The organism is Streptomyces sirii (assembly GCF_045690365.1).
In the GTDB taxonomy this organism is placed as follows: domain Bacteria; phylum Actinomycetota; class Actinomycetes; order Streptomycetales; family Streptomycetaceae; genus Streptomyces; species Streptomyces sirii.
Genome location: NZ_CP147982.1, coordinates 113890 through 228025, shown reverse-complemented (window position 1 = coordinate 228025; position 114136 = coordinate 113890). Strand labels below are relative to the sequence as shown.

The following is a 114136-nucleotide window of genomic DNA, read 5'->3' as shown; positions in this document are numbered from 1 at the left end:
TGCGTGGCCGGATACCACAGCGAGACCATCAGCTCGCGCTGCTGTCCGGGCACCCACGGATCCGTGCGTGACGAGTCGCGCAGGTGGAGGTCGACCGTTCCGACGCGATAGCGCCCGGTCGGGGCGGGGAGGGTCAGCTGGCCCGGGGTTTGTGGCGCGTCCAAGGACGCCGCCTGGCCCGGGGCTTGATCCGCGTCCAGGGCCGTTGCGGCGGTCATGGACGTACCGGTGCTCTTTCCGGCGGCGACAGCGGGCGCGACTCCGGCGCCCAGGACGACGGCCAACGCTCCAGTGGTGCCGGCGGCCCGGGCACGTAACCGGCTGTGGCGCTTCCGCGCGTGCTTTGCGTGTTTCATGGGCGGCCCCGTCTTCATGGTGGCGATCGCCACGTGACCAGTGATCGGGTGGCGCTCATCGTAATAGGTAATTTGCCATGACCAAGCCAATCACCCTTGTTTGTGCGGAGAGTTCTTGTTACCGGACAGTTGGTGACGTGGGGGAGTTGTCGGCACGCCCTGAATTGCGCGGTGTCGCCCCCCTGTGTCCCGTGCCGCTGCCGGCCATACGGCTGGCCTTTCCCGCGGATCCGTTCTCGCGTGAAACGGCCTGTCGGTGCTCGTGGAAGGTGCGGTCGAGTCGACCATGTCGAGTGCCGATACGGGATACATGTGGAAGCGAGGCGGCCAAGCCGGGCGGCGTCGAGGCCCGGATGGCTCTAGGGCGGTATCGCTACTACCGTCTCCTTGCGCTACCACCGGTAACCAATACCAAATCGGTCGCTTTGCCACCGTGTTGATCACTCAGCGTGGGTAATCGACACGGCGGCGTTATGTTTTCTCTGGCCCTACTGTCCGGTAATTGAATGCCGTTGATGGAGCGTCATTGCCATGGGGGCTGCAAGTGCTGTAATAATTCCCCCACCTCGGAGCATCCACCTGCGCTTCCCTACCTGGCATCGCATTTACCTGCGAAGGCGCCTGTGGCATGCCCTGGGTATCCCCCACACGAAAGAGTTGAGATATGCGCTTACGCCGAGCCTTCACGCTGAGGAGAGCCTTAGCGGTAGCCGCGGCAGCCGTGGTTGCTGCCGGACTCCTCCTCACTGCCGGAAGCCTCGCCCAGGCGGGCTCCGTCACCGGAACCATCACCGGTGGCCAGGGCGACTACAGCACCATCAACGAACGCAAGGCACCCGACCTTTCCGCCCGGAACGTGGGAAAAGCCCACGTCGGCAGCGCAGTCTCCATGACCTGCCGGGTGCAGGGTGACGCCGTCGAAGGCGACTCCCGCTGGATCTGGTCCGACTCGGGATCCTTCTACATAGCCAACGCGTTCATCAAGGAGAACACCGACCGCCTACCGGTCTGCTCGTCCTCCCACCCCAAATCCGGTGGGCGCGTAGCCCTCGCCATAGATATGCAGAAGCAGGTTCAGGACCAATGGTGCTGGGATGCCTCCGGCCTGACCATCGCCAAGTACTGGGGATACAACCAGTACAGCCAGAACGACTTCTGCCGACTCGCCGCCCAGAATAGCTACCTCAGCTGCGACAACCAGCCCGCCACGCTCGACGACATGGCCAACGCCTGGGCCGGCATGGGCTTCTCCAACACCGGAAACGGCCTGTCCCGCAACGCGTCCTTCTCGGAGACGGGTGACGAGATAAGCGGCGGACGACCTTTCGCAGCACGCATCGGATGGAATTCCGGCGGCGGCCATATGAATGTCATCTACGGGTACGACCGATCGTCAAACACCATCGCGGTCGGCGATCCCTGGAAGTCCACCCAGACCTACACCTGGTGGAACTACGACGAATACGTCAACAACTCGTCGTTCCAGTGGACCCATTCCCGTATCGGCATTCACAAATAGGACGGGCGGCAATGCGCAGCAAGAAGAATTCCACAAACCCGGGTGTTGCTCGTTTCGCAGGCATAACCCTCGGCGCGACGCTCTGCGCGTCAGCATTCCTCAGCGGCCAGGCACGGGCCGCAGACGGCCCGGCGGGCGTACCCGACTACCAAGGCGCACGCCAGGCATTGCGGTCAGCGCCGGTCCACGACACCATCAGCCGATTCCTCAATGCCACGAATTCCACCGGGAATTCAGGGGCGGACGGCGGCCAGCAGGGCGCAGCGCCCATGGACGCCGGATCACGCGACGCCCCGCAAACCTTCAGTCTGAAGGACCCGGTCGCGATGTACGAGATCACCCCCGATTTCGTCTCCGGAAAGACGAAGCCCACCCCGGCCGGTGCGGTACGGCTGTCGTACCTGGCCTCCGAGGTCAACGGCGCGAACGGCCGGCGCGCCACCGCCCTGCTGGCCGGCCAAACGTCCGCCTCCGCAGGGCGGAAAACACCCGACTCCACGGGCCGGAAATGGCATCTGGCCGGAGTTCAGGACGGCAACACCGACATCGGCTACGCCAAGCAGGCCACAGCGGACTCGACGGTGTTCAGCGAACCGCAGATCCACGCTTGGTACCGGCTCACAAACGGCACGGTCCAACCCCTCAACCACGAAGCGAAATCCGGCCTCGGCGGTAAGCGGACGATGTCACTCAACGCCTACCAGAAACTCGTGCACGGCCGGTACGCCGACAAGCTGCCGGGCTCGACGTACGACCGCAAGGGCCTGGCCGGCGGATACGGGCCCCCGGCCGCGGCACGCAACGCCCCGTCCGCCACCCCGGCGCACACCGCCCCGTCCTCCGCGCCGATGCTGCTCGGCGGCTCGGGAGCGCTCGCGCTCGCCCTCGCGGGCGGCACGCTCGGCTTCCGCGTCCACCGCAAGCGGGCACGCACCCGGACCAGTTGACGCCCACATAGACAAGTTGATGCGCACGCGGACGAGTTGAGCATCCGTCCAAGCCCCGCCGCCCGCTGTCATCGGTAATGCCACTGGGCGTGCGGCTGCTCGCAAGGGGGCTCGGTCCGTCGACGCGACAATGCACACCCTCGCGGCCGTGACCCGGCACTCCGCCGCACCACGGCACAGTACAAACAGAATAAACAGAACAAGGCGAACGCATGCTCCGAAGCGCCATGCGGTCCGTCGCCGTCCTGATGCCCCTCCTCGGTCGTGACACTGGCCGAGGAGGGGCTGCGCCCATACGTACAGGCCCCACCCATACGCTCTGTAGATCCGACGCCGGCCGCGTCCGAGATCTCCTCGGCTGCTGAGGTGACTCAGCGGGTGCTTCGCGAGATCGCGGTCAGGTACACGGGCTGACCAGGTCGGGAGCTGGTCGGCTCGGAGCATGACATACGTTGGCCGGGTGATTCCCAGTGAAAAGCGGCGGCTGGTTGCCGACCGGTACCTTCTGACCGACCTGGTGGGACGCGGCGGCATGGGTGCGGTCTGGCGTGCCACCGATCAGCTGTTGCAGCGCACCGTCGCGGTCAAGGAGCTGCCCTTCGGGGGCGACGGCGAAGGCTCCCGGCGGGCGCTGCGTGAAGCCCGCACCATCGCCCGTGTTTCCCACCCCCACGTCATCGACATCTACGATCTGGTCGAATACGGGGACCGGCTGTGGATCGTCATGGAACTCGTGGAGGGCCCGTCGCTCTCCCGTCACCTTGACTCTGTGGGCCCGCTGTCCCCGTCCAGAGTCGCCGAGATCGGTCTGCAGCTTCTCGACGCCCTCGGAGCGGTGCATGCGGCCGGTGCCCTCCACCGGGACGTGAAGCCGGCCAACGTGCTGCTGCGTGGCGACGGCAGCGTCGTCCTGAGCGACTTCGGCATCGCGGCCCTGGCCGACGGCGAGTCGCTGACCAACACCGGCGAGCTGATGGGCTCCCTCGACTACATCGCCCCCGAGCGGCTGCACGGCAAGCCGGCGGGGCCGCCCAGCGACCTGTTCTCGCTGGGAGCCACGCTGTGCGTACTGGTCTCCGGCCGCTCTCCGTTCGCGCAGCCGTCACCCGCCGCTGTGCTGCACGCTGTTGCCTACGACGAGCCCGACATCCCGGACTGCGCAGGCCCGTTGGGCACGCTCATCGAGGGGCTTCTGCACAAGGATCCGACGAAGCGTCTCTCCGCAGCCGACACGGTGGACGCCCTGCGGTCGATAGGCACCCAGGAGCCGGGAACGCTCAAGCAGACCCTGCGGGCACCCACCCTCCCCCCACAGCCCCGGAGTCGCCGACTGCTCTGGGTGGCGGTGTCGCTGGCCGCCGTGCTGCTCGCGGGCGGTGCCGCCACCGCGTTTCTGATGAACCGTCCGCCGACACAGCACGCGGCGTCTGCTGCGACACACGCGACGCGGCAGATGCCGCCTGACGCGGTGATGCAGGTGCCGGATAACCGGAATCAGTATTGGGTGTTTTCGGGTGGTCGGTATGCGCAGGTGGAGATCGCTGATGGGGGTCATGCTGACAAGCAGGTGACGAAGCTGCGTTCGTTGAGTGACTGGTCGAGTCTGTCGGGGTTCTCTCGGATTGATGCGGTGATGCAGGTGCCGGATAACCGGAATCAGTATTGGGTGTTTTCGGGTGGTCGGTATGCGCAGGTGGAGATCGCTGATGGGGGTCATGCTGACAAGCAGGTGACGAAGCTGCGTTCGTTGAGTGACTGGTCGAGTCTGTCGGGGTTCTCTCGGATTGATGCGGTGATGCAGGTGCCGGATAACCGGAATCAGTATTGGGTGTTTTCGGGTGGTCGGTATGCGCAGGTGGAGATCGCTGACGGGGGGCACGCCGACACGCAGGTGACGAAGCCGCATCCGTTGAGCGACTGGTCGAGTCTGTCGGGGTTTTCCCGGATTGATGCGGTGATGCAGGTGCCGGATAACCGGAATCAGTATTGGGTGTTCTCGGGTGGTCGGTATGCGCAGGTGGAGATCGCTGACGGGGGGCACACCGACACGCAGGTGACGAAGCCGCGTCCGTTGAGCGACTGGAAGGGCAGTTTTCCGAGATCGGAAGAGAGCGCACGGTAGGTGCTGGTCGTCGCGGCGCCAGTAGGGCGTGTCTCGAAAGTGGATCTCGGTCGTGAGTTGATCTTGGCTCGTGGCACGTGGAGATCTGACGGACGAGCAATCGGTACCGGCACGCAAAGCCTCGGCAGATAGTCGTCGGTCGCACGGGCCCGGTGCCGCCGTCAGGGCTGCCGGCGGCGCAGCCGGGCGGCGTATTCGGGCCCGAACCGCTCATTCCAGGCCCGGATGCTCTCGTACGACACCTGGATGCCGCGCTCGAGGAGGAGCTCCTCCACGTCACGCAGGGACAGCGGAAACCGGTGGTACAGCCAGACCGCGTGCGCGATCACCCCGGTGGGAACCGGAAACCCCGGAACCCCTTGTGCGACGGCGCGGCAGCAGCGGATTCCACGAAGCCGCCCCCTCCCTGGAACGATCACCCCCCGATCGCCACACACGCCCCACCAGACAACCCGACGAAGCCGTACCCAGCGGTGCGGCTCTCGGTCCGCGATCGCCGTGATCGGCATCCGGGGCGGACCGTAACGTCGCTTGCCTATTCCTGCCGTCGGGACCTAGTGTGAATGCGCTTTCATCGTAGGTGCGCCCCGTAGGCGCATGTGCAGATCAATGGGGGATCCATGACCGATTCCGGCGCCGCCCCCACGGTGTACGACGTCGCGGAACGGTCCGGGGTCTCCATTGCCACGGTTTCCCGGGTCTACCGCAACCCCGAGTCCGTGCGGCCCGAAACCCGGGAACGGGTCCTCGCCGCAGCCCGTGACCTCGGCTATGTGCCAAGCGGCAACGCGCGTGGACTCGCCAGCCGTTCCACCGGCGTCCTGGGCCTGTGCTTCCCCGACTCCTCCGATCCGGACACGGACGCGGAGGCGGCCGAGGCCGCCGACGACGACGCGGCGATGCTGTATTCCGACCAGATCATTCGCGGCATGGAACGCGCCGCCCGCCGCCACGGGTACGCGCTGCTGATCGCGGCCTCGCTGAAGGACGGCCCGGAGAGCCTGGTCGCCAAGGTGGCCGGACGGGTCGACGGGTTCGCGGTGCTCGCGCGGACCGTGCCGACCGTGGAGCTGGAGGTCATCTCCCGGCGCCAGCCGGTCGTGATGCTGGCCGGGCCCCGGGAGAGCCTGGACACGGCGGATCGCCTGGATCACATCGAGGTCGCCAACTTCGACGGTCAGCGGGAGCTGACCCGCCACCTCATCGAGGACCACGGCGTGCGCCGCCCCGCCTACATCGGCTCTTCGGAGGAGTCTCCGGACGCGGAGGCGCGTTTCCGGGGCTTCCTGGCGGCCTGCCGTGACGCAGGGGTGGAGGTCGGCGGGGAGCCGGTCGTGCGCGTGGGGACGATGACGCAGGCGGAAGGGGCTCGTGCCGCGGAGGTGTTGTGCGAACGGGCCGGTGAGCGGCCCGATGCCTTCGTCTTCGCCAATGATCAGATGGCCGTGGGGGCCTTGCATGCGCTGGAGCGGCGTCGCGTGAAGGTGCCGGGCGATGTGGTGGTGACGGGCTTTGACGGCATTCCGCTCAGTCGCCTCGTGCGCCCGTCGCTGACCACCGTGCATCAGCCGATGCTGCGCATGGGTGAGGCGGCCGTGGAACTGCTGGTGGAGCGGCTGAGCGGCTCACGCACCGGGGATCCGGTGTCGGTGATGCTCCCCGTGACGGTCGTACGACGCGCGAGCTGCGGGTGCGGCGACGAAGAACCAGCCGGCCCGGGCGAACGGTGAGCCGAACCCGCACACCGTGAGCGGTGCACGGGTGATCAGGTACCAGAGCCACTGAGTCGACGGTTGGCTGGATTCGGTCGGCTTCTGCTGTGAACGGCGGCCTCGGGATGCCCGGGGTTGGGCGCAGTAGGCCCGACATCAGCTCATTCACTCTCGGTATATGAATCAGGACAAACGCGAGCGTTTATCCTCCTATTCATTCGAGGCTCGTTACGGGAACGTAACCAGACGTCCTCTTGTCGCGCTTCGAGGGTCGGCCGCAGAGTGATGTATGCGCTTACAGGGAGCGCATACATCGGCCACGCTCGACGAGGAGTCGTCCATGCACCACGCCGCCAGAACCACCTCGCTCGCCCTCGTTGTGGCGTCCGCTCTGACCTTGACCGCATGTGGCGGCTCGGGGGGCGCGGACGTGGGCGCCGAGGCAAAGCAGACGCTGACCGTCTGGGCCATGGGGACGGAGGGCGAGAAGCTCGCCGACGTCGCCAAGACGTACAAGAAGGCCCACCCCAACGTCACCGTCAAGGTGACCCCGGTCGGCTGGGACGTGGCACACCAGAAGCTGGTCGCCGCGGCCGCCGCGGGCAAGCTTCCCGACGTGATGCAGATGGGTTCGAGCTTCCTGGGCGAGTTCGCCGACATGGGGGCTCTGGAGCCGGTTGACACCAAGGCTTTCAAGCAGGACGACTTCTTCCCGGCCGCCTGGGACCAGGGCACCTACGACGGCAAGTCCTACGGTGTTCCCTGGTACGTCGACACTCGCGTCCTCTTCTACCGCACCGACCTGGCGAAGAAGGCCGGTCTCAAGGGTGCCCCGGCCACCATGGCGGACCTCCGGAAGGCGGCGGAGGCGTATCAGGACAAGGCCGGCACCAAGTGGGGACTGCACATCCAGCCGAGCGGACTGGACGCCGTGCAGAGCTTCTACCCCTTCCTGTACTCGGCCGGCGGCGCGGTCCTCGACGACAGCGGCAAGCCCGTCGTCAACAGCCCCGATGCCGTGAAGGCGCTGGAGAAATACGGCAGTTACTACGCCAAGGGTCTGAGCGACAAGACGTTCCGGCCGGGCTACGACGTCATGAAGGACTTCAACCGTGGAGCCGTGCCGATGTTCCTGGGCGGCCCGTGGCAGGTGGGCCTGCTGAATGACAACTACCCCGGCCTCAAGGGCAAGTGGGCCGTGGCCGCCGTACCGGCGGACAAGGCTTCGGTGTCGAGTGCCGGCGGGTCCAGCCTCGCGATCTCCGCCGACAGCACGCACAAGGCCGCCGCAAAGGACTTCATCAGCTACCTCGCCGACGCCAAGGGCCAGGCCGACTGGTACGAGCGCACCAAGGACCTGCCGGCCAACACCAAGGCGTGGGAGACGGGTGAGCTCGCCGGCGACGCGAACATGAAGGTGTTCCGGAAGCAGATGGAGACCGCCATGGCGCTGCCCGCCCAGCCCAAGCTGACCGAGATCACCTCCAAGGTCGACGACGCCATCGGGTCGGTCACCCAGGGCAAGTCCTCTGCGAAGGCGGCGCTGGACAAGGCGCAGTCCGCGATCGAGAGCCTGGTGGGGTAGCCGGTATGTCTCTGGTGACCAGATCGGCCGACGGCGCGGCCGTGTCGAAGACCAAGACCCGGCGGGCCGGCAGCGCGAACCCGCCGGCCGCGAAGCCACCGGCCGCGGGGGCGGGGCGGCGGGGCGGGCGCCGTTCGCTGGGTCGGCGCAATCTGCACGGCTGGCTGTTCTCCACCCCGTTCCTGGTGCTGTTCGGCGTCTTCATGCTGTTCCCGATCGTGGCGACGCTGTGGATGAGCTTCACCGACTTCGGGGTACGCGACGTCAGGCGGCCCCTGGAGGCGCAGTTCGTCGGCCTGGACAACTACGCGAAGCTGTTCGGCGACGACACGTTCCGCACGGCCCTGTTCAACACCGCCTACTTCGTGGTCGTCGGGGTGCCGCTGACCATCGTGCTCGGCCTGTTGGTGGCGCTGTTGCTGAACAACGGCATCGACCGGGCCCGTACCTTCTTCCGGGTCGGCTTCTACGCCCCGGTCGTCACCTCCATCGTCGCGGTCGCCGTCGTCTGGCGCTTCGTGCTCGACCCGTCGGACGGCCTGGTCGCCGGCCTCGCCGCCGAACTGGGCACGAAGGCGCCGGACTTCCTCGGCTCCGAGACCTGGGCCATGCCGTCGCTGATCCTGATGGCCGTCTGGCGCAACCTGGGCACCGTCATGGTGCTGTTCATCGCCGGCCTGCAGGCGATCCCCACCGAGGTGCGGGAGGCCGCGCGGCTCGACGGCGCCGGCGCCTGGCAGGAGCTGCGGCGCATCACCGTACCGCTGCTGCGGCCGACCATGCTCTATGCCACGGTCATCACCACCATCGGCTATCTCAACGTCTTCGAGGAGCCCTTCGTGATGACGCAGGGCGGGCCCTCCAACACCACCTTGACGGTGTCGCTGGACATGTACCGGGAGGGCTTCAACTTCTTCCACATGGGCTATGCGAGCGCCATGGCGTACGTCCTGTTCGTGGTGATCATGGGCGTCACGGTGCTCCAGCTCCGACTGCTGAAGGACAACACCCGATGAGCGCCCCCACGGCATCCGCGCAGACCGCCTCCACCCCGGGTGGCCGGCGTCGCGAGGGCCGCGTCCGCCGGCCTGTGCTGTATGTACTCGCCTCGCTGGGCCTGCTGGTGATGGCGGCACCGTTCCTGTGGATGGCGCTGTCCGCCTTCAAGACCCGGCAGGACCTGACGGCCAGCCCGCCGGTGTGGATCCCGTCCCGGTGGACGCTGGGCAACTTCAGCGCGTTGCTGGACCAGCTGGACATGCCGCTCTACTTCGTGAATTCGCTGGTCGTGGCCGTACTCGTGACCGTCTGCAATCTGCTGTTCTGCTCGATGCTCGGCTACGCGCTCGCGAAACTCGACTTCACGGGCCGCTCCAAGGTCTTCGGCACGGTGCTCGCCGCGCTGATGGTGCCGGGCAACCTGCTGATCCTGCCGCTGTATGTGCTGATGAGCGGGATGGGCCTGATCGACACCTACGCCGGACTCGTCCTGCCCTTCGCCGCGAGCGCCTTCGGGGTCTTCCTGATGCGGCAGTTCATGCAGTCGGTGCCGGACGAGCTGCTGGAGGCGGCCAGGATCGACGGCGCCGGCGAGTGGTACATCTTCTGGCGCATCGTGCTGCCCCTGGTCAAACCCGCCCTGGCCACCCTGACGATCTTCACGTTCCTCGGCTCGTGGAACAACTTCGTCTGGCCGCTGGTCGCCACCAACGACCCCGGCAAGTACACGCTGCCGGTAGCACTGGCGACCTTCGCCAACGACCCCAACCGCACGGTCGCCGGCGGCAACGGCATGCTCATGGCCGGCTCCCTGCTGGTGGTACTGCCCGTCCTGGCCGCCTTCGTCGTCCTGCAACGCCACTTCACCCAGGGCATTGCGACCGCCGGCCTGAAGTAGCTCCCGAGGCCCTCACTCAAACGGGCCGACCACCATTCGCCCGCGCACCAAGTGCTTCACCCGTGCTGCCCGCACGACCGGCCCGTCCCCCCCCGATCACAGAGACAGAAACGGACCATGACCGACACCTCCCTCCGCTTCCCCGACGGCTTCCTGTGGGGCGCCTCCACCGCCGCCCACCAGATCGAGGGCAACAACGTCAACAGCGACTGGTGGCGCAAGGAACACGATCCGGCGGCCAAGATCTCAGAACCCAGCCTGGACGCCTGCGACAGCTACCACCGCTGGGAGCAGGACATGGACCTGCTCGCCCACCTGGGCTTCACCGACTACCGCTTCAGCGTCGAGTGGGCCCGCATCGAACCGGCCCCCGGCGCCTTCTCGGCGGCAGAGATCGCGCACTACCGCCGCATGGTGGACGGCGCCCTGGCCCGCGGGCTGCGCCCCATGGTGACCCTCCACCACTTCACCGTGCCGCAGTGGTTCGAGGACCTCGGCGGCTGGACCGCCCACGGCGCCGTGGAGCTGTTCGCCCGGTACGTCGAGAACTGCGCGCCGATCATCGCCGACGGCGTCCGCCATGTGTGCACCATCAACGAGCCCAACATGATCGCCGTGATGGCGGGCCTCGCCAAGCGGGGCGAGCAGGGCTTCCCGCCCGCCGGACTGCCGTACCCGGACAAGGAGACCACCCACGCGGTGATCGCCGCGCACCACGCCGCGGTCAAGGCGGTACGGGCCGTCAACCCGGACATCCAGGTCGGCTGGACCATCGCCAACCAGGTCTACCAGGCACTGCCCGGATCCGAGGAGATCACCGCCGCCTACCGCCACCCCCGAGAGGACGTCTTCATCTGGGCCGCCCGCGGCGACGACTTCATCGGCGTCCAGTCCTACACCCGTACCAAGGTCGGTACCGACGGCCCCGTGCCCGCCCCCGAGGACGCCGAGCGCACGCTGACCCAGTGGGAGTACTTCCCCGCCGCCGTGGGCCATGCCCTGCGCCACACCGCCGACGTCATCGGCCGCGACATGCCGCTGATCGTCACCGAGAACGGCATCGCCACCGGCGACGACATCCGCCGCATCGACTACTACACCGGCGCCCTCGCAGCCGTCGCCGCTGCCATCGAGGACGGCCTCAACGTCCAGGGCTACCTGGCCTGGAGCGCCCTGGACAACTACGAGTGGGGCTCCTACACGCCCACCTTCGGTCTCATCGCGGTCGACCCGGTCACCTTCGAGCGCACACCCAAGCCGTCCGCCGTATGGCTCGGCGCGCTCGGCCGCACCCGTGAACTGCCGCGCACCGCTTCCTGACCACGCCACCGCACCACCGCGCCCGGCGGCCACCGCCACTGCCCCATGCGCCCGGGAGCCGGTGGCCCCTGACACCCACCGGCTCCCGCCCCACCGTCTCCCGCTCCACCGTCTCGCTTTCGAGGAGTTGAGCCCGTATGAACCGTCGTCGCTTCCTCACGACTGCCGCCGCAGCAACTGCGGCCGTCTGTGCCACCGGATCCACCACCTTCGCCGCCACGGCACCCCGTGCCCGCACCGCCTCGGACACCGCCCCGCTGCGCACCTGGTTCGAAGCGACCTACCGCTCGATCACGGCCATGACCACGGACTTCGGTCTGACCGCCGACAAGATCGACGCCAGCCGCCCAGGGACCCCCGTCCCCTCGCCGCAGACCTCGCCCACCAACATCGGCTGCGGGATGTGGTCCACGGTGGCCGCGGCCGGCCTCGGCGTCATCTCCCCGTCGCTCATGCACGACCGTCTCGCCCGCACGGTCGCGGCCGTGGAGAGACTGGAACGCGCGCACGGCTTCTGGTTCAACTGGTACGACGCCCATGACGGATCGGTCCTCACGACGTGGCCCGAGAACGGAGACCCGGTCCGGCCGTTCCTGTCCACCGTCGACAACGCCTGGCTGGTCACCGGCCTGAAGATCGCAGCCGACGCCGACCCCACGCTGCGCCCGCGCATCGCCCGACTCCTCGACGAAGCCGACTGGTCGTACTTCTACACCCCCTACGACCCGGCCGACCCGGTCGCAGGCCCCGGCCAGCTGCGCGGCGGCTACTGGCCAGACAAGCCCGGCAACGGCGAACCCACCGGCTTCCACTACGGAGCCCTGAACACCGAACCCCGCATGGCCAGCTACCTCGGCATAGCCGACGGCTCACTGCCCACCGACCACTACTGGCACCTCCATCGCACCCTGCTCCCCGGCATGGGGCAGGAACAGCAGCCCGAGGGCAGCTACGTCACCGTGGACGGCGTACGCGTCTGGCAGGGCCACTACACCTACCGCGGCCGCAAGCTCGTACCGACCTGGGGTGGCTCGATGTTCGAGGCCCTGATGGTGCCGCTGTTCGTGCCCGAGGCAGAGTGGTCGCCGAAGTCCTGGGGTACCACCCACCGGCGCTACGTGCGCAGCCAGATCGAACACGGCCTGATGGAGGAGAAGTACGGCTACTGGGGCTTCTCGCCCGCCAGCATCCCCGAAGGGGGATACCGCGAATACGGCGTCGATGCGATCGGCATGCAGCAGGACGGCTACAACAGCCTCGCAGTGGTCACCCCCCACGCCTCCTTCCTGGCCCTGCCCCAGGCACCCGACGAGGCCATCGCCAACCTGGAGGCGCTCGCCCGGGACTTCGACGCGTACGACGACCGCTACGGCTTCCGCGACTCCGTCGACGTCACAACGGGCCGCGTCAGCGACTCCGTCCTCGCCCTGGACCAGGGAATGATCGCCGCCGCCCTGGCCCAGCACCTGCACCCCGGACTCCTGCAACGCCCCTTCCGCACCGCCGGCTTCCGCTCACGGGTACAGCCCCTACTGAACAAGGAGCAATTCAGCATCTGAGCCCGGGTCTGCGCCGGTACGTCCTTGTCGTCCCCGGCTCTACGCAGCGATCGTGGACCGATTCACCGTCTACGCGCACATCGTCGAGAGCGGAGTCGACCCATTCCGTCCCGCGCAGACCCAGGAGAGGCGCCGAGCCTGAGATCGGAGCTGCTGTCGGCCCCGGGCAGGGGCCTGGAACAGGCCCGGAATCCTCAGCGCCTAGGATGAGCTTGTGCAGCATTTCGAGGTCGTGACAGCCGTCGCCGCACCTCCGGACCAGGTGTTCGCAGTATGCCTGGACGTGGAGGCGCACACCCGCTCGATGGCCGATTCGTCGGAGCGAGCGGTTGGCGGCAAGACCCGGGGCGAGCTGGCGTTTGGTGACACGGTGACCTTCCAGGCCCGCCATCTCGGCCTGACCTGGCGACTCAAGGCCCGCATCACTTCCTACGACCGGCCCCGATGTTTCGTGGACGAGCAGGTGTCCGGACCCTTCAAACGATGGCGTCACGCCCACCACTTCGAGCCGGACGGCGACGGTGGCACCATCATGCGGGACGTCATCGACTTCGCTTCTCCGCTGGGGCCTGTCGGACGCATCGTCGACAGACTCCTCCTGAGCCGGTACATGCCCCACCTCATCAGAGTCCGCAACGCCTACCTGGCCAGGACTTTCGACTGAGTGGGTCGGGACAGACACGACCGAGGCCGGCGCCCAGAGAGCGTCGGCATGGGCCTTGCCGAATTCGTCCGCTCTTCGCCCGGCCGGGCCATGGCCCGGCCACCGTCGCCAGGCCCGGCGCTGAGCAGGGGGCGGGTGATGACCCTCGGTTGACTCGGCGGCGACTGCACCAATGCCCTTCGCGGTACCCGTCGCCTGTGCAGCCGAAGCGGGGGAGGCCGGCGTGCCGGATACGAGGGCGGTGACGAGGAGGACCGGATCCTCGGCCTGGAGGTCGGGGCGGACGACTACGTCACCAAACCCTCCAGCCCCCGCGAACTCGTCCTCAGGGTGCAGTCGGTGCTGCGCCGTGCCGCGAGCACTGGCCGCCGCTCAAAGAGCACCCCGGCCCAGTCCCGGCTGCGCGCCGGACCCCTCGCCCTGGACCCCAACGCTCGCCGCGCCACCCGCCACGGCATCGAACTCGCCCTGACCATCGGAGAATTCGACCTTCTGGAGTACTTCCTACCTGTCCACCGTCACCGTCCACGTGCGGCGGCTGCGCGAGAAAATCGAGGGCGACCCGGCACGCCCCCGCCTGATCAGCCCTGGAGGACTCCCGACGCGAACTGGTCGCCTGGATCTCCCATGACCTGCGCACCCCACTCGCCGGACTGCAGGCCATGGCAGAGGCCCTGGAGGACGGCATGGCCGACGACCCGGGCGTCTACCACGCCCGTATCCGCGCGGAGGTCGAGCGGATGAGCGGCATGGTCGGCGACCTCTTCGAACTGTCCCGCATCCAGGCCGGCGTGCTCGCCCTGAACACCTCCCGGATGTCGGTCTACGACCTGGTCGGCGACGCGCTCGCGGGCGCCGACGCCCTGGCCTTCGCGTTCGCCGGGGCCGGCGTCCCGGCCGGAGGGAGGACGTCAGCCGGCTCGCAGCGAGTCCGTCGCGAACTCCGCCATTCCCTCCCTGAACGCGACCTCGGGCTTCCAGCCCAGTTCGTCGCGCAGCCTGTGCGAGGAGGCGGTGATGTGGCGGACGTCGCCGAGCCGGTACTCACCCGTGACGACCGGCGTCCACCCGCCGTGCGCTTGGGCCAGGGCGGCGGCCATCTCGCCCACTGTGTGCGGCTCGTCGCTGCCGACGTTGTACGCCCGCGTGGTCCCCTCCGGCAGACCGGGCAGACCGTCCAGAGCCGCGCGGTTGGCCCCGGACACGTCCCGTACATGGACGAAGTCCCGCCGCTGTGGCGGCGTAGACGTTGCGCGGATCAAGCGGGGCGTCCTCGGCCACCAGACCGGGGGCGAGCGGCTCACCGCACCTCGGGCAGGGCGGTTCGAAGCGTCCCGCCTCCAAGTCGGCCACCGTGCGCGGCCCCGGCCGTACGGCACCGTGCTGCGGGCACTCGTAGCGTCCTTCTCCGTAGACCACCATCGAACTCGCCAGCACCAGACGCCGTACCCCGGCCTCGGCCATACCGGCCAGCAGCACCGCGGTGCCCAGGTCGTTGCAGCCCACGTAGGCGGGGGCGTCGGCGAAGTCCTTTCCGAGCCCGACCATCGCAGCCTGATGGCAGACGGCGTCCACACCCTGCAGGGCCTCGGCCACAGCCGCCGCGTCGCGGACGTCCGCATGCCTCCAGTCCACCCCGTCGGGGATCGGAGGGGACGTGCGGTGTGCGGCAGGCAACAGCGCGTCGAGCACGCGCACACCGTGCCCGGCGCTGGTGAGGGCGGCGACGACGTGCGAGCCGATGAAGCCCGCACCTCCGGTGACCAGGATCAACATGCCACCGACCGTACGGCCACGGGCCCGCCCGGCGACCGTACGACGCCGGAGCGTCAGGAGTTCGTAAGCCTTCCGGCAGCAAGCCGAGCGCTGCCCGGCTGTGCGGCCGCCACCGTGGGCACCCGTAAGACGGCCCGGCAGGCAGGAGTGCGGACGAACCTACGAAGGTGGCCGTCGACGGCTGCGGCGGGTCCCCCGCGCGGCCAGTACGAGGGCCGTGACCGTCGCCACCGCCACCAGCGTGAGCAGCCAGTTGCGCGGATAGTCCAGCGGTAGAACCGAGGAGTTGGCCGGCTTCCCCGGGCGCAGCAGTACCGGCAGGGCGACCGCCGTCAGAGCACCCGCCACCAGCAGTGCTCCCCGGACCGGCCCGCGCGCACTGCCGCGGACCAGCACCAGCCCGATGAGCAGCACCAGCGGCGCGATCACCGCGTCGTGCAGCACCACCGCCCCGCCGAGCCAGACCAGAACACCCGTCAGGTCGGGCACGTCCAGCAGCAGGGAGGCGCCGACGCCCATCAGTGCCAGACCGGCCACGCCCGTGAGCAGCCGCGTCACGCTCACCCTCATGACAGCACCTCCAGTCGGCCGACCCACTTGGTCTGCAGCACGCCGGGCCGGTTCGGAGCGATCAGACGCACCGGGTAACCGTGGTCGGGGGAAAGCTCCTCGCCGTTGAGGCGCAGAGCGAGCAGGGTCAGTGGATCGTGGGCGTGTTCATACCCCATCTCGGAGACCCGGTAGCCACCCCGCGTCTGCAGCGAGATCACCCGCACACGGGCGTGCGGCGGAGCGCCCGCACGCTCCAGGAGGTCCATGACCCGTACGCCGGTCCAGCGCGCCGACTTGCTCCACCCCTCCACACACGCGATCGGCAGCTCCACCTCGTGCTGCGGCAGGCCCCGCAGCTCATCCAGCGTCAGCGTGTAGGGTCGCGGCCCGGCGACCGTCAGGCGGTAGCGCTCGGCTGGAATCAGCCCGACTCCGGCCGCGGCAGCGGTGCGGTTGACCGGCAGACCCTGCGGGCCGTGGTCCGGATGGCGGGGTGCGAGCAGGGTGAGGTCCTTCAGGGGCGTGAAGGACTGGCCCACGGTTGTCACGGTGACCGCACCGACCGCCCCTGCCACCGCGGCCAGCAGCGAGCGCCGGCTGGGCCCGTCCTCCTCGGGCAGGGCCAGGGTGCCCGGCGACCGCCGACTCCAGTGGGCCCGGATCTCGGGGGCCTTGACCGCGATGTGCAGCACGAGTGATCCTGCCACCAACCAGGCCACGGCGTAGTGCACCGGCACGAAGGAGAACGGCCACGGATACCACTGCGCGGTGTTCAGCAGGCCCGTGGCCACTTCGAAGACGGCCGCCGCCACCAGCGCGGCCACCGACAACCGCTCCAGGGCGTGCCGTACCGACCGCACCGGCGGCCAGGCGAACAGCCGCGGGTACACCGTCCACAACTTCGCCAGCAGCAGCGGAATCGCCGCGATGCCCGAGGCGACGTGCAGCCCCTGCGTCAGCCGGTAGCCCCACGCCGGGCGGCTCGGCAGGTCATCGGCCAGCCAGTCGGGCGGATGCTGCAGCACATGGCTGATCAGACCGGTGACGAAGCACACCACGAAGGCGAGGCCGAGCCACCGCCCGATCGAGGTCGCCGTACGGGCGTCATGCAGCCTTCCCTTGAACACCGGCGGAAACAAGCGCGATTTCATGCCCTCCATCACAGTCGCCGCAAGGCCGCTGTGGAACACCTGAACCCCTTACGGAACAGGGACATCCACGTCTTGGGTGATCCGCTGTGACGGCCGCCGACACCTGGCCACCGCTACCCGCCTGAGGAGCACGGGCGCGCCGCCGGCACCCGCCGGTTCCGAAGCGCTTTCAGCGGCACCGACTCATGACGGGAGTCTGACGTCGCGGGCCGCTCCGGGATCGCGGCGCGTGTGGAGCCTACGGTGAAGGGTGTGCCCTCCACGCCGCCCACGCACCCTCGGCCCTCCCCGTACGAGCCCGCTGCACCGGAGACCGGCACCCCGGACCCCGGCAGCGGCCGCCGCCTCGACCTCGCCGCCGGAGGCGCCGCCCTCGCGCTCTTCGCGGTGGTCGCGAGTGTCGGCGCGTACCTGCTGAGCCGCAGCCCGTCCCTGCATGTGGGCTGGCCGCCACTGATGGCCGACTGGGGTCCGCACCTGGGCCCCGGCACCCCGGCCGCGGTGGCCGTGGCCGCCCTGGCCGTCGGCTACGGTCCCCGTCTGGCCGGCCGGCTGCCGTGGCGGACGATGCCGTGGGCCGCCTGGGCGGTGGCCATGGCGTGGACGTGGTCGCTGGCGCTGGTCGACGGCTGGCAGCGCGGCGTCGCGGGCCGGTTGACCCGGTCCGGTGAGTACCTCCGCGGGATCGACCGGTTCCAGCACTTCAGCAGCACCGTGCACGACTTCACCGGCCACATCCTCATCAACTCGCCCTCCAACTGGGGAACCCACATCGCAGGTCACCCGGTCGGGGCCGTGCTGACCTTCGTGGGGCTCGACCGGATCGGCCTGGGCGGCGGCGCCTGGGGCGGGGTCTTCTGCATCACCGTGGGCAGTTCGGCAGCGGCCGCCGCGCTGGTGACCCTGCGCCTGCTGGCCGGTGAGGGCCGGGCGCGGGCGGCGGCGCCCTTCCTCGCACTGGCCCCGGGCGCGGTCTGGGTCGGGGTGTCCGCCGACGGCTACTTCGCGGCGGTCGCCGCCTGGGCGCTGGCACTGCTCGCCCTCGCGGCCACCCGAACTCGCGGCTGGCAGAGGGCAGTTGCCGCCTCAGCAAGCGGCCTGCTGCTCGGCGTGGCGGTCTACCTGTCGTACGGGCTGATCCTGCTGGCGATCCCGGTCCTCGCCGTACTGCTCTGCACCCGCAGGGCCCGGCCGCTGCTCTACGTCCTGCCCGCCTGCGCCGCCGTCGTCCTCGTCTTCACCCTCCTGGGCTTCAACTGGTGGCAGGCGTACGGCCTGCTCAGGACCCGCTACTACCAGGGGTACGGCGGGGTGCGCCCGTACGCGTACTGGGTGTGGGGGAATCTGGGCGCGGTGGTGGCGGCCGCGGGCGTGGCCGCCGCGGCGGGGCTGCGCCGGGCGCTGGCGGCCGCACCCGCCGCCGTCCGGCAGTGGCGGCGGCGCGCCGACCCGGAGGCGCTGGCGGCCGTCGTGCTGCCCTGCGCCTTCCTGCTCGCCATGCTGGCCGCCGACCTGTCCGGCATGAGCAAGGCGGAGACCGAACGCATCTGGCTGCCCTTCACGTGGTGGCTGCCGGCGGCCGCCGTGCTACTGCCGGCCCGCGACCGCCGTGGCTGGCTGGCCGCTCAGGCGGCTACCGCCCTGCTGGTCAACCACCTGCTGCTGACCGACTGGTGACGCGTGTACGGCCTGGTGCGTCGCGGCCGCCTCCGGCCGTACAGCCGTACTGATCAGCTGAGTACCTTGGGCTGCCGGGGCGGGCACGTCGCCGGTCGGCCCGCAGGCCGTCACTCCGGCTTCAAGGGGGAGAACGCCTCTTGTACGTCGTGGGGTGCACTCGCAACGGCGGCGTGGTCGGGTTCGGCCCCGGTGACGTGGGGGAGGTGGATGATGGTGTCGAACTCAGTGACCAGCTCGCCCAAGAGCCACTCCGGGACACGGCAGAACGCGGGAGGCGCCATCACCGCACGGGTCCGATGAGCCATCACACCCCGGACAACTCGCACGAACACCCCGATGTCCCCAACCGTGATGAAGATCATCAATCTCGGAAGAGCCCGTAAATCCAGGTGTCCCTCTCCAGGCCGCCCCGGTAGCGTGCGCCGGCATGACATCGGAACTGGAACGCCCCCCGCTCCAAGCGGACGAACGCACCGCGCTCATCGGCTGGTTGGACCTGCAGCGGCAGATCCTGCGCTGGAAATGCGAGGGGCTGAGCGACGAGGACGCGCTCCGCCCGGTCATCCCGACCTCACCGGTCATGACGATGGCCGGTCTCATCTCGCACATGCGCTGGACCGAGCACCTGTGGCTGGAAGTGCTGTTCCTCGGTGGCGACGAGAAGCAGAACCCGTCGTTCGACGAGTCGAGCGAGGACGCCGACTGGCACACCGACGGCCGCCCCCTCGCCGAACTCCTAGCGGAGTACGAGGCCCAGTGCGCCCGCAGCAACGAGATCGTCGCAGCGGCCTCCTTGGACGACGTCGGCCGCCATCCCGACTTCCGCTCCGGCAGCGCCAACCTCCGCTGGATGCTGATCCACCTCGTCGAGGAGACGGGGCGGCACGCGGGGCATGCGGACATCGTCCGGGAGCTGCTCGACGGCACGAAGGGCTATTACTAGCGCGGCTCCGCGTAGCGGGCCCTTGCCTCAGGAGCCAGGCCAACACGCCTCACGCCCCATTGCGGGAGAGCCCGTTAGCCCTGCCTTGGTAGCCAAGGCAGGGCTTCCTCATGGACGGTGAGCGGGCTTCGATACCGTCCGCTGCCGACACAGGCTGGTCGCGCGGATTCAGCAGGTTGCCGCGGCATGAGCCTCGGCTTGGCTCCCGGTCTCGGCCTCGGCCCGGGCCTCGACGTCCTCGATGCCGCTGGGGCGTCCGGCGCGGACCCACCGGAGGTAGAGGGCCCCGGCGATGAGCAGGGTGGCGGCCAGAGAAAGCATCGGCCAGCCGCGCAGCAGGTTCACGGCGAGGGTGAAGGCGACCGCGGCGGCGGCGAGGGCGTTGACCCAGGCCAGCGCGGGCTTCCTCTCGGTGCGGGCGAAGCGGGTCATGGCAACCAGGCCGACCAGGAAGCTGACGAAGACGGCGACGGCGTAGAACAGGACCAGTTCCTGCTCCTCGCCCGCTGCGGCCACGATGATCACGCCGGCGGCGATCAGGTAGGCGACGACGGACCAGTAGGGGGTGTGGTGCTTGTTCGTCCGGCCGAGGACCGGGGGCAGTACCCCGGGAGCGCCTGCCGTTCCGGCCAGGGCCTTGAGCAGGCCGGGGCCGGCCTGGAAGGAGGAGCTGGCGGCGGCGAGCAGGAGCAGGGAGCTGGTGAGCTGGAACGCTCCGTACAGCCAGCCGGGTCCCGCGGCGGAGCGCGCGATGTCGGCGATCTGGGTGGAGTCGGCGGTCGGGATGCCGATGTGCAGACGGAGCGCGAGCGCGGTGAGCGCGATGGTCAGGCCGCCGACGATGACCAGGAGCAGGGCGAGGGTGCCGCGGCCGAACCGGCGGCGGTGGGCGTCGTCGAGCTGCCCGAGCTGAGCGATCGCGGTGGAGGGCGCTTCGACGCCGGTGGCCAGGGCCATCGCGACGGGGAAGGCGAGCACGACGGCCAGCGCGGCGGGCCGGCCCGCATCGGTGCTGACCGGGGCGTGGCCCATCGCGTGCGGGCTGACGAAGCCGAGGACCAGTACGGCGGCACAGACCGCGACGAACAGCACGGTCATCGCCGCGAACAGCAGACGGCCGCCGTGCCCGAACCAGGTCAGCCCGGCCACCAGAACCAGCAGCCCCAGGGCCAGCGGGACGCGTGCCCCGGCGAGCGCGGGGAACAGGGCGATCGCCGCACTGGCCGCTGCCGAGATGGAGATACCGATGGTCAGGACGAAGTCGACCACCAGGGCGCCGATGGGCAGGAAGGTCCAGCGCGGCCCGAACGCCCGCCCGGCCGCGGCGGCCGCGCCACCGCCCTTGGGGAAGCGGCGTACCAGCTGCCAGTAGTTGGCGGTCACCACGACGACCAGGCCGACCACCAGGGTCATGGTGGGCAGCAGCAGCGCCAGGTCACCGTGGAGGGCGCGCAGGGCGGCCTCGATGGCGTACGCGACGGAGGAGACCGGATCTGCGATCACCGCGAAGGCGAAGGCGATGAACAGCACCGACGTGCGCGGCTTACGGCTGGAGCGCACGGGTGGTATGGCCGCGGAGACGGCGGCCTTGGGGAGAGTCATGCGCGGGAGAGCCTTTCATGGCCGACGAAGTGGAGAAACTCACTGCATGCCGACCAGACTTCCCGGCTCACCTGGTGTTAACGATACGTCAGTGAGTCGCTACGGAAGTGCTAAGGAAGTGTCAAGAAGAGGCGGAGGAGCCCTGCTTCGACCCTGTCCGGGATGCGCAGTGCGGCCACCCCGGGCCGGTGGTCGGACGGGGTGACCGCAGTGTCCAAGCAGTTGGTATCAGCGGACGATTCGTTCCACGATCCAGTCGACCAGTGGCTTGGTCACCTGGCTGTGCTCGGTGTTCTCGCTGTCGCACTTGAACTCGTCGAGCGCGCTCTTCTCGTCGGCCGCCTCGACCTTCTCGTACGGGTCGACGTCCCACTTCGCCGGGTCGTAGTCCAGCGCGACCGCACTCACGGAGGGTACGAAGCAGCTGAACTTGTACTTCTCCGGGATGTCAGCCCCGAGCGCCCCGGCGATCTTGCCGAAGGAGCCGAGGGTGCCACCGGGCGTGCCGTCAAGGCCGGGAACGTACGAGGTGAAGCCCCGTCGGACCTGGCCGACGGCCCGCATCTCGCCGATCGGCTTGCGCGTTCCGCCGTCGGGCTGGAAGTTCGCCTGGGCGTAGACGATCAGCGGCACCTGCCGCTTGAACACCTCCGCGCCGGCCGGCAGGTCGCGGCCGGTGCCGTTGCCGGTGCCGTTGGCCACGCCCAGCTTGCGTGGCCGTCGCGGGAACTGGCCGAGGTCGCGCAGTTCGGCCAGGAACTGCGTGCGCAGTTCGCTGGAGGTGGCGACGGGGCCTTCGTACTTCGCGTCCGGGATCCATGCGTACAGCAGCTGCTGCGCGGCGGGGCTCCTGATCAGCTCGGCCTCCTTGACCTTGCCGGGCTTGGCCGGCAGCGCCTCGAAGAAGTAGGCCATCTGCTGGAGGATCAGCGGGATCCAGGCGCCGTTGTGCGGGGAGTCCCAGGAGAGGTAGGTCGCGGTCTGGTGGTCCTGGCGCTGGTCCTCCATCTCGGCGAGGGCGTAGCGGGTGATGATGCCGCCCATGCTGACCCCGCCGACGATCAGCGGCTCACCGCCCTGCCTCTCTTGGATGACCCTGTGGATGGCGCTGATCACCACCCCGGCGTTGGCCTGGATAAAGGTGTGGCGCTCCTCGAAGCCGACCAGGACCACGTCGATGCCCGCGGTGAGCAGCTGCTCGAGGAAGCCCACGTTGCTGCCCGGATAGGGCGCGTTGAAGTGGGCGAACAGCCCCGGCAGGTCACTGCGGCCGTAGTTGAAGCCGTCCGCGAAGATGAACGGCCGCTCCAGCTGGTCGTGGCCGTCGGCGAGGTAGACCGCGGCCTCGCCGACGGCCAGCTCCCCCTGGTACGGGCGGGCGGAGTGCAGCTGCCAGGTGTGCTTCGGCTGCCGGTCGCTGTCGCGTGCCACGCCCGTCGGGGTGCCGAACCAAGGGCCTTGCGGCAAGTTCTTGGCGAACTCCGCCACCTTCTCCGACGAGGACTGCTCCTCGGTCTGCTTCCACGTCAGTTCGACGTCGATCCTGGCTTCCTGTGCCATGGGACAGCTACCGCCTCTGCGTAGGTGTGGTTCAGGGGCCCGTCACAGCGCATCGCGATCACATGCGAGCGGGCGGACAGTGACCGGGATGTGTCACAGCTCCCGGCAGATGACGGAATCCGCTGCGCACCGCTACGGTGATCGAATGTGACGTCGCCGTTACTCAGTGTGCCGTAAGTGTGGATGAGAACCGGTTACGCCCCGCCGACCCGGCACCCTTCGGCGGACGGGCGCGACCGGTCCCATCGGGGCTCGCGGAAGCAGAGGCTGTGCGTGAGCGGGGAGGGCATCCCATTCACTCCTGCCGGAGCGAACCTGGCCACCTGTCCGTCACGATCGTGGAGGGGGGTGGGCGCTTTGCTGCAGGACCTGTACGAGGCCATGGCACTCAAGGCCCGGCTGGACTGCGGCAAAGGGGACGAAGCCGACCGTCGCGATCCACGGCTGGCGGGGCGAGTAGCCCACTCCACCGATACACAGTCCCGGGAGGCGCTCCGGCTGGCGCGCCGGGCTCAGCCGGGTTGGGCCCGGGTGTCCCTGGAGCGGCGGCTGGACTTCGCGGGCGCGTTCCACTGTGCGCTGCGGGCGCGTGCCGAGGAATTCGTGGACGTCCTGGTGGCCGAGGGCCACCCGGCGCAGGTGGCTCGCTGGGAACTGGCTTCCCTGCTGAGCATCACGCCGGCGCTGTTACGGGCCCACCGTGGGTGTGCCCAGGGGCGCCATTCCCAGGCAGGGAAAGGGCGTTTCGCGGGGACGGGGCGAGAGCCGACGTGTTGAGCTTGGTCGGGCGGCTTTGTCACTGGCCGGTGAACAGTTTCTCCGGCTCGGTGGCATGGGAGAAGCGCAGGATGGTGTTGAGAGCCATGCCGAGCTGCCGGGCGACGGGCCGCTTGCTGTGTCCGGAGGCCAACAGCGCGTGCTGTACGCCGAAGAGGCCGGGGGGCGGGCGATCCGACCCCCGGCGGCCGCGCCGCTAGGCCGGCGGGCCCATGATCGGCTCTAGCTCCCCCGGCACCTCGATCGTGAGCGTGCCGTCTCCGTTGTCGAAGGCGGTCAGCGAGGTCAGGGTTCCGTCACGCCACCAGTACAGGTACGGGGAGATGGGGCCGTTCCCTTCGTCGGCGTCGTTTTCGTACGATTCGATGCCGAAGGACGCCAGGGCTTTGACGGCCGTGCCCGCATGGTGGTCCATGATCGGGTGGAAGGCGAAGTGGTGCCGGCCGGGGACGGCGACCAGCACGCCTTCGGGCGGCGGCGGATGTCCGTGCGTGGTCCGCATGACCTCGTCGAGCAGCAGCACCTGGCTCCCCACGTAATGGGAGTCGCCGTCGACGAGGTGGAGGACCGTCCCGTCATCGAGCTCGACCGTGTCGTACTCGAACGGATCCTTCAGGAGGTTGGCCCGTCCGGCCGCCCGCAGCTTCTCCAGCCCGCCGTACTGCGCCACGTCACTGTCCCTGAGCATGCTGACGGCGTCGCCCAGGTCGAGGGAGAGGGCCTCGACGAGACCCTGAGCCACGGGCCGCACGTATTCGTAGGCGTCGACGATCTCCGGCGGCAGCATGTCGTCGGCTATCAGCCGGAGATAGACCTGCTCTGACATGTTGTCAGGATTGCGGTCGGGATGGCTGTTGGGGTTATGGAAGAAATTCACAGCAGGAGCGTAGGGCGCCCCACTGACAGTCCCTCACCGCGAAACCGACACCGGCCGCGGCACCCGGATCGACTGCAGCAGCTCTGTACGTCGGGAAGCCCGATCTCGTTACACCTGCGCCACGCGGGGCGCGTCGGCCGGGGCCAGGCGGGCGGTTGTCTGTTGTCATGCAACTCAGTCGTCGTGTCATCGAATGCAGCCTCAGGTCTTCCTGGATCTGAGCGTGCCAGGATGCCGGGGAAACGACCGCCAGCGCGTCGACGGGCAGGAGCCGGCCATGATCAGCGGTGCACATGTCATCCTCTACAGCCAGGACGCCGAGGCGGACCGCGCCTTCATCCGTGATGTCCTCGCCTTTCCCGGCGTCGACGCGGGCGGCGGCTGGCTCATCTTCAAGCTGCCCCCAGCCGAGGTGGCCGTGCACCCGACCGACGGCCCACCCCAACACGAGTTCTTCCTGATGTGCGACGACCTTGATACCCAGCTCGGCGAGTTCCGCGCGCAGGGAGTCGAGGTCACCCGCCCGGTCAGCGAACAGCGCTGGGGCAAACTGACTGCGATCCGGCTCCCCAGCGGTGCCGAACTCCCGCTGTACGAACCGCTACACCCCATCGCCCACAGCCTGTGACTCCACAGCACTCATCTCAGGGTGACGCATCTCAGCGTGGTCGACCGATCCCGATTGCGCCTCCTCCGCCCTCATGACGATGGCCTTCCCGCCCGTCGTCATGCCAGGGGTGTGAACTGCCCGAGCGGTTCGGGCCTTGGAAGACGCTATTGTGCGGCGTTCCGGGCGGCCAGGCGCTGCCGATACTCCTCCATGGCCCTCTGGAGGGCCTCGCTCATGAGGAGAAGGAATTCGGCGGAGGACCCGAAGCGGGCGCCGGCCGGGGTTGTGGTCCCGAGGATCTCGGCTCCGCGCTGCGACGCGGCCACCAGGGCGTCGTTCATCTGCACCGCTGCAAGGGTGGACCGGAGCCAGATGTCATCGTCGATGACGTAGCGTTCGCGGCGCTCGCCGGGAGTTCGTTCCCGCCTGAGAATTCCCTGCTGTTCGAGGAAGGTGACGGCGTGTGAGACGGACGCCGGGCTGACGCGAAGCTGCTGGACCAGGTCGGCGGCGGTGAGGGTGCCGGAGTCGGTGATGTACAGGCAGACCAGCACCCTGGCGGCCATCTGGGGCAGCCCCTGCTGAACGAGGAGGGCGGTGTAGGACTCCGTGAAGTCCTGGACCGCTTGGGGGTCGCGCCCATGGCCAATGTCGGGGACCGGCGGCGCCGGAGGCTGAGCCTGCTTGCGCCGGCGTGCACGATCCCGGGTGGCATCCTGCGCCCGGTCCGCCCCGTATCCGTCGGGTCCGCCGTTGCGGGTGACCTCCCGCATGACGGTCGAGGCGGGCCGCTCCAGACGCCGGCCGATCTCCGCGTATCCGAGTCCCTCGGCCAGCCACGTGGCGATGTGCTGACGGTCCTCACTGGTGAGCCTGCCTCCGGGCATCGGTACTCGTCTCCCATCTGTCGGCATGTGCGGAGCTCGGTGTCCGCACATTCCGCTGTGCAGTATGCGTTCAGGCGAAGCTCATTGCAATGCGATCTCTGATCGCTCATTGCGTTCAGTGTCATACTCATTGCAATGATTGGGCTATCAGACCCAAGTTAGCAGGCTCGAATGCCCTTCATTATTCGTTGACGGATTGCTAAACGCAATGTAGCGTCACGGACGTTCAGCAGTTCTCAAACACTGATGGTGGGGGAGATTCATGATGGGAAAGAGCAACAGCGGCTTCTCCGAAGCGGGGCTGCGCAGGATGCGCGACGTGCTGGAGGGGCATGTCGAGTCCGGGAAGATTCCCGGGGTTGTCGCCCTGGTCGGCCGGGGCGGTGAGACGCACGTCGAGGCGATCGGGACGATGCGCCACGACGGTGGTGCGCCGATGAGCCGGGACACGATCTTCCGGATGGCCTCCACGTCGAAGCCGGTCGCGATCGCGGCGACGATGGTCCTGCTCGACGAATGCAGGCTGCGCCTCGACGATCTGGTGCAGCAGTGGCTGCCCGAACTCGCCGACCGGCAGGTGCTCAAACGGATCGACGGCCCGCTGGACGACACCGTGCCGGCGCGGCGGCCGATCACCGTACGGGACCTGCTGACCTCCACGTTCGGCCTCGGCATGGATATGACGTCGCTGGGCACTCCGATCATGGACGCGATCTTCGAGAACGGGCTCACGCCCGATCTGCCGGTTCCGATGCCCGAGCCGGACGAGTGGATGCGCCGCCTCGGCACGCTTCCGCTGATGCACCAGCCCGGCGAGCGCTGGCAGTACCACATCAGCAACGATCTGCTCGGCGTGCTCGTCGCCAGGGTCACGGGCCAGTCGTTCGAGACGTTTCTGCGCGAGCGCATCTTCGATCCGCTGGGGATGAAGGACACCGGCTTCCACGTGCCCGCCGACAAGATCGACCGGCTGCCGACCCTCTACGCTCCCGACCCGCAGACCGGGGAGTTCCACGTGTGGGACGAGGCCAAGGGTGGACGGTGGAGCGCGCCTCCGGCGTTCCCGGGCGGCGGCGGTGGACTGGTCTCCACCGTCGACGACTACCACGCCTACTTCCGGATGCTGCTGAACGGCGGGATGCACGGGGGCGAACGGATCCTGTCCCGGCCCGCCGTCCAGCTGATGACCACCGACCGCCTCACGTCCGACCAGAACGCCGTCCGAACTGCCATGGCCCGCGACAACGTTCATCTGTCATTCGGCCAAGGGCAGCACGGCGGCTGGGGCTTCGGGATGGCGGTGCGCACCTACCGTGGTGACTACGCGCCCATCGGCCAGTTCGGCTGGGACGGTGGAAGCGGCACCTCGACCTACGCCGACCCGGACAACCAGCTCACCGGAATCGTGCTCACCCAGGTCGGGATGTCCGTCCCGAATTCGGCGCGGCTCATCCACGACTTCTGGACGACGGTCTACCAGGCGATCGACGACTGACACCGCCCGGCGTCCCGTAGGCCCCCATCCACCATCCGTCAGTTCACTTGAAGGAGCACGCCACCATGTCCCTCACCCTTGCCGACCAGGACAAGGTCACCCTGCGGACCGCCGCGTACGGCGCTGTCTCGCTGCTGGCCGCCGCTGACACCACCGGCTCGCCCCACAAGGTCGCCACCGACGGCTCCATCGCCCTGGCCTCCGCGACCGGCCAGGTCGGGCACGTGCTCGCCGAGAAGTCGAAGGTCGGCAACGTGGACGGCAAGTCCGTGGCCGAGATCGCCGACCAGGTGCTGCCGGCCCTGACGGCAGCCATGAGCCTGCTCAAGCTGCAGGATCCGGCGGAGGCCGACAACTTCCGCAGCACCGTCACCGTCGCCATCGAAGCGGCCACCCGGGCTCACAAGGGCGAGCCCGGCCCCACCATGGCCGACATGACCCGCAAGATCACCGGAGCCCTCGCCCTCGACGCCGTTTGATGGGATGAAGGGTCGGGACCAGCCGGCCGGATTCTTCCGCACAGCGGTTCCGCCGCTGGTCGGACGGGCACGGCTCGACCGGGCTTTCGGTGTCGGTCGGCTGCGCGGAGCGTGGGACCGGACTGGCGCGGGAACCGCCGGCCGTTCAGTGACCTGGTGCGATGTGCTTCGGGAGACCGGACAGCGCTCGTGTTCTGTCCGGTCTCCGGCTGTGAGGGTGTGATGGTCACCTCAGCCCGGCGAGATCGTGGTTGAGCTCGACAACGTTGACGCTCTGCTGCCCCAGGAAACCGAGAGCGCGCTCCCGGACATGGCCGGAGACCAGCGTGCGCACCTTCGCGGGGCTGAGGCGGCGGGCCTTCGCCACCCGGCGGACCTGTTCGTATGCGTACGCGGGAGAGATCGCCGGGTCCAGTCCCGAACCGCTGGCGGTCACCGCGTCCGGGGGGACGGTGGTGGGCGGGGCGCCGTCGAAGGCGGCTAGCGCGGCGCGGCGTTCCCGTACGGATCTGATCAGTTCGGGGTTGTTGGGGCCGAGGTTGGATGCGCCGGAGGCCAGCGGGTCGTAGCTGCCGGCGAGGGGCGGGGCTGGAACCACCTGGGGTCCGGCCGTGGTTCCTCGTGCGGGTCGTGGGGGTCCTTCTGCGGGAGCGCGAAGTTCTGGCCCAGCAGGCTGGAGCCGACGGGCTTGCCGTTCGCCGTCACCAGGGAGCCGTTGGCCTGGTGGGGGAATGCGGTCGGGGCGATGGCGGTGACGAGCAGCGGGTAGGCCAGGCCGGTGGCTTCGTTGCTCTCTAGGGGCTCTGGTCCACTTCGTGTGGTCGCGTACACAGGGTGACTGCTGATCTTCGCCTAATGGTGTTTTAGTGGTCGTAGGCGGTCAGCGCGCGCATGACTGGATGGCCGCGCATGAAGCTGGCTCCTCTCATCAGGCCCCTTGGAATCGATCTTCTAGGCTGGCGCGGTGACTGATGAGCAGGAGTGGGTGCAGCCGTAGATCCGGGTGCTCGTGCTCGCAGGCGTCGTCGATTCCGTACGTGTCCCATGCGGGGAACGGGTCGTCGGAGAGCTGTTCCCCGTCGGCCAGGAGGCAGTCGGCCAAGGCCGCTTGAAGTGGCTCGGCGCGCAACCCGGTGCCGATGAAGACCAGTTCCTGGCCCTGGCTGTCTCCGGCACCGCGGGCCCCGGAAGGCTCGAAACGGGCGACCGCTCCGGCCTGCGACCACAGTCCCGTGACATTCGGGCGGCTGGCCAGCCAGAAGAAGCCCTTGGAACGCAGGATCTGACCGTAAGAGCCGCTGTCCAAGCCCTCGGTGACGAAGGTCCACAGCCGGCCTGGGTGGAACGGCATATCGGCGCGGAAGACCGTGCTGGAGATGCCGTACTCCTCGGTCTCCGGAACGTGGTCGCCATTGATTTCCCGCACCCAGCCGGGCGCCTGCTGCGCACGCTCCAGATCGAACAAACCGGTGCCGAGAACGTCACGGGGGTCCACCTGCCCGTGCCGTGCGGGCACGATGCGCGCGGCGGGGTTGAGGCGGGCGAGAGCGGCCTCAAGTCGACCGGTGCTCTGCGCATCGACGAGGTCGGTCTTGTTCAGGACGATGACGTCGGCGAACTCGATCTGGTCCATCAGCAGGTCGCTGACGGTGCGTTCGTCGTCCTCGTACTGGTCCAGCCCCCGCTCGGCCAGCCCGGCGCCTCCGTTCAGCTCGGGCAGGAAGTTGGCGGCGTCGACGACGGTGACCATGGTGTCGAGCCTGGCGAGGTCCCCGAGGGTCGCTCCGTCGTCGCGCGGGAAGGCGAAGGTGGCCGCGACGGGCATCGGTTCCGAGATTCCGCTGGACTCGATGAGGAGATAGTCGAAGCGGCCCTCGCGGGCCAGCCGGTCGACCTCTTCGAGGAGGTCGTCGCGCAGCGTGCAGCAGATGCAGCCGTTGGTCATCTCGACCAGACGTTCCTCGGTGCGCGAGAGGGCGGCCTCGCCGCCGCGCACCAGGGTCGCATCGATGTTGATCTCGCTCATGTCGTTGACGATGACCGCGACGCGCAGGCCCTCCCGGTTGCCCAGGACGTGATTGAGCAGGGTGGTCTTGCCCGCTCCAAGGAAACCGGACAGGACCGTGACGGGCAGTCGGTTGTGCGTCATGCCGTCGGATCAGCTCTCCGGGCGCAGCAGCCCGCGCTCATACGCCTTGGCCAGCCGCTGCGGGACGAGGTACGGGGTGCCGTCGACGGTGACGGGCACGAGCTGTGGGGTGGCCGCCTTCCACTGGGCGCGGCGGTGGCGGGTGTTGCTGCGGGACATCTTCCGCTTGGGTACGGCCATGGCCGACCTCCTGCACGACTAGGTGATGGGCAACAAGCTAACTGGAAATGGCTCCCATTTTCAAATTGGCTGTGCTTAAGCGGCTGTCGCGTCGCACAAAACCTCGGATCCGTGTCCCGCCGTCCGGCTCCTCCGTCACCCTCGGGGCTGGCCGGGGCGTGGTGAGGAAGCCGCGCAGACCTGCGCCTCAACGGCGCGAGCCAGGAAGCCGTCGAGGCGGCCCGTGCGACCTCCCACGCCACCCGGTCCGCCGTCACCGGCCCTCTGGTCGCGGTCTCCGTCCTCGAACCGCGCCTCGCTGAACCGGCGCGCCAGGCTGCCCAGGCCGCGTTCGACTTACGCGACGTCACCGACCACTCCACCTTGGCCGCCCGCCGCGAAGCCGCCATCGCGGCGACCGACGACCTGGTCGCCGCGGCAGGCCGCGCCATGGCCTGATCCGCGGCCGTCACCGACTCCGTCCAGTACTCCAGTCTGACTTCGCGATTCTGTCGGGGGGAGCGAGGGAGCCTCAGTTGGTGGGCAGCCTGGCGCTGCACGTATATCGCGTTGTGGGTCCCGGGGTACGGCCATAAGGTCACCGGCATGTCTCTACGTCTTCGTATGCGTCAAGCACTGCCGGAAGCGATGCGCGCCCGCGACAAGGCCGCGGTGAGCGCCCTGCGCGCAACGCTTGCTGCGCTGGACAACGCTGAGGCGGTGCCCGTGGACGAAGCTGAGCTCCGTGGCGTGGCCCTTGAGCATTCGCCGGTTGGCGTCGGCGCGACCGAAGCGGTGCGGCGTGAGCTGAGCGAGCGCCGTGTGGTGGATGTCGTGCGGGCCGAGGCAGCCGAGCGACTGGAGGTTGCAGCGCAGTTGACTGCGCCCGCGCACGCTGACCGAGCCGCGCAGCTCCGCGCGGAGGCCGCCGTGCTGGTTCGCTTCCTCGACGGTCCCGGCGCCGCATAGGACATGGCGTCGCGTAGGACATGGCGTCGCGCCCGAAGCGAGGCAGGAGCAGGGCTGGAAAGCGGCTGGCCGAGCAGGCCGGCCACGCCCGGCCCGGCCCGGACTCCGCGAGCGCAAGAAGCGGGAGACTCGAGTCGCGCTGAGCCAGGCGGCGATTCGGCTCTGCGTCCTTCATGGCTGGGCCGATGTGACGATTGATCAGATCGCCGCAGAGGCCGATGTCTCCGTCCGCACCTTCCGCAACTACTTCACCGGTAAGGCCGAGGCGATCGCGGCCAGCCACCTGGAGCGGATGCTCCGGGTCGCCGACGGCCTGCTCGCCCGCCCGGTCGGCGAAGCGCTCTGGGACTCGCTGCTCCACGCCGTCCTGGGGCAGTTCGTACCACCGGACAACTCCACGCCGCAGAACGAGCGGTGGCGCGAGGGGGTGCGGCTGATGCTGGCCGAACCCGCGCTCGCCGGTGAGATCGTCAAGGTCAACGCCGCCGCCCAGCAGGAGTTGGCCAAGGCCGTCGCGCGGCGCACCGGCACCGACGCCGAACGCGACGTCTACCCGAAGCTGGTCGCGGTCGTGGTCGCGGCAGGCAGCGCAGCGGCCGTAGAGCACAGCCTGCGCGCCGACGAACCCCTGCCGCTCGGCGCGCTCTTGGCCCAGGTCTTCGAGCAGCTCGCCGCCGGCCTGCCCGTCCCGTAGCGAAGAGCGGCGACCGCCTTGCTTCCGGTGCCACCCTTTCCCGTTCGCACCAAGGAGACGTGACCGTGACAGCCGACGTGATCATCGCGGGAGGCGGCCCGAACGGGCTGATGCTGGCCTGCGAACTCAGCCTGGCAGGCATCAGCCCGATCGTTCTGGAGCAACTCGCGCAGCCCAGCACCGAACCCAAGGCCAATGGCCTGCTCGGCCAGGTGGTGCGCCTGGCCGACCACCGCGGCTTGTACGAGCCGCTCAGCGGCAGCCCGGAGCCCCCGCAGCCGAACTCCGCCTACTTCATGTTCGCCGCCATGGGCCTCAACCTCGGTCTGCTGGACACCAGTCCGGTCTTCGGCCTGGCCGTCCCGCAGCACCGCATAGTCCAGGTCCTGGAAGAACGTGCCCGCGCACTCGGCGTCGACCTGCGGCGCGGACACCGGGTCAGCGCCGTCGCCCAGGACGAGGATGCCGTGACCCTCGACGTCACCGGCCCCGACGGCGACCAGCAGCTCCGCGCCCGCTACGTGGTCGGCGCGGACGGCGCGCGCAGCGTGATCCGCAAGTTCTCCGGGATCGGGTTCCCCGGCGTCAGCTACGACCGCCGCACCAACCGCACGGCCCACGCCACTGTCCCGGCCGACTGGGTCGACCCGGTCAACGGCGCCCTCACCATTCCCGGTCACGGGCCGGTCCTGCCCTTCCTGCCCCACCGCACCGACCAGGGCGGCTTCTCCTACGCGCCGTTCCCCGGCCAGGCCGCCGCTGGTCAGCACCACCGAGTGGGACCAGCCCACGTCGGACGAGCCGATGACCCTGGCCGAAATGGAGTCAAGCATCCGCCGGATCCTCGGCGTCGACCTGCCGCTCGGGCCGCCGGATGGAACGGGCCCGCATGTGCTGCGGCGGCTGACCGGCGGCAACACCCGGGTCGCCGACCGGTTCCGCGACCGGCGGGTCTTTCTGGTCGGCGACGCCGCCCACGTCTACGCCTCCGGCGGGGGCCCCGGGCTGAACCTCGGCCTGCAGGACGCCGCCAACCTCGGCTGGAAGCTCGCCGCCGCACTGCACGACACCGCCCCGCCCGGCCTGCTCGACAGCTACGACACCGAGCGCCGCCAGGCCGCCCGCCGCATGGTGCTCAACGCCGAGGCGCAGTCCGCGCTCACCGCACCGGGGAGCGACACCACCGCCCTGCGCGAACTCTTCACCGAACTGCTCACCCGCAAGGTGGTCGTCCAGCACCTCGCCGACCTCACCGCGGGCACCGACGTGCGCTACGAAATGGGCATCACCGATCCCCACCACGCAGTCGGCTACTTCGCACCGGAGTTGGAGTTGATCACTGAGGCGGGAAAGGTCCGGCTCGCCGAACTCTCCCGGAATGCCCGGCCGTTGCTGATAGACCTTTCCGAGGACCGGTCGGTGGCAGCCGTACTGGCGAAGGATCAGGACGCTGTCGACCTCGTCATCGCGCAGGGCGCCCCGGCCGGCCTCACCGGCCTGCTGATCCGCCCCGACGGCTACGTTGCCTGGGCCTGCGGCTCACCCCGCCCGGACCCGGCCGAGCTGGCCGCCCTGCGGGGGCCGTCGAGCGCTGGTTCACGGGCTAGAGGCGATTCCGAAGATCAAGAGCCTCACGGGCAGACCTCGCCACCGGCCGCGGCGGCTGTTCGCCGACCGTGGCTACGACGTCGACAAGTACCGCCGCCTGCTGTGGAAGCGCGGCATCAAGCCGGTCATCGCACGACGCGGAGTGCCGCACGCCTCCGGGCTCGGCGCCGTCCGCTGGGTGGTGGAGCGCACGAACGCCTGGATCCACGGCTTTCGCCGGCTACAAATCCGCTGGGACATCCGCGATGACATCCACGCAGCGTTTCTCGGACCGGCCTGCTGCGTGATCACCTATCGGTGCGTCAGGGCGTTGGCCCGGCTCAGCTGATCCGACCCGGCCTGCCGAAGACCCGCACCGTCACCATCATGAGGATCGCGGCCAGCCCGCCCAGCACCATGACCGCAGATGTGGAGGTGGAGTCCACCACGGCCCCGCCCGCCAGCGCGCCGAGGGAGATGGTCGCCTGAAACGATGCCGTGAAGAGCACGGACGCCGCCTCCGGCGCGTGCGGCGCCGACGTCAGGAACCACGTCTGCGAACAGACCGGCACCGCGCCGTACGCGAGACCCCAGAAGACCAGCAGCACGATCGCGCCGAGCTTCCCTGTGCCGATGACGGGAAGCAGCAGGGTCGCCGCCGCGAGCATGCCCGCGGCGCCGATGAACGTCGCGCGCAGCGCGCGTCTCGCCCTTGCACCCGCGAGGAAGTTGCCGACGATCCCGGCGGCGCCGTACGCCAGCAGGAACGCGGTGATGAGCTGAGGGCCGGCATGCGTCACGTCCTCCAGGAAGGGAGTGACATAGGTGTACGTGCCGAAGTGGGCCGTCACGATCAGGAACGTCGCGACCAGCCCGACCCGGATCTGGGTGGCGCTGAGCAGATCGCGCAGTACGGAGAGCCGGGTGACTCTCCGCGGCAACAATGGGGGCAGCACCATGGCGAGTGCGACGAATACGGCCAGCGTCAGGATTCCCATCGCGATGAACGCCGTCCGCCACCCCGCGAGATTCCCGATGAAGACCCCGGCGGGCACGCCGATCACGGAACCGAGCGGGACGGCGGAGAAGATCACAGAGGTCGCCCTGCCAACCTGCCCCTCCGGTACCAGGCGGGAGCCGAGTCCCGCGCCGATCGACCAGAAACCGCCGATGACGAGTCCGACAAGGACTCTGGAGACCATCATGACCCAGTAGGAGGGCGCGACCGCAGCAAGGAAGTCCGCCGATGCGAGCACCAGCATCAGGACGCAGAGCATGAAGCGCCGGTCCATCCGCCCGGTTGCGACGGTGACGGTCGGGGCGGCGATGGCAGCGAGGATCCCGGGCAGGGTCATCATCAGGCCGGCCGTTCCGTCCGAGACGCCGAAGGTGTCGCCGATGGGTGTCAGCAGGCCGATCGGCAGGATCTCGGTGGTGACGAGGGAGAAGATCCCCATCATGACGGAAGTGACGGCGAGCCAGCCGATCACTGGCGATCGAGCGGAGACGGCACCGCCATCGGTGGAAGTGGTGCCGTCGGTGGAGGTGGTGACTGCGGGCATGGTTCCCGTCCTGTCGTGATGACGCCAGTGGCAGTACGCCCGAGTTCAGCAGTCGTCCTCGGTCGCGGTCTGGCGTGATTGCGACATCAACGTCGCACGGCAGGATGACGTCGGATTCTCTCCGAATGAGTGTCCGTTGGAACAGCGGGCCGGGCCACCGCAGAACGGGCGCAGCCTCCACCACTCATTCCGTTGGCTGCTCCAAGACTCCTGAGGGAATGACTTCAGGTGTCTTAGAGGTCGTTTTCTCCCGGTTTTCATCCCATGGATGGTGTTTGATCCTGTGATGTCGGATCGCGCCAGGAGACGGTGTTCTCGCCGGTGAGGCGGCGGGCCATGAGGTCGGTCATGGCGAGGTGGATCATGGCTTCGGAGCGTGTAGTTGATGTTGTTTCGAGTGCTGTCCGTAGTCGATGGGACTGCGTTGTCCGAGGCTGGAGTGGCGGCGTCGGGTGTTGTAGCGATGCTGCCAGCGGATCAGGTCGAGGCGGGCTTCGCGTTCGTCGGCCCAGGCCCCGCGGCCCTGAAGCGTCTCCCGCTTGCAGGTCGCGTTGAAGGACTCGGCGAGCGCGTTGTCCGCCGAGCTGCCGACGGCGCTCATGCTCTGGATCACGCCTGCCCGGCGGCAGGCGGTCGGTAGGTGCCGTCCGAGTCCTGGTGAACCGTGCGTATCCGCGCGGCGAGCTTCGCGTCGGCCGCCTGGCGGGCCGCCCGGTCGCCAGCGGTCTTGTGCCAGTAGTAGAAGCTCGAGCGGGCGATGCTGAGGATGGTGCACAGCCGCTTCACGCCATCGCGGCGCTGGTGGTCGGCGACGAACTGGAAGCGGTTCACCAGCGCGTCTCCCCGGCGAATACTTGGCCGCCTTGCGCAGGATCTCGCGTTCTTCCTCCAGTTCGTGGACCTTCCTGCGCAGGACCTTCCTGCGCAGGGCCGCGTTCTCCGCTTCCAGTGGTGTGGGCGGCTCCGTCGGTACCTCTGCCCGGCGGCCCCGGGGCCGGTTTCCTCCGGCTGCCCGGACCCAGTTCCGCAGCGTCTCCGGGTTGACTCCCAGATCAGCGGCGACCGACCTGATCGTCGCTCCGGGCCGCGACTGGTACAGCGCGACCGCGTCCGCCTTGAACTCGGCGGGGTAGTGCTTCATGACCACGAGATGTCCGTTCTCAGATCCTCAAGATCTAGTGTCTCGTGTGTCCAAGATCCGGGGTCAACGCCCACATCAAGTTCACCCTCACCTCCGCACTGCGAACCAACCAGCCCCACCTGCCGCTGCCACAAGCCATGCGAACCGCCGTCACCATCCGCGACCACATCACGACCCTCTACCTCCAGCTGCGCGCTCAGATGGAGCTCTTAGCGCGACAACGGCCCGATGATTTCGCCGCGTACCCGCCCCGACGAAAAGGATGATGACGAGGCATCAAGGGGTTCGGTGACATGAAGGGGCCTGCCGCTACGTCGATTTGACGCATGGTGGCTAAGTCGTGCGGACGGTTTTGCTCATTACAGCTGTGCGGCTAGGGTGCCTCAAATGTTCCGCGCGGCCATACCCCCCGTACGTACTGTCGACCCGGCGCCCGAAGGGCAGCAGGCTCCCGTCCCACGCGTTGAGCCCAAATCCGGCGGGAGAGACCCGTTCTTCGACAACGCGAAGTACCTGGCGGTCGTCCTCGTGGCCATGGGGCATACGTGGGAGCCGCTCACCCACGGCGGCCGGGCGGCGATGGCGCTTTACATGACCGTCTACACCTTCCACATGCCGGCGTTCGTCCTCATCTCTGGCTATTTCTCCCGCGGGTTCGACCTCAGCCCGGCCAAGCTCAAGCGGCTCATCACCGGTGTCGCCGTGCCGTACGTGGTGTTCGAGGTCCTCTACACCTACTTCCAGCGCTGGCTGCAGGACACCCCGAACGAGCCGATCAGCCTCACCAACCCCTACTACCTTGACTGGTTCCTGGCGGCTCTCTTCATCTGGCGGCTGACGACCCCGGTCTGGAAGCTCGTGCGTTGGCCCGTCCCACTGGCCCTGGTGATCGCTGTGCTCGCGGCGGCCTCACCTGAGGTCGGCAGCGACTTCGCCCTGAGGCGGGTGCTGCAATTCCTGCCGTTCTTCATCCTCGGACTGCACCTGAAGCCAGCCCACTTCGACCTGCTGCGGCAACGCGCCATCCGCGTCGCGGCAGCGCCGGTGATGCTGGGCGCCGTTGTCTTCGCGTACTGGGCGGCACCGCGCATGAACGCCGCATGGTTCCGGCAGAACGACGCCGTACAGGACCTGGGCATGCCGGCCTGGGTCTCTCCGGTCATGGAACTCGCGCTGTTCGGCTGCGCCATGGTGCTCACCGTGTGCTTCCTGGCCCTGGTGCCGCGGCGGCAGACGTGGTTCACGAAGCTGGGCGCGGGCACGCTGTACGGCTATTTGCTGCACGGTTTCGCGATCAAGACGTCGCGCTGGTTCGGCTGGTACGACACCTTCCTCTGGGTGCGCACGCCGGCCGGCGAGATCGTGGTGACGGTGCTGGCTGCCACGCTGATCACGCTGCTGTGTACGAGTCCGGTGCGGCGGGTTTTCCGGTATGTGATGGAGCCGAAACTGGCCTGGGCGTTCAAGGACGACGCGGCCGCGGTGGCGCGGGCGCGGGTGGGCACGGCTGATGCCGTGTCCTCAAGCTCCGCGAGCTAACTCCTCCAGACTCCTTGCGAGGCCCCGGTACTGCAAGCCTGGCTCGTATCGGCAGGGCGCGTGACGTGTGGGGCAGCAGTAGGTGCGGAACATGCGGTGCGGATGCCGAGCCGCGTTCGGCCGCGGGGCGGAGACGGAGAACGTCGGGGCGGAACTCGCCCGGTCGTGAGCAGAGACCGCCCGGCTGTCGAAGGCCGAGAAGGAACGGCACCCAAGTTCCTGGACGGCGCGCGGGAACAGGCCAACCGCCTCATCGAGCAGTCCATGCAGGAGTGGACCGCATCAGTCAGAGTGCTGCGGCAAACCGGGCCTTGCCGTGAGTCGGGCGAGCGGAAGGCGCCTGACGGTCAAAAACCCAGTTCAGGCGCCTTTTCGTGCCTCTAGAAGAAGCCGAGCTTCTTCGGCGAGTACGACACCAGAAGGTTCTTCGTCTGCTGGTGGTACAGCGCTTATAGTGGCGCTGACCTGCTGAAACGGTGATGGTGACTGTCGTCAGGAGAGCGCTGGTCCGTGCATGGTCCGGGTCTTGACCTCAGCTTCCGAATGCTGGGGTGGGTCTGTCGGTGCCGTTCGGGAAGGCGACCGTCAGGCGTCCGGGCCCGCTCGGGTCGTACATCCCGGGCAGGGGCCCGGCGAGCATCTCCAGGACCAGGCCGTGGGCGGTGAGATGGTCGGCGAGCGCGGTGAGTTCGGCGGCGTCGCGGCCGAGGCGCTTCATCTCGTACACAGTGAAGATGACCCGGCAGTGCGGGGCGTGAGCCTTGATCTGGCGGACCAGCGCGAGTGCGGCCTCGAACTGGGGCCGCACCCGTATGCGGGTGCTGTCCTTCTCGGAGAACACCTCGACGCCTTCATGGCCGACCACGGCCTGTCCGTACTGCGGCCCAGCCACCGCAACCACAGGCCCCGACCCGGTGAACACCTCGTGCTGGTCGTGAGCGGCAGTCTGAGGTGTAGATCTCTGGCAGGTGCGGGTTTTGCGATTTCTCGCCCGCCGTCGCGGGTTGCGCTCGTACGCTCCGGTGCATGGTGGACCTCAAGGTGCATGAGCGGATCACCGCGCCGCGCGGAACGGGGGGCACCGAAGCTGCTGGGCTATTGCGGGAGCAGAAGCTCTTGGTCGGGCCGCTGCGGGAGCAGCGTCCGGCCCGGTTAATTGGTTGCGGACCTTCGGGATGGAGTGTCTGATCCCGGCTATGACGATTGTGCTGGGTACGCCGACTGTCGACGGGGTACGCGAGGCCATGGCCGCGCTGCGGGAGTGGCAGTACGACGAAGCGCCGATGCAGTTGCATTCCGGGGACATCGGCTGGAACTACCGGTTCGGAACGGCCGAGACGGCCGCGGTGGTCCGGACCTGGAGTCGGGACGGGCGGATTCTCGCGGTCGGGATGCTCGACTCGCCGACGCTGGTGCGGATGACGGTCGCTCCGGACGCTTTCCAGGATGAGGACTTGGCGCGGCGGCTCGTCGAGGACTTCTCGCTGCCTGAGCGCGGCGTACTGCCGGAAGGAACGGTGTCCATCGAGGCCCCGCTGGGCCTGCTGCTCCACGACCTGCTGAGCAAGGAGGGCTGGGGCGTCGACGAGCCGTGGACGCCGCTCTTCCGCGACCTCACCGAGCCGGTGGAGGACCCCGGCGTGCGGATCAAGTCGATCGGCCCGGAGCAGGCGCAGGACTTCGCCGACGTCCTGCGGTCGGCGTTCAACACCTCGCGGCCTACGCGCGAGTACTGGCACGCGATGTCGGCGGGACCGTTCTACGCCGACGCCCGCTGCCTGGGCGCCTATGACGACCAGGGCAGCGTGGCGGCGGTGGTGACGGTGTGGTCGGCCGGCCCGGGGAAGCCGGGGCTGGTCGAGCCGATGGGCGTCCACGAGGACCACCGTGGTCGCGGATACGGCCGGGCGATCACCGTGGCTGGGGCGGCCGCGCTGCGGGAGATGGGCTCGTCGAGCGTACGTGTGTGCACGCCGAGTTCCAATGTCGGCGGCGTCGCCACGTACAAGGCGGCCGGGTTCGAGGTGCGGCCGGAGGCGCGGGACCGGATCCGGACGGCCTGACGCCGGGGCTGCTCGGTTAGGCGGCTGTCTGGGGCGTAGAGCGTCTGGCAGGGCCGGGGCTATGCGGTATGCGCAAGGGGGAGGGCTCGGACCCCATGAACAGGCTGAGCGGGAACGGATACGCATGCTTGCCGCGGAGGGCTTTGACCGGGGAGAGAAAAACACGGCCATCGCGAAGGGCCTGCGCGTGAGCGTCCGTTCAGTGGAACGCTGGAGGCGGTCCTGGCGCGACAACGGCATTGCTGGTCTTCGTTGTTCCGGGCCGGCGAACGCCGCGAAGGTGGGCCCGCAGGAGTTCGCCATGCTGGAAGAAGAGCTGCTGAGAGGGGCCGTGTTCCACGGGTGGCCGGACTAACGGTGGACGCTGTCACGGGTAAGGACGTTGATTGCGCACACGCTTGGAATCGACCTGTCCATCCGTGAAGTGTGGGAACTGCTGAGGCGTCACGGCTGGTCGTGCCAGCAGCCGGCACGGCGGGCCATCGAGCGTGACGAGGGGGCTGTCGCAGGCTGGATCAATCTTCATCGCTCTCTGCGCGTCCTGAGTCACGGGCACGGTGCGCTGGCACCTGGGCCGTGGCACGGCCCAGCCCCGGTCGATCGTCGCGGAGCGCCCTCGGTGGGTAGGGGATCGGGAGGCGGGGGAGAAGGGGCGGCCCTGACACCCCGGCCCGCCGGTACCGACCCCGACACCGCTACCGATGCCGTCCCGGGCGAGGCGGGTCACGTTACGTCGCGATGACCGATGCCCTCCTGAATCGGGGTGCCTAGTGTCATCTCGTCCCTGGTGGCAACGGATCGGAATCGGACCCGCATGCGTCTGCTCACGTACCTCGTCGGCTGCAGTGTCGACGGCTTCACCGCCGGTCCTGACGGACAGTGCGCCCCCTTCGGCTTCGACGGCGATCTCAAGGCCGCCGTTCTGGCCGAGCACCCCGAGACCGTCCCGGATCATGCCCGCAGGCCGCTGGGCGTCGTCAGCACGGCGAACAGATTGTTCGACACCGTCGTCATGGGGCGCGGTGTCTACGAATCCGCTCGGGCGGCCGGTGCCGAGGGCCCGTATCCCTGGCTGCGGCAGTACGTGGTCTCCTCGTCCCTGAAACGGCCCGCGTCAGGCGTCGATGTCGTCGCCGGGGACCCGGCGGAGTTCGTCCGCGGGCTGAAGCGGCGGCCGGGCATGGGCATCTGGCTGTGCGGCGGCCCGGTGCTGGCCGGGCGCTTGCTGCGCGAGGTCGACAAGCTCGTGGTCCACCGCCATCCGGTGGTGTTGGGGGCCGGCGTTCCGCTGTTCCACGCGGCATTCGACCCTGCCGCCTTCACGCTGACCGACTTCCGGGTCTTCGCCACCGGCGCGACTGTCACTACGTACACCAAGCAGTAGGAGCACACGTGCTGTTTCGCCCCACGACCGAGGCCGATCAAGAGCGTGTCGCAGCAGTCATCGTGGATGAACCGGTGGGCTGGATCGACGCCGACCGCTACCTGGACGAGTGGAAGCAGGGGATGTACCGGCCGGAGTGGACCTGGATCGCCGAGGACGACGGGCGGATCGTGGGCCGTTCCTTGTGGTGGGGGCAGCAGGACAGCGCTCACCCCGTCGCCCTGGACTGTCTGCATGTGGACCCGACGCTCCCCGACCGCGCGGAGGTGGCGGCCGGGCTGCTGACCGCCGCGCTGCGGGCGTTCGCCGACGCCGGTGCGCCCAAAACTCCGCTGTACAACCTGACGCTGCCCGTCGGCCGGCGTGACACCCCGGCCGCGGTGGCCGCCGTGGAGTGGCGGCGCCGGGCGGCCGTGGCAGCAGGCCTCACGCACGAGGTGGAACGGCTGCGCCTGCAATGGACGGCCGACGTCGGCCTCCCCGCGTCCAGGGGCCGGCTGACGTTCGCCCCCGCTTCGGACGAGGAGTTCCTCCGGCTGTTCCGTCGGATAGCCGTGGGCAGCCTGGACGACGAGACCCGCAGGAACATCGCCGTCAAGGGCGCCGAAGCCACGGCCAGGGACGAGATGGACTTCTACCTCGGCTGCCCCGGTCGGCGCGAGTGGTGGCGTGTGGCCCACACCCCGGACGGGCGGGTCGCGGGCCTCGCCCTCCCCTCCGCGACACCGTATGCCCGCAACGTGGGCTACCTGGGCGTCGTCCCCGAGTTCCGCGGCCATGGGTACGTGGACGACCTCCTCGCCGAGATCACCCTCATCCACGCGGAATCCGGTGCCGAACTGATCACAGCCACCACGGACACCGGCAACGCCCCTATGGCCGCGGCCTTCGCCCGCGCCGGCTACCGGACTTCGGAGATCCGCATGCTGTATTCGGCGCCGGTGGCGTAGGGCGGAGAGGCGGAGGCCCCTTCGCCCGCGGGGGACGGACGGTTGATGAAGGGCGGCAGCGGGCGCGCCATATGAAGAGAGCCGTATGAGCCGCATAGGCCGTATGAGCTGTGCGAGCTGTAAGAAGAGAGGGGAGCCGGTCTGATGCCGGTTTGCATCGAAGAGTTCACCTTGGCCGGGAGCGGCAGCGGTCCCTACGCGCTCACCACGGGCCCGGACGGAGCGTTGTGGTTCACGCTGGTTCACAGCGGGGGCATCGGGCGTCTCGTGCCCGGAGGGGTACTCACGCACTATCAACTCGATCCGGACTGCGGGCCGACGATCATCGCTGTCGGGCCGGACGACGCCTTGTGGTTCACCGAGCACCGGGCGCACCGCATCGGCCGGATCGCCCTCGACGGCAAGGTCGAGGAATTCACCGTGCCGACTGCGGAGTGCGGTCCGTTCGGAATCGCCGCCGGGCCGGACGGAGCGCTGTGGTTCACCGAGACCGCCGCCGACCGGATCGGCAGGATCACCACCGACGGCCGGGTGGCCGAGTTCCCACTGCCGGCCACGGGGACCTTCCCCTCCGCAATCACCGCAGGCGCCGACGACGGGATGTGGTTCACCCTGAACCAGGCCGACGCGATCGGGCGGATCGGCATGGACGGAGCCGTCACTCTGCACCCGTTGCCGACCAGGTCCGCCGCCCCGGTGGGCATCGCGGCCGGGCACGACGGGGCGGTCTGGTTCGTCGAGATCAATGCAGGGCGGATCGGGCGGATCACTCCCGACGGCGGGATCACCGAGTTCCCGCTGCCCGACCGCACGTCCCGGCCGCATGCCATCACCCCCGGCAGCGACGGCACGTTGTGGTTCACCGAGTGGGCCGGCAACCGGGTGGGCTCCCTCACCCCCGACGGCACTGTCACCGTGCACGACCTGCCGACCCCGGGCTCGGAGCCGCACGGGATCGCCCTGGGCCCGGACGGAGCTCTGTGGACAGCGCTGGAAATCGGCGCACTCGCCCGTGTCGGCGTCCGTGTCCCCACGTGACGAAGCAACGAACAACGAAGCAACGAACAACACGGCAACGAGAGGGAACGCTCATGAAGTACGCACTCGTGATCTTCGAAACCGATGAGTCACGCCACCGGATCCGGACCGACCGGGCCGCTCACCGCGCGGCGTACGAGACCTGGATCGGCAAGATCGCGGCGGCAGGCAAACTGATCAGTGGCGATGCCCTGGACACCGAGTCGGCCTCCGCGACGACCGTGCGCAAGACCACCGAAGCAGCGCCCGCCACGGTGACCGACGGGCCCGCACACCCCGGCGAGGAGAACCTGGGCGGCTGGTTCGTCATCGACGTGGCCGACCGTGAGGAAGCCGTGGAACTCGCCAAGGGGCTCGGCACCTTGGAGACCATCGAGATCTGGCCGGTGCTCGAAGGCGCCTGAGGACGGCCCGTTGCGGCATCGCCCCTCCCCCCGACGTACAGTGTCGATCATGATGCTCGTTGCTGGCGGGGGGAGCGGACGATGCAGGGGCGCGCAGAAGAACGACGCCACATTGAGCGGATGCTCGCCGACTCTCGGCGCGGAGCGAGCAGTTCACTGCTGCTGCACGGCGAGGCCGGCATCGGCAAGACCACTCTCCTTGAGCATGCGGCCGCCCACGCGGACGGCATGCGCGTGCTGCGGGTCGAGGGCATCGAGTCGGAGATGGAGCTCGCTTTCGGCGGGCTCCATCAGCTCCTCCTGCCGGTGCTCGATCTGCTCGACGGGCTGCCGGGACCGCAGGCCGGGGCTCTGCGTGCCGTCTTCGGCCTGAGCGACGAGCCCGTACGGGACCGTCTCACCCTGGGGCTCGCCACACTGTCGCTGCTCTCCGAGGCGGCCACGGACGCCCCCCTGCTGTGCCTGGTCGACGACCTGCAATGGCTCGACCGGCCGTCCGGGGACGCGCTGACCTTTGCCGCCCGGCGGCTGCGGGACGAAGGCATCGTCATGCTCTTCGCCACCCGCGGCACCTCGCCGGAGAGCGGATCGAGGGCGCTGCCGCGCGTACACGTCACCGGCATCGACCGGCGGTCGGCCGTGGCGCTGCTGCCCGGCCTCGCTCCCCCGGTCGCCGAGCACATCCTCGACCAGGCGCAGGGAAACCCGCTGGCGCTGCGGGAGTTGGCCGCCGCGCTGACCCCGGCGCAGCGCGCCGGACAGCTGGGGCCGCTGGCGCCGGCCGAGGCGCGGGCCGAGCTGCCCCATCAGCTCCAGGACGCGTTCGCACAGCAGATCCGCCGCCTTCCCGACGCGACCCAGCGCACTCTCGCGGTGGCCGCGGCCGACGACACCGGGGACCTTCCCACCGTGCTGGCGGCCGCGGGCCGGCTCGACGGGGAGGTCAGGGATCTGGAGCCCGCCGAGCGTGCCGGACTGGTCTTCGTCTCTGCGCAGAAACTGCGCTTCCGGCACCCCCTCATCCGCTTCGCCGCCTACCAACAGGCCCCGCTGGCCTGGCGGATCGCGGCGCACCGGGCGTTGGCGGCGGACCTGGACGGCGCCCAGCACGCGCACCGGCGCGCCTGGCACCTGGCCGCCGCGACGACCGGCCCGGACGAAGAGGTCGCCGCGGAGTTGGAACGGGTCGCCGAGTGGGCCGGAAGCAGGCAGGCGATGGCGTCCGCGTCCGCGGCGTACGAGCGGGCCGCCCGCCTGACCGCCGATCCGCACCGGCACGCCCGCCGCCTGATCACCGCCGCACAGAAGGCGAGCGAGGCCGGCCAGGACGAACGGTGCCGCGCTCTCACCGACCAGGTGCCACTGCCGTTGCGGGACCCAGGGATGGCGGCGGACTTCGCCCGCGTACGCTCCGTGGTCGAGCTCGGCTACGGCAGCCCCCGCCGGGCTGCCCGCATCCTGGCCGACTGCGCGGACACGATCTCGGCCGACCGCCCCGACAAGCTCGCGCCGCTGCTGACCGACGCCATCCACGCGGCCTTCTGCGCGGGCGACGCACCCCTCATGGTGGAGATCGGAGTCCGCACACCCCAGCTGCCGATCCTGGCCGTGCCCGCCCACCTCCTGGCGGGCGACCTGCCCGGCGCGCGCCGGGCCCTGGACACTCTCGTACGGGCCGGACGCCTCGCCAAAGTCGGGCTCATGGACCAGTTGGTGACCGCGATCCACTGCCACCTGACGGCCGATCACGCGACCGCGCACGAACTGGCCGCCGCGGCGGTCGCCCACTGCCGCGAGCAGGGCATCGGTGGATGGCTGCCCACCACGCTGCATCTGCGCGCCCAGGTGGAGCTGGCGCTCGGCCGGCTCGACGACGCGCACGCACACGCCACCGAAGCGCTCCGGCTGGCCGACGGCTACGACCTGGACCACCGAGCAGCCCACCTGCGCGCCCTGTTGGCGGTGCTGACCGCCGTCCAAGGGGAGGAGGCGCAGACCCGGAAAATGGCCGAACAGGCACTGGAGTACACCCGCCCGCGCGAGGTCGGACGGGGCACGGCGGAGGCGCTGTGGGCGCTGGGGCTGCTCGACCTCGGCCTCGGGCGGGCGCAGGACGCGCTGCGCCATCTGGAGGCGGCCCGGCAGGCGGCGGGCCACCCCTTCCTGGCCCGGCACCTGTTGCCGGACCTGATCGAGGCGGCCGTGCGCGCCGGACATCCGGCAGGGGCGCGGGCACCCGCGGACCAGCTCATGACATGGGCGGCCGACCTCGGACAGCTCCACTTCACGGCGCAAGCGCACCGCTGCGCGGCCCTGACCAGCTCGGACACACAGGCCGAGCAGCACTATCTGACCGCCTTGGACCTGCACACAGACGGCAACGACTTCAATCGGGCGCGCACCCAACTCCTCTACGGCGAATGGCTGCGCCGCTCGCGCCGCAAAATCGACGCCCGCGACCAACTGCGCACCGCACTGAAAATCTTCGATCAGCTGAACGCCCGACCCTGGGCCCACCGCGCGCGCACGGAACTCCAGGCAGCCGGCGAAACCCACGACCCGTCCGACGCCACCGACTCCCCCCTGACCCGCCTGAGCGCCCAGGAGCGCGAAGTCGTCCGCCTCGCGGCCACCGGCGCCACCAACCGCGAAATCGCCACGCACCTGTTCCTGAGCCCACGCACCGTCGGCCACCACCTCTACCGCGCGTTCCCCAAGCTCGGCATCAGCTCCCGAACAGAACTCGCCGACCTGCTCATGCCCTGACGGGCGCAGAAGAGCAGGCAGGTCAGGCGCCCTTCCCGAGCACAGGCACAAGCTGGGCTGAGCCGGGACGCCAACTGCGACCGAGAGAGATCCGCCCGGGGGAACCCGTCTCGTTCCGAGGGCCTGCGCCAAGACCCGCCGACCCAGCGGACGGCGCCGTTCCACCGATACGGTCGCTGGCGGGATCACCGGCAAGTGATCAACGGGATCATTCACCGGCCCGGCACCGGGGTGCAGTGGCGGAACTGTCAACACTTCCAGCGTCGGCAGCCTGATGGGCAACCCGGCGCGGGCCGGCAAGGCCGGCGGCGCGGCGATGTGGATGCAGCACATGGGGATCACCGTCACGCCGCCGCGCGGCTGGAGCGGCGTCTCTGGCAGCTATCGGCAGACAGCCGCGTCCCTGGTCGTGCCTAGCACAGCATGCTAGGCACCCATAAAATGGGCATTACTGGCGCACTGGCGTGCCGGACAGGCGCGTGAAGTCGGTGCGGAAGGGCGATCGACTCGGGGACAGGATGCCTATGGACCAGGCAGCCAGTCCGGCGCGGACCGTCATCCTGACTGTGGACGACGACCCGGGCGTGTCGCGTGCTGTCGCCCGCGATCTGCGGCGACGCTACGGCGCGTCGTACCGGATCGTACGCGCGGAGTCCGGCGAGTCCGCCCTTGCCGCCCTGCGCGAGCTGAAGTTGCGCGGCGGCCCCGTCGCGGTGATCGTGGCCGACTACCGGATGCCGGAGATGAACGGCATCGAGTTCCTTGAGCAGGCTCTCGACATCTACCCCGGCGCCCGGCGGGTGCTGCTGACGGCGTACGCGGACACCAACGCGGCCATCGACGCGATCAACGTCGTCGACCTCGACCACTACCTCCTCAAGCCCTGGGAGCCGCCCGAGGAGAAGCTCTACCCCGTCCTCGACGACCTGCTGCAGGCCTGGCGGGCCACCGACCACCGGCCGGTGGCCGTCACCAAGGTCGTCGGGCACCGCTGGTCGGCGCGTTCGTCGGCCGTACGGGAGTTCTTGGCCCGCAACCAGGTGCCGTACCGCTGGTACTCGTCCGACGACCCGGAAGGCCGGCGGCTGCTGTGCGCCGCGGGCCAGGAGGGCCTGCGGCTCCCGCTTGTGATCACTCCGGACGGCACGGCCCTCATCGAGCCCGAGGACCGGGAGCTCGCCGCCCGGGTCGGCCTCGCGACAACCCCGGCAACCGACTTCTACGACCTGGTCATCATCGGCGGCGGACCGGCCGGTTTGGGTGCGGCGGTGTACGGGGCATCCGAGGGCCTGCGGACCGTCCTCGTGGAACGGTCCGCGACCGGAGGCCAGGCGGGCCAGAGCTCGCGCATCGAGAACTATCTCGGCTTTCCGGACGGAGTGTCCGGGGCACAGCTCACCGACCGGGCCCGGCGTCAGGCGGCGAAGTTCGGTGCCGAGATACTGACCGCGCGCGAGGTCACCGGGCTGGAGATCAATGGCGCGTCGCGCGTCGTCCGGTTCTCGGACGGCTCCGCTGTCGCCGCACACGCCGTCATCCTCGCGACTGGCGTGTCGTACCGGCAACTGGATGCACCCCAGGTGGCCGAGTTGACCGGATGCGGAGTCTTCTATGGCTCGGCCCTGACCGAAGCGGCCGCGTGCCAAGGTAGTGACGTGTACATCGTCGGCGGCGCGAACTCCGCCGGCCAGGCCGCGATATACCTTGCCCGGAGCGCCAAGTCAGTCACCGTACTGGTGCGTAAGCCGTCCTTGTCCATGTCGATGTCGCACTACCTCGTCCAGCAGATCGAGGAGACGGCCACGATCTCTGTGCGCACCAACACGGTCGTCGACGCCGCCCACGGATCGCGCCAACTGGAACAGATTACCCTACGCGACACAGCGACCGGCCACACCGAACGCGTCGACGCCCAGTGGATGTTCGTCTTCATCGGCGCAGCCCCGCTCACCGACTGGCTGGAGGGCACGGTGCTCCGGGACTCCCGCGGGTTCATCCTGACCGGCCCCGATCTCACCGCGGACGGGCGCCCGCCGGCCGACTGGGAGTTGGACCGGCCGCCCTACCACTTGGAGACGAACGTCCCGGGCGTGTTCGTGGCCGGAGACGCCCGCGCCGAGTCCGCCAAGCGTGTCACCTCCGCGGTAGGAGAGGGAGCCATGGCGGTCATGCTCGCACACCGATATCTGGAGCAGTCATGAACGGCCGGCCGATGCCGTGCAGTCAGGAGGAGCTCGGCTCGCTGTTCCTGTTCGAGAAGCTGGCCCCCGACCAGATCGCCCGACTCTGCCGCGAAGGCCGCGTGGAGGAGTTCGAACCCGGGCCCGTGTACGGCGAGGGTGACGCCGCCACGTGCTTCTACGTGCTGCTCGAAGGGACCCTCGTGCTCTCGCGCCGGATCGGGGACTACGACGTGGAGACCAACCGGAGCTCCACGCGCGGGGTGTACGCGGGAGCCTTCCAGGCCTACCTGGGTGACCGTCTGCGGCAGGTGTACAATAGCTCCCTGCGTGTCATCGAAACCTCACGCTTTTTCGTGCTGCCCGCGGACACCTTCGCCGCGATCATGCGCGAGTGGTTTCCCATGGCCGTGCACCTGCTGGAAGGCCTCTTCTTCGGCACCAAGAGCGCCCAGGAGGCCGTCGGCCAGCGAGAACGGCTCCTGGCCCTCGGATCGCTCTCCGCAGGGCTGACCCACGAGCTGAACAACCCCGCCACCGCGGCCGTGCGAGCCACATCCGCGCTCCGCGAGCGTGTTGCCGGCATGCGCCACAAGCTCGGCATCATCGCGGCGCGCCCGTACCGGCACGACAGCCTGCAGACACTCATCGACGTCCAGGAACGCACGGCCGAGCGCATCGCCAAGGCCACACCCCTGACCCCGATGGAAGCCTCGGACCGGGAGGACACCCTCTCCGACTGGCTGGACGACCACGGCATCGCGGACGGATGGCAGATCGCGCCGACCTTCGTACAGGCCGGCCTCGACACCGACTGGCTGGACCAGATCGCCGCAGCCGTGGACAGGGACACCCTCGAAGGTGCCGTGCGGTGGCTCAACTACACCGTCGAAACCGAACTGTTGATGAACGAGATCGAGGAGTCGACCACCCGCGTCTCGGCCCTCGTCACCGCGGCCAAGCAGTACTCGCAACTCGATCGGGCGCCCCACCAGGTCGCAAACGTGCATGAACTGCTGGACAGCACCCTGCTGATGGTCTCCGCCAAGATCGGCCCCCACATCACCGTCGTCAAGGACTACGACCGCAGCCTTCCGAAGATCCCGGCCTACCCCAGCGAGCTCAACCAGGTATGGACGAATCTGATCGACAACGCCGTATCGGCGATGAACAGCACAGGCGCCGAGGGCACGTTGACAGTACGAACCGCGCGCGACGGAGACCATCTACTCGTCGAGTTCTGCGATACCGGCCCCGGAGTCCCCTCGGAGATCCGCGACCGCATCTTCGACCCGTTCTTCACCACCAAACCGGTGGGTGAGGGCACAGGCCTCGGCTTGGACATCTCCTGGCGCATCGTCGTCAACAAACACAAGGGGGACCTGCGGTTCCACTCCGTCCCCGGCGACACCCGCTTCCAGGTACGCCTCCCACTGGCGTCCGCCGACCCCCAACCCCCACAGGAGCCGTCATGAGTTCCCCGAACGGAATCGACCCCTCGGTCCCACCCAGCGGAACCGGATGCACCGAGTGCGACGCCGGCGGCGGCTGGTGGTTCCACCTGCGACGCTGCGCACGGTGCGGCCACATCGGCTGTTGCGACGACTCGCCCGGCAAGCACGCGACGGCCCACGCGCGGGCCACCGGGCACCCGGTGATCCGCAGCTTCGAACCGGGCGAAACCTGGTTCTGGAACTACGAGACCTCGGAGACCTACGCCTCGGGCCCGCACCTGGCTCCCCCTGAGAGCCATCCGGCCGATCAGCCCACCCCCGGCCCCGCGGGACGAGTCCCGGAGGACTGGGCCGACCGTCTGGGTTAGGCAGGAGGGCCCCAGGCGCAGGTTCGCTGCGCGCCACAGGGACCTCCATCCCCGAGAACGCACTGGTGAGGGAGGGTTTGCTTACCCGGCGTCGCTGGGTGTTCACCTGATCTCTTTCGGCGTGCGTGATCGGGCCGGAGCTGGTGTCCTGGGTGGAGGGGCCGTCGTATCGATATCCCGGAGAGATCGAGATGAGCACCTACCGAGTCGCGCAGGTCCCTGCCGCCGGCAGTCCGTTCGCGATCGTCGAGCGTGAGGTGCAGCGGCCGGGTGCCGGGCACGTACGGGTGGCCGTGGACGCCTGCGGGATCTGCCACAGCGACGTCTACTTCGTGAACGATGTGTTCCCCGGTGTGCGGTTTCCTCTGGTTCCCGGGCATGAGATCGCCGGCCGCATCGAGGCGCTGGGCGAGGGAGTACAGGACCACGGCCGGCAGGTGGGAGACCGGGTGGCGGTGGGCTGGTTCGGCGGCAGCTGCCACCACTGCACGCCGTGCAGACAGGGCGACTTCATGGTGTGCGAGAACCTCAAGGTCCCCGGATGGGCTTACGACGGTGGGTACGCCGAGTCCGTGATCGCGCCGACGGATGCCCTGGCTCGGATCCCCGACGGGCTGACGGCGACCGATGCCGCGCCCCTGGCATGCGCGGGAGTGACCACGTACAACGGGCTTCGGCGCAGCTCCGCACGGTCGGGCGACCTGGTCGCCGTACTCGGCCTCGGCGGCCTCGGCCACCTGGGGGTGCAGTATGCGGCCGCGATGGGCTTCGAGACCGTGGCCATCGCCCGTGGAGCCGCCAAGGCCGACTTCGCCAAGCAGCTCGGCGCGCACCACTACATCGACAGCACGGCGGACACCCCTCTTGCCGACACTCTGCAGGCCCTCGGCGGCGCCAAGGTCGTCCTGGCCACCGCCGCCAACTCAGACGCCATCACGGCGACCGTGGACGGGCTCTCCCACCGCGGCGAACTGGTGGTCGTCGGCGTGGACCTCGCCCCGCTGGGAATCAGCCCGGCTCAGCTGATCATGAGCGGCAGGAGCGTCCGTGGCCACCCGTCCGGCACCGCGCAGGACGTGCAGGACACCCTGGCGTTCAGCGCCCTGCACGGGATCCGCCCCATGATCGAGGCTGTGCCGCTCGACCGGGCCGACGAGGCCTATCAGAAGATGCTGACCGGCGCCGCCCGCTTCCGGATGGTGCTCACCACCGGCTGAGGTATCCGAACCTCGGTCTGCTGTGCATCGCGGAGTCACCGACGGCTCGCCAGTTGAATACCTCCCAAGACGCGGCAGGCACGGCCGGTCGTGGTGGGGCAGCCGCTCAACCGCCAAGGGCTGCCGCCATGCGGTCGAGGTCGGCGAGGAGGGCGGCCAGGCGCCGCTGCGGGTCCGCACCGCTGACGTCCAGGAGCTGCACGACGAAGCCGCTCAGCTCCTCTGAACTGAAGAATTGGTGCCGTGGCCGCGGCTCCTGCTTCCAGCAGGGCTGGCAGGCCGGGACCTACCCGCGTGCGTACGTGCCCTCGCCGCGCTCGGGCGCTCAGGCCTGAGGTCGTCCCATCTCGTCGTTCATCTTGATCCGGCTTGTCGCGATGAGCTCCTGCGTCTGCCGCTCGATCTCTTCGGGGTCCAGGCCCAGGGCGCGCCCCAAGTTCGTCGACCAGACCTCCGAACGCACACTGGCTTCGAAGTTGAGATCGGCGCGGATCGTGTCGCGCGCGGCCTGACGGTTCTGGCTGACCATGACGAACGTCGACAGGAAGATCGCCTCAAGACTGACGATCATGGTGAGCAGCCCGAAGGGGAAGGGGTCGAAGACTGCGGCCTGGCCGAACAGCCCTTCGTTGATCAGGATCCAGCCAGCGAACCAGACCATGTGCACATACACAAAGACCATGGACCCCGCGAAAGCAGTGATCGCGTCCGCGATGTGGTCCTGCACACCGCGCCCACGGGCGAAGAGCTCCTGCTCGTGTGGGAGACGGACGACGGGGTGAGGCCAATGACCGCCCGTCGGACCGCCGTGATGGGACGTCATGCCGTCATCCTGCACGCGCCGCGGGCGGCGGCGAGGAAAGAGGGGCCCCTCGGCGCGTTGAAACCCGGGGCGGTGGATTGAGGACCTGCTCCTTGGTTCTTGCCACTGCCCACTGCAGTCCAAAGCGTCGCCGCCCGACGTCGACGAGGCCAAAGCCCGCAGACCCCACGAGCGCCTGGCCTCATGCCCTCCCGGTTTGCGAAATAACGTGGAATCGCACACGGATAGACGCATGCCAGGAACGCGCACGATGCAGTACCGCGCTCCCTGAGAGCCGCAGTACTCGCCCGGATCGGCGCCATGGCCACGCTGGTCGCCCCGGCGTCACCCGCCCGATTTCGGTGTGCGCGATCACTCATATCCGTCCCGCGCCGTTTCCCTGGAGGAACGTTCCGGGGTGGCGTGTCCGCTGGCCTCACGGGGTCGACCAGGGTGGCGGCTGCGGTGCAGGCCGCTGTCTCAGCGTCCAAGTGAGCCGAAGAGGCACCGCCTCTTTGCCTCATTGTCTCTTTGCGTGATGCCGTTACGGGACTTCCGAAGGTGGACGGGTCAGGTGGTCTTGATCTGGCCGCCGTCGATGACGAATTCGGCGCCGGTGATGTTGCCGGCACGGGGGGAGGCCAGGAAGACGACGAGGTCGGCAACCTCCTGGGGTTCGCTGATCCGTCCCGTGGAGATGCCCATCTGCCGGGGCACGGTCTCGTCCCACGCCTCTTGGGCAGTACTGCCGGCATCGGCGGCGACAGAATCGGCAAAGCCACCGGGAGCGGTCCAGAACGGGGTGCGGACCGGTCCTGGAGCAACGGCGTTGACACGCACGCCCCGCGGCGCGAACTCTTCCGACAACGCCTTGGTGAGGTTGCTCAACGCGGCTTTGGCCGCCGAGTAGTCGACCACCATGGGGAAAGGCAGTCGCGCGTTGACGGAGCTGATGTTGACGATCGCTCCGCCGCCGTCGGCGAGGAGGTGGGGCAACGCGGCGCGGCTGGCGCGGACCGCGCTGAAGAAGGTCAGGTCGAAGACCTGCTGCCACTCGGTGTCGTCGATGGACAGGAAGCTGTTGCGTGGCTTGGCCACGCCGAGGTTGTTGACGAGTACGTCGATCCGGCCGTGCCGGTCCGCCGCAGCCTGGACCAAGCGGTTCGCGCCTTGCGGTTCGGCCAGATCGACGCTGACGAAGACAACGCCGCTGCTCTCACGCAGGGCGGCGAGCTGAGGGGATTCCGTACGGCTGCCGACGACAACGCGGGCACCCTCACGGCAGAGCGCCTCGGCGACGGCCAGGCCGATTCCTTTGCTGGCGCCCGTGATCACGGCGACCTTCTCCCTGAGCTCCAGATCCATCAGTAGCGCACTCCTCCGGCGTGCTCCTCTTGCGGAAATTCCTATAATCACCGCACAGCGGGCACCTCATGACTGCGCATCAAGTGTCGCGTTCGAGCCCACTGCCGATCCCCACCGACACAGATCCGGCACCGAAGATCCCCTGCCTGCCCGTGCTACGGCTGTATCCCGCCGTCGGCCGCAGCCGTGTCCGCCTCCCGCCAGCCGGGTGCCAGGCATCCCCCGCGGAGTCACTGACTACGCCCTCGACGCGCGGAAGCCACTGGGGCGCTGTGCGCGTCGGTGATTGCGGGATTTCCAGACGGGAAATCCGGACGGAAATTACGCCGATTGGCGTGACCTGCCGCCCCAATGGAAATTAGGGCGCCCGTTAAGATGCTCCGAGAATGGAGATAGACATCCAGATATGGGGCGCTACCGGTCGTCGGGCGTCGGAGTCCGGACGGTGCGCCGGGACGGGATTGGGCCCGCTCGCGGAGTGGGCGTTCCCGGTCGGCCGGAAGCGGTCAGTCATGGTTGTTCGTGGCGCCTGGTCGGTTGACGAACGGGAAGTCCGCGACCGTCTGGAGCGACCGGGTGTCCCACAGGGCGGGCGAACAGGCCATCCGGACGGAGAGGACGCTACGTGAGCGTGCAACGGGTGGGCATCGTCGTCCACGGAGGACGTCCCCGTGCCGTGGCGGCCGCCGATGTCGTCCGACGGTGGTGCGAACGCCGGGCTGTCGGCTGCGTCGCCATCGATGTGTGGAGTGAGGACGAACAGCGGCGGGACGCGCGGGAGGAGGTCGACGCCGCCGGCAGTCCCGACCTGATCGTCACGCTCGGAGGAGACGGCACCTTCCTCCGCGGAGCACGCCTGGCCGCACAGAATGACGCGCTTGTCCTCGGTGTCGACCTGGGCACCCTCGGCTTCTTGACCGAGGTCCCGGCCGACGACGTCGAGTGCGCGCTGGACACCGTCCATCGCGGCCAAGTGGACATCGAGACCCGCCTGATGCTGACGATGCGGGCGTCCTGTCCGCTGGAACTCCCCGAGGGGATGGAGACCCTCCTGCGCTACGGCCGCGGTCCCGCGCTGCCACCTCCGCCGGTGCGCCCGGAATGTGCCGTCGCCCTGGACTGGGGGGTGGCCTTGAACGTGACGGCCCTCAACGACATCGTCCTGGAGAAGCTGGCACGCGACCGGCAGGTCTCCCTCGGCGTATACCTCGCGGGCCGACTGCTCGCCTCCTACTCCGCCGACGCCGTCCTGGTCGCCACACCCACCGGGTCCACCGCCTATAGCTTCGCCGCCGGCGGTCCGGTCGTCTCCCCTGGCGCCGACGCCATCGTCTTCACCCCTGTCGCTCCGCACATGACCTTCAACCGCTCGGTGGTCGCCGCACCCGACGAGGCCGTCGCCCTACGTGTCCTGGGCCACTCCGGCCGCGCGGCGGTGAGCGTCGACGGCCAGTTGCGAGGTGTCCTGGATCCGGGGGACTGGATCGGTGTCTACGCGGCTCCCCAGCGCCTGCGCGTCGTGCGGCTCGGACCGACCGACTTCTACGGCAGGCTGCGTGAGCGCATGCGCCTGACCGATGCCCCCGCGACAGCCGACGCCGACATCACCCCCATGTGGCCCCACACCAGCCCAGTCCCCGATGACCTCGCACACCTGCGCCTTCCACCGGTGCCCGCGGACGTCGACTGAACCGAACCCCACGGGGACGGGCCCTGACCGGTCGGACGAGTGGACTGCATCAGGTGCGGTCCCACCACACCTCACCTGCCGGCACCGAGCACCTGATTGCGCAGGCCAGGGTCTTCCCGCCCGGATCGGCTGCGGCCGGGAGCGTGATCAGCCCGCGACGGCGGAGAAATCGGCGGCGCCGAAGGAGACCGAGAACCGGTGAAGGCGGTGATGGGCGCCGGGTCGGCGAGGTCCAGGTGGGCGACGTGCAGGTCCTGGTTTCCGGTCGCTCCGGCGATGTCCCTTGGCGACGCGCTCGCCCGCGGCCACGTCGCGGACGGCCAGGGTGACGGCCGCTCCCGGACCGGCCAGGGCGCGGGCCGTCTCCGCGCCGAGACCGGAGGAGGCACCGGTGACCAGAGCGCGGCGGCCGGTGAGGTCGATGCCCCGCGCGACCTCTGCGGCCGTGCTGGAGAGACCGTAGGGCGTGGCGATGGCGGTCATGCGTGGACTCCTGGTGCAGTGAGGTGAGTTGGAGCTGGGTGGGGTATCGGTCTCAGGCTGCGAGCATGCGGTCCTGTTCCTCCGGGGGTGTGCCGCCGTGCCAGTCCAGGGCCTTCCCGAAGCGGATCAACTCGCCGTACAGGGTGGGGTCGACGTGCTCGGCGAATACGACGTCGAGGGGGCGACCGCGCGCACGGCGGCGACCTGAGCCACCTTCGAGGGCACGTTCAGCCAGCGTGGCCAGCCCCGCCTCTTCGGCGGTTTTGTGGTGCAGGGCGGTGCGCCAGGACTCGACGGCGTACTCGACCTGGTCGAGGCTCGCGCCGTCCAACAGGTGGCGCACCCGGGGGCCGAGGTGGCCGAGGGTGCCCAGGCTGCCGGCCACGACGAGCAGCCGACCGCCGGGGCGCAGGACGGGACCGAAGGAACACGGCGGTCGAGGGGTGTACTTCAAGGACCCCGCCGGTCACGCGATTGAGCTGATCACCCGCCCGTACCTGTAACTGAGGCAGTGCCTGGTCGGGCACCCAAAACGCGGCGCCCGACCAGGCAACCAATCGGCGAAGCCCCCTGCTGCCCCGGGCACTACGGCGGTCGTGCAAGCCGTCCTCGCCCTCCACGCCGCCGACGCGAGACAGCACTCCGTTTACCCGGTCAACGATGCGAGCCGGACCACTAGCTAGGGCTGGTCCAGATACCACCACCAACGACGGTTGTTGCCTTGGATTGCCTTGAGCGAGACGTAAGCATTCGTCGCGTTGTCCTCGTTCAGGCCCTCCGTATCGTGGTAGTGATTCCTGATGACGACCCTGGTGCCGAAGTGAAGGACCTCCTTGCCGCTGGTGGTGATGGCGCCGGTGGCGCTGACGGAGCTACCGCTGATTGCGCCGCCGGTGATCGAGCCACTGCCGGCACTGACAGAGCTGCCTGAGATGGCGCCGCCAGTGATCGTGCCGCTTCCGACGTTGACCGAGGTGCCGGTGATGGCCCCGATGGTCAGCGTCCTCCCGCTCGCGGAGATGTCCTTGGCGATCGTCACCGAGTTTCCGCTTGCCGTGACGCTCCCGTTGACCTCCATGTCGCCGCTCGCGAGCAGCTTCCTGCCGTCCAGCACGGACACCTGGTGGTGGAACGTCGTCTCGCCCGCGGTGCTCGTCGTCAGACTGCCGTTGGCCGTGAGCAACCCGCCGACGGTGACCGCGCCGACGGTCGTCGTGTCGCCGGTCACGTGGAGCCCGGTGAGCTCCGGGTTGGCGACGGTGACGGTCGTGGACAGCGTGTGGGTGGCGTCGCCGATGACGTAGACGAGGTGGAAGGTCGTGTCACGGGTGACCGTTCCTTTCCACTCGAAGTCCTTTACCGGGGCCCCGTCTTGTTCCTTCGACACTGTGAAGGTGTCGGTCTGTCCGTCGACCGGTTTCGCCCCGGCGCCGTACAGCACCTTGTACTCGACGGTGTCCGGGCCGCGCCATACCAGGCGTACGTCGCCGCCCGAGGACACCTCGCACTGCTCGGCATGGAAGTCGGACACGATCTGGACGGGGAGGGCCGGGGCCGGGAACTTGGCGATCCTGCACGTGGTGAACCCGGGGCTGTCCGGCCAGTGGCCCTGGTCCGTGGTGGCGGTCTCGCGGATCTCGATCCGGGCCGTGCCCGGCTGCTTGGTGATGCGAAGGTTGCTGAGGGTGATGACGAGGCCGGAGCGGTCCACGGGGGCTTCGCCCGAGGCTGACCTGGGCTTGGCGACGAAGTTGGCGTAGTCCCCGGGCGGGAGCGCGATGTCGGCGCCGGCCTGGATCCGCTCCACGGTCCAGTCGTCGGCGCTGCCGTCGCCCGTGTCGGCGTCGACCAGGCTCTGGGCGAGATCGCCCTGGGGCAGGGAGAAGAGGATCTCCCGGCAGTAGACGGTGTCGGCGCCGCCGTTGGAGACCACGATGTGCAGGGTCGTGGGCGGCGTGTCGTCGCTGGTCGGCGCGTACAGCGGGAAGGGGTCGCTGATGACGTCGTAGTCCAGCAGGCAGCGGCCGACGGGCGGTTCGTTCACGGAAATGCAGCTCCTTCGGGGGTCAGGCGTGGTCGAAGCCGTTGGTCAGGCGCAGGAACCCGGTGCGGACGACGGGTCCGTCCTCGTCCAGGCGGGCGTTCTGGTCGATCTGTACGACCGCGTGGTGGGCCCACTGAGGGGCGGCCGTCGCGCCGCTGCCGGCGACGGTGTCGGGGACCACCAGCTCGGACCAGTCCCAAACGCCCTGCGGGCTGGTCGGGTGCGGCAGGGCGAGGGCGTTGACGAAGCCGCTCGGCTGGTCGCTCTCGCCCTTCGTGGCGTTCTTGCCGTCGGTCTCCGTCTGCTTGGCCGGGACCCGGCGCGTGGTGGTCAGCACGGGGCTGAGCCGCAGCGCCACCTTCATCGCGGCCATCGCGGTCCGCGTGAAGCGGTTCGGCAGCCGAAGGTCGGTGACGGGAAGCAGGTCCGTGGTGGCGTGGACCGCCGCCAGCGGATCCAGAAGCACTGTCAGGTGCGTGCGGTCCATGGAATCCGCCGCCAGGGTCGGCCAGTTGCCGCTGGAGATCTCCCGGACGTAGCTGGTGGGGTGTTCCGTGCCGGGGCCGGTCACCGCGTAGAACGTGGTGTAGTCCGACTCCGGGAAGTAGCCGATCAGTCCGTCGCCGCTCTGTCCGGCGTTGCCGAGCCGGATGGGCCAACGGTAGTTGAGGTGGTCCATCTCCGCCGGTGCCCGGCCACCGCCGCCGGCCTTGCGCTCGCGCCAGTCGGTGAGGGCCCGCCAGTCCAGCGCATGCTGCCAGCCCGGGTCGGTGACCGGCGGCCCGTCCAGCTCGAAGCCGAGTCCGGTGCGGACCAGGGCCAGGGGCCGGCCGAGCAGCGCGCCGAGCACCTCGTCGCCGTACGGGTTGCCCGGATCGATGCCGGAGAGCGCCCGGTCGACGGTGGACAGCAGGTCCAGGAAGACGGCAGGACCCGCAGCGGCCAGGTGTGACACGAACGCGTGGAGCTGCGGCCGGTCGGGCAGCAGGCCGTCGATCGTGTGGACCTGCGAGTCGGGCAGCGGGCCCCAGCCCACGGCCGTGCTGACGCCGCCCTCCCCTCCCGCGTCGGCCTGGAGCTTCAGGCGCAGCTCGCCCAGCGGCGCGCCGGTCGGGGCGTAGCAGAGCAGTGAGCGGTCGACGTAGCTGGGGATGATCCATGCGCATACCGGGGTGGTGTTCGCGGTCAGGTCGACGAGTTGGTCGTCGTCGTGCTCGGCGAGGAAGTCGAAGCGCAGCCGTGCGGGTTGGAGCAGGCGCGGCGGGAGCTGGACGAAGCGGCGCTTCAGCGTGTCCTCGGCGTAGCGGTCGCCGGGTCGGAGGCTGTCGCCGATGTGGGGCTCCAGATAGGACGCGTCGCCGGGGAGCAGCACGTCGAGGGTCTGTCCGAACTCGTCCACGATGCTGAGCGTGCTCATCGCGAACTGCCCGGCGCGGATCTGGGTGAACCCGGACTTCTGCCAGCCGTCGAACGGCACGGGCAGCGGGCCCGGGTCGGGCAGTCGGCCGAAGACGTCGCCGACGAGGCGGCCGACCGCGCCGGGCGGGCTGAGGTTGGGCGCGGCGTCGACGCAGGCCAGGGCGTCGGTGAGGCCGTCCAGGCGCTGCGACAGCAGATCGAGGTCCTTGGCCTGCTCGGCCGCGGAGGCGAACGCGGCCGCGGCCGCCGCCGGGTGGTCGGCCGCGTACTGGTCGAGGCCGCTGCTCAGCGTGTACTGCGGCAGCGGCACCAGGAAGCGCCGGCCGGTGATCTCAAGGGGCGGTTTCGTCGCGTCGCCGCGCTCCCATGCGTAACGGCTGCCGTCGAAGCGCCAGTTGGGCCGGTCCGGATCGCCGTACGGGACCGGCCAGTGCCGCACCCGCCACTGGTACAGCAGCGGCTTCCACGGCTGCCGCCAGGGCTCGGGCGCGATGTCCGGCGGGAGGGTGCCCGTGTGGTCCGGGTCGAGGACGTGGACGAACTCGCCGAGCAGGGCGGCCACGATCGGGGGCAGCCCGCCGGTCTTCAGGGCGGCGAAGGCGTCCGGGATCGGGCCCCCTGGTGCGACGCCGCCGAGGATCTGCGCGGGCGTGCGGCAGTTCAGCGGCCCGCCGCCCGTCAGCGGGTCGTGGGCTTCCTGTGACTTGGCGCCGGACAGCACGACCGTCGGATCGCTCGCCTGCCAGAACGGCGGCAGGGCCTCCTGGCGCAGCTCGTAGCCGTCGGGGAGCCTGGGTGGGTGGGAGTCGAGGTAGGCGGCGATGGAGCGGGCGAGATCGACCGCGCCCGCGCCGTGTGGAACGCGGTCCTGCAGCTCCTTCAGCTCCTCGATGCGGCGCGCGACTTCGGCGGCCAGCCCGTCCGGGTTGGTGGGGTCGATCTCGGCGCGGAACTGCTCGCGCGTGTACTGGGGCGGCAGCAGCGGCAGGCCGTGCATCCACCACAGCGCGTACAACCGCCACTGGAGTGCGGCCAGTTCGCGCGCCTTCGTGTCGTACGCGGCCTGGTCGCGGTTGAGCCGTGCCAGCCACTCCTCGTGCTCGGCGGAGACGCCGGACCAGGTGACCGAGGACGGGTCGCCGGAGACGTTGCCCTGTCCTGAGGTGTCGGCGAGCCGCCACACGTAGCCGCCGGGGAGCTGCTCGAACCAGCCCTTGTGCATTGCCTGCGCGGTGCGCACGGTCCCGTCCGGGCCGTCCAGGGTGTCCACCAGACCCTGCCCGAGGGCGTGCAGCAGGCCCGGGTCCGCGTGGCCGAGGGCGTTGCGGGCGGCGGCGAGGAGCGCGGCCGTCGCCTCGTCCACGCTGCTGCCCACCCCGACCTTGATCGTGTTCTTGTCGGCCGGGCGGGCCGAGTCCGGGGCCTTGCCCGTCCGGTCCCATCCGACGCCAACAGCGCGTCCGCAGCAGGACGTTGAGGCAGGCGTCCACCCCTGGGGGAGGTCGGCGACCTTCCAGCCCAGCTCGGCGAGGACGCCGGCCACGGTCGTGCCCGGCTGCCCCAGGCGGCGGCGCAGCTCCTCCTGGGCGGGGTCGGAGTGCCAGCCCACGACCTGGTAGTCCACGGTCGCCCGGTCCGGGACGCCGGTCATCGGGTCGTGCAGGGAGAAGACGTTCTGGTGGTACGGCTGGTAGATGTGGAAGGTCATCAGCCCGGGGCCGACCGCGGTGAGGAACAGCTCCCGGCGCGCGGGGTCGCCGGCCGCGGGCTCGCTCCACGCCACGCCGCCGTCGGGGCCGATGCCCTGGGCCCGGCCGATCTTCGTGGTGATGACGGTCGAGCGGTACGGGGTGGCCTTCGGGTCCTGGACGCCGGGCCGGAACGGGTGCACGAACGCCGAGGTGCCCGCGCGGTCGTCCAGGAAGTCGCTCTCCACCACCCAGGCCGTCGTCAGGCCGGAGTGGCCGCGCACCTGCCGGACGACCAGCCAGCGGTTGGGCACCAGCGGGAACTCGGTGGGCCCGCCCTCGGAACGGGACTCGCCGTGGCGCAGCGCCTCGGGCAATTCCCAGCGCACGTACACGCCGTCGTACTTCTTGTACGGCGTGTCGTCGGTGCCCGTGCTGTTCCACTGCTGCTCGTTGGTGAACGGGCTGGGCTCGGGGGTCTTGTTGTGGCGCAACAGGTTGTAGTTGGGCCGCCAGCGCCGGAAGCCCTGGCCGTCCCGCTGGCGCACGCTCTGGTTGACCACCAGGGCGTCCACGTTCACGGGGACGATGAGCGTGTCGTCGCCGTCAGCCATTGGGGTGGTCTCCTGTCGTCCTGGGGTCGGTGCTGAAGGTGCGGCGCTGCGCCGCGTTGATCATCTGGATGGCGAACTCGCTGGAGGTGATGGGGTGTTGCAGGCCGAGCGCGTCCTGGAGCCCGGCCGCCAGCCGTGCCACGCGCAGCACGTTGTCGACGCGGGACGTGCCGCCGTCGCGCAGGTAGGGGGTGAGGCCCGGTTGCGACGGGAAGTGCCGGCCGAGTTCCTGCCCGATGTCGGGGGGCGTGAGGGAGCGCAGGCGGATGATGCCGTCCTGCACGGGGTCGTCCGTGTGGCCGTCGTCCGGCTCGTCGATGCCGAAGTGCACACCCTGCTGCGGCTCGGCGATCTCGACCCGGCCGGGTGCGCCCTCGATCAGGACGAGCAGTACGTCGTCGGAGAGCCGCTCACGGCGCAGGACGGGCAGCGCCGTCTCGCCGTCGGACGCGCGGGCGGCCGGAAAGGGCCGGATCTCCAACGCGGGCCATCCGGAGACCAGCTGGGAGCGGATCAGCACGCCGGTGAGCGGGGCGGCGGGCGCGGGCAGCGGGGCTTCGCCGTCGGGGCCGAAGAGCAGGTCGTCGGCGGTGAGGTCGAAGGAGTGGGCGAGCCCGACGCTGAGCGCGCCCTCGACCAGGGTGCTGGTCCAGTTGGGGTCGACGTGGAAGAAGCGCAGGCTCTCCGGCGGCAGCATGCGGGCGTCGGGAACCAGGTGGGCGAACGGCACGCCCGCCAGGTCCCGCAGCTTGACCAGCCAGTCGCGGACGGCGGTGAGGTCCTCGTCGGGGGTGGCGGGTTCGGTCGGCTCGGTGCTCCCGTCGGCGGGCGCGAACGCCGCGACGGTGCGGTGTGCGGAGGCGATCGTGCCGGTGAGGGGCGTGAGGGCCGAGCCGAGCCGGGCGCGGAGCCCGGCGTCCGTACGCAGCCGGCGTACCGTCAGGTCCGCGGTCGCGGGCAGCTCGGTCGCGGCCGGGAGCGGGGTGATGACCACGCGCGGTGCGGAAGCGGCGGCGCTGATGGTGCGCGGCCCGTCGGCCGAGGGCTCGGCCGGTGCCGCCGCGACGGGCGAGGGAGCGGCGAGCAGCGCGCCGAGTTGGTCGGCGAGACCGTTCGCCACCAGGTGTTCAAGCCGGTCGCGGGCACTCGGCAGCACGTTCGGTAGCGGGGCCGGTGCCGCATCCGCCGGCACGCCACCCGGCAGCGCGTACGCGACCGGCACCGGCCCGCCGCCGGCGTTTGTGGCGCTCTCCACGGCCTTGCGGACCTTGCCGCGCAGCCGCAGCAGCGCCGCGCTGAACTGGTGGTCGGCCAGGGCGACGCCGCGGCCCGCGGTGAACGCGACCGCGAGGCTCACGTCGAAGACCCCGTACTGCTCCAGGTAGATCATGGCCTCGGCCGCACAGCGGCGGCGCTCGCGCGCCGGCCGCGGTTCGACGGGCACGGGCGCGAACGGCCCCCGGTACCAGCCGAAGGTGGCCCGCCCCGACTCGGTGCGGCACGACAGCGGCAGATAGCCCGTGCGCAGGCGGTCGGCGACCTCCTGCTGTTCGGGGCCGGACAGGTGCCGCCCGTCCACCGGCACCTGCAGCAGCAGCCCCTTGCCGTGGTCGCCCTGGGTCTCGACGAAGTGCTCGGTGAGGGCGGCGAAGCCGGGCGAGTGGTCGGCGAGCGTCTCGAACGACCACGACCACAGCGACAGCAGCCGCAGCTTCTGCGCCGGACCGTCGTATGCCTCCTTGCCCTCCGCCGGGAGGTAGGGCAGCCAGCCCTCCAGAGACACCAGATGCGCGACGTAGCGGCCGCCGGCCGCGCGCGGCAGCCGGTTGCCGACGACGACCGCGTAGTCGCCGATCTGGATCAGGTCGAGGCTGTAGGTGACGCCCTGGTGCCGTTCGTTGACCCGTCGTACGTGCGTCAGGTAGGGCAGCTCGTCCTTGGTGGGGGCGGCGGCGTGGAAGGCGGCACGGTCCACCAGGACCGTGCGGCACACGCGCTCCAGGTCCTCCGCCGGGATGGGGTCCCCGGCGTCGAAGGACGGGAGGACGACGTCGGGACCGTCGTCGGGGCTGCGGTGCGCCGGGTCGGACAGCTGGGCCACGGTGCGCCCGTCCGTCCGGCCGAGGCAGTGCGGATCACCGGCCACCTCGCCCTCGCCGAAGACGAGCAGGGCCAGCCAGGGGAGACGGGTGCCGTTCCTGGCGGCTTCCCCGTCCCGCTCCCACGGCAGGGTCGGCCGGGTCAGCGTCACGTGCGGCAGGACGTCGCTGTAGAGGCCGGTGGCACCCGCGGGCGGGTACGCGCCGTGGACCCACTCCGGCTCCACGCCGAAGCGTGGCGCGCGCACCTCCAGCGGCTGCACGACGGGCGCCGCGGCGGTCGGCAGGTAGCCCTCGTCCACCGGCTGTCCGCCCCGGGTGAGGGTCTGGTGAGCGGTGAGGGTGTAGCGCCCGGCGCTGAGCCTCGGCACGAGCGAGTCGAGGAACTCCACGTTCAACTGCGGGTCGGGCTCGGGGGCGTACTCGGGACGGATCACGCCGCACCGCCTTCCTGGGCTTCCTGGGTCCGTGTGCCGCCGGTCCGCGAGGCGCCGCTGGGCGGTGCGTCCGGCGGTGCGGTGACGGCGAGCGACACCGGGGTATCGGTCAGCGGGATGGTGACGTCCAGCAGGGCCGGCACGTCGGCGGAGAGGTCCACCACCTGGACCACCTTCTCGCCGGACCGGGCGACGAACAGACGGTCCCCGGCAGGCGATACGGCGAGCGCGATCGGTTCCGTGCCGACCCACACCGGGTCGGCCGCCTCCTGCGGCGACGCGCCGGAGACGTCGAATACCGACACCGTGCCGCTGGTCGCGTTCGCCACGTACAGCCGCGACCCGCCGGGGGAGACTGCCAGGGCATTGGGGTCGGTGCCCGTCCGCAGGGTCGCCACCACGCCCTGGCCGCCGGTCCTGACGTCGACGACCGACACCGTGGAATGCCCGGCGTTGATCGCGTACAGCCACCGACCGCGCGGGTCCACGGCCAGCCGCGTGGGGCTCGGCCCGGCGGACAACTCGCCCATCGGAGAGGGCCACCTGCCGCGCGTGACGTCCAGCAGGGCGACGGTCCCCTGATCCGGCTGGGCGAGGTAGACGACCTGGCGCTGCTCGTCCCACTGGGCCGAGGCGACGGCGTCGCCGGGCGTCGTCTGCGTGCCGTACTGCTGGTGGATCGTCGGGGGCGTCTTGGTCAGGTCAAACACCAGCACCTGGTTCGGCTGCGCGAAGGTGGCGTATGCGTACGCGCCGTCCGGCGAGGCCGACAGACCCTGCGGCCTCTGCGGCACCCACAGCCGGTTGGGGAGCAGAGAGGGCGCCACCTCCGGCGGGTTGGCCGAGATGTCCAGGATGTCGGCGCCCTGCTGGGCGTCGATGACGACCAGACGGCGGCCGTCGGGGCTGACCGCGAGGTGGGTCGGGCTCGCCGAGGCCAGGCGCGAGGGCTCGTACGGGGTCAGGCTGTGCGCGTCGGCCGGGGTCGCCGTCCGCCCCGCGCCCGCCGTGTACAGGCGCGGGCCGGTCGCGGTGGGCTTGCCGGGCACCGTCTGGTCGATCGGCGCGCTGATGTCCCCGGCCACCAGCCCGTCGTCCACCGCGAGGCGGTCGTTGGTGCCGGGGCTCACGCCCAGGTACTCCATCGCCGCGAACAGCCGGTCCCGGGCCCAGTCGACCGGTGCCCCGGCCTGACCGCCCGTCGCCTCGCTCACGGACCCGTCGGACCCGTCGCCGTCGGCCACTTCGGCCCGTACGGGATGGGCGGCTCGTACGGCCTCGGCGACCGTCAGCGGCGCGGCTTCCGGAGCCGGGGCGGCCTTCGCGACGGCCAGGGCGGAGACGGGAACGGGCGCGGCGGCGGGCCGCAGCGGCAGCGCCCCGTCCGGGAAGCGGTCGTCGTGCGCGAGCGTCCCGGCCGTGATCTCGCCGGGCGAGTCGCCCTGGTGGGGCAGCGGCAGCCGCAGGTCGACGCCGATGAGCTGGTCGTCCACCCACTGCGCGCTGTGGATGGTCAGCTTGCCGTTGTACGGGCCCCACAGCGCGGCCGGCAGACTGTTCCTGGCCTCCGCGCCCGTGTCCGCGTACCAGTCGCCCAGCGGCTGCGGGGCCGAGCCCCTGGACAGGGCGACGGTGAGCACGGAATCCAGGTCCTTGCCCTCGGCACGCCGGGGGCGGAGGTTGACCGCCCGGCCCGCGATCTCGGTGGCCGCATCTCCCTCGCCCAGACGCAGCGTCGTCACGGGCACGGCCGCGCGGACGGCGAACGAGAACGCCCCGGGCGTGGCGATCCACAGCTCGCGGCCCCGCTCGTCCTGGGCCCGCGCCGCCGACAGCCCGTCCATGGGGGTCAACCGGACGGCGTCCTCCCGCGCCGGGAGCTGCTTGACCACCTCCGGCCAGGGGGCGGGCCGGTCGTCCTGCGCCGAGCCATCGCCGAAGCCGATCGTGAACGAGATGAACCACAGGTGGACGGTGACCTCACCGGCCGTCGGCGGACCCCACAGCCGCAGCGACGCGCCCACCTCGACCCGGATCGTCGTGCGCACCAGCCACAGGTCCAGCACAAAGCTGACCCCGATGCTGATCCCGATCCCCACGTCGAAACGGAAGGGCGCCCACTCGATCAGCATGTTGGCGTACGCGGTCAGCCAGGCATGCAGCTTGCCCGACCGGTAGTTCACCTCCAGCGCGCCGCCGGCCATGAGCGCGCCCGGCGTGAGCGCGAAGTACGAGCCGCCGCTGATGGTCAGCGCTTGCGTCACCGGCCAGTTGAAGCCGAGCCGCGGCACGGTCGGATAGTGCTTGGGCACCGGGTACTTGGGGTGGTAGCCGCCGAGCGTGAGCACGAAGTCCCCCGCGTGTGCGTCGTCCATCCACACATACAGCGCGAACCCGCCGGTCAGCACGCACGCCTCGTCGATGACGAACGAGCCGGGGGCGAGCTGCGCGGTCAGCTTCAACACGCCCTCACTGGCCCGGTACTTGGCGGAGAGACCGAGCTGCGCCCGCGCGTACGCCTTGCCCGTGCCCCGGGGGAAGCGCGCATCGGCCGTGCCCAGCAGCGCGACCGCGAAGTCGTCGCCGACCTCCAGTACCAGCAACCCCTGGCCCTGGAGGAACTCCGCGACGCTGAACGCCAGGCCCGCCGCGAACCACATCTGCCCCACAGCCGGGCGCACCCACGCGTCCCGGCCGCCGGTCATCAGCTTCTCCAGGACCTTCATCGGGTCGGCGTCGTCGTCGGGCGACGTCAGGTCCTTGAGGAAGGGGAAGTCCAGGACGCGGTCGCCGTCGGGGAGGGTGACCGAGGTGTTGAAGCCGAAGCCGGCCATGATGCCGGTGATCTGCACGGGCGGCGGCCCGCCGAACTTCCCGGACGCCCTGCCGTACAGGAACATCGACGTCGCGTCGGGGTGGTCCTTCGGCCGTGCGTACGCGCCGAGCGCCGTCAGGCCGAACTTGGCGGCCGAGAGGACGAGGACGCCCTGGACCAGCAACGCGTACTGGTCGTCCGAGGGCCGGTTGACCAGCGCGCCCTTGACCGCGAGCGGGGGCTTGGAGTACGCGACGCTCAGCCCGTCGAGGCGGATCTCGGGCCGGTCGGGGCGGGCCAGCGGGATGCCGAGGCCGAGGCCCTCGACGCCGAGGACGAGCCCGGCCATGCCCAGCGACGCGTCGAACAGCACCCACACGGTGCCGTCGGCGTAGCCCACGCCGACGCGGCGCAGCCGCAGCGGCCCGACCGCGCGCTGCACGTCCACCCAGGCCACAAGGGGCATGGAGGCCCCCGAACCCGCCGCTCCAAAGGCGCTGTTGACACCACTGACGCCACCGGCGGCATCCGCCACACCCGCGGCGTCGGTGCCCTTCGCGGTCAGCTGCCGCCGCCCAGTGGACGCGCCACCCGGGCGGTCGCCCCGTACGACCAGCGACGTCAGCTCGCTGCTCCCCGGCAGCTGGAGGCTGATCGAGAACGCGGCGCCCTTGCCCAGCCCGTCGGCGGGCAGCGCGGGCTGCTTGGCGTCGCATGCGGCCAGCGCGCGGTTCAGCTCGGCCATCCGGGCGGCCGTGAGGGCATCGGAGGCGAGGAGCACGCCGAGTGCGCGGACGGCCACGTCCTGGTCGGCGGGGATCTGCCCCTCCAGCAGCGGGACTTGGGACAGGGCCGCGTTCAGCGCGACGCTCACGCGCGCCACCCAGGCGTGGGCGCCGCTCTTGTCCCGCTGGGACACGAGGACCAGGGAGCCGCCGTCGACGGTGCCGGCGGCGAAGACGACGGACTTGTCCGTGGACGCGTACCGCAGCCGCACCGAGGTGACCGACCCCAGCTTCGCCAGGATCTCGGCGGGCGCATCCACGCCCAGCAGTGTCGCGAGGTCGGCGGGCGAGACGCCCTGCGCGTCCGCCCAGGAGGCGGTGAACTCGGCGTGCTGGGCGTCGGCCAGCGTGAAGGTCATCGTGCGCGACCCGCCGCCGTGCTGGGGGATCTCCAGCGAAAGGGAGCCGGTGTATTGCTGGTCGTAGCCCGGCTGGCCCCCGGACCGTTTGGCGAGGTCGACGGTCAGGCTCAGCACGGCCTTCAGCTCGCCCAGCGGGAAGGTCCCGGTCACATCGAGGTGGAACTTCCGGTCCTTCTCGTCGTACGACACCCCGATGTGGTCGATGGTGACGTCCTTGAGGACCGGCGGCGGCGCGATGCCGAACCGGCCGAAGATGTCGGCGGGCGAGACGTTCGAGGCGGAGGCGGAAAGCTTCCAGCCGGCGCCGGTCGCCCACTCGCCGTGGACGTCCAGGACCGTCTCGTCGAGGTTCCACAGCGCGTCGAGGGACGCCGTGGTGTCCGTGCCCTGCTTGGCGGCGGAGAGGACGACCCGGGACAGCTTGACGCCGTCGGCGAGCTGCCAGACGTCGCTCAGCTCCACGTCGACGCTGTAGCCGGATGCCCCGGGCGCGGCCGAGCCCCACAGGGTCAGGTCCTCGACGGTGAGTGCCGGAACGGGCAGGCCGGGGAAGTGCCGTTCCATCAGGGGCTTGAGCGGTACGGGCCGCCCGAGCGAGGCGGACACCTCCCGGTCAGGGAGGACGATCTCCACGTCGACGGCGATGTCCCGGGCAAGGGCGACCTCGCCGCCCAGCACGGTCTGCACACGCGGCTTCGACTGTGGAAGGACAACCCCGAACTGGGCGTTCAGGCCCTTGACCACCAACTGCCCGCCGGCGAGCGCCCACTGGGTGTCCATCTCCACGCGCAGCCACATCGACAGCAGCCGCGCTGCACCCCCGCTCTCGCCCGGGGCGAAGGACACGGAGAGAGCAGTGAGGGAGAGGCCCTGCGCCTGCGGCACGTCCTCCGGCAGCGCGAAGCCGTCCCCGCCCGGGGTGCCGGCCAGGTCGCCGAGGCTGGAGAAGTCCGCGAGTGTGACCGCCGGGAAGCTCCCGCCCAGCTGCCACGCCGCGGCGCTGTCCGCGGGCTCGTACCCCCAGAGGTACGGCTTGGCGGCGGCGTCGGCAGCGGGGAAGTCCAGCGCCACGCCGACGCCGGTACGGGCCGCCACCCGCGCGTCGCGGCCGGGCTCCTCGCCGAACACCAGGCGCGGACCGCTCGGCTTCAGCGCCGCGAGGCTCGCGACGGCTGTGCGGGCCGCCGGCGACAGCAGCTCGCTGTCCGGCGCGACTTCGGCATCGACCCGGACCCCGGCCACGGTGGTGCCGTCGGCGTCCGGGGCGAAGGTGACGCTGCCGCGCGTCGCCGTCCCGTCCCGCAGGGTCACCGAGCCCTCGACCCGCAGGCCGAGCTTGTCGACGCGGGAGACGCCGGTGACCTTGAGGTCCCCGTCGGCCAAGTAGGCGGCGCACTGATCGGTGAAGTCCGCGAGCCCTAACTCCCCGGTGTCGAGTCGGAACGTATCCCGCGTCTCGTCCAGCAGCGCTTCCAGCGCGGCGACCGTGAGTGCCATGACAGGCTGCTCCCTGCTCCCTAGACGTATTCGAGGTGGTAGTCGCCGGGCCGGGGGTCATCCAGGATCAGATGCCAGTCCACCCCGAGCCATTCCCCCGTGCCCGGAGGCGGAGGTGGAGCCACGGCCAGGGCCGTGCAGATGCCCTCCGTGGTGTTCTGCACGACGAACTGCGGGTTCGCTGCCCGCCGGAAGGACGTGTACGGGTGTGGCCCAGGGGGTGCGACGGCGGGGTGGGGAAGGCCGTACGGGGCGAGAGTGTTGCGGATGGTGTCGAGGTGGGGCTCAGCCGGCATGCCGGTGCCGCTGAATTTCGTGCGCCCGGAGCTGAAGAACAGCGCGTCGGGGGTGGTGTGCTCAAGCCAGTTCTTGCCGGTCGCCTCGGCGCTGCCGTGGTGGCCGGCCTTCAGCCACAGGTTCTTCTCCCGCACGTACCTGCTGTCCACGACGTCGGATTCCGCCAGGAACTCCTCGACGCTCCGCTCGGCGTCGGCCATCAGCAGTACCTTCTGACATTTCCCGTCGCCCGCGGCGGGCTGGCCGCGCAGCATGAACACCAGGCTGGACGCGTTCTTCCAGGTGGACTTCTTCCGCTTCCCCCGGATTTTGGACGCCTCCGACACCGCCTTCGACGTACCGACCTCCGCGTACAGCGAGGAACTCACGAGGTAGAGCTCCGGGAGACCGGCCACCGTCGGCGCGATGTCGATACGCTTGTTCGCCGAGTAAAGGCCGACGCACTCCGGATCGTTCACCACCGCATGGGAGCCATTGGTCAGCTGACTCTTCTGGCCGGGCTCCAGCAACTTGTAGATGAAGGTCCCGCGCCCATTCCTGTGGTAGTCCCGCGGGTCGCCGCTGTACCACACGTCCTGGATCCCGAAGTCGAGCGTCCCGGCGGCGTTGCACAGCAGGGACCCGAGCCTGTTGTGATGGTCGGCGTCCGCGTGGCTGATGAACAGGTAGTCCAGCCGGTCCTTGCTCGCCCCGGTGTTCCGCCCGAGCCGGTCGGCGATGACCTCGCGGATGTGGGCCACCATCCGGTCGTCGTCCGTCCCCGGCCGCGTGGCCGTGCTGCGGTGGGGCGTGGCGAGCAGGGTCCCGCAGTCGATCAGCGCGGCCGCCACTCCCACCCGGCTCGCGGGGTTGGACAACCCGGAGCCGCCGCCCGGCACTTCGTAGAACCACAGGAACGTGCAGTCCCCCTGGCCGACGTTGAAGAAGATGACCTCGACCGGCATCCCGCCGCCTTCCGTTCCGAGATGAACAAGACCGCTCCGCTGGTGTGGTTCGGGCCCGGCGACGACGCCGCGGCGCATATGTCATCAGCAGTGGCCCGGCCGCGCCAAGCAGCCCTCGACCTTGGCGGATTCATTCCGGCCACGCCCTTGCGACACTCTCCACTGCGACCCGGAGCCGAACAGCGTCCTGCGGGCAAGGTGGTCTGGGGCGCGCACACGAGCCCAGGGGGCACCGAAAGTCGTCCTGTTCCATGTCACGGAAAGTACAGAAACGGACACGGAATGATGCTCTTCAGTCAGCCCGGACTGTGAGGATGCCTTCTCCTCGCCTACCGCTGGGAGGTGCATCCGGTCGGGGCCCGTGGGACGACAGGCGCTCAACTGCACAGGGTTGTCCACGGAGGGCGACGCCGCGTAACCGGCCCACGAGTTCGTCGAAGCGATGCCGGTCACAGCGTCGATCGCATCAGCCAGCAGGAGCAGCGAGGCCGCGCGCTCATACGCGCACCAGCGGCCAACGCCACGCGGAGCTGCGAGAGTCGCTGGCGGGGTGCTCATTGTCGGCGACGGAGCGGGCCCTGCGGCCATGGCACGGTGTAGCGGGCGAGGAAGTCGCGTTCGAGGTCAGAGAGGCGGCGGGTCCGACTGGTGTCGAGGTTGTAAGCGACGATCGTGGTTGTCGCCTCGACGTGCAGACGATTGGTGTCACGGATCTCGTAGGTGAGATCGAAGCTCACCGCGCCAGCCTTTGCGACCCGGACGCGTACGTCGGCGGGATCGGGCCGATAGCGCAAGGGGGCTCGGGTCCCGTCGGGTTCGGTGATCTTGCGCTTCTTGAAGGGGCGACCCCGCCGGCCATGAGCCGGTCCGAACGGCCGGCGGCACCACCGTGCTGCCGATCCCGGCAAGAGCGTCGATGACCGTGGACCGACATGGACCCTGGTGCTTTCTGCCGAACTCAGGGGTTTGGTGGTGCCGTGGATCCGCTGTACGATCCGCGGCCGCCTGTGTGGATACTGATCACCATGCGTACTGACTTTGATCCTGCTGTCATGTCCCGCGACGACTTCTACAGGCTGCTGACCTCGACGGTGGTGCCGCGGCCGATCGCCTGGGTGTCCACGGTCTCGGCGGACGGGGTTCATAACCTCGCCCCTGCGAAGTTCTGAGGAAAGTGGTACCGGGAGGCGCGACGTTAGCCCAGGTCAGCGCATCGCGGCAATGAGTACACCCAACGCGTGGGCACGGGGCAGCAGCCAGTTGGAGTGGGATCGGTGAGCTGTCTGACCGCACGTGCTGAGGTGATCGAGCGGGACGACTTCAGGCTGCATGGTCATTCCGACGGAGTGCGACAGCTGTCGTCCGCGCCGGGAGAGCCAGTCACCCGGTCCGCATCCTGCGCCTGCGCGACGATCTCACCCTCGACCAACTGCCCCGTTCGACGGATGGCTCAGATGCCGGGCACCGGTGAGGGCGGCGTTGTCGGGCGCTGATCAGTGGTGGAAGCCGACGCGGGTCGAGTCGTGCGGGTGTCCCTCGTCGAGGCGCTTGATGGCCCTTCGCATGTCGTCGGCGAGGAGCTCGATCTCGTCCCGGTCGACGCCGTGCCGTACGAGCACGCGCTGGATCACGGTCTCCTGACGGTTGGGCGGCAGTGGGTAGGAGGGGACCTGCCAGCCGCGCATGCGCAGCAGGTCGGACAGGTCGTACAGGCTCCAGCTGACCGAGCCGGGATCGGTCAGCGTGTAGGAGACTGCCGGCAGTGCCCCGGTGCCGTCGTACAACAGGGTGAAGGGGCCCATGTCGGCGACCTGACGGGCGAGGTGCTGCGCCGTGTCGGCGCATGCCTGGTAGACGCGCCGGTACCCCTCGCGGCCCAGGCGCAGGAACATGAAGTACTGGGCGATGACCTGCCCGCCGGGGCGGGAGAAGTTCAGGGCGAGGGTCGGCATGTCGCCGCCGAGATAGTCGACATGGAAGACCAGGTCATCCGGCAGGGCCGCTCTGTCGCGCCACAGGGCCCACCCCACGCCGAGCGGGGCCATGCCGTACTTGTGGCCCGAGGCGTTGATCGAGGCGACCCGGGGCAGGCGGAAATCCCACTGCAGGTCGGGGTGCAGGAACGGGGCGATGAACCCGCCCGAGGCCGCGTCGACGTGGAGGGGGACATCGACACCGGTCTCCTTGTGCATGCGGTCGAGCTCGGCCGCGATTTCCGCCACCGGCTCGTACGTGCAGGTGTAGGTCACCCCGAGGATCGCCACGACGCCGATGGTGTTCTCGTCCACGTACTCGCGCAGCTGGTGCGCCTGCAGGCCGGTCGCCCCTGGCTCCACCGGGACCTGGCGCAGCTCGACGTCGAAGTAGCGGGCGAACTTCTCCCAGCACACCTGCACCGGCCCGCACACCAGGTTCGGCCGGTCGGTAGGCAGTCCGGCGGCGCGTCGGCGGTCGCGCCACCTCCACTTCAGTGCGAGGCCGCAGAGCATGGCGGCCTCGCTGGAGCCGGTGGTGGAGCAGCCCACGGCGTTCTCGGCTCCGCCGGTGCCGGCGGGCGCGTGCCACAGGCCGGCGAGGATGTTGACGCACCGGGACTCGATCTCCGCGGTCTGCGGGTACTCGTCCTTGTCGACAATGTTCTTGTCGAGGCACAGGTCCATCAGGCCGCGGACCTCGTCGTCGGTCCAGGTGGTGCAGAACGTGGCCAGGTTCTGAGCCGCGTTGCCGTCGAGAAGGAGTTCGCTGCGCAGCAGCTGGTAGACGACGTCCGGGGGTGCCGACAACTCCGGCATGGTCCGCTTGGACAGGGGCTGCTCGCTCAGCGGTGACGTGAAGATGTCGGCGGCCGGGTCGGCGGCCGCTCCCTTGGCGTTGTGCAGAGCCACCGGTGGCACCTTTCGCCTCGTCCTACCGTGTCTCCTGGAGGCTATGGGTGGGCACCGGCGCGCGACAGCGGGCGTACTCCACCCAGGGCACCGGGGCAGGCAGCGAGGTTTGCCTCCGGGCACCGTGCCGCCCCCCGCGGGCTGCAGCGACGGCTCGGCAGGACGGCGTTTCGCCCGCCTTCCGATCCTGCCCGAGGTCTAGGCTCGGCCCGTGGGGCAGCCCGACCAGCGCGCCGAGGGCGCGGGACCGTTCACCACCCGGCTCACCTGGCACCCTCCCGGCGGCGAGACCGCCGTGTGGGAGTCTCGGCTCGCGCGGCGGCGCGGAGTGCTCGCCGTCCGTCCCCTCGGTGCGGCGGCCACTCGGCACACCCGTGCGGACGCCGTTGCCCTCACTCGGCTGCGCAGACTCAACGCCATCGCCGCGATCGCCTTCGTCATTGGCGGGGCACTCTTCGCGGCCGGCGCGGCCGTCGCCCAATTCGGCTCCGGCGACGCCACCGAGTGCGCCTCGATCTACTTCGCGGGCGGTCTGTTCTTCAACACCGGTGGCTACGTCTCATTGCTCCAGGTGATCAACGCACCCCGCCATGTCGCCGGTGGCGAAGGCCGGCTGTTCACCCGCCGTTGGCGGTGGTGGAGTTACGAGCCGATGCGGGTGGACTGGCTGAGCACGTTCGCCCTCTTTACGGGCACACTCGTCTTCGCCGTCGACCTGTTGGACTCCTTCCTGCAGGGCCTGAACGTCCATCAGGCCAATCGGCTGATCTGGGTGCCCGATGTGATCGGCTGCGGCTTCTTCCTGGTCTCCGGCCACCTGGGCTTCGTCGAGATCTGCCACGGCCGGCCCTGCGTTCGCCCGCGTAACCTCGGCTGGTGGATCGTCGCCGTCAACCAGCTCGGCTCCGTCCTGTTCATGATCTCGGCGCTCGCCGCCTACACCCGCCCTGCCACCGGCAGCCTGGTCAACGCCGCCATCGTCAACTGGGGCACCCTCACCGGCGCGCTGTGCTTCTCCCTCGCCGGCCTCCTCCAACTCGGTGAACACCCATAGGCTCGTGGACGAGGTGACGCTGAGCAATCGCTTCACCGTCACCGGCGCCGTGCGCTTCGCGAAGATTGCCAAAGGGCGTTGCAGAAGGCTGTGGTCTGGCAGGTCGGGGCCCGGTTGCGGCTGTTGTGATCACGCGGCCAGGCGGAGGTTGTGCATGTGGGCAACGGCCTGGACTGTGTGGTGGTGACCGTTGTCGCGCTTCCGGCAGCCGCGGAGGATCCTGTAGTGCTTCATGCGGGCGCAGGTGTGCTCGACGCGGGCTCTGACACGGCGGTGCTTGGCATCGTCGGCTTTCTGGCCCGCCAGCAGTGGCGGCCGGGGCGTTTGCGGTGCGGGACGACCAGACCGGTGTTGATTCATGCGCTATCGCCGAGCACGGTGACGCCTTCGCAGTGCTGGGCCTGGGGCGTACCGGGACTGGCCGCAAGCGCCGACCGCCCACTCTCTGGCCGCCGGCACACCCGGCTCCATCGGAGAGCGCTGCCGTGTCTCGGTCGTACTCGTACCGTCGCCGAGGTGCGCTGCGGACCTCGTGCACCGAGATTGGAAGTAGCCGATCAGCCGTGCGGGAGACCGGGCAGGCCGGTCGTGCGGGACGAAGGAGGCGCCATGACGGGGCACGAAAGCGGAACCCGCGCGGGGTCGCCGTACGGAGTCCGGGCGAAGGCAGAGCGATCCAGCCTCGTCCGGTGAGGCCCGACGGGAAAGCGTAGGCGCGGTTGGTGTGGGCAAAGACGCTGATGGCGGTCGATGGCCGCATCCTCCGAGCACGCTGTGTGGCTCCCCGTCCTTGGGAGGACCGACGCATAGGTTGCCGCCGCATCCGGCGCCCGTCGTGGCCGCTGGTGTGCCCGCGGCCGTGGTGCTCGTGACGGGCGTGTCGGGATCGGGCAAGTCCACGGTGGCGCGGCTGCTCGCCGACCGGCTCGGCTGGGTGTACAAGGACGCCGACGACTTCCACACCCCGGCGAGCCGGGCCAGGATGGCGGCCGGCGAAACGCTGACCGACGAGGACAGACGCCCGTGGCTGACTGCCGTCGCCACATGGATCGACCGGCAGATCGCAGCGCGGCAACCCGCCGTCGTCTCCTGCTCCGCGCTCACTTCTTCCCGGCCCAGTTGCTGGACAGCCAGTTCGCGGATCTCCAGGAGCCGGAACCCGACGAACACCCCTGCATAGTGGAGATCGACCAGTCGCCGGAAGCCGTCGTCGCAGCCATCCTCCCCCTGCTCGGCACGGACACCCCACCGGACCCTTCACCCACCGGCGCGGCGGATTCCGCCGCTACACGGACCGAGGAGCCGCGCATGCCCCCCAATGCATCAGGAGAACAGTGGCGACTGCACCATGGCGCGCAGTCGGCTGTGGTGGTTCAGCTGGGCGGCGCCCTTCGCCACTACGAAGTGGACGGCCGGCCGCTGCTGGACGGGTTCGCCGCCGACGAACCGATCACCGGCGGCCGCGGGCAGCTTCTCGTCCCCTGGCCCAACCGGGTGGGTGGCGGGCGCTATCGGTTCGACGGTCGAGACCTGCAACTTCCGCTGACCGAACCCGACAAGCGCAACGCGATCCACGGACTCCTCCGGTGGACACCGTGGCAGCCGCTCGCCCGCAGCGACGACGCGATCACGGTGGGCACCTCCCTGTTCCCCCAGCCCGGCTACCCCTTCCACCTCGCGGTCGCCGCCGAGTATCGGCTGGGGCAGGAGGGGCTCCAGGTCGCCGTCACCACGACCAATGTGGGGGAGACGGCCGCGCCGTACGGCGCGGGCCAGCACCCCTATCTGACCGTGGGCACCGAGCTGGTGGACACGGCGCTGCTGACCGTTCCGGCCCGCTATCGGCTGTGTACGGACGAGCATGGCCTGCCGACCGGGCAGGAGCCGGTCGACGGCACGGCGTACGACTTCCGCACCGCCCGCCCCATCGGCGAGCAGCGGCTGGACACCGCGTTCACAGGGCTCGACCGGGACCCCGCAGGCCGGTCCGTGGTGCGGCTGGCGCACCCTTCAGGCCGGCATGGCATCGACGTACGAGTCGTCGAGGGCATCCGATATGTGCAGGTGTACACCGGAGACACGCTGTCCGAGGCCGGGCGGCGTCGACGCGGTGTCGCCATCGAGCCCATGTCCTGCCCGGCCGACGCCTTCCGCAGCGGTACGGCGCTCACTGTGCTGGAGCCCGGCGATAGCAATACATTCCGGTGGGGCCTCGGACCGTGGGGATCCCCATGACTGCGAACACCCCGCCGTCGACTTCTCGAGCATCGGTGCGGTCAATCCGTCCCTCACGGCCATGGCGAACGCCCTTCGGGTGGGCGACCACCTCGTGGACCGGCTGGGCTGACCGCGGGGGCCGTTGGTCCGACCGGGCGGTGATGCTCGGCCGTGCGGACCAATGGCAGCTCGCGCGGGCCGCCGCTCCTCGCCGTCGGTGTTTCCGTGGCCTTCGGACCCTGCCGGGCCGCAGTCCGGTGGATCAGGTCAGGCAGTCAAGGAGGCAGTCGATCGTGAGAGGCAGTCGCTCGTGAGTTCTACCGAGGGGGCACCGGCAGGCGTGGTCCCCGCTCAGCTGCTCAAGGGCCAAAAGGCGATGGTCACCGGCGCCAACTCCGGAATCGGCAGGGCCACGGCCATCGGTCTGGGCCGGGCAGGCGCCGACGTGGTCGTGAACTACGTGGCCGGCCGCGAAGAGGCCGAAAAAGTGGTCGACGAGATCATGGCGTTCGGCGTGCGCGCCGCCGCGTACGAAGCGGACGTGTCGAAGGAAGACCAGGTCGTGGCCATGGTGGACCGGATGGTCCAGGAATTCGGGACGATCGACATCATGGTCGCCAACGCCGGACTGCAGCGCGACGCCCCGTTCACCGAGATGACGCTCGCCCAGTGGCAGAAGGTGATCGACGTCAACCTCACCGGGCAGTTTCTCTGCGCCCGGGAGGCGACGAAGGAGTTTCTGCGGCGCGGGGTCGTCCCGGAGGTGTCCCGCTCGGCCGGGAAGATCATCTGCATGAGCTCCGTCCATCAGGTCATTCCCTGGGCGGGGCACGCGAACTACGCCTCCTCCAAGGGCGGCGTCCAGATGCTGATGACGACCCTTGCCCAGGAACTCGCGCCCCAGAAGATCCGTGTGAACGCGATCGCTCCGGGAGCCATCAAGACGCCCATCAACCGCAGCGCGTGGGAGACCCCCGAGGCTCAGGAGGACCTGCTGCGGCTGATCCCCTACAAGCGTGTCGGCGAGCCCGAGGACATCGCCCACGCGGCTGTCGCCCTCGCCTCCGACCTCATGGACTACGTCGTGGGCACCACGCTCTATGTGGACGGCGGGATGACCCTCTTCCCCGGCTTCGCCACCGGCGGCTGACCGTTCGTCCGACCTGTCCTCCCGAGCGGCAAGGGAACGCATGCACACCACTGTCGACCTGCTGGCGGACCTCCTGGCTCAGATGGCCGTCGCTGCCGGCCGGGCATGCGTGATCATGGCTCAGCGCCTGTCCTCCGCGTCGAGCGCCTCGTCGAGGGTGATGGCGGCCATGATCAGGGACAGGTGGGTGAACGCCTGCGGGAAGTTGCCCAGTTGCTCCCCGCTCGGACCGATCTCCTCGGCGAACAGCCCGACGTGGTTGGCGTAGGTCTGCATCTTCTCGAAGGTGTAGCGGGCCTGGGACAGCCGCCTCGCCCGGGCCAGCGCGTCGACGTAGAGGAAGGTGCACAAACTGAAGGTGCCCTCCGAGCCGCGCAGGCCGTCCGGCGATGCCGCCGGGTCGTAGCGGTAGACGAGGCTGTCGGAGACGAGCTTGCGGTCCATCGCGTCGAGTGTGGAGAGCCAGTGCCTGTCCCGGGGAGCGATGAACCCGACCCTGGGCATGAGCAGCAGCGAGGCGTCCAGGACCTCGCCGTCGTAGTGCTGGACGAAGGCGCGCTCCTGCTCGCTCCAGCCGCGTTCCATGATCTGCTCGAAGACGGTGTCCCGAGCCTTGCGCCACCGTTCCAGGTCGGCGGGCCTGCGGAAGGATTCGGCCAGGCGCAGCCCGTGGTCGAGGGCAACCCACGACATCACCCGGCTGTAGGTGAAGTCCTGGCGGCCGCCGCGGGTCTCCCAGATGCCCTCGTCCGGCCGGTCCCAGGCGGCGGCGAACCAGTCCAGGGTCCTGGCCATCGCCTGCCATCCCTCGAAACTGGTCTGCTGCGCGATCTCGGCGCCCTGGGACACGGCGTAGAGGGCCTCGCCGTAGATGTCCAACTGGAGCTGGTCGGCGGCGCCGTTGCCGATACGGACGGGGGAGGAGCCGCGGTAGCCCTCGAAGTGATCGAGTGTCTCTTCCGGCAGGTCGGGGTTGCCGTCGATCCGGTACATGGTCTGGAGCGGCTCTTCCTCCTTGCCCGCGCGCTCGCGCAGTCTGTCCGTCAGCCAGTGGAGGAAGGCGGTGGCCTCCTCGACGAAGCCGAGGTCCAGCATGGCTCGCACGGACAGCGAGCCGTCGCGTATCCAGGTGAACCGGTAGTCCCAGTTGCGCTCTCCGCCGACCTGTTCGGGCAGGCCCGTGGTGGCCGCCGCGATCAGGGCGCCGGTGGGGGCGTAGGTGAGGAGTTTGAGGGTGATGGCAGAACGGTGCACCCGCTCGGGCCACCGTCCCCGGTAGTGGGACTGGCGCAGCCAGTGCCGCCAGAACAGGGCGACTTCCTCGAACTGCCCGTTGAGCCCGTCGACCGTGGGGGGTGCGGGCGCCTCGCCGCCGGACGCGCAGACGGTGAACACGGCGCCGCCGATCTCGCCGGCGCGCAGCGTCACCTTTGCGCGGACATCCTGGCCGTCCCGGTCCAGCGGGAAAGTGGCCTGCAGGTGCCCGTCAATCCCGGGGGCCCGGAACAGAGCGCCGTTCTCACCGAGTTCGAGCTCATGCTCGGCCCGGCCGTAGTCGAAGCGTGGCCGGCACTCAAGGATGAAGTCGACGGTCCCCCGCACGGCACGGATGCCGCGGACCAGGGTGTGCCGGTCGGTGGCGGTGCGGGTCCGGTCCGGGGGCATGAAGTCGAGCACCTCGCCCACTCCGTCCGGCGACAGGAACCGCGTGACGAGGATGGCCGTGTCGGGGTAGTAGAGCTGCTTGCAGGTCGCGTCGGGACGCTCCGGGGCCAGCCGCAGGTATCCACCGCGGTCGTGGTCGAGCAGGGCGGCGAAGATGCTGGGCGAGTCGAACCTGGGGGCGGCGAACCAGTCGACGACACCTTGCGACGAGACGAGCGCGGCGGTCTGCAGGTCGCCCACCAGGCCGTGCTCGGCGATGGGAGGGTAGCGGTCCATTGCAGCTCCCGACGTCTCGGAAAGGTCAGCTCTGCTCGACGTGCAGATGGACGGGACCTCGCAGGATGGGGCTGGGCCGGTAGGGCGGCGGGTCGGCGACCAGTCTGGGGCGGTCCAGGCGACGTACCAGCGCGTTGAGCGCGATCTGGGTCTCCAGCCGGGCCATCGGTCCGCCGAAGCACAGGTGGATGCCGCTGCCGAACCCCAGGTGCTGGTTGTCCTGCCGGTCGGGGTCGAAGCGGTCGGGTTCGTGGAAGCGGTCCGGATCGCGGCTGCCCGAGGCGAGCATGAGCATGATCTGCGAGCCCTTGGGGATGGTGGTGTCGGCGACGGTGATGTCGCTGTACGCCGCCCGCCACGGAATGATGTGCACGGGGGGCTCGTAACGCAGCAGTTCCTCGATCAGTCGCACGATCAGGGCCGGTTCGTCGCGCAGCCGCTGCAGCACCTGCGGGTGGCGCAGCAGGGTCAGCATGCCGTTGGCGATGAGGTTGACGGTGGTCTCGTGGCCGGCGATGAGCAGGAGGTTGGCGGTGCTGACGATTTCGTCGTCGGTCATCCGCCCGTCGGGCCCGTCATCGTTGGCCATCCGGGTCAACAGGTCGTCGCCGGGCCGGCCGTGGCGCTGTTCCAGCAGCCCGCCGAGGTACTGGCGCAGGTCTTCCTTGGCCTGCACGCCGTTGTCCAGTTTCTCCTTCGGGTCGGTCTTGGGGTCGTAGTCGAGCGAGTCGACGATGGCGTTCACCCACACGTGGAACCGCGGTTCGTCCTCGCGCGGCACACCGAGAAGGTGGCAGATCACGGTGACGGGGAACGGGTAGGCGAAGTCGTCGACGATGTCGATCTGCTGCCTTCCCGCGAAGTCGTCGATCAGGCCGTTGACGATGGCGGTCAGGTCGGGCCGCATGCCGTCCACCAGCCCCGGGGTGTGCGGGGGGCCGAAGTGACGCATCGCCAGGCGCCGCAAGCGGTCGTGCTCGGGCGGGTCAAGGTTGATGAACGACGGCGCGGCGGGTCCGTCGGCCGCAGCCATCGGCCGCGACAGGTTGCGGACGTCGGAGCTCAGGTGCGGGTTGTGCAGGAGGTCCGTGAGCTCGCGGTAGGTGCTGATGACGTAGCTGCCGTCGTCCTGCAGGGCCACCGGGGTTTTGCGCAGCTCTGCGTACAGCGGGTACGGGTCGGGCCGGGCGGAGTAGTCGAGGATCCGGTGCAGGATGTCGGGCGTCTCGGTCGTGGTCATGTCGCTTCCCTCCTACCGGTGCTGCCACGCGGCTGTGACGCGCCGCTCGCTCGGGTCGTGGCCGGTGACGACCACCGTGGCGCCCTGGGCGAGCAGAGTGGGGCCGGGGAAGTCGACGGGTACCGGCTTCGCGTCGGCGGGCGCGTCGGGCGTGGGGCAGGCCGGCGGGAAGGGCGCGGCGGTCTCGATCAGCTGCCGGTAGTGGTCCAGCCACTTCGCGTTGTTGAAGCTGACCGCCGCGGTGACGCGGCCCTGGTAGCCGTATGCGGCGACGAAGCGGTGGTCGGGCACGGATCCCTGGGTGACGACGACCTCGTCGGCGAAGGTCGGCACGCCGACGGACTTGATGTTGACGCCGAACTGGATCGACCAGAACGTCGGGATGGACAGGTGGGGCCAGCGGTCGGCCTGGGCGCTGACCATGTTGTGCGCCGCGACCTCGGCCTGCTCCACGGCGTTGGCCCAGTGTTCCAGCGAGATGAGCCGGTACTCGTAGATCGGGTTCGGGCAGCGTGCCACGTCTCCGGCGACGAAGATGTCGTCGGTGATCAGGCCGTTGAGGGTGAGGGCGCGGCAACCGGTGTCGCAGGCGATTCCCCAGACACCCGCCGCCAGTCCCGAGTCCCGCAGCCAGTCGGTGTTGCGGATGCCGCCGAGCGCCACCACCGCCACGTCGGCGTCGACGGTGCTGCCGTCGGAGAAGTGAGCGCGGCGGAAGTGCCCCTGTGCGTCGCCCTCCAGGTGGGTGACCTTGACACCGCAGCGCAGGTCGACGCCGTGGGCGCGCTGCATGTCCGACGCGACCTGGCCGATCATGGCGCCGAGCGCCCCGACCAGCGGGGCCGGCGCGAGCTCGGCGACGGTCACCGGGATGTCGCGCTCGCGGCAGATGGAGGCGATCTCGGAGCCGGTGAAGCCCGCGCCGATGACCAGTACGCGGGAGGGCCCGGCGGCGAGGGCTCGCTGCAGGCCGTCCGCGTGCTCGCGCGTGCGCACGACGAACACCCCGTCCAGGTCCGCCTCGGACTCGACGAACCAGGGCCGGGCCCGTACCCCGGTGGAGATCAGCACTCGGTCGAAGGGAACCTCGCGGCCGTCGGCGAGATGCACGCGGTTGGTCGCCAGGTCGAGCCCGTCGGCGGGCACGCCCAGCAGCCACTCCGCATCGATGTCACGACGCCGCGGCAGCGTGGTGCCCCCGGCCGGCACCCACCCGGTCAGCACCTGCTTGGACAGCGGAGGCCGGTCATAAGGCTCGCCCACTTCGTCACCGATCATGGTCAACGACCCGGTGAACCCCTCGGCGCGCAGCGCCTCCGCGGCCCGCAGCCCCGCCAGTGACGCCCCGACGATCACGACGCGGCCGTCGCGCTTGAATGCTTGCAGGGTGTCAGCGCTGCTCATGACGACGGCGCCTGAACCGATGCGTCCCGCTCCTCCAACTGGTCGACCAGAATGGCCTGGAGCGGGCAGGCAGCCGCGGCGCGCAGCACCTGTTCACGCTGAGCGTCGTCGGGATTCGGGTTGTACATCAGCGCTTCCTCGCCGTGCATCCGGAAAGCGTCGGGAGCCAGGAACGCGCACTGCGCATACCCCTGACACCGGGAAAGATCAACGACAACTTTCATCCCGAACTCCCTTTCAGGGACTGCAAAACTGCGGGCCCTGAGGCGGCACCACTACGACGCCCAAAGCGCGAAGCACGCCTTCGAGAAAGGGGTTCGACGGTTTCTCACCCCTGCGAATGCGAGGGGGTACACCACGCTTGTCAAAGGTCTCCGCAGAAAGAGTTGATCAACGCGAATGAGGTCCCGGCGTCTGCCAAACCGCCTGGAGAACCTGACCTTTTCATCAAAAGCCTATCCCGCGTCCACGTCGTCCGCACCTTGGGAAAGGGACGTGCGGGCGTCGGTCACCCCAGCGTCCGACGGTTGATCGAATAGGAGAAGCGCGCCTCTGAGCTGGGCGGATGGGGATTGTCGAAGGGACTGTCCATCGCGGTTCGGCAAGCACACCCGCCAGCCTCAGGCATATCCGACACAACAACCACCCGGACCGGGCCGCCCGGCTCGCCGGGGAGCAGCAGCTACGGCTGCCCGCCGAGTACCGCGGCGCCCGCATGACGCCGTGGCCAGCCGTGTCCCGTGAGCATGTCGGCACGTTCCTCGCGGTGGTCAACCCGGCGCTGCTGTCCGGCCTTCCGTGGCCGGACAGGCGACGGTCGAGCCGGTGCCGAGGCCGACGGTCATACCGTCCTCTATGATCTCGGCCGCAGCCTCGGCGGCAAGCTGCTTCTCATGCTCGACGCTCATGGATGTCCTCCTCCTTGACCAGGCCGAGTCTCAGGCCCAGGGCAGCCACGCCCGGGCATGCGATGACGCGGGTCACAGGATGAACTGCTCGACCGCGTTCGCGAAACCCTCCTCCTCGTTGCTCGTCGTCACCCGCCTCGCCGCGCGCTGGACCTCGTGGCTGGCGTTGCCCATCGCGATGGACAGTCCCGAGTGGGCGAACATGAGCACGTCGTTGGGCATGTCGCCGATCGTGGCGATCTGTTCGGGGGAGATCTGGAGCTTGGCGGACCAGTACTTGACGACACTGCCCTTGTTGGCCTGAGGATGGGTCACATCGAGGTAGTAGGGCTGCGAGCGGGCGGCCGAGACATGCTCGCCGAACTGCGCGCGAGCTGCGACCGCGGCCGCCTCTACGACCTCGTGGTCATCGCAGACCCCGACGACCTTGGCGGCGCCCTGCTCGAGCCCGTCGAAGCTGGGAACGAGTGTGGGCGCGAACTGCACCGTCCAGCTCTCGCGATCCACGTGCGGCCCCTTCGCGTCGCGGACGTACCAGTCAGCGCCCCGGTAGATCCAGACGCCGAGGTCGAACGACTCCATCAGCGCGACGACCGGGGTCACCACCTCCGCGGGAATGACATGCTGCTCGACAACAGTCATATCCGGATCGACGATGAGACCACCGTTGAAGGCGGCGAGTTCAGTGGCCAGGGCCAGGGGCTCGATGATCATGGACATGCCCCGGGGTGGTCTCCCGCTGGTCACCGCGAAGAGGACGCCGGCGTCGTGGAGCTTGTGGACCGCCTGGACAGCGCGGTCGGTGAGGACCTTGTCGCTCGTGACCAAAGTGCCGTCGACGTCGGCAAGAAGCAAGCGGATCGGTCGGGTTGGCATCACGCCTCCGTAAGCTCTGGTCGCGGCCGGTCCGGGTGGAGGGGCAACGGCTCATGGATGCGGGGGACTTGTCGGACTGATTCCCAGTCGGCTTTATTTCCAATGCTTTTGCGGGAACGCAATGCTTGGATATGCCCCTGGGCTGTCTATAAAACACCATAAGGGCGATGTCGCGAATGTAAGGGATGTATGAGAATATAAGGGATGTATAGCGAAGCTCTTGCGGGGCTTAATGTCCAAAATTCACACAACACATTTTGGGCCAGCCCCTGAGAGGAGCGGGCGGTGGCGCAGGCAATTCCGGACAAGACGGCCCACGTGCTGGGGGTCGACATCGGCGGGACCGGCATCAAGGGAGCGCCGGTCGACCTCGAACGCGGCAGCCTCATCGGTGAGCGGGTCCGGATCCCGACCCCGCAACCAGCGGCCCCGGGGGCAGTCGCGGATGTGGTCGTGCAGGTGCTCTCCCAGATCGGCGTCCCAGGACCGGTCGGGCTGACGCTCCCGGCCGTCATCCGGGGCGGCAAAGTCCAGACGGCGTCCAATATCGACCCGGCCTGGCTGGAGACGGACGCGGCCCAGCTCTTCGCAGAAGCGACCGGCCGCGACGTCAGTGTGGTGAACGACGCCGACGCGGCCGGGATCGCCGAGATGCGCTTCGGTGCCGGCAAGGGACGCGAGGGCGTCGTCGTGATGGTGACGCTCGGCACCGGTATCGGCAGTGCCGTCTTCTCCGACGGGCTCCTGGTGCCTAACAGTGAGCTGGGGCACCTGCCGCTGCACCACGAAGATGCCGAGGACTGGGCCGCGGAGTCGGTGCGCGAGCACGACGACCTGTCCTGGAAGAAATGGGCGCACCGTGTGGAGAAGTTTCTCGAGCTCGTCCAGCGTCTGCTGTGGCCCGACCTGATCATCATCGGCGGCGGTGTCAGCAAGAAGGCCGACAAGTTCCTGCCGTACATCGAGCTCAGGACCGAGATCGTGCCGGCGCAGCTGTTCAACGATGCGGGCATTGTCGGCGCGGCGCTCTTCGCCCCGACCGGGGAAGGTTGACCCCAGCCCGCCGCACTCGATATGCGGGCAGGGGAAGTACCTTCAGGGAGGCTCGCATTGAGCAACAACGACCTGGAAACACTTTCCGTCAACACGATCCGCACTTTGTGCATGGACGCCATCCAGGCGGCCAACTCCGGCCATCCTGGGACGCCGATGGGAATCGCCCCGGCCGCGTACACGCTCTGGCAGCGCTTCTTGCGCTTCGACCCGGCCGACCCGATCTGGCCCAACCGCGACCGCTTCGTGCTGTCGGAAGGACACGCCTCCGCATTGCTCTGGTCGCTGCTCCACCTCACCGGCGTGCAGACTGTCGACCCCGCCTACGAGGTCCTCGGCCGACCCGCCGTGAGCCTCGACGACCTCAGGACGTTCCGCCAGCTCGGCTCGCGCTGCCCAGGGCACCCGGAGTACCGGTGGACCAGCGGCGTGGAGACCACGACCGGCCCGCTCGGCCAGGGCGTTGCGACCTCGGTCGGGATGGCGATCGCCGGGCAGTGGCTCGCCGCCCGGTACAACCGCGACGACTTCACCGTCTTCGACTTCGACGTGTACGCGATGGCCGGCGACGGCTGCATGATGGAGGGGATCTCCTCGGAGGCTGCCTCGCTCGCGGCCCACCAGCGGCTGTCGAACCTTTGCTGGATCTACGACTCCAACCGGGTGACGATCGAGGGCCACACCGACATCGCGTTCACCGAGGATGTGGCGGCCCGGTTCATCGGCTACGGCTGGAACGTCACGACCGTGGCCGACGCCAATGACCTCGACGCCGTGGCCCGTGCGCTGCACACCTTCAAGTCCGAGAAGGAGCGTCCGACGCTCATCGTGGTGCACAGTCACATCGGCTACGGGTCGCCGGTCGAGGACACCCCGAAGGCGCACGGCGCGCCGTTCGGCGTGGAGGGCGTCAAGTCAACCAAGCGATTCCTCGGGATGCCGGAGGACAAGGACTTCTTCGTTCCCGACGGCGTCTACGAGCACTTCGCCGCAGGCGTCGGCGCGCGCGGTCGCGAAGCCCGGACGAGCTGGGTGGCTCGATTCGAGGCCTACCGAACCACCCACCCCGAGCTCGCCGACGAGTTGGAGCGCATCCAGCGGCGGGACCTGCCGGAGGACTGGGAGTCGGCGCTGCCGACCTTCGCGGCCGACCCCAAGGGCATCGCCGGCCGTGACTCCAGCGGCCAGGTGCTCAACGCGCTTGCCCAAGCCGTGCCGTGGGTGTTCGGCGGGTCGGCGGACCTGTCGCCGTCGACCAAGACCAACCTCACGTTCGCAGGCGCCGGCGACTTCCAGGCCGATGACCGCTCGGGGCGCAACCTCCACTTCGGGATCCGCGAGCACGCCGCCACCGCGATCACGAACGGGATGGCGCTGACCAAGTTGCGCTCGTACTGGTCGGGGTTCCTGATCTTCTCGGACTACGCGCGCGCCGCGATCCGGCTTTCAGCGCTCATGGAGATCCCGGTCGTGCACATCTTCACCCACGACTCGATCGGGGTCGGCGAGGACGGTCCGACCCACCAGCCGGTCGAGCAGCTCGCGTCGCTGCGCGCGATGCCGGGGCTGCTGGTGTTCCGCCCGGCCGACGCGAACGAGGTCGTCGAGACCTGGCGGGTCGTCGCCGCGCTCAGGCACGAGCCGGCGGTGCTGGTCCTTTCCCGTCAGGCGCTGCCGACCCTGGATCGCTCCGAGGTGGGGGCCGCATCCGGGGTGGCCAGGGGAGCCTATGTCCTGGTCGACGCGGCGGACGGCAAGCCCGACGTCGTCCTGCTCGCCACCGGATCGGAGGTGCAACTCGCGCTCGCAGCCCGTGACGAACTCGCCGCCGAGGGCCTCGCGGCTCGCGTGGTCAGCATGCCCTGCTGGGAATTGTTCGACCGTCAGCCCAAGGAATATCGCGACTCGGTCATCCCGCCCGAGGTCAGGGCCCGGGTCGCCATCGAGCAGGCGGCGACCCTCGGCTGGGACCGTTACGTCGGCGACGGCGGCGCGGTCATCGGCATGCACACGTTCGGGGCATCGGCGCCGCTCAAGCAGCTGCTGACCAAATTCGGCTTCACCCCCGAGAAGGTCACCCAGGTGGCCCGCGAGTGCGTGGATGCCGGAAGGGAGCAGGCGTGAACGTAACCCAGGCGCTTCACGAGCAGGGCCCGAGCATCTGGCTGGACAACATCACCCGTTCCATGCTCGATACGGCCGAGATCCAGCACTACATCGACCAGTACTCGGTGACGGGGCTCACCTCCAACCCCTCGATCTTCGACAAGGCGATCGGCTCCGGTGACTACGACGATGCGATCCGCGCGAAGGCGGCGGGCGGGCGCAGGGGCGAGGAGCCGTTCTTCGAGCTGGCCATCGAGGACCTGCAACGGGCTGCCGACCTGTTCCTGCCCATCCACGAACGCACCGACGGCGTCGACGGCTGGGTCTCGCTGGAGGTCTCGCCGCTGCTCGCCCACGACACGCAGCGAACGGTGGCGGCCGCCAAGGCGCTGCACGCCAGGGCCGACCGGCATAACCTCTTCATCAAGATCCCGGGGACGCCCGAGGGGCTGCCGGCGATCGAGGAGGCCATCGCCTCGGGCGTTCCGGTGAACGTGACGCTGCTGTTCTCGGCAGACCACTACCGGGCCGCGGCTGACGCCTACCTGCGTGGCGTCGAGCGCCGGGTGCAGGCCGGCCACGACCCCGCTGTCGGCTCGGTCGCATCGGTGTTCATGTCACGCTGGGACGTGGCGGTCCAGGACACCGCACCGGCCGACCTCACCGACACCCTCGCCCTCGCCGTCGGCCTCGACGTGTACCGGGCGTACCGCGAAGTGATGGGCTCGCAGCGCTTCCAGCGGCTGGAGAACGCCGGCGCGCGAATGCAGCGGCTGCTCTGGGCCAGCACGAGGACGAAGGACCCGGCCGCCTCCGACACGCTGTACGTCCACGGTCTGGCCGCGCCGTTCACGGTCAACACGATGCCCGACGACACCCTGAAAGCCTTCTTCGACCACGGCGAGATCGGAGTGACGCTGCCGTCGGACGGGGGCGAATCCGAGGCCATGCTGGCCCGCTTCGCGAGCGCGGGCGTCGACGTCAAGGCGCTTGCCGCCAAGTTGCAGAGCGAAGGCGCCAAGTCCTTCGTCGCGTCCTGGAACGACCTCATGGAGCGAATCGATGTGCAGAGCAAGGCCGTGGCCTGACCTCGGCGCCGAGCGGCCGGACTGAACCCATCAGAGGAGCAAGCCATGCCATCGACCGCCCTGCGCGACCGTCCTGCGTGGAAGGCGCTGGCGGGCCATCACTCCGAGATCGCCGGGCGCCACCTGCGCGAGCTGTTCGCCGCCGATCCGGGACGCGGCGAGCGGATGGCGGCCGAGGCAACCGGGCTGTACCTGGACTACTCGAAGAACCGGATCACCGACGAGGTGGACCTGATCGGCTTCGGCAACTCGCCCAACCCGCTCGGCAGCCACCACGACGTCCTCTCGTCGAACGTCTTCGCCCAGGCCCAGGCGCTCGGCTTCGGCAAGACCGAGGACGAGGTGCGCGCCGAGGGGACGGCGCAGGACGTGGCGCCGCACCGGGTGATGGAGGGCAACCGCCCGACGAACGTGCTGCTGGCCGAGGTGCTCACCCCGTACCGGCTCGGCACGCTGGTCGCGCTCTACGAGCACAGCGTGTTCACCCAGGGGACGATCTGGGGGATCGACTCCTTCGACCAGTGGGGCGTAGAGCTCGGCAAGGTGCTTGCTGTCGCGATCATCCCGGAGCTCGAGGGCGCGACCGAGCCTGAGCTCGGCCACGACTCGTCCACGAACGCGCTGATCCGGCACTACCGCACGCTCAAGGACTAGGAGGCACCACATGGCGACAGACAAGCCCATGCAGCTCGGGATGATCGGGCTCGGCCGGATGGGGGCGAACCTGGTGCGTCGGCTGATGCGAGACGGCCACCATTGCGTCGTGTCCGACGTCAACGCGGCCGCCGTCGACGAACTGGCCGGCGAGGGCGCGACGGGCGCAGACTCACTCCGGGATTTCGTTGCGAAACTGGACAAGCCACGGGCCCTGTGGCTCATGGTTCCGGCTGCGACCGTCGACTCCATCCTCGACCAGCTCGAGCCGTTGCTGGAGCCCGGCGACATCCTGATCGACGGCGGCAATTCCTACTACCGCGACGACATCACGCGCGCCAAGCGTCTTGCCGACAAGTCGCTGCACTATGTCGACTGCGGGACCAGCGGTGGGGTCTGGGGGCTGGAGCGCGGCTACTGCCTGATGATCGGCGGCGAGGACGAGGTCGTGGCCCATCTCGACCCGATCTTCAAGACGATCGCCCCCGGCGAGGGCAGCGCCGAGCCGACGCCGAGCCGGACCCGGGCCGACGGCACCGCCCCGCGCGGGTACCTGCACTGCGGGCCGAACGGGGCCGGGCACTTCGTGAAGATGGTCCACAACGGGGTCGAGTACGGGATGATGGCCGCGATCGCCGAGGGCCTCAGCATCATTAAGCGCGCGAACGCCGGCAAAGGCCGGCAAGAGGTCGACGCGGAGACGACACCGCTGCGCGATCCGTGGGCCTACCAGTACGACATCGACGTCGGAGAGGTGGCCGAGGTCTGGCGGCGCGGCTCGGTCGTCGGCTCGTGGCTGGTCGACCTGACCGCCGACGCCTTCGCCGGCTCGCCCTCGCTCGACGCCTTCGCCGGGCGGGTCTCCGACTCCGGGGAAGGCCGCTGGACCGTCCTCGCCGCAGTAGACGAAGGCGTCCCGGCACCGGTCATCACCACCTCGCTCTACGAGCGCTTCGAGTCCAGGCAGGCCGGGGAGTTCACCGACAAGATCCTCTCGGCGATGCGCTCGGAGTTCGGCGGGCACGCCGAAAAGAAGGGCTGAGGGCTGTGCATCACGAACTCGACGTCGTCGCCGACCCCGATGCGGTCGCCGGCACCGCGGCGGCGTTCGTGGCGCGGCTGGCCCGGGCCTGCGTGCAAGCCCACGGCCGATTCACGTTCGCCGTCAGCGGGGGGCACACGCCATGGGCGATGTTCGCGCGGCTCGCACATGAGGACGTCCCCTGGGAGCACGTGGCGGTGTTCCAGGTCGACGAGCGGGCCGCGCCCGACGGCGACCCGGACCGTAACCTCACCCACCTGCGGCAGAGCCTCGGTGCGGCCCCGGCCGAGGTCATCGCGATGCCCGTGAACGACGCCGACCTTGACGCGGCGGCCGCCGCCTACGGGCGGTCGCTGCCCGAGCGTTTCGACCTCGTTCACCTGGGCCTCGGCCCGGACGGGCACACCGCCTCGCTGGTGCCACAGGACCCAGTGCTCGAAGTCTCTGACCGGCCTGTGGCCCTGACGGCGCCTTACATGGGCCACCAGCGCATGACACTCACCTATCCTGCGCTCGCTCGCGCCCAGCAGTTGCTCTGGCTCATCACCGGAGCGGACAAGCGCGAACCTCTCTCAAGGCTCGTTGCGGGAGACCGGTCGATTCCCGCCGGCCGGGTCGAGGCGGCGGCGTCGCTCGTCCTCGCGGACGCGGCGGCGGCCGGCCGGAGCCCTGCTCGCGTCGGCTCCCAGTCGCGGGCGGGACCATGAATGATGCCCGACCCTATTGCCGTGCCGGCTCCGTAAGGAGGATGAGGTGGCTTCGAACTCGTCGAACGTTTCCGCAGACGTGCTGGTCGTTTTCGGGATCAGTGGCGACCTCGCACGTAAGATGACGTTCCGTTCGCTCTATCGGCTTGAGCGGCGCAAGCTGCTGACCTGCCCGATCGTCGGAGTGGCGCGCGACAACTGGTCCGACGACGCGCTGCGTGACCACGCCCGCGCGGCGATCAAGGCAGCGGGCGAGCCGCTGGACGACAGCGTCTTTGCCCGGTTCGCCGCTCGACTCAGCTATGTGCAGGGCGATTACGCCGACCCGGAGACGTTCCATCGCCTCGCCCGGGCGGTCAACGGCAAGCGGCGCCCGGTCTTCTACCTGGAGATCCCGCCGTCGCTGTTCGCCCAGGTGGTCGGGGGCCTGGCAGGCGCCGGGCTGACCAAGGGCGCCCGGGTTGTCGTGGAGAAACCCTTCGGGCATGACCTCGCGTCGGCGCGCGCCCTCAACGCCGAGCTGCGGCAGCTCCTCGATGAGGATCAGCTGCTGAGGATCGACCACTTCCTCGGCAAAGAGCCGGCGATGGACATCCAGTTCCTGCGGTTCGCCAACTCCGTGTTCGAGCCGGTGTGGAACCGCGACCACATCTCCTGCGTGCAGATCACCATGGCCGAGGACTTCGGGGTCGAGGACCGTGGCCACTTCTACGACCCGGTCGGCGCGCTCCGCGACGTCGTGCAGAACCATCTGCTGCAGCTGCTCGCCCTGGTGGCGTCCGAGCCGCCATCAGCCGCCGATGCGGACGCGCTCCGGGATCGCCGGGTTGACGTGTTCCGGACGATCCCCGACGCCGACCCGGCCCACTACGTCCGCGGGCAGTACGAGGGGTACCTGCAGGTCCCCGGCGTGCAGCCGGGCTCGCGCACCGAAACCTTCGTCGGGTTGCGGCTGGAGGTCGAGAACTGGCGCTGGTCCGGGGTGCCGTTCTTCATCCGCGCCGGCAAGTCGCTCCCCGAGCGAGTGACCGAGATCCGGATCGTGTTCAAGCGCCCGCCGCGGCTTGCGTTCGCGGAGCGGTTCGCGCCCGAGCCCGACCAGTGGATCCTGCGGATCGATCCGAGCCCTGGCGTGAACTTCCGCATCCAGGCCAAGCAGCCGGGCAAGCAGGACACGCAGCTGGTGGACCTCGACCTCCTCTTCGCAGCCGAGCTCGGTGAGGCACCCGAACCGTACGAGCGCCTGCTCAGTGACGCAATGCAGGGCAACGCGAGCCTGTTCACCCGGGAGGACTCGGTGGAGGAGACGTGGCGAATCGTCCAGCCACTGCTGGAGGCGCCCGGCGACCCCGAGCGCTACCGGCAGGGGACCTGGGGACCGGCGGGAACGAGCAAGCTCGTCGCCGGATATCCGGGATGGCACGAACCATGGATGCCGACGAGGCCTCCCGACTGACACAGCCGCGTCGCGGACCTGGTGAACCGCATGATGATCAGCCCACCTGCGTGAGGAACGGGTCCAGTCCAACGGATGGTGGCGGTCGTCAACTCAGACACCTGAGGAGGTATCCGTGGAGCTCGGCTGTCCGCACAATCTTTACCTGTTGGCCTTCGACCACCGCGGGTCGTTTCAGCGCTTCTGCGGTTGTGAGGTGCTGAGGGTTGGCCGAAACGCCGGTGCCCGTGACGCGTGTGACGCCCGGGTTGTCGGCGCGGGCTCGGTGCGCCGACACGTACCGGGCCCGCTCGGCCCATCACTCTGGGACGAGGTCTGGTGGTGCGGAGAGCCGCACCACGTCCCCTTCGATGTATGCCGTCTCACCCGTGGCGAGGGCCTGTGGCCCGACCAGGAGCCGCGCCGTCCCTTCGCCGGAAGTCCGTCGACGACGCGCATGGTGGGCAGTACGAGAACATCTGGCTGCGGACGAAGCGGTACGACGAAAAATTTCCCGATACCGGGCACTTTCTGCCGAACTCAGGGGTTTGGTGGTGCCGTGGATCCGCTGTAGGATCCACGGCCGCCGGTGTGGATACTGATCACCATGCGCATTGACTTTGATCCCGCTGCCATGTCCCGCAACGAGTTCTACAAGCTCCTGACCGCGGTGGTGGTCCCGCGGCCCATCGCCTGGATTTCGACGATCAGCCCTGATTGTGCTTCTGCGAACCTAGCCCCGCACTCGTTCTTCTCGATCGCGAGTGTCGCGCCGCCCGTTGTGCAGTTCAGTTCTGTCGGGCGCAAGGACACCCTGCGCAATGTCGAGGCGACCGGGCAGTTCGTGGTGAATTTTTCGCCGGCGGGGCTCATGGCGCAGATCAATGACACAGGGGCTGATTTTCCGCATGGTATGAGCGAATTCGAGGCAGCCGGCATCGAATCCGAGCCGAGTTTGCGGGTCAAGCCCTTGCGGGTGGCAGCTTCGCCCGTGGCGTTGGAGTGCGAGGTGCACAGCACGGTCGGGATCGGGGATTCCACCGTCGTCTTCGGGCGGGTGGTGCATGCGGTGGTGTCGCAGGACGTGTTGGTCGATGGGCACCCCGAGGTTTCCCGGTTGAAGCCGTTGTCGCGGATGGGGAAGAACGAGTGGGCCACGGTCGGCGATGTACGGGACCTCGCCCGTATCCCGTACGCGGACTGGCAGGGGCCGGCCGGCGACCGGTAGGGGGAAGGCGGGGTTCCGAAGTTCTTAGTCGGTTCCCTTGTGGGCTACTTCCGGATTGCCGGGAGGTCCGAGACTCTGTCGGGGCTGGGGCCTTGGGCGGGACTGGGGTCCTGGCGGTTGGAGCGTCCGGCTTTGATGGCCGGAGAGCCGGATGGATGCCTGCCTGCCTGGCTGGCTGAGTGACTGGAGTTGCTGTGACTGGTCTCGCTTCCGCGTCGAATGAGTCCGCGCCGTTCAGTCGGCGGGTTGCGTTACGGGCGGTGGCCGCCACGGCGGCTGCCGCGCCGATGGTGGCGGCGTACGGGTCGGGGACCGCGTACGCCGCCGACGGCGGGCGGGCGCTGCGGGTGATGACCTTCAACCTGCGGTACGCCTCGGACAGCCGGCCGAACTCCTGGGCCGAGCGCCGGCCCGTGATGCGGTCCCTGCTGCGTCACGAGGCGCCACATCTGCTCGGTACCCAGGAGGGGCTGTACGGACAGCTGCGGGACATCGCAGCGGATCTCGGCTCGACGTACGACTGGGTGGGGACGGGGCGGGGCGGCGGGAGCAAGGACGAGTTCGCGGCGGTCTTCTACGACGTACGGCGGTTGGCTCCGGTCGAGTACGACCACTTCTGGCTGTCCGACACGCCCTATCTGATCGCTTCAGCGACCTGGGGAAACACCGTCATTCGGATGGCGACCTGGGTGCGCTTCCGGGATCTGCGGACGGGCGGCGAGTTCTATGCGCTCAATACGCATCTCGATCATCTGAATCAGTATTCGCGGGAGCGGTCCGCAGCTCTGATCACGCAGCGGCTGGGCGGACTGGATGCCGCCCTGCCCCGGATCGTCACCGGCGACTTCAATGTCGCGGCGCACAAGAACCCCGTGTACGAGGCGATGCTCAATGGCGGGGCGCTCGTCGACAGCTGGGATGCGGCGGACGAGCGCAGCACCCAGTACGCCACCTTTCACGGCTACCGACCCCTGGTGCGGGACGGGGACCGCATCGACTGGATCCTCACCTCGCCGGGAGTGCGTACGCGGCGGGCGACGATCAATGCCTACTCCGCGCACGGTCAGTTTCCGAGCGATCACCTACCGGTGCAGGCGCTGGTCGAGTGGTGAGGTGAGGTGAAGTGGGGGAGGCGCGGCTGGTGAGGGTGGCGTCGCCTCTCAGGGGGAGTGCTGACGGGCGGCGGCGGAGCCGCGGATCTGCAGGCCGTCGAGGAGTTCCTGAGTCGCGGCCGCCACGGCGTCCACGGCGTCGTCGAACACCGCGCGGTTGTGCGCGGCGGGCGCACGGAAGCCGGAGACCTTGCGGACGTACTGCAGGGCCGCGGCCCGGATGTCCTCGTCGGTGACCGTGGGGGTGGTGGGCGGACGGAGTGTCTTGATGCTGCGGCACATGAGTCCAGTGTGCCCCCTGGCACTGACATCGCCGCCGAGAGCCGCCGGCGTCAGCCGTCGAGCCCGGTCACCCGCATGGTGATGTTGAGGCGGCCGCTGCTCAGCCCGGTTGCGGGGTCGCCGGTGCCGGGGCGGACCTTGGGCACGCCGTGGTACGCGAAGCGGGACGGGCCGCCGAAGACGAAGAGATCGCCGGAGGCCAGCTCGATATCGGTGTACGGCTTGGTGCGGGTCTCGGTGTTGCCGAACCGGAAGACGCAGGTGTCGCCGACGCTGAGGGAGACCACCGGCGCGCTGGAGCGTTCCTCCTTGTCCTGGTGCATACCGAGTTTCGCCTGGCCGTCGTAGAAGTTGATCAGCGCGGTGTCCGGAGTGTAGGTGTCACCGGCGGTGGCGTCCTGGTACGCCTCGACCAGTGCACGGCGGCCCAGTTCGACCATCCAGTCCGGGAATTCGGCGACCCGGGCGCCGTTCACGTCGTCGGCGGTGCGGGTGTACGCGTACGGCTGCCAGTGCCAGCCGATGCACACCGTTTGGACGGACATCACGCCGCCGCGCGGGAGCTTGGTGTGGCGGATCGGAGCCGGGCCGCGCGCCCAGCCACGGCAGGCGGTGACCAGCTCGCGCTGCTGGTCCGGAGAGAGCCAGCCGGGGACGTGCACGGCGCCGGGGGCGAGTTCCCGGCGGTCCCGGCCCGTGTGGGCGGTGTGAGGGTCGCTGCCCATACGGGCAGCGCGGGGGTGCTCCGCCGCCGTGGTGAAGCCCTCGAAACCGGGGAGGGGCGTGCTCATCTGCTCCTGCCTCGTCGCGCGACCACTGCTGAGTATTGATTCGCGCGAGGATCGATTCGCGCTGCCTCTCTAAAGCGTGCCACGGCCGGCGTCGCCGGCTGACGGCGCCGTGACCTGGTGGGTGACCCAGCCACGGTCGATCGTCCAGATCGCTCCCTCGGCCGTGGCCCCGCGCATGCCCTGCAGCGTGGCCGGGCCGGCCAGTGCGGGGAGGCGGGAGTCCCCGAGTGAGGCGAAGCCGTAGGTGCGGGCCGGGTCCCAGTTGGTGCTGTGGCGGAGCCGGCGACTCATTTGGGCCCAGCCGAGCGGGGCGGCGGCCACCACCCAGGCGTCCGGCTCCTCGGTAGTGAAGCGCACGGCCGCCCGCAACCAGGACGCGGCGGTCTCCGGCCAGTCAACCTTGGCGAGGACTGTCCGATCGCCCCTCGTGCGCCACGCCTCAATGAAGGCGGCGGCTGCGGAACGGGAAGCCGCGTCGCGGCTGTGGCCGACGACCACCGTGCTGATCCGGGTGCGCGGGGCGGTCAACAGACCCAGGAGCGCGCGGAGTTCGGCATCACGGTGCGGGCCGGGGGAGGGGAGGTCGCCGTACGCGGACGCCTCCGCGCGGGGGAGGAGGGGAGAGGTCATGGTGCGTCCTTGTTCGCGCGTCTGGTTCTGCCAGTTGGTACGGCAGGCCGCCTGCCGCTGTGGCTCGTGCTGCCGCCGCTCTCTGAGTCTGCGGCTTCGACGGCGTCGCGGCTGGCGGAAAACAGACGTCACGGCGGCCGGTCGCCTCCCCACAAAGGCGGCCGGCCGCCGCAGCCACTCCAAGGTCTACTTCAGGTCGACCTGGAAAACCTTGTCCGAGCCCGGCCCGCCGTCCCCGTTGTTGTCGGCGTTGGTGGTGGTCAGCCACAGGGAGTTCGTGCCGGGGACGGACTCGACCGTACGCAGCCGCCCGTAGTCGTTGGTGTAGTACGCCTTGGGGGTGCCGGCGGTCGTCCCGTCGACGGGGATGCGCCACAGGCGCTCGCCCCGTAGAGCCGCCATGTAGATCGCCCCGTCGGCGTACGCGACCGCGCTGGGCGACGCCTCCGCGACCGGCCACTGACGCTTCGGGTTGGTCATCCCGGAGACGGAGCACTCGCCCTCGCACTTCGGCCAGCCATAGTTCTCGCCCGGCTCGATGAGGTTCAGCTCGTCGTACTTGCTGTTGCCCAGCTCGCCTTCCCACAGGCGTCCTTGGGCGTCCCAGGTGATGCCCTGTGGGTTGCGGTGGCCGTAGGAGTAGATCAGCGAGTCGAAGGGGTTGCCGGGAGCCGGTTTGCCGTCGGGGGTCATCCGGAGGATCTTGCCGTTGAGCGAATTCTTGTCCTGGGCCAGATCGGATTCCCGGGCATCGCCCGTGGTGGCGTAGAGATAGCCGTCGGGGCCGAACTTGATGCGGCCGCCATTGTGGTACGTGTTCTTTTTGATGCCGTCCACCAGCACCTTGTAGTCACCGAGCGTGCTGCCGTCGAAGGTCAGGCGAGCGATGCGGTTGCCTTCATCGGCGGTGTGCATCACGTACACGTAGTGGTCGGTCTTCCAGGACGGCGATACGGCGATGCTCAGCAGTCCGCCCTCACCGCCAGTGGTCACGACGTCGGGGACCTCGCCGATCTCCGTCTTCGTGCCGTCCTGGGTGAGCGTGAAGACCTTGAACGAATCGCGCTCGGTGATCAGGGCGGAGCCGTCGGGCAACCAGCTCAGGCCCCAGGGGATGGACCAGCCCGCCGACACGGTCCGAGGGGTGCCGGGCTCGGAGGCGAGAGCGGAGGTGCCGGCGGCGCCGCCCGTACCGGGGGTCGAGGCGAGGAGTCCGGCGGCCAGGGCGGTAGCGGCGACGGCGGTCAGGGTGGTGTGGCGCGCGGCTCTGGTGCGGATGCGCATGGGGGGTCCTCCGGTCAGGGAGATGCGATGGGGCCGTTCCCTCGGGACGAGCGGACGAGCATCAGCGGCGCCGGCTGATAGGAAAGTTTCCTGTTGGTTCGGGGGACTCCGGAAAGTACTGCGCTTCAGGGACGGGGTCAAGGCGTGGGGACATGGGAGGTATCCCCCTTGCAGAACGCGGAGTTGAGGCTCAAAGACCCTTGGTCGATGGGAGCATTCCGCGAATTCCTGTAATGAGCAGGGCGGTTGTGGTTGCTGAGGCTCTTGGGGGACTGCGTAATCGCCCCATAGGTCGGACCATTTTCGCGTCCTGCCCTTGACCGTGACCCGGTGGCTGAGGATTCTGCAAAGCAACACAAGGAACGTAACGAGGCGACGACACGACGCCACGTGGTCAATGATCCGTCAACGGCCGGCGCCCCTGGAACCGTTGGTGAAACGACCGCGTTCCCCGTTCCGTTCCCTCTAGCGTGGCGAGCAATGGCTACTGTCCCTCGGTTGTGGCCTCGGCGCCCGACACTCCGCACACTTCCACGCCCCGCCTCCCTACGAAAGGCTGGAATCGGCATGAAATTCCGCAGCAACAAGGACGTCTCGTACGACGTGAGCGGGCGTGACGCGGCCACCCGCCGGCCCGCCGTTCCGCGCCGTCAGCCGGCCGACGTCTGGCGGAAGCCGGGCTATGCGGTCGTCGAGACCGCGCTCGAAGTCACCGCCTACTCGCTCACCACCCGCTGACCGCCCCGCCGTGCTGCTGCAGGTGCTGGGCACCGCGGCGGGCGGCGGAGTGCCGCAGTGGAACTGCGCGTGCCCCGGGTGCTCCGGGGCCCGCGCTCACCCCGATCGGCGCCGCCGCCACGCCTCGCTCGCCGTACGAGCCGACGACGACCACTGGTACCTGATCAACGCCACCCCCGACATCGCCGACCAGATAGAGAGCACACCCGCCCTCCACCCGGGCCCCGCGGCGCGCCGGACACCCGTGGCGGGAATCGCGCTCACCGATGCCGAACTCGACCACACACTCGGCATCGCACGGCTCCGCGAGGCCGACCGGATCGAAGTGCTCGCCACCGGACCGGTCCAGGCCGCGTTACGCGACCGCGCGCACCTCGATGACGTTCTCACGCCCTATGTCCGCCTCGAATGGCGGGAGTTGGATTCCACGCCCGTACCGCTGAGCGAGGGCTCCGACGTCGAGATCAGCGCCATCCCGCTCTCCACGAAACGGCCCCGGTACGCCGTTCGCGAGACGGGCGGTGACCAGGGCAGCGGTAAGCGCAGCGGCGAGCATCTCGCGGTTGCCGATCACCGTGACAACGATCCGTGGGTCGTCGCCATCCGGTTGCACGACCGCCGGACCGGGGGCACCCTGCTCTACGCCCCAGCCCTCGCCGCCTGGCCCGAGGCGTTCCAAGAGGCGCTGGCCGGTGCCGATGTCGTCCTGCTCGACGGCACCTTCTGGGACGACGACGAACCCCGTCGCAGCGGGTTCTCCACACGTACCGCGCACGGCATGGGACATCTGCCCATCGACGGACCTGACGGGACCGCCGTCCGCCTGGCGCCGCTAGCCGCCCGCTGCCTCTACACCCACCTCAACAACACCAACCCCCTCGTCGACCCCGCCGCGCCACAGCACAAGCAACTGGCGGAGCTGGGGCTCGCGGTGGCCGCGGAAGGCATGGAGATCGACCTATGAGCACGCCGTTCGAGGAGCGACTGCGCGGTGTGGCCCGTGACAGCTACCACGACCGCCACCCCTTCAACGTGCGGATGCACCAAGGCGAGTTGACTCCCGAGGAGCTGCGTCGCTGGATCCGCAACCGATTCCACTACCAGCGCCATGTCCCCATCAAGGACGCCCTGATCCTGGCGAAGCTGCGCACCCCGGAACTGCGCCGGATGTGGCTGCGCCGGATTCAGGACCATGACGGGCAGCAGCAGGGCGAGGGCGGAATCGAGCGCTGGCTGCGGCTCGGCGAGGCGGCCGGAATCGAACGGTCGCTGCTGCTGGACGAGGCCGGTGTCCTACCGGGCGTCCGACTCGCCGTCGACGGCTACGTCAACTTCTGCCGGCTGCGCTCGCCGCTGGAAGCGGTCGCGGCCTCACTCACCGAACTGTCCGCGCCGGACATCATGCGCACCCGGATCGACGCCTTCGAGAAGCACTACCGCTGGATCGAGGCCGACGGTCTGACCTACTTCCGCGGCCGACAGAGCCAGGGGCAACGGGACAGCAAGGAGGCGCTGGCACTGGTGCTGGACTGGGCGCGTACGGAGACCGAGCAGGACTTGGCGGTCGCCGCGCTGACCTTCAAATGCCAGGTCCTGTGGGCGCTGCTGGACGCGGTCGAGCGAGGTGAGGGGCCGTGACGCCCTGGTACCCGAAGCTTGCCTCCGGCGTCCATCTGCGCCATGACCGGATACGTGGCACCGATCTGCTGCTTCTCCCCGAACGTGTCGTGGTGCTGGAAGGGAACGCGGGGGACGTGCTGCGGCTGTGCGACGGCCGGCGCGACGTACCGGCGATCGTCGCGGAGCTGAGCCGCCGGTATCCGGGCGCGCCGGTGTCGACGGAAGTGCCGGAGTTCCTCGGGCGGATACGAGACGAAGGGTGGCTGCGATGAGCAGTTCATCCAGTTCATCCAGTTCATCCGGGCAGGATCCGGCGCACGCTCCGGAGTCCGCGCACCCGTCCCGCACGGCTCCGCCTCCGTCTACGCCTGTGCCGCCGCGCCCCTGGGCCCTGCTCGCCGAACTCACCCACGGCTGTCCACTGCACTGCGCCTACTGCTCCAACCCACTCGAACTCGTCGAGAGAAAAGCCGAGTTGACGACAGAGCAGTGGGCGGACGCACTTCGCCAAGCCGCCGATATCGGAGTGGTCAGCGCACACCTCTCCGGCGGCGAGCCACTGCTGCGTTCCGACCTCGATGCGATCGTCGCGGCGGCCGACGGCGCCGGGATCCACACCCAGCTCATCACCAGCGGCGTCGGCCTCACCCGGGCCCGGCTCGGTCGGCTCGTCGAAGCCGGCCTGCGCAGTGTGCAGCTCTCCGTCCAGCATGCCGAACCGAGCGCCTCCGATCTGATCGCCGGACGCCGTTCCTTCGCCGCCAAGGAGCGGGCCGCTGCCCTGGTCCGGGACGCCGGACTGCCGCTCGGCCTCAATGTCGTACTGCACCGCCACAACCTCGATGCCCTGGACGCGCTGATCGATCTCGGCCTCGCATGGGGCGCGGACCGCATCGAACTCGCCAACACCCAGTTCTACGGCTGGGCGTTGCACAACCGCACCGAGCTGCTGCCCTCCCGCGAGCAACTCGATCGCGCACAGCGGACCGTACGGCTCCGACGGACGGAGCTCACCGGAACCCTCGAAGTGATCTGGGTCGTCCCCGACTACTTCGACGGCAAGGCCAAACCGTGCATGGGCGGTTGGGGTGCCCTCTCGCTCACCGTCGCTCCCGACGGCACGGTGCTGCCCTGCCCGGCTGCGGCGTCGATCCCCGACCTCGGCGCCCCCAATGTCCGTGATCACCGCCTGGAGTGGATCTGGGACCGGTCCCCGACTTTCCGGCGCTACCGGGGCACGGAGTGGATGCGCGACCCCTGCCGCAGCTGTGACCTGCGCGAGAAGGACTTCGGCGGCTGCCGCTGCCAAGCCTTCGCGCTCACCGGCGACGCCACGGCCACCGATCCCGCATGCCGACTGTCCCCGCACCACTCCCTCGTCCGCGACCTGGTGGACACCCGGCCCGAGCAAACCGCCACCGGACTGGGCCGGCCGCGCAGACCCACCCGCCGCGGCACGATCACCCAGGAGGGGGCGGCGGAGCGGTGAGCACGGGAGACTTGGACGAGGCCCGTCGGCCGGGGTGATGCCTGCGTGATTCGGCTCGGATCGCAGCGCAGCGGCTGTCTCAGCGGTCGACGAGCGTGCGAAGGAGTTCCAGGCCGGCCTGCCAGTCGCCGAGGCCGCTGCCTGAATTGATGTGGCCATGGCTTCCGACGAGATGCCATTGCGCCTGCCACTCGCGCGCGAACGAGGCGGACGTCGTCGGGTCGCAGTAGGGGTCGTTGTCGCCGGCCACCACCAGGCTTCGGCACGGCAACGGCCGAGCGGACAGGTCCAGGAACGTAGCTGCGGCATGACGTGGGAACGCAGGTCCCTGGGGGTTGGGCGGCGCGACCAGGAACGCCCCAACCCCGTCGGGTCGCGCCCGGTCCAACCAGTGCGCAGCCGCCCAGCAGCCAAGGCTGTGCGCCACCAACGCCACCTGGCTGTCACGCCGGGACGCGACCTCGTAGGCGGCCTGGACTGCGTCAACCCAGTCCGCCAGGTCCGGCCTGCTCCATGAGGCCGGTGCGACCCGGACGGCCGCGGCTCCCCACCGCATCTCCCACAGACTCTGCCAGTGCCGCTCATCCGAACCGTAGATGCCGGGGATGATGACGTACGCAGCCATCGCCTACCGCCCTTTCCATCGTGGCCCGCACCTTTTCATGGGGCTACCCTGGGGCGATTCTCGATGGATCAGCGGCAGTGATCAGGCTCAGCAAGTGATCTCAAAGGAAGTGGGGGTGACAACGATGGAATCACTCGACGAGATCGACCGTGCCATCTTGGAACTGCTCCAGACCGACGGCCGGCTCACCGGAGCCGAGGTCGGACGCCGAGTCGGGCTGTCCCAGCCGGCAGCCGGCGCCCGCATCCAGCGCCTGGAGAAGAACGGGGTCATCACCGCCTACCGCGCCGTCGTCGCCCCAGCCGCGGTCGGGCTCCATATCCACGCCGTCGTCCGGCTTCGCACCACCCACGCGCAACTGCACCAGGCACTCACCCTCGCCGCCCGGACTCCCGAGGTCGTCTCGACCCTCCGTGTGACCGGCGAGGACTGCCTGCTGTTCGACGTGCACTGCTCGCATGCCGAACGCCTTGAGCAAGTCGTGGACTCCCTCGCCCGCTACGGACCGGTCACCACTTCCCTCGTCCTGCGCAGCTACCCACCCAAGTCACTGCCAACGGCACCGTGAACGACGTCATGACCCGCAAGGCACCTGCATCGCCAGCGCCCTCATCTGCGTACGCCGCGTCGCCTTGTGAGGACTGGTCTCACCGGCGGGAGAACACGGCTACGTCGTAGCGTTCGACTACGGGTACCGGCCGCTCGACGGGCTCGGCCTGGGCCGCGATGGCGAGGCGCTGTAGCCCTTCGTGGAACTGCTCAGGCGTGATCGAGGCGAACTTCGACTGCGGGCGGGTGGTCATGCGGGTGTGGTATTCGCGCAGACTCGCGGTCACCGGCTGAGCAAAGGAGGCGACCTCCTGTGCGGCGAAGCCGGCCGCCGCGAAGTCGGCCAGCAATTCCGCCTCTCCCGGAAACCGCCGTTCATCAGTGGAGCGCAGTTGTGGCCAGTAGTCGTAGACCACCGCGTCCAGCCGTTCCCGGAACGTAGTCCGGATCATCAGCACACCTTCGGGTCGGAGAATACGCGCCAGTTCGCGAGCCGCCCTGGTGCGATCGGGAAGGTGATGAATCACGCGGGAGAGGAAGGCCATGTCGAATGTGCCGTCGGCGGCGGGCACGTTCTCTGCGGCCCCTGAGACGTAGCGCACCGCGGGATGTGGATGATGGCGGCGGGCTTCGGCCAGCATCGGTTCGGAGGCGTCCACGGCCAGCACACTGGAGCCGTCGATCCAGCGCGCCATCGCGGCGGAGAACATGCCGGTCCCGGCACCGATCTCGACAACGGCCGGTGACGGGCTGGGCACAGAGGAAGCGATCAGCTCAACCCAGGCCCGCAGAGAGGCCTCGGGCATCTCGTTGCCGCGCTCATAGGCACCGGCCAGGCGCTCGTCGTCGTAGACACGATTCATGAGTACGGATCCTTTCGCGGCCATGTCACCTCGGCAAGGTTGCAGGTTGCGGCAGGCCCGGCAGGGAGAAGAGGCTTGGCGCCCAGTCCGCGGCGAGGTGATGATGCGGGGCATGAGTCTGTCGATTACGCCCGTCATCCCGGCGGGCAGTCTTTCCGGTTCGATACAGCCCTCGCTCCTGTCGTCCGATGGTGGGCTGCTTCTGCGACCCTGGGCAGCTGATGACGCTGCGGTCTTACAGGGTGCCTTCGAGGACGCGGCGATCCGGCGTTGGTCTCTGCGCCGTATGACGTCGAGGGCGGAAGCTCAGGAGTGGATCGCGGCCGCCGACCATCAATGGCAGACGGAACGTGCTGCACAGTGGGCGGTCGTCCCTGCGGACGGCGGTGAAATCCTGGGCCGGGTGGCCCTGCGCCGGATGGATCTGTTCCATGGACTTGCTGACTGTGCGTACTGGGTTCTGCCTCACGCCCGCGGTAGCGGCGTGGCTCCGCGCTCTCTCGTGGCCTTGTCCAACTGGGCCTTGAAGGAGACGGGTTTCCACCGCCTGGAACTTGCGCACTCGGACCGTAACGCGGCCTCCTGCAAGGTGGCGGCCAAGGCCGGCTTTGCGCTCGAAGGTGTTCGGCGCAGTGCGCTTCGGCATCCGGACGGGTGGCATGACATGCATCTGCATGCCCGGATTCAGGGAGATGTCTGAGCGAGAGGCGGACGCGGCCGACTTCGCCCACCGGACGTGCAGGCGCGAAGGGTTGAGTTGAACTCCTCGTCCTGAACTGCCAGCGGGCGGGTGTCCGCTATGCCGCCTCCACGACCTCGTTGCGTACGGCCAGCGTCCAGATCTCCAGCAGCACCGCATACTCCGCCATGTCCTGGGCCGTCCACGCCAGACCGTGCCGGGCGCGCACGAAATGGCGAATCGATTCGTTCGCCTCGGCAGCAGGAACAGGCATGCCCGTATGGGCAGGAGGAGTTGGGGACATATGAGCAATGTTAGGGGCAGACACTGACAACGCCTCCCGGCGTGCACGGCCCCGAGGCCACGGTCCTTGTCGTGGACGATGACCCTCACACCACGGCAACTTCCTGACCAGCAAGGACCGTCGGTCCAATATGTCTCCTCGCTTCCTGCATGTGTCCATTCCCACACGCTCCGCGTTCGGCGCCCTGGGGCAACCTCAATGGAGGAACAGGCAGAAGGGGTGTCCCGCCGGATCGAAGAGCACACGGACATCGTCCTGCGGCTGGAACTCGGCTCGGACCGCGCCCATGGCCACCGCGTACGCCTCGGCCTCGGCGAGGTCGTCGACCCGGATGTCGAGATGCAGCATCTTCTGTTGCTCCGCTGCCCGTTCGGGCCACACCGGCGGCTGATACCCCGGCTCGGACTGGAAGGAGAGCCCCGTTCCACCGTCCGGACAGCTGAGCAGTACCCAGTCCGGTTCGCTGTCCTTCACCTTCCAGCCCAGCAGCCGCCGGTAGAAGTCGGCGAGCGCATGAGCGTCCAGGCAGTCCAGGACGACCGTCGCCAGCGAAAATCGAGGTCTCATGGCTACACACCCTCTCTGGTGCGATTGCGGGGAGTTGATCGCGGGGAGTGCGGAGTACTCCGATCGGGTGAGGTCTGTGTTCCTGGCCTCCCTCCATTGTGGCGTTCCCGCGCGGCCCATGAACGGATCGCCGTCGCCTTGGAGCCGCCGTTGTCAGTGGTGACCCGTACGGTGTTTCCGTAACTATCCGAGCTGCTGGCGCTTCTCGGACCCGCCCCGCTCCCGTGACAGCGCACGGGAGCGGGGCACCAGCGGGCACCCCAGGCATTGGCGTGGCGGTCAGCGCGTCGCGTGCGGTCAGCGCGTTCAGTGCCGGAGCGCAGAGCGCTGTAGATCCTGCGTAGGCGACTGGAGCGAGAGACGTGAGGGGTGGGTGGGATCGCCGGGGGTTCCCGGCTGCCGGTTGGCTTTGGTCCCGCACACCCCCTGGGCGAGGTGCTTGTTCATGGCGTCGTCTATCGGACCGTCCTGGGGGAGGTTGTTTCCGTCCAGCTTCTGATAGCGCGTCAAATTGAAGCCGAGGGAGACCTGCCGGCGACCGTCCGTGCTGGACAGAGACCAGGTCATGGCCCCGAGCACCAGGCCGTTGTGCCCCCAGAACTCCCCGCACGGTGTCTTCGTCCAGAGCAGGCCGAGGCCGTAGCGCGTCCTACTGCCCTCGATCGGCACCGTGGTCTTCATCTGGCGCAGTTGGGCTGAGGGGAGAAGTTCGCCGCCCAGCAGTGCGCGATAGAAGCGATTCAGATCGGGCATCGTCGAGATGAGCGCACCGGCCGTGCTGACCCAGGACGGGCTGTAGACGCTGAAGTCGCGCGGCGGGTTGTATCCGCCGTATGCGGCCTCGTACATCTTGGCGTGCGGTCCGGTGATGTACGGAGTCTGCGGGAAATAGGTGTGCTGCAGTCCGGCCTTCCGGATGACGTGCTGGGTGATGTACGACTCCGGTGCCCTGCCTGTGACCTTCCGCAGCAGGAGACCCGCGATCACGTAGTTGGTGTTGGAGTAGTGGTGGGCCTCGCCCGGCTTGCCCAACGGCTTCGCCTTGAGGCCGAGTCGGGCCAGCTCGTCCGGGGCGAAGTTGCGGAAGCGGTTCTCGTCCATGCTGTTGGGCGTCGCGAAGATCGCTTGGCTGTATTCGCCGATGCCGCTGGTGTGGTTGAGCAGCATCCGGACGGTGATGGCTCGGCCGCGTTCCCCGGGGATGAGGTCGGGAAGATAGCGCCCTATGGGAGCGTCCAGCGCGATGTGTCCCTTGCCGACTTCCTGGAGGACGGCCACGGCCGTGAAGGTCTTGGTGACGCTGCCGATGCGGTGCTCCATCTGAGGTGTGATGGGGCGCCCCGTGTCGACATCGGCGACCCCCGTCGCGCTCTGCCACTCCTCGGAGCCGTCGCGCACCGCCGAGTAGGCGCCGTACATCCCCGCGTCGTGGAACGCCTTGAGCGTCGAGTCCAGGGCGGCGCGGTCGAGGCCGGTCCGCTCTGCGCGACCTGCGGAGCCGGCATGTGTGTCGGCCGCCGTCGGCGCGGCGGGAGCGGGAGTGGCCGCGGCGGCCGGGGCGATGGTCGGAATCGTCAGCGTGAGGAGGGCGGCGGTAGCGGTTCCGGCCAGCCGTACACGGCTGCGGGGCGGGTGGACAACAGGCATGTTTTCTCCGTCAGTTCACGGCTTGTGGCCGCTGTTCGATCTTCGCTTCCTCGATTCTTGCGGCGGGACGGCGGCCGGCCGTCAACCTTCGGGACGACCTTGATCCCAAGTCCAGATGACAAATGTCAGGTTTCTCGGTGCGAGGGATCTTCGGGGCAGCCCGCTGAGCTGTCCGGCAGGGGAAAGGGGTGGCCGTTCCGGTCACTCGGGACACATTGGCCCGGTCGGGTAGCGGCCGTTTCCCGGCCCTCCTGAGGCGCTGCGGGCAGGCGTGCGCGACGATGGAAGAGCGAGGTGCGGCGGCGCGTGTGCAGCGCCGGCGGGGAGCGATGCCCGGAGCACCCACCGAGCAGTATCGGGAGGCCCCGATGGATTACCCGGAACGCTATGAGCTGGTATTTCAAGCTTCCGCCGTGGAGGACGACGTGGTGATCGTCCGGCGTACCGAGCGGGCCGGAGCGGGCGGGTACCCGGTCTACGAGGACGAGTCGGGGATCGTGCGCGCGGAGATCAGCGACCGTGGCGAGGTCCGCATGCTGGCCAGCGGAGGGCACCAGGTGCTCAGCACCCCGCTGCTGGCGCGGCCCCTCGTCACGTGAGCTTGGTGGTAGCCGCCACGGCCGGAGTTGGCTAGGCCGCTTCGTTCTGCTGGGAGGGCTGGCCTGTCCCGGTGACGCAGTGTTGCCGGTTGATTGCGGGCGGCCGCTTCTGTGGTGTGGCTTCGGGTGGCTTGACCACCGCTTGCTCGGTGGGTGCCTTGTCCGCCGCTGCTCGACTCCGAGGTGGAGGTTCTGCGGCGCATCGCGATCAGAGGCCGCGGAGGTGGTTGCGTCGCCGAGGTTTCCGTCGACTGTCGGGGGCGGCGGCATCGCCGTCGGGCTCGGTGTCTGAGCCGATCGCACCGCTCGTGCTGTTCGTATCAGGCTCGTCCTGCCGGTTGCGGTCGGCCTCGGGTTCGGAGTCGTGTCCGGGGGCGGGGGAGGGCTCGGTCGCCGGCTCCGGAGGGGTGACTTCCCCTCCGAGCACGGCCATGGCGCGCTCCAGCGTCTCTCCGGTGATCTGTATCCGGATCCTGGCCAGACGTTCCAACTCGTTGCGCGACACCACGTCAGCGTACCTGTCGTGTGTTCAAACCTCGGCTCCACCCCAAAAATGTGTGGACTTCGGGGAGTTGGTGGTCGTCATGTGGGCTACCGGAGGTCGGCGAGGGCTCGGGTGACGGCCGCTTCGGCGTGCAGTCGTGTGGTCGGGAAGACCGGGACCGGGGAGTGTTCGGGGCCGATGAGCAGCTCGATCTCGGTGCAGCCCAGGATGATGCCCTCGGCTCCCGCGGCTACGAGGTCGTCGATGACGGCCATGAAGGACGCACGGGACTCCTCGCGGACGATGCCGAGGCACAGCTCTTGGTAGATCACCTGATGGACGGTGCTTCGTCCGGCAGCGTCCGGGACCAGCACCTCCAGCCCGTGGCTTTCCAGGCGGCCGCGGTAGAAGTCCTGCTCCATGGTGAAGGCGGTGCCGAGCAGTCCGATGCGGCGCAGGCCGTCTTCGCGTACCGCATCCGCCGTGGTGTCGGCGAGGTGCAGCAGGGGGATGGTGACGGCGTCGGCCACCTGGTCGGCGACCTTGTGCATGGTGTTGGTGCAGATCAGCAGCAGGTCCGCACCGGCCGCCTCCAGTGCCTTGGCCGCCTCGGCGAGAATCTTGGCGGCCTGTTCCCAGTCACCTGCTACCTGCAGCTTCTCGATCTCTGCGAAGTCCACGGAGTAGAGCACGCAGCGAGATGAGTGCAGGCCGCCCAGGCGCTCGCGCGTCAGCTCGTTGAGCAGCCGGTAGTACTCCGCCGTGGACTCCCAGCTCATGCCGCCGAGCAGTCCGATAGTTCGCATCATCGCGACACTCTCGCACATGTACGCTGATTTTCCCTGGTGATTTGTGGTGCTGGCGCGATGCCGACGGGGCTGGTGACGGCGGCGGGACTGGTGACGGCGGCGGGACTGGTGGTGCCGGCGGGGGCGGTATCGCACGTAACGCCCACGCGGGTTCGGTGAAGTGGATGGCGGAGCCTGCCCTTCGATGGTTCCGATGGCTCGACGGATCGGTGCATTGGTCTGGACATGCTCAAGTGTCCGCCCATAGCCTGAGGTTGGTCTAGACCGCATCTCATCGGTGGTCGCAGAGTGCGGTCGGCCATGCCCGGTGGCACGTCAATGAACGTGCCGCGTAGGGCGGTTGCTCCTCTTCCCCCCCCACTGCGGCCGTTGCGCCTGACTCGTACGGCGGCCGGCCGCGCTCGAAGGAGTCCTGCCATGAGATCTCGTACCGCTGCGCTGCTGAGCGCCGCCGCCCTGGCTGCCGGTGTCGCCCTCGTTGTGCCGACCTCGACCGCGGCAGCCACGGCGAGCTGCTCCTCCTCGTGCGCCGCGGCCCCGGCCGGCGCCGAGACGCGGGCCGAGGGATTCGTCGTCAGCGAGGCGCAGTTCAACCAGATGTTCCCGAACCGGAATCCGTTCTACACGTACAGCGGTCTGACCGCCGCGCTCAGTGCTTACCCGGAGTTCGCGAACACCGGCAGCGACACCGTGAAGCGCCAGGAGGCCGCGGCCTTCCTCGCGAACGTGAGCCATGAAACCGGCGGCCTCGTCTACGTGGTGGAGCAGAACACCGGCAACTACCCCCACTACTGCGATGCCACCCAGCCGTACGGATGCCCGGCCGGTCAGGCCGCCTACTACGGGCGTGGACCGATCCAGCTCAGCTGGAACTTCAACTACAAGGCGGCGGGTGATGCGCTGGGCATCGACCTGCTGAACAATCCCTATCTGGTGGAGCAGGATCCCGCCGTCGCCTGGAAGACCGCGCTCTGGTACTGGAACACCCAGACCGGCCCGGGCACCATGACCCCGCACCAGGCGATGGTCACCGGCGCCGGCTTCGGCGAGACCATTCGCAGCATCAACGGCTCCCTGGAATGCAACGGCGGCAATCCCGGTCAGGTGCAGAGCCGCATCAACAGCTACAAGAGCTTTGTGCAGATCCTGGGGACCACGCCCGGCGACAACCTCAGCTGCTGAACCGCAGCCGAGGTCCCAGGCTCGTCGGATAGGGCCCAGGTCCGTCGGATGGGCCCTGGGCTCGTCGGATGGGTCCTAAGCCCGCAGCTCCTCAAGGCGCATGAGGTCGTCGCGGACCGAGTGTCGTTCCTCGGTGGTGAGGCGGATCGCGGCGGCCTCGCGCAGTGCGGACGCCGCGATCTCCTCGTCGCCCAGGCGCCGGGCGGTGTCCGCGCGCAGGATCAGGAGCTGCAGTAGCTGCACAGGGGTGGGGCGCTCGTCCTCAAGGGTCAGTGCCCGATCGATGATTTTGGCGGCCCTGGCCAGGTCCTCCTTCGAGTCCGCGAAGAGGGACGCATGGTGAAGGGCCCGAGCGAAGGTTTCCCTGGGCGCGGGCCGGTGGCGTGGGTCCTCGCTCGTCTGCTGCCCGATGCGGAGGCAGTTGCCGCCCGGATCGGACATGAGGAACTGCCGGGTGCCGTACGTGGTGTCCCTCAGCGGTCCGATGCGCGGTAGCCCGCGGGTCGGGAGTCTCCCGTACGCCGCCTTGAGGCCGGTCCTGAATGCCTCGTACAGGCCGTCGACGTCATGGGTTCGGACGTAGCACGTGCTGAATGATCCGGCCGGGTCGTAGTGCTTCATCCCGAAGAACTGGAGATGGATGCCGCCGCGTTCGACGGCCGCGTAGGGATTGGGGCTCTTCTGCTGGAACGTCACCTCGAAGCCAAGGGCGCCGTAGAAGTCGAGCACGGGCTGGAGAGTGCGGCACGGCAGGATCGGGATGGTCTTTTCGCTGATGTCGCTCACATCTGTCACATCTCGAATTCTAGTCAAAGTTGACTAGAGGCAGGAAGGGGGGCAGGAAGGGGGAGGGAGGAGGAGCGTGGCCGCCGTCAGGGGAGGGGGCGGCGGCCGCCTGCCTACGCCTTCCAGCGCACCGGCAACTGCTCCGTTCCCCGGATGAGCATTCCGGCGCGCCAGGTCAGGGCGTCGGGGTCGGCGTCCATCGCGAGGTCGGGGCAGCGCTCCAGAAGGGACCGGATGGCGATGCGTGCCTCCAGACGGGCCAGCGGGGCTCCGAGGCAGAAGTGGATGCCATGGCCGAAGGCGGCGTGGCCGCGGGCGTCGCGGGTGATGTCGAAGTCGTCGGGGGCCGCGAAGCGTTCGCGGTCCCGGGAGGCTGAGGCCAGGGCGACCAGCACGTTCTCGCCGGCGGGGATCCGCGTACCGGCGATGTCGGTCGGCTCCGTGGTGAAGCGCCAAGTGGCCGTGGCCACCGGGCCGTCGTAGCGGAGCATCTCCTCCACGGCGTTGTCGAGGAGCGAGTAGTCGGCCCGGAGGGCGGCCAGTTGTTCGGGGTGCTGCAGCAGGGCGCGCACGCCGTTGGACAGCAGGCTCACGGTCGTCTCATGGCCGGCGACCAGCAGCAGGAACGCCGTGCCGACCACCTCCTCGCGGGAGAGCTGGTCGCCGTCCTCGTCGCTGGTGCGGATCAGAGCACTGAGCAGGCCGTCGCCGGGGCTGTTGCGCGTGGCTTCGATGAGATCGACCAGGTACTCGGACACCGCGAGGGACGCCGCCTGCACCGCCTCGTCACTCGTCGGCGCCACCAGCTCGTTCGACCAGCGGCGAAACGCCTCCCGGTCGATGCTGGGAACGCCGAGGAGCTCGCAGATGACGGTCATCGGCAACGGGAAGGCGAGCGCCGCCACGAGATCGGCCCGGCCGTCCGGCGCGGCGAGCATCGTATCGAGCAGCTCATCGGTGATCTGCTGCACCCGCGGCCGGAGCGCCTCCACACGGCGAGTCGTGAACTCCTTGGCCACCAGCTTCCGCAGGCGGGTGTGGTGCGGCGGGTCCGCGTCCAGCATGTTCGTGAACAGTGCCGATTCGTCGCCCGTCTCGCCCAGCAGGCCGGACCCGCGCCAGTTCTTGCTGATGCGGGGGTCGGTGAGCGCGGTCCTGACCGCCTCGTGTCCGACGACCAGCCACGTCTCCGGCCCATCAGGGATACGTACACGGTGCACCGGCCCCTGGGCGCGCAGCTTGGCGTAGTACTTGTAGGGGTCCGCGGTGAAGTCCGCACCGAAGGCGCCCAGATCGACGATGTCCCGCATGCCTTGCCCGCTCTCTCGAATTCCGACGAAGTCCGTCGCCCGGCTCTCTTCAGCACCGTACGTACACCGGTTGGTGCCGGCATCCGCCCGGCGGAGGAGCCGCATCGCGTCATGTCCTCCGCATGCAGTGCGCGGCCGTCGCTCTGTCGTCGTGCCGGATGCGGTGGTCGTGCCGGATGCGGTCGCCGTTCGGGACGCGGTCCCCGTTGCAGGTGTGGTTGCCTCTGGAGTGGCAGGGCGGCGGCGCCGCTCGTCAGCAGCGGGCGTGGGCGGTGATGTCCGCGCTGAACTCGTCGATCATCGCGGGGGTGACGGTCGGCCGGCACTGGGCGATGGCGGCGAGGTAGTCCTCGGTGCTCGCCCCGAGCCGCCCGTGCAGCGCCGAGCCGACACCGACCGCCTCCAGGTCCCGCTCGAACGAGGCCTGGGCCGCCACACGGGCGGCGTGTTCGATATCGGCCGGGGTGAACAGCTCGCTGGCCGCCACCAGCGCCGTCACATCCACATCGGCCCGGCCGTCCGTGTACCGGGACCAGATCGCGGAGCGGGCCGCCGTGTCCGGCGTACCGATCGGGATCAGGTAGTCGAACCGGCCGGGGCGCAGGAACGCCGGGTCCAGCGAGCGGATCGAGTTGGTCGCGCACACCAGCAGCCGTTCGTCCCGCTCCCGGAAGCCGGGTATCAGCTTGAGCAGCTCGTTGGTCACACCGTGCAGTCCGCCCGGCTGGGCGGGCTCGTTGCGGACCGGCGCGATCTCCTCGACCTCGTCGATGAAGACGAGCACCCGCTCCAGCTCCGCGATCCGGGCGAACGCGCTGCGCAGCGCCGCCGCGAGATTGCCCTCATCGGCCAGCCGGGACGGGAGCAGCTCGACGAACGGCCAGCCGAGCTTGGCGGCGATGCCCCGCGCGAAGGTGGTCTTCCCGGTCCCCGGCGGGCCGAACAGGGCGATCGCCCGCGGCGGCCGGACCCCGTGTCGGGCGGCCCGCTCCGGCTCCGCCAGCGGCAGCACGACACGCCGTTCGATCAGGTCCTTCTCCGCTTCCATGCCGGCCACCTTGGCCCACAGATCGGCGGGCAGGAACCGTCCGCCGAGGTCCTCCAGGAGGCTCGCCGCGGGCCCGTGGTGCGGCTCGACCTTCTCGAAGTAGGCCACCGCCGGCTGGCGCGTATAGCCCGCGTTGAGCAGGCCCTCGCCGAGCAGGTCCTCCTCCGGCAGTACGTAGGCGATGCGGCTGACCCGGGCGGCGATCAGTCGCCGCTCCAGCTCGACCAGCAGCGCGCTCGCCAGCCCCCGGCCGCGCCACGCCGACGAGATCGCGATCCGCATGACCCAGCCCCGCTCACCCGCCACGCACGCGAGCGCGGCCCCGATGGGCGCACCCTGGTGGACGGCCACTACGGCGGGTTGCCGCGAGGTCAGCGCGCCGATGCACTCGGCGAGCGAGAAGACGGACTCCTGGCCGAGCTCGGCGGTGGAGTCGATCAGGTGGACCACTTCGGCGAGATCCTTCTCGCGGTAGTCGTGGATGAGCCAGTTCACCGGTACCGCCCCTCGTGGTGATGGTGATGGTGGTGATGTGGTGGCAGTGAGGCTAGGGGCGGCGGGGGAGCGGGGCCTGCTCCACCCTGCACAATCCGGGGCGCGGACCGCTACGGTCCGTATGTAGCCAGATCCGGCGCGGCGGATCTCCCGAGGGCTGCGGTGAGCCGCCGACGGAGGTGCCCGCCTGCCCGTCGAGCGGAGCGGTCGCCGTCCATGG

The 114136-nt window shown here is 69.4% G+C and carries 95 protein-coding genes and 15 pseudogenes (1 of these 110 cut by a window edge); 61 read left to right on the top strand and 49 right to left on the bottom strand.

What is annotated here, in order from left to right; translation table 11 throughout:
* Window positions 1-218, bottom strand: partial view of an alpha/beta hydrolase family protein gene (locus WAB15_RS01075; protein ID WP_407284915.1) — the start only. 913 nt of this gene lie to the left of the window's left edge; the window shows 218 of its 1131 coding nt (coding positions 1-218); its start codon is at window positions 216-218; its stop codon lies off the left edge, out of view.
* An 802-nt stretch (window positions 219-1020) separates the two neighbouring features.
* On the opposite strand from WAB15_RS01075, the gene WAB15_RS01070 reads away from it, so the two are divergent.
* From WAB15_RS01070 to WAB15_RS01060, 3 genes are all read left to right on the top strand, one after another.
* A complete protein-coding gene (locus WAB15_RS01070; protein WP_407284914.1) occupies window positions 1021-1875 on the top strand; it encodes a papain-like cysteine protease family protein in 855 nt (284 codons plus the stop codon).
* A 269-nt stretch (window positions 1876-2144) separates the two neighbouring features.
* Window positions 2145-2822, top strand: a complete 678-nt coding sequence (locus tag WAB15_RS01065) for a hypothetical protein (protein ID WP_407284913.1) — start codon at window positions 2145-2147, stop codon at window positions 2820-2822.
* Between the two features lie 460 nt (window positions 2823-3282).
* Window positions 3283-4944 carry a serine/threonine-protein kinase gene (locus tag WAB15_RS01060; RefSeq protein WP_407284912.1) on the top strand — a complete coding sequence of 554 codons (1662 nt, stop codon included), beginning with the start codon at window positions 3283-3285 and terminating at the stop codon, window positions 4942-4944.
* A 164-nt stretch (window positions 4945-5108) separates the two neighbouring features.
* Here the strand turns inward: WAB15_RS01060 and WAB15_RS01055 are convergent.
* Window positions 5109-5330, bottom strand: a pseudogene (locus WAB15_RS01055) (IS6 family transposase); the annotation flags it as partial.
* 234 nt (window positions 5331-5564) lie between these two features.
* On the opposite strand from WAB15_RS01055, the gene WAB15_RS01050 reads away from it, so the two are divergent.
* The 9 genes and pseudogenes from WAB15_RS01050 to WAB15_RS01010 all read left to right on the top strand — a co-directional run.
* On the top strand, window positions 5565-6674 hold the full coding sequence (locus WAB15_RS01050; RefSeq protein WP_407284911.1) for a LacI family DNA-binding transcriptional regulator: 1110 nt from the start codon (window positions 5565-5567) through the stop codon (window positions 6672-6674).
* Between the two features lie 322 nt (window positions 6675-6996).
* Window positions 6997-8241: a sugar ABC transporter substrate-binding protein gene (locus WAB15_RS01045; RefSeq protein WP_407284910.1), complete on the top strand. Its 1245-nt coding sequence runs from the start codon at window positions 6997-6999 to the stop codon at window positions 8239-8241.
* Between the two features lie 5 nt (window positions 8242-8246).
* Complete coding sequence (locus WAB15_RS01040; protein ID WP_407284909.1) at window positions 8247-9257, top strand: carbohydrate ABC transporter permease; 1011 nt, start codon at window positions 8247-8249, stop codon at window positions 9255-9257.
* Window positions 9254-10138, top strand: coding sequence for a carbohydrate ABC transporter permease (locus WAB15_RS01035; protein ID WP_407284908.1), 885 nt, complete (start codon window positions 9254-9256; stop codon window positions 10136-10138). Before WAB15_RS01040 ends, WAB15_RS01035 begins: the two co-directional genes overlap by 4 nt.
* A 117-nt stretch (window positions 10139-10255) precedes the next feature.
* Window positions 10256-11458, top strand: a complete 1203-nt coding sequence (locus WAB15_RS01030) for a glycoside hydrolase family 1 protein (RefSeq protein ID WP_407284907.1) — start codon at window positions 10256-10258, stop codon at window positions 11456-11458.
* Window positions 11459-11595: 137 nt separating this feature from the next.
* Window positions 11596-13017 (top strand): glucoamylase family protein, encoded by a 1422-nt coding sequence (locus tag WAB15_RS01025; protein WP_407284906.1) that lies wholly within the window; start codon window positions 11596-11598, stop codon window positions 13015-13017.
* A gap of 214 nt (window positions 13018-13231) precedes the next feature.
* Window positions 13232-13681, top strand: coding sequence for an SRPBCC family protein (locus tag WAB15_RS01020; protein ID WP_407284905.1), 450 nt, complete (start codon window positions 13232-13234; stop codon window positions 13679-13681).
* A gap of 240 nt (window positions 13682-13921) precedes the next feature.
* A pseudogene (locus WAB15_RS01015) lies at window positions 13922-14312 on the top strand (DNA-binding response regulator); the annotation flags it as partial.
* A pseudogene (locus WAB15_RS01010) lies at window positions 14266-14550 on the top strand (histidine kinase dimerization/phospho-acceptor domain-containing protein); the annotation flags it as partial. The pseudogenes WAB15_RS01015 and WAB15_RS01010, both read left to right, overlap by 47 nt.
* A gap of 42 nt (window positions 14551-14592) precedes the next feature.
* Here the strand turns inward: WAB15_RS01010 and WAB15_RS01005 are convergent.
* The 3 genes and pseudogenes from WAB15_RS01005 to WAB15_RS00995 form a co-directional block, all read right to left on the bottom strand.
* Window positions 14593-15457 (bottom strand): annotated as a pseudogene (locus WAB15_RS01005) (NAD-dependent epimerase/dehydratase family protein).
* A 159-nt stretch (window positions 15458-15616) separates the two neighbouring features.
* Window positions 15617-16027: a hypothetical protein gene (locus WAB15_RS01000; protein WP_407284904.1), complete on the bottom strand. Its 411-nt coding sequence runs from the start codon at window positions 16025-16027 to the stop codon at window positions 15617-15619.
* Complete coding sequence (locus tag WAB15_RS00995; protein WP_407284903.1) at window positions 16024-17160, bottom strand: molybdopterin-dependent oxidoreductase; 1137 nt, start codon at window positions 17158-17160, stop codon at window positions 16024-16026. Before WAB15_RS00995 ends, WAB15_RS01000 begins: the two co-directional genes overlap by 4 nt.
* A gap of 252 nt (window positions 17161-17412) precedes the next feature.
* Between WAB15_RS00995 and WAB15_RS00990 the strand changes: the two genes are divergently transcribed.
* The gene (locus WAB15_RS00990) at window positions 17413-18837 is read left to right on the top strand and encodes a hypothetical protein (protein WP_407284902.1); all 1425 of its coding nucleotides are present in this window, start codon (window positions 17413-17415) and stop codon (window positions 18835-18837) included.
* A gap of 110 nt (window positions 18838-18947) precedes the next feature.
* Here WAB15_RS00990 and WAB15_RS00985 read toward each other — a convergent pair whose 3' ends face one another.
* Entirely contained in the window at window positions 18948-19202 is a 255-nt protein-coding gene (locus tag WAB15_RS00985) for a hypothetical protein (RefSeq protein ID WP_407284901.1), read from the bottom strand.
* Between the two features lie 65 nt (window positions 19203-19267).
* Between WAB15_RS00985 and WAB15_RS00980 the strand changes: the two genes are divergently transcribed.
* Entirely contained in the window at window positions 19268-19783 is a 516-nt protein-coding gene (locus WAB15_RS00980) for a DinB family protein (protein ID WP_399150624.1), read from the top strand.
* Between the two features lie 168 nt (window positions 19784-19951).
* Here the strand turns inward: WAB15_RS00980 and WAB15_RS00975 are convergent, their stop codons facing one another.
* The gene (locus WAB15_RS00975) at window positions 19952-21385 is read right to left on the bottom strand and encodes an amino acid permease (RefSeq protein WP_407284900.1); all 1434 of its coding nucleotides are present in this window, start codon (window positions 21383-21385) and stop codon (window positions 19952-19954) included.
* 228 nt (window positions 21386-21613) lie between these two features.
* Window positions 21614-22945 (bottom strand): hypothetical protein, encoded by a 1332-nt coding sequence (locus WAB15_RS00970; protein ID WP_407284899.1) that lies wholly within the window; start codon window positions 22943-22945, stop codon window positions 21614-21616.
* A gap of 357 nt (window positions 22946-23302) precedes the next feature.
* Here WAB15_RS00970 and WAB15_RS00965 point away from each other — a divergent pair, with 357 nt between their 5' ends.
* Complete coding sequence (locus WAB15_RS00965; RefSeq protein WP_407284898.1) at window positions 23303-23722, top strand: aldehyde dehydrogenase family protein; 420 nt, start codon at window positions 23303-23305, stop codon at window positions 23720-23722.
* Between the two features lie 196 nt (window positions 23723-23918).
* On the opposite strand, the gene WAB15_RS00960 is transcribed toward WAB15_RS00965, so the two are convergent.
* Window positions 23919-24548: a hypothetical protein gene (locus WAB15_RS00960; RefSeq protein WP_407284897.1), complete on the bottom strand. Its 630-nt coding sequence runs from the start codon at window positions 24546-24548 to the stop codon at window positions 23919-23921.
* A gap of 328 nt (window positions 24549-24876) precedes the next feature.
* Between WAB15_RS00960 and WAB15_RS00955 the strand changes: the two genes are divergently transcribed.
* Window positions 24877-25227: a VOC family protein gene (locus tag WAB15_RS00955; RefSeq protein ID WP_407284896.1), complete on the top strand. Its 351-nt coding sequence runs from the start codon at window positions 24877-24879 to the stop codon at window positions 25225-25227.
* A 146-nt stretch (window positions 25228-25373) separates the two neighbouring features.
* Here the strand turns inward: WAB15_RS00955 and WAB15_RS00950 are convergent, their stop codons facing one another.
* Window positions 25374-26096, bottom strand: coding sequence for a helix-turn-helix domain-containing protein (locus WAB15_RS00950; protein WP_407284895.1), 723 nt, complete (start codon window positions 26094-26096; stop codon window positions 25374-25376).
* Window positions 26097-26361: 265 nt separating this feature from the next.
* Between WAB15_RS00950 and WAB15_RS00945 the strand changes: the two genes are divergently transcribed.
* Window positions 26362-27591 (top strand): serine hydrolase domain-containing protein, encoded by a 1230-nt coding sequence (locus WAB15_RS00945; protein ID WP_407289136.1) that lies wholly within the window; start codon window positions 26362-26364, stop codon window positions 27589-27591.
* A 65-nt stretch (window positions 27592-27656) separates the two neighbouring features.
* Window positions 27657-28070 (top strand): hypothetical protein, encoded by a 414-nt coding sequence (locus tag WAB15_RS00940; RefSeq protein ID WP_407284894.1) that lies wholly within the window; start codon window positions 27657-27659, stop codon window positions 28068-28070.
* 226 nt (window positions 28071-28296) lie between these two features.
* Here the strand turns inward: WAB15_RS00940 and kdpC are convergent.
* From kdpC to rpmF, 3 genes and pseudogenes are all read right to left on the bottom strand, one after another.
* Window positions 28297-28901: pseudogene (gene kdpC / locus WAB15_RS00935) on the bottom strand (potassium-transporting ATPase subunit KdpC).
* A gap of 97 nt (window positions 28902-28998) precedes the next feature.
* Window positions 28999-30219 (bottom strand): GTP-binding protein, encoded by a 1221-nt coding sequence (locus tag WAB15_RS00930; RefSeq protein ID WP_407284893.1) that lies wholly within the window; start codon window positions 30217-30219, stop codon window positions 28999-29001.
* Between the two features lie 9 nt (window positions 30220-30228).
* Window positions 30229-30399 (bottom strand): 50S ribosomal protein L32, encoded by a 171-nt coding sequence (gene rpmF, locus WAB15_RS00925; RefSeq protein ID WP_363157731.1) that lies wholly within the window; start codon window positions 30397-30399, stop codon window positions 30229-30231.
* 627 nt (window positions 30400-31026) lie between these two features.
* Between rpmF and WAB15_RS00920 the strand changes: the two genes are divergently transcribed.
* From WAB15_RS00920 to WAB15_RS00900, 5 genes and pseudogenes are all read left to right on the top strand, one after another.
* Window positions 31027-31347 (top strand): hypothetical protein, encoded by a 321-nt coding sequence (locus WAB15_RS00920; protein WP_407289135.1) that lies wholly within the window; start codon window positions 31027-31029, stop codon window positions 31345-31347.
* A 139-nt stretch (window positions 31348-31486) separates the two neighbouring features.
* Complete coding sequence (locus tag WAB15_RS00915; protein WP_407289134.1) at window positions 31487-32041, top strand: TetR family transcriptional regulator; 555 nt, start codon at window positions 31487-31489, stop codon at window positions 32039-32041.
* A 110-nt stretch (window positions 32042-32151) separates the two neighbouring features.
* Window positions 32152-32577: pseudogene (locus WAB15_RS00910) on the top strand (FAD-dependent monooxygenase); the annotation flags it as partial.
* A gap of 268 nt (window positions 32578-32845) precedes the next feature.
* Window positions 32846-33550 (top strand): annotated as a pseudogene (locus tag WAB15_RS00905) (FAD-dependent monooxygenase); the annotation flags it as partial.
* Window positions 33551-33644: 94 nt separating this feature from the next.
* Window positions 33645-33977 (top strand): annotated as a pseudogene (locus WAB15_RS00900) (transposase); the annotation flags it as partial.
* On the opposite strand, the gene WAB15_RS00895 reads toward WAB15_RS00900, so the two are convergent.
* The 3 genes and pseudogenes from WAB15_RS00895 to WAB15_RS00885 form a co-directional block, all read right to left on the bottom strand.
* A complete protein-coding gene (locus WAB15_RS00895) occupies window positions 33970-35190 on the bottom strand; it encodes an MFS transporter (protein ID WP_407284892.1) in 1221 nt (406 codons plus the stop codon). The pseudogene WAB15_RS00900 and the gene WAB15_RS00895 sit on opposite strands and share 8 nt — an antisense overlap.
* Before the next feature lie 257 nt (window positions 35191-35447).
* Window positions 35448-35579 (bottom strand): annotated as a pseudogene (locus WAB15_RS00890) (IS5/IS1182 family transposase); the annotation flags it as partial.
* Window positions 35552-36337, bottom strand: a pseudogene (locus WAB15_RS00885) (transposase). The pseudogenes WAB15_RS00890 and WAB15_RS00885, both read right to left, overlap by 28 nt.
* Before the next feature lie 381 nt (window positions 36338-36718).
* Between WAB15_RS00885 and WAB15_RS00880 the strand changes: the two are divergent.
* Entirely contained in the window at window positions 36719-37870 is a 1152-nt protein-coding gene (locus WAB15_RS00880) for an acyltransferase family protein (RefSeq protein ID WP_407284891.1), read from the top strand.
* Window positions 37871-38402: 532 nt separating this feature from the next.
* On the opposite strand, the gene WAB15_RS00875 is transcribed toward WAB15_RS00880, so the two are convergent.
* Entirely contained in the window at window positions 38403-38762 is a 360-nt protein-coding gene (locus WAB15_RS00875) for a recombinase family protein (protein ID WP_407284890.1), read from the bottom strand.
* 304 nt (window positions 38763-39066) lie between these two features.
* Here WAB15_RS00875 and WAB15_RS00870 point away from each other — a divergent pair, with 304 nt between their 5' ends.
* The 12 genes from WAB15_RS00870 (at window position 39067) to WAB15_RS00815 (ending at window position 51694) form a co-directional block, all read left to right on the top strand.
* On the top strand, window positions 39067-39933 hold the full coding sequence (locus tag WAB15_RS00870) for a GNAT family N-acetyltransferase (RefSeq protein ID WP_407284889.1): 867 nt from the start codon (window positions 39067-39069) through the stop codon (window positions 39931-39933).
* Entirely contained in the window at window positions 39854-40288 is a 435-nt protein-coding gene (locus WAB15_RS00865; protein WP_407284888.1) for a helix-turn-helix domain-containing protein, read from the top strand. The genes WAB15_RS00870 and WAB15_RS00865 overlap by 80 nt, the downstream gene beginning before the upstream one ends.
* A gap of 9 nt (window positions 40289-40297) precedes the next feature.
* Window positions 40298-40675, top strand: coding sequence for a winged helix-turn-helix domain-containing protein (locus tag WAB15_RS00860; protein WP_407289133.1), 378 nt, complete (start codon window positions 40298-40300; stop codon window positions 40673-40675).
* A 72-nt stretch (window positions 40676-40747) separates the two neighbouring features.
* Window positions 40748-41317 carry a dihydrofolate reductase family protein gene (locus WAB15_RS00855; protein WP_407284887.1) on the top strand — a complete coding sequence of 190 codons (570 nt, stop codon included), beginning with the start codon at window positions 40748-40750 and terminating at the stop codon, window positions 41315-41317.
* 62 nt (window positions 41318-41379) lie between these two features.
* Complete coding sequence (locus WAB15_RS00850; protein ID WP_399149165.1) at window positions 41380-42267, top strand: GNAT family N-acetyltransferase; 888 nt, start codon at window positions 41380-41382, stop codon at window positions 42265-42267.
* Between the two features lie 144 nt (window positions 42268-42411).
* Window positions 42412-43305, top strand: coding sequence for a virginiamycin B lyase (locus WAB15_RS00845; RefSeq protein ID WP_407284886.1), 894 nt, complete (start codon window positions 42412-42414; stop codon window positions 43303-43305).
* Between the two features lie 53 nt (window positions 43306-43358).
* Window positions 43359-43709, top strand: a complete 351-nt coding sequence (locus WAB15_RS00840) for a YciI family protein (RefSeq protein ID WP_407284885.1) — start codon at window positions 43359-43361, stop codon at window positions 43707-43709.
* Between the two features lie 81 nt (window positions 43710-43790).
* The gene (locus WAB15_RS00835) at window positions 43791-46475 is read left to right on the top strand and encodes an ATP-binding protein (RefSeq protein WP_407284884.1); all 2685 of its coding nucleotides are present in this window, start codon (window positions 43791-43793) and stop codon (window positions 46473-46475) included.
* Between the two features lie 524 nt (window positions 46476-46999).
* Window positions 47000-48676 (top strand): FAD-dependent oxidoreductase, encoded by a 1677-nt coding sequence (locus WAB15_RS00830; protein ID WP_407284883.1) that lies wholly within the window; start codon window positions 47000-47002, stop codon window positions 48674-48676.
* Complete coding sequence (locus WAB15_RS00825; protein ID WP_407284882.1) at window positions 48673-50130, top strand: ATP-binding protein; 1458 nt, start codon at window positions 48673-48675, stop codon at window positions 50128-50130. Before WAB15_RS00830 ends, WAB15_RS00825 begins: the two co-directional genes overlap by 4 nt.
* On the top strand, window positions 50127-50477 hold the full coding sequence (locus WAB15_RS00820; protein WP_399149171.1) for a UBP-type zinc finger domain-containing protein: 351 nt from the start codon (window positions 50127-50129) through the stop codon (window positions 50475-50477). The genes WAB15_RS00825 and WAB15_RS00820 overlap by 4 nt, the downstream gene beginning before the upstream one ends.
* A gap of 191 nt (window positions 50478-50668) precedes the next feature.
* Window positions 50669-51694, top strand: coding sequence for an alcohol dehydrogenase (locus tag WAB15_RS00815; RefSeq protein WP_407284881.1), 1026 nt, complete (start codon window positions 50669-50671; stop codon window positions 51692-51694).
* A gap of 325 nt (window positions 51695-52019) precedes the next feature.
* On the opposite strand, the gene WAB15_RS00810 is transcribed toward WAB15_RS00815, so the two are convergent.
* Window positions 52020-52517: a DUF1003 domain-containing protein gene (locus tag WAB15_RS00810; protein WP_407284880.1), complete on the bottom strand. Its 498-nt coding sequence runs from the start codon at window positions 52515-52517 to the stop codon at window positions 52020-52022.
* A gap of 549 nt (window positions 52518-53066) precedes the next feature.
* Entirely contained in the window at window positions 53067-53861 is a 795-nt protein-coding gene (locus tag WAB15_RS00805) for an oxidoreductase (protein ID WP_407284879.1), read from the bottom strand.
* Window positions 53862-54486: 625 nt separating this feature from the next.
* Here WAB15_RS00805 and WAB15_RS00800 point away from each other — a divergent pair.
* A complete protein-coding gene (locus WAB15_RS00800) occupies window positions 54487-55551 on the top strand; it encodes an NAD(+)/NADH kinase (protein WP_399149176.1) in 1065 nt (354 codons plus the stop codon).
* 191 nt (window positions 55552-55742) lie between these two features.
* Here the strand turns inward: WAB15_RS00800 and WAB15_RS00795 are convergent.
* Together WAB15_RS00795 and WAB15_RS00790 are read right to left on the bottom strand one after the other, a co-directional pair.
* Window positions 55743-56034: pseudogene (locus tag WAB15_RS00795) on the bottom strand (SDR family NAD(P)-dependent oxidoreductase); the annotation flags it as partial.
* A 52-nt stretch (window positions 56035-56086) separates the two neighbouring features.
* A pseudogene (locus WAB15_RS00790) lies at window positions 56087-56461 on the bottom strand (carbonyl reductase); the annotation flags it as partial.
* On the opposite strand from WAB15_RS00790, the pseudogene WAB15_RS00785 reads away from it, so the two are divergent.
* A pseudogene (locus tag WAB15_RS00785) lies at window positions 56460-56537 on the top strand (VOC family protein); the annotation flags it as partial. The pseudogenes WAB15_RS00790 and WAB15_RS00785 sit on opposite strands and share 2 nt — an antisense overlap.
* A gap of 176 nt (window positions 56538-56713) precedes the next feature.
* Here WAB15_RS00785 and WAB15_RS00780 read toward each other — a convergent pair.
* From WAB15_RS00780 to WAB15_RS00755, 6 genes are all read right to left on the bottom strand, one after another.
* Window positions 56714-58078: a hypothetical protein gene (locus WAB15_RS00780; protein ID WP_407284878.1), complete on the bottom strand. Its 1365-nt coding sequence runs from the start codon at window positions 58076-58078 to the stop codon at window positions 56714-56716.
* Window positions 58079-58100: 22 nt separating this feature from the next.
* Window positions 58101-61799 (bottom strand): hypothetical protein, encoded by a 3699-nt coding sequence (locus tag WAB15_RS00775; RefSeq protein WP_407284877.1) that lies wholly within the window; start codon window positions 61797-61799, stop codon window positions 58101-58103.
* Window positions 61792-64335 (bottom strand): hypothetical protein, encoded by a 2544-nt coding sequence (locus WAB15_RS00770; RefSeq protein ID WP_407284876.1) that lies wholly within the window; start codon window positions 64333-64335, stop codon window positions 61792-61794. Before WAB15_RS00770 ends, WAB15_RS00775 begins: the two co-directional genes overlap by 8 nt.
* Window positions 64332-69794 (bottom strand): DUF6603 domain-containing protein, encoded by a 5463-nt coding sequence (locus WAB15_RS00765; RefSeq protein WP_407284875.1) that lies wholly within the window; start codon window positions 69792-69794, stop codon window positions 64332-64334. The genes WAB15_RS00770 and WAB15_RS00765 overlap by 4 nt, the downstream gene beginning before the upstream one ends.
* Before the next feature lie 20 nt (window positions 69795-69814).
* Window positions 69815-71035, bottom strand: a complete 1221-nt coding sequence (locus WAB15_RS00760) for a hypothetical protein (protein WP_407284874.1) — start codon at window positions 71033-71035, stop codon at window positions 69815-69817.
* 554 nt (window positions 71036-71589) lie between these two features.
* On the bottom strand, window positions 71590-71772 hold the full coding sequence (locus tag WAB15_RS00755; protein WP_407284873.1) for a hypothetical protein: 183 nt from the start codon (window positions 71770-71772) through the stop codon (window positions 71590-71592).
* Between the two features lie 288 nt (window positions 71773-72060).
* Between WAB15_RS00755 and WAB15_RS00750 the strand changes: the two are divergent.
* A pseudogene (locus WAB15_RS00750) lies at window positions 72061-72201 on the top strand (flavin reductase family protein); the annotation flags it as partial.
* Between the two features lie 327 nt (window positions 72202-72528).
* On the opposite strand, the gene WAB15_RS00745 reads toward WAB15_RS00750, so the two are convergent.
* Entirely contained in the window at window positions 72529-73920 is a 1392-nt protein-coding gene (locus WAB15_RS00745; protein WP_407284872.1) for a glutamate decarboxylase, read from the bottom strand.
* Between the two features lie 211 nt (window positions 73921-74131).
* Between WAB15_RS00745 and WAB15_RS00740 the strand changes: the two genes are divergently transcribed.
* Window positions 74132-74974: a hypothetical protein gene (locus WAB15_RS00740; RefSeq protein WP_407284871.1), complete on the top strand. Its 843-nt coding sequence runs from the start codon at window positions 74132-74134 to the stop codon at window positions 74972-74974.
* A 129-nt stretch (window positions 74975-75103) separates the two neighbouring features.
* Here WAB15_RS00740 and WAB15_RS00735 read toward each other — a convergent pair.
* Window positions 75104-75426 (bottom strand): annotated as a pseudogene (locus WAB15_RS00735) (transposase family protein); the annotation flags it as partial.
* Between the two features lie 383 nt (window positions 75427-75809).
* On the opposite strand from WAB15_RS00735, the gene WAB15_RS00730 reads away from it, so the two are divergent.
* From WAB15_RS00730 to WAB15_RS00720, 3 genes are all read left to right on the top strand, one after another.
* Entirely contained in the window at window positions 75810-76154 is a 345-nt protein-coding gene (locus WAB15_RS00730) for a gluconokinase (RefSeq protein ID WP_407284870.1), read from the top strand.
* Window positions 76155-76282: 128 nt separating this feature from the next.
* On the top strand, window positions 76283-77209 hold the full coding sequence (locus WAB15_RS00725) for an aldose 1-epimerase family protein (protein ID WP_407284869.1): 927 nt from the start codon (window positions 76283-76285) through the stop codon (window positions 77207-77209).
* A 292-nt stretch (window positions 77210-77501) separates the two neighbouring features.
* Window positions 77502-78341 carry an SDR family oxidoreductase gene (locus WAB15_RS00720; protein WP_407284868.1) on the top strand — a complete coding sequence of 280 codons (840 nt, stop codon included), beginning with the start codon at window positions 77502-77504 and terminating at the stop codon, window positions 78339-78341.
* 120 nt (window positions 78342-78461) lie between these two features.
* On the opposite strand, the gene WAB15_RS00715 is transcribed toward WAB15_RS00720, so the two are convergent.
* The 6 genes from WAB15_RS00715 to WAB15_RS00690 form a co-directional block, all read right to left on the bottom strand.
* On the bottom strand, window positions 78462-80282 hold the full coding sequence (locus WAB15_RS00715; RefSeq protein ID WP_407284867.1) for a glycoside hydrolase family 15 protein: 1821 nt from the start codon (window positions 80280-80282) through the stop codon (window positions 78462-78464).
* A 25-nt stretch (window positions 80283-80307) separates the two neighbouring features.
* Window positions 80308-81522, bottom strand: a complete 1215-nt coding sequence (locus WAB15_RS00710) for a cytochrome P450 (RefSeq protein ID WP_407284866.1) — start codon at window positions 81520-81522, stop codon at window positions 80308-80310.
* A 12-nt stretch (window positions 81523-81534) separates the two neighbouring features.
* Entirely contained in the window at window positions 81535-82926 is a 1392-nt protein-coding gene (locus WAB15_RS00705; RefSeq protein WP_407284865.1) for an NAD(P)/FAD-dependent oxidoreductase, read from the bottom strand.
* A complete protein-coding gene (locus WAB15_RS00700) occupies window positions 82923-83150 on the bottom strand; it encodes a ferredoxin (RefSeq protein ID WP_407284864.1) in 228 nt (75 codons plus the stop codon). Before WAB15_RS00700 ends, WAB15_RS00705 begins: the two co-directional genes overlap by 4 nt.
* Window positions 83151-83696: 546 nt before the next feature.
* Window positions 83697-83834: a hypothetical protein gene (locus tag WAB15_RS00695; RefSeq protein ID WP_407284863.1), complete on the bottom strand. Its 138-nt coding sequence runs from the start codon at window positions 83832-83834 to the stop codon at window positions 83697-83699.
* 72 nt (window positions 83835-83906) lie between these two features.
* Window positions 83907-84710: a Cof-type HAD-IIB family hydrolase gene (locus WAB15_RS00690; RefSeq protein ID WP_407284862.1), complete on the bottom strand. Its 804-nt coding sequence runs from the start codon at window positions 84708-84710 to the stop codon at window positions 83907-83909.
* Between the two features lie 318 nt (window positions 84711-85028).
* Between WAB15_RS00690 and ppgK the strand changes: the two genes are divergently transcribed.
* The 9 genes from ppgK to WAB15_RS00645 all read left to right on the top strand — a co-directional run bounded on the left by ppgK (window position 85029) and on the right by WAB15_RS00645 (window position 95135).
* The gene (ppgK, locus tag WAB15_RS00685; RefSeq protein ID WP_407284861.1) at window positions 85029-85763 is read left to right on the top strand and encodes a polyphosphate--glucose phosphotransferase; all 735 of its coding nucleotides are present in this window, start codon (window positions 85029-85031) and stop codon (window positions 85761-85763) included.
* Between the two features lie 57 nt (window positions 85764-85820).
* Window positions 85821-87887 (top strand): transketolase, encoded by a 2067-nt coding sequence (tkt, locus tag WAB15_RS00680; RefSeq protein ID WP_407284860.1) that lies wholly within the window; start codon window positions 85821-85823, stop codon window positions 87885-87887.
* Complete coding sequence (gene tal / locus WAB15_RS00675) at window positions 87884-88957, top strand: transaldolase (RefSeq protein ID WP_407284859.1); 1074 nt, start codon at window positions 87884-87886, stop codon at window positions 88955-88957. Before tkt ends, tal begins: the two co-directional genes overlap by 4 nt.
* A 45-nt stretch (window positions 88958-89002) precedes the next feature.
* A complete protein-coding gene (locus WAB15_RS00670) occupies window positions 89003-89611 on the top strand; it encodes a hypothetical protein (RefSeq protein ID WP_407284858.1) in 609 nt (202 codons plus the stop codon).
* 10 nt (window positions 89612-89621) lie between these two features.
* Window positions 89622-90653, top strand: coding sequence for a phosphogluconate dehydrogenase (NAD(+)-dependent, decarboxylating) (gene gnd, locus WAB15_RS00665; protein ID WP_407284857.1), 1032 nt, complete (start codon window positions 89622-89624; stop codon window positions 90651-90653).
* 5 nt (window positions 90654-90658) lie between these two features.
* Window positions 90659-91360 (top strand): 6-phosphogluconolactonase, encoded by a 702-nt coding sequence (gene pgl / locus WAB15_RS00660; protein ID WP_407284856.1) that lies wholly within the window; start codon window positions 90659-90661, stop codon window positions 91358-91360.
* A gap of 46 nt (window positions 91361-91406) precedes the next feature.
* Window positions 91407-92816: a glucose-6-phosphate dehydrogenase gene (gene zwf / locus WAB15_RS00655; RefSeq protein WP_407284855.1), complete on the top strand. Its 1410-nt coding sequence runs from the start codon at window positions 91407-91409 to the stop codon at window positions 92814-92816.
* A gap of 586 nt (window positions 92817-93402) precedes the next feature.
* On the top strand, window positions 93403-94023 hold the full coding sequence (locus WAB15_RS00650) for a flavin reductase family protein (RefSeq protein WP_407284854.1): 621 nt from the start codon (window positions 93403-93405) through the stop codon (window positions 94021-94023).
* 287 nt (window positions 94024-94310) lie between these two features.
* Window positions 94311-95135, top strand: a complete 825-nt coding sequence (locus tag WAB15_RS00645) for an endonuclease/exonuclease/phosphatase family protein (protein ID WP_407289132.1) — start codon at window positions 94311-94313, stop codon at window positions 95133-95135.
* Between the two features lie 48 nt (window positions 95136-95183).
* Here WAB15_RS00645 and WAB15_RS00640 read toward each other — a convergent pair whose 3' ends face one another.
* The 4 genes from WAB15_RS00640 to WAB15_RS00625 all read right to left on the bottom strand — a co-directional run bounded on the left by WAB15_RS00640 (window position 95184) and on the right by WAB15_RS00625 (window position 98122).
* Entirely contained in the window at window positions 95184-95417 is a 234-nt protein-coding gene (locus WAB15_RS00640; protein ID WP_399149184.1) for a DUF2277 domain-containing protein, read from the bottom strand.
* 50 nt (window positions 95418-95467) lie between these two features.
* Window positions 95468-96142, bottom strand: coding sequence for an alpha-ketoglutarate-dependent dioxygenase AlkB family protein (locus tag WAB15_RS00635; protein ID WP_407289131.1), 675 nt, complete (start codon window positions 96140-96142; stop codon window positions 95468-95470).
* A gap of 135 nt (window positions 96143-96277) precedes the next feature.
* Entirely contained in the window at window positions 96278-96838 is a 561-nt protein-coding gene (locus tag WAB15_RS00630; RefSeq protein ID WP_407284853.1) for a hypothetical protein, read from the bottom strand.
* 186 nt (window positions 96839-97024) lie between these two features.
* Window positions 97025-98122: a PQQ-dependent sugar dehydrogenase gene (locus WAB15_RS00625; RefSeq protein WP_407284852.1), complete on the bottom strand. Its 1098-nt coding sequence runs from the start codon at window positions 98120-98122 to the stop codon at window positions 97025-97027.
* 567 nt (window positions 98123-98689) lie between these two features.
* Here WAB15_RS00625 and WAB15_RS00620 point away from each other — a divergent pair.
* The 5 genes from WAB15_RS00620 (at window position 98690) to pqqE (ending at window position 101969) form a co-directional block, all read left to right on the top strand.
* Window positions 98690-98860 (top strand): hypothetical protein, encoded by a 171-nt coding sequence (locus tag WAB15_RS00620; protein ID WP_407284851.1) that lies wholly within the window; start codon window positions 98690-98692, stop codon window positions 98858-98860.
* Between the two features lie 10 nt (window positions 98861-98870).
* Window positions 98871-99824: a pyrroloquinoline quinone biosynthesis protein PqqB gene (gene pqqB / locus WAB15_RS00615; RefSeq protein ID WP_407284850.1), complete on the top strand. Its 954-nt coding sequence runs from the start codon at window positions 98871-98873 to the stop codon at window positions 99822-99824.
* Complete coding sequence (gene pqqC / locus WAB15_RS00610; protein ID WP_407284849.1) at window positions 99821-100498, top strand: pyrroloquinoline-quinone synthase PqqC; 678 nt, start codon at window positions 99821-99823, stop codon at window positions 100496-100498. The genes pqqB and pqqC overlap by 4 nt, the downstream gene beginning before the upstream one ends.
* On the top strand, window positions 100495-100752 hold the full coding sequence (gene pqqD / locus WAB15_RS00605) for a pyrroloquinoline quinone biosynthesis peptide chaperone PqqD (RefSeq protein WP_399149190.1): 258 nt from the start codon (window positions 100495-100497) through the stop codon (window positions 100750-100752). Before pqqC ends, pqqD begins: the two co-directional genes overlap by 4 nt.
* Before the next feature lie 98 nt (window positions 100753-100850).
* Window positions 100851-101969 carry a pyrroloquinoline quinone biosynthesis protein PqqE gene (gene pqqE, locus WAB15_RS00600; RefSeq protein WP_407284848.1) on the top strand — a complete coding sequence of 373 codons (1119 nt, stop codon included), beginning with the start codon at window positions 100851-100853 and terminating at the stop codon, window positions 101967-101969.
* A gap of 79 nt (window positions 101970-102048) precedes the next feature.
* Here pqqE and WAB15_RS00595 read toward each other — a convergent pair whose 3' ends face one another.
* Window positions 102049-102594 (bottom strand): RBBP9/YdeN family alpha/beta hydrolase, encoded by a 546-nt coding sequence (locus WAB15_RS00595; protein ID WP_407284847.1) that lies wholly within the window; start codon window positions 102592-102594, stop codon window positions 102049-102051.
* A gap of 124 nt (window positions 102595-102718) precedes the next feature.
* Between WAB15_RS00595 and WAB15_RS00590 the strand changes: the two genes are divergently transcribed.
* Complete coding sequence (locus WAB15_RS00590; protein ID WP_399149304.1) at window positions 102719-103162, top strand: Lrp/AsnC family transcriptional regulator; 444 nt, start codon at window positions 102719-102721, stop codon at window positions 103160-103162.
* A 79-nt stretch (window positions 103163-103241) separates the two neighbouring features.
* Here WAB15_RS00590 and WAB15_RS00585 read toward each other — a convergent pair whose 3' ends face one another.
* Complete coding sequence (locus tag WAB15_RS00585; protein ID WP_407284846.1) at window positions 103242-104006, bottom strand: class I SAM-dependent methyltransferase; 765 nt, start codon at window positions 104004-104006, stop codon at window positions 103242-103244.
* A 112-nt stretch (window positions 104007-104118) separates the two neighbouring features.
* Between WAB15_RS00585 and WAB15_RS00580 the strand changes: the two genes are divergently transcribed.
* Window positions 104119-104706, top strand: coding sequence for a GNAT family N-acetyltransferase (locus WAB15_RS00580; protein ID WP_407284845.1), 588 nt, complete (start codon window positions 104119-104121; stop codon window positions 104704-104706).
* Window positions 104707-104803: 97 nt separating this feature from the next.
* Here the strand turns inward: WAB15_RS00580 and WAB15_RS00575 are convergent, their stop codons facing one another.
* From WAB15_RS00575 to WAB15_RS00565, 3 genes are all read right to left on the bottom strand, one after another.
* Window positions 104804-104959 (bottom strand): hypothetical protein, encoded by a 156-nt coding sequence (locus tag WAB15_RS00575; RefSeq protein WP_399149195.1) that lies wholly within the window; start codon window positions 104957-104959, stop codon window positions 104804-104806.
* Between the two features lie 225 nt (window positions 104960-105184).
* Window positions 105185-105556 carry a VOC family protein gene (locus WAB15_RS00570; protein ID WP_399149196.1) on the bottom strand — a complete coding sequence of 124 codons (372 nt, stop codon included), beginning with the start codon at window positions 105554-105556 and terminating at the stop codon, window positions 105185-105187.
* Between the two features lie 306 nt (window positions 105557-105862).
* On the bottom strand, window positions 105863-107203 hold the full coding sequence (locus tag WAB15_RS00565; protein ID WP_407284844.1) for a serine hydrolase domain-containing protein: 1341 nt from the start codon (window positions 107201-107203) through the stop codon (window positions 105863-105865).
* Window positions 107204-107571: 368 nt separating this feature from the next.
* Between WAB15_RS00565 and WAB15_RS00560 the strand changes: the two genes are divergently transcribed.
* Entirely contained in the window at window positions 107572-107802 is a 231-nt protein-coding gene (locus tag WAB15_RS00560; protein ID WP_384430388.1) for a DUF6296 family protein, read from the top strand.
* A 208-nt stretch (window positions 107803-108010) separates the two neighbouring features.
* Here WAB15_RS00560 and WAB15_RS00555 read toward each other — a convergent pair whose 3' ends face one another.
* Window positions 108011-108307, bottom strand: coding sequence for a hypothetical protein (locus WAB15_RS00555; protein ID WP_407284843.1), 297 nt, complete (start codon window positions 108305-108307; stop codon window positions 108011-108013).
* Window positions 108308-108393: 86 nt separating this feature from the next.
* Window positions 108394-109092: an aspartate/glutamate racemase family protein gene (locus tag WAB15_RS00550; protein ID WP_407289130.1), complete on the bottom strand. Its 699-nt coding sequence runs from the start codon at window positions 109090-109092 to the stop codon at window positions 108394-108396.
* A 420-nt stretch (window positions 109093-109512) separates the two neighbouring features.
* Here WAB15_RS00550 and WAB15_RS00545 point away from each other — a divergent pair, with 420 nt between their 5' ends.
* The gene (locus WAB15_RS00545; RefSeq protein ID WP_399149199.1) at window positions 109513-110277 is read left to right on the top strand and encodes a chitinase; all 765 of its coding nucleotides are present in this window, start codon (window positions 109513-109515) and stop codon (window positions 110275-110277) included.
* Between the two features lie 75 nt (window positions 110278-110352).
* Here the strand turns inward: WAB15_RS00545 and WAB15_RS00540 are convergent, their stop codons facing one another.
* The 3 genes from WAB15_RS00540 to WAB15_RS00530 form a co-directional block, all read right to left on the bottom strand.
* Window positions 110353-111054 (bottom strand): bleomycin resistance protein, encoded by a 702-nt coding sequence (locus WAB15_RS00540; protein WP_407289129.1) that lies wholly within the window; start codon window positions 111052-111054, stop codon window positions 110353-110355.
* 122 nt (window positions 111055-111176) lie between these two features.
* The gene (locus WAB15_RS00535; RefSeq protein ID WP_407284842.1) at window positions 111177-112373 is read right to left on the bottom strand and encodes a cytochrome P450; all 1197 of its coding nucleotides are present in this window, start codon (window positions 112371-112373) and stop codon (window positions 111177-111179) included.
* A 253-nt stretch (window positions 112374-112626) separates the two neighbouring features.
* Window positions 112627-113916: an ATP-binding protein gene (locus WAB15_RS00530; protein WP_399149201.1), complete on the bottom strand. Its 1290-nt coding sequence runs from the start codon at window positions 113914-113916 to the stop codon at window positions 112627-112629.
* Between the last annotated feature and the right edge of the window lie 220 nt (window positions 113917-114136).

What these genes read in the sequence shown, in the direction of transcription:
- WAB15_RS01065 (WP_407284913.1), top strand. Translation starts at nt 2,145, where the DNA reads ATGGACGCCGGATCACGCGACGCCCCGCAAACCTTCAGTCTGAAGGAC.
- WAB15_RS00930 (WP_407284893.1), bottom strand. Translation starts at nt 30,219, where the DNA reads ATGACGCACAACCGACTGCCCGTCACGGTCCTGTCCGGTTTCCTTGGA.
- WAB15_RS00825 (WP_407284882.1), top strand. Translation starts at nt 48,673, where the DNA reads ATGAACGGCCGGCCGATGCCGTGCAGTCAGGAGGAGCTCGGCTCGCTG.
- WAB15_RS00590 (WP_399149304.1), top strand. Translation starts at nt 102,719, where the DNA reads ATGGAATCACTCGACGAGATCGACCGTGCCATCTTGGAACTGCTCCAG.
- WAB15_RS01000 (WP_407284904.1), bottom strand. Translation starts at nt 16,027, where the DNA reads ATGAGGGTGAGCGTGACGCGGCTGCTCACGGGCGTGGCCGGTCTGGCA.
- WAB15_RS00980 (WP_399150624.1), top strand. Translation starts at nt 19,268, where the DNA reads ATGACATCGGAACTGGAACGCCCCCCGCTCCAAGCGGACGAACGCACC.
- WAB15_RS00545 (WP_399149199.1), top strand. Translation starts at nt 109,513, where the DNA reads ATGAGATCTCGTACCGCTGCGCTGCTGAGCGCCGCCGCCCTGGCTGCC.
- WAB15_RS00995 (WP_407284903.1), bottom strand. Translation starts at nt 17,160, where the DNA reads ATGAAATCGCGCTTGTTTCCGCCGGTGTTCAAGGGAAGGCTGCATGAC.
- WAB15_RS01070 (WP_407284914.1), top strand. Translation starts at nt 1,021, where the DNA reads ATGCGCTTACGCCGAGCCTTCACGCTGAGGAGAGCCTTAGCGGTAGCC.
- WAB15_RS00630 (WP_407284853.1), bottom strand. Translation starts at nt 96,838, where the DNA reads ATGACCTCTCCCCTCCTCCCCCGCGCGGAGGCGTCCGCGTACGGCGAC.
- WAB15_RS00725 (WP_407284869.1), top strand. Translation starts at nt 76,283, where the DNA reads ATGCCCCCCAATGCATCAGGAGAACAGTGGCGACTGCACCATGGCGCG.
- WAB15_RS00840 (WP_407284885.1), top strand. Translation starts at nt 43,359, where the DNA reads ATGAAGTACGCACTCGTGATCTTCGAAACCGATGAGTCACGCCACCGG.
- WAB15_RS00920 (WP_407289135.1), top strand. Translation starts at nt 31,027, where the DNA reads ATGCGCGCCCGCGACAAGGCCGCGGTGAGCGCCCTGCGCGCAACGCTT.
- WAB15_RS00560 (WP_384430388.1), top strand. Translation starts at nt 107,572, where the DNA reads ATGGATTACCCGGAACGCTATGAGCTGGTATTTCAAGCTTCCGCCGTG.
- WAB15_RS00940 (WP_407284894.1), top strand. Translation starts at nt 27,657, where the DNA reads ATGTCCCTCACCCTTGCCGACCAGGACAAGGTCACCCTGCGGACCGCC.
- WAB15_RS00595 (WP_407284847.1), bottom strand. Translation starts at nt 102,594, where the DNA reads ATGGCTGCGTACGTCATCATCCCCGGCATCTACGGTTCGGATGAGCGG.
- gnd (WP_407284857.1), top strand. Translation starts at nt 89,622, where the DNA reads ATGGCGACAGACAAGCCCATGCAGCTCGGGATGATCGGGCTCGGCCGG.
- WAB15_RS01045 (WP_407284910.1), top strand. Translation starts at nt 6,997, where the DNA reads ATGCACCACGCCGCCAGAACCACCTCGCTCGCCCTCGTTGTGGCGTCC.
- WAB15_RS00670 (WP_407284858.1), top strand. Translation starts at nt 89,003, where the DNA reads ATGCCATCGACCGCCCTGCGCGACCGTCCTGCGTGGAAGGCGCTGGCG.
- WAB15_RS00950 (WP_407284895.1), bottom strand. Translation starts at nt 26,096, where the DNA reads ATGCCCGGAGGCAGGCTCACCAGTGAGGACCGTCAGCACATCGCCACG.
- WAB15_RS00640 (WP_399149184.1), bottom strand. Translation starts at nt 95,417, where the DNA reads ATGTGCCGCAGCATCAAGACACTCCGTCCGCCCACCACCCCCACGGTC.
- WAB15_RS00570 (WP_399149196.1), bottom strand. Translation starts at nt 105,556, where the DNA reads ATGAGACCTCGATTTTCGCTGGCGACGGTCGTCCTGGACTGCCTGGAC.
- WAB15_RS00715 (WP_407284867.1), bottom strand. Translation starts at nt 80,282, where the DNA reads ATGGACCGCTACCCTCCCATCGCCGAGCACGGCCTGGTGGGCGACCTG.
- WAB15_RS00645 (WP_407289132.1), top strand. Translation starts at nt 94,311, where the DNA reads ATGGTGGCGGCGTACGGGTCGGGGACCGCGTACGCCGCCGACGGCGGG.
- WAB15_RS00815 (WP_407284881.1), top strand. Translation starts at nt 50,669, where the DNA reads ATGAGCACCTACCGAGTCGCGCAGGTCCCTGCCGCCGGCAGTCCGTTC.
- rpmF (WP_363157731.1), bottom strand. Translation starts at nt 30,399, where the DNA reads ATGGCCGTACCCAAGCGGAAGATGTCCCGCAGCAACACCCGCCACCGC.
- WAB15_RS00985 (WP_407284901.1), bottom strand. Translation starts at nt 19,202, where the DNA reads ATGATCTTCATCACGGTTGGGGACATCGGGGTGTTCGTGCGAGTTGTC.
- WAB15_RS00535 (WP_407284842.1), bottom strand. Translation starts at nt 112,373, where the DNA reads ATGCGGGACATCGTCGATCTGGGCGCCTTCGGTGCGGACTTCACCGCG.
- WAB15_RS00550 (WP_407289130.1), bottom strand. Translation starts at nt 109,092, where the DNA reads ATGCGAACTATCGGACTGCTCGGCGGCATGAGCTGGGAGTCCACGGCG.
- WAB15_RS00865 (WP_407284888.1), top strand. Translation starts at nt 39,854, where the DNA reads ATGTCGGCGGCGTCGCCACGTACAAGGCGGCCGGGTTCGAGGTGCGGC.
- WAB15_RS00705 (WP_407284865.1), bottom strand. Translation starts at nt 82,926, where the DNA reads ATGAGCAGCGCTGACACCCTGCAAGCATTCAAGCGCGACGGCCGCGTC.
- WAB15_RS00690 (WP_407284862.1), bottom strand. Translation starts at nt 84,710, where the DNA reads ATGCCAACCCGACCGATCCGCTTGCTTCTTGCCGACGTCGACGGCACT.
- WAB15_RS01050 (WP_407284911.1), top strand. Translation starts at nt 5,565, where the DNA reads ATGACCGATTCCGGCGCCGCCCCCACGGTGTACGACGTCGCGGAACGG.
- WAB15_RS00830 (WP_407284883.1), top strand. Translation starts at nt 47,000, where the DNA reads ATGGACCAGGCAGCCAGTCCGGCGCGGACCGTCATCCTGACTGTGGAC.
- WAB15_RS00765 (WP_407284875.1), bottom strand. Translation starts at nt 69,794, where the DNA reads ATGGCACTCACGGTCGCCGCGCTGGAAGCGCTGCTGGACGAGACGCGG.
- WAB15_RS00975 (WP_407284900.1), bottom strand. Translation starts at nt 21,385, where the DNA reads ATGACTCTCCCCAAGGCCGCCGTCTCCGCGGCCATACCACCCGTGCGC.
- WAB15_RS00585 (WP_407284846.1), bottom strand. Translation starts at nt 104,006, where the DNA reads ATGAATCGTGTCTACGACGACGAGCGCCTGGCCGGTGCCTATGAGCGC.
- WAB15_RS00575 (WP_399149195.1), bottom strand. Translation starts at nt 104,959, where the DNA reads ATGCCTGTTCCTGCTGCCGAGGCGAACGAATCGATTCGCCATTTCGTG.
- WAB15_RS00620 (WP_407284851.1), top strand. Translation starts at nt 98,690, where the DNA reads ATGAAATTCCGCAGCAACAAGGACGTCTCGTACGACGTGAGCGGGCGT.
- WAB15_RS00960 (WP_407284897.1), bottom strand. Translation starts at nt 24,548, where the DNA reads ATGTCAGAGCAGGTCTATCTCCGGCTGATAGCCGACGACATGCTGCCG.
- WAB15_RS00845 (WP_407284886.1), top strand. Translation starts at nt 42,412, where the DNA reads ATGCCGGTTTGCATCGAAGAGTTCACCTTGGCCGGGAGCGGCAGCGGT.
- WAB15_RS00880 (WP_407284891.1), top strand. Translation starts at nt 36,719, where the DNA reads ATGTTCCGCGCGGCCATACCCCCCGTACGTACTGTCGACCCGGCGCCC.
- WAB15_RS00565 (WP_407284844.1), bottom strand. Translation starts at nt 107,203, where the DNA reads ATGCCTGTTGTCCACCCGCCCCGCAGCCGTGTACGGCTGGCCGGAACC.
- WAB15_RS00650 (WP_407284854.1), top strand. Translation starts at nt 93,403, where the DNA reads ATGCGCATTGACTTTGATCCCGCTGCCATGTCCCGCAACGAGTTCTAC.
- WAB15_RS00970 (WP_407284899.1), bottom strand. Translation starts at nt 22,945, where the DNA reads ATGGCACAGGAAGCCAGGATCGACGTCGAACTGACGTGGAAGCAGACC.
- WAB15_RS01040 (WP_407284909.1), top strand. Translation starts at nt 8,247, where the DNA reads ATGTCTCTGGTGACCAGATCGGCCGACGGCGCGGCCGTGTCGAAGACC.
- WAB15_RS00700 (WP_407284864.1), bottom strand. Translation starts at nt 83,150, where the DNA reads ATGAAAGTTGTCGTTGATCTTTCCCGGTGTCAGGGGTATGCGCAGTGC.
- WAB15_RS00580 (WP_407284845.1), top strand. Translation starts at nt 104,119, where the DNA reads ATGAGTCTGTCGATTACGCCCGTCATCCCGGCGGGCAGTCTTTCCGGT.
- pqqC (WP_407284849.1), top strand. Translation starts at nt 99,821, where the DNA reads ATGAGCACGCCGTTCGAGGAGCGACTGCGCGGTGTGGCCCGTGACAGC.
- WAB15_RS00855 (WP_407284887.1), top strand. Translation starts at nt 40,748, where the DNA reads ATGCGTCTGCTCACGTACCTCGTCGGCTGCAGTGTCGACGGCTTCACC.
- WAB15_RS01025 (WP_407284906.1), top strand. Translation starts at nt 11,596, where the DNA reads ATGAACCGTCGTCGCTTCCTCACGACTGCCGCCGCAGCAACTGCGGCC.
- WAB15_RS00695 (WP_407284863.1), bottom strand. Translation starts at nt 83,834, where the DNA reads ATGAGCGTCGAGCATGAGAAGCAGCTTGCCGCCGAGGCTGCGGCCGAG.
- WAB15_RS00625 (WP_407284852.1), bottom strand. Translation starts at nt 98,122, where the DNA reads ATGCGCATCCGCACCAGAGCCGCGCGCCACACCACCCTGACCGCCGTC.
- WAB15_RS01030 (WP_407284907.1), top strand. Translation starts at nt 10,256, where the DNA reads ATGACCGACACCTCCCTCCGCTTCCCCGACGGCTTCCTGTGGGGCGCC.
- WAB15_RS00810 (WP_407284880.1), bottom strand. Translation starts at nt 52,517, where the DNA reads ATGACGTCCCATCACGGCGGTCCGACGGGCGGTCATTGGCCTCACCCC.
- WAB15_RS00775 (WP_407284877.1), bottom strand. Translation starts at nt 61,799, where the DNA reads ATGGCTGACGGCGACGACACGCTCATCGTCCCCGTGAACGTGGACGCC.
- WAB15_RS00820 (WP_399149171.1), top strand. Translation starts at nt 50,127, where the DNA reads ATGAGTTCCCCGAACGGAATCGACCCCTCGGTCCCACCCAGCGGAACC.
- WAB15_RS00760 (WP_407284874.1), bottom strand. Translation starts at nt 71,035, where the DNA reads ATGCCGGTCGAGGTCATCTTCTTCAACGTCGGCCAGGGGGACTGCACG.
- WAB15_RS00870 (WP_407284889.1), top strand. Translation starts at nt 39,067, where the DNA reads ATGACGATTGTGCTGGGTACGCCGACTGTCGACGGGGTACGCGAGGCC.
- WAB15_RS00835 (WP_407284884.1), top strand. Translation starts at nt 43,791, where the DNA reads ATGCAGGGGCGCGCAGAAGAACGACGCCACATTGAGCGGATGCTCGCC.
- WAB15_RS00805 (WP_407284879.1), bottom strand. Translation starts at nt 53,861, where the DNA reads ATGGATCTGGAGCTCAGGGAGAAGGTCGCCGTGATCACGGGCGCCAGC.
- WAB15_RS00945 (WP_407289136.1), top strand. Translation starts at nt 26,362, where the DNA reads ATGGGAAAGAGCAACAGCGGCTTCTCCGAAGCGGGGCTGCGCAGGATG.
- WAB15_RS00635 (WP_407289131.1), bottom strand. Translation starts at nt 96,142, where the DNA reads ATGGGCAGCGACCCTCACACCGCCCACACGGGCCGGGACCGCCGGGAA.
- WAB15_RS00895 (WP_407284892.1), bottom strand. Translation starts at nt 35,190, where the DNA reads ATGCCCGCAGTCACCACCTCCACCGACGGCACCACTTCCACCGATGGC.
- WAB15_RS00710 (WP_407284866.1), bottom strand. Translation starts at nt 81,522, where the DNA reads ATGACCACGACCGAGACGCCCGACATCCTGCACCGGATCCTCGACTAC.
- WAB15_RS01035 (WP_407284908.1), top strand. Translation starts at nt 9,254, where the DNA reads ATGAGCGCCCCCACGGCATCCGCGCAGACCGCCTCCACCCCGGGTGGC.
- WAB15_RS00955 (WP_407284896.1), top strand. Translation starts at nt 24,877, where the DNA reads ATGATCAGCGGTGCACATGTCATCCTCTACAGCCAGGACGCCGAGGCG.